Below are 112,438 nucleotides of genomic sequence, written 5' to 3'. Positions count from 1 at the left end.
CCTTGGCCGGATCGCCGGCGTCTATGTCGACTTCATGCGCTCGCTGCCGCTGGTGCTGGTCATCTTCTGGTTCTATTTCCTGGTGCCCTATATCGGGCAGTGGCTGACCGGCGCCTCGCGCCCCATCAGCGTCGGCGCATTCGCATCGTCGCTCATCACCTTCATCATGTTCGAGGCGGCGTACTTCTCCGAAATCATGCGCGCCGGCATCCAGTCGATCTCGCGCGGGCAGCCGGCTGCGGCCAGCGCGCTGGGGCTGACTTACGCCCAGACCATGCGCTATGTCGTGCTGCCGCAGGCCTTCCGCAACATGCTGCCGGTCCTGATCACGCAGACCATCGTGCTGTTCCAGGACACCTCGCTGGTCTACGTGCTGTCCATCACCGACTTCCTCGGTGCCGCCAGCAAGGTGGCGCAGCGGGACGGGCGCCTGGTCGAAATGTATCTGTTCGCAGCCGTCGTCTATTTCACCATTTCCTGTATCGCCTCCTTCGGCGTCCGCCGGCTCCAGGCGCGCATCGCCATCATTCGCTAGGTGGAACGTGAGTTCGAGATTTCGAATGCGATGCCCCTTCACCTCTCCCACAGGGAGAGCTCGGATCGCGCTAGCGATCCGGGTGAGGGGTTTCGCTCCAACGATGGACCTGTACCGCCTCACCCGGCGCTTTGCGCCGACCTCTCTCCTTGGGAGAGGTGAACCGAGATTGCCGAACCGCTTGAGAAACACATGATCGAAATCAGCCACGTCAACAAATGGTACACGCCGAGTTTCCAGGTGCTGACGGATTGCACCACCAGCGTCACCAAGGGCGAGGTCGTCGTGGTCTGCGGTCCCTCGGGCTCGGGCAAGTCCACGCTGATCAAATGCGTCAATGCGCTGGAGCCGTTCCAGAGCGGCGACATCTTGGTCGACGGCACCAAGGTCAACGATCCCAAGACCAATCTGCCGAAGCTGCGTTCGCGCGTCGGCATGGTTTTCCAGCACTTCGAGCTGTTTCCGCATCTCAAGATCATCGACAATCTCTGCCTCGCGCAGGAGAAGGTGCTGGGGCGGCCGCGTGACAAGGCGCAGACCAAAGGCATGCAGCTTCTGGAGCGCGTCGGGCTGATAGAGCAGGCGCAGAAATTCCCGGCGCAGCTCTCCGGGGGGCAGCAGCAGCGTGTCGCCATCGCTCGCGCGCTGGCGATGGATCCGATCGTCATGCTGTTCGACGAGCCGACCTCGGCGCTGGACCCCGAAATGGTCAGCGAGGTGCTCGACGTCATGGTCGATCTCGCCCGCGAAGGCATGACCATGATGGTCGTCACCCACGAGATGGGTTTTGCCCGCAAGGTCGCCAACCGCGTCATCTTCATGGACCGCGGCGAGATCGTCGAGGACGCAGCGAAGGACGATTTCTTCGGCAAGCCCCGCAGCGACCGCGCACAGAAATTTCTGTCGAAGATCCTGTCGCATTAATCACCGCCGTCATTCCGCGGCGCGACTTCGCGGGCTCGGAATCCATTGTGCGGCAGTACGCGAGGTGAGATGGATTCCGGGCTCATTCGCTTTGCGAACACCCCGGAATGACGCATCGAGGGTTTATCGTCGGCGCCAAATCTCCTATACCGGTGGGCAAATCCCCTTTCCGCCAGGAGACCTGCCTTGGACTCGATTGCCTACGTCAACGGCTCATTCATCCCGCTCTCGGACGCGAAGATCTCGATCCTCGACCGCGGCTTTCTGTTCGCCGACGGCATCTACGAGGTCTCGGCCGTTCTCGATGGCAAGCTGGTCGACAATGCCTCGCATCTGGCGCGGCTGGAGCGTTCGGTCGGCGAGATCAAGCTGAAGCTACCGGAGACGCTCGAGCGCATCACCGAGTTCCAGAAGGAACTGATCGCGCGCAACAAGCTCGAGAACGGCCTCGTCTATCTCCAGGTCACGCGCGGTGCCGACAAGGGCCGCGACTTCGCGTTTCCCAAGGGTGACGTCAAGTCGAGCCTGGTGATGTTCACCTCGGAGAAGGATATCATCAACGCCGCGTCGGCGAAGGCCGGCATCAGCGTGATCACCGTGCCCGACATCCGGTGGGAACGGCGCGATATCAAGAGCGTGGCGCTGCTGGCGCAGGTGCTGGCGAAGCAGGCCGCGGCCGAAGCCGGCGCCGGCGAAGCCTGGATGCTGGAAGACGGCTATATCACCGAAGGCGGCTCGTCCTCGGCATTCATCCTGACGCAGGACGACGTCATCGTGACCCGCAAGAACTCCAATGCGATCCTGCCGGGCTGCACCCGCAAGGCCGTGGTGGCGCTCGCCGAAGAGCGCCAGCTCCGCGTCGAGGAGCGTTCTTTCACGGTGGCCGAGGCGCTGGCCGCAAAGGAGGCTTTTGCGACGTCGGCCTCACTGTTCGTGCAGCCGGTGGTGGCGATCGATGGGAAAAAGATCGGCGACGGCAAGCCCGGCCCGTTGGCAACGCGGCTGCGTGAGATCTACGTGGAGTTCGCCAAGGCGACGGCGGTTTAAGCCACACCCATTGCTGTCATCGCCCGGCTTGACCGGGCGATCCAATACTCCGAGGCGGTCGTGCTTCAATCGATTGGCCGCGCCGTACTGGATGCTGCGGTCACGCCGGGGCATGACAGTTGAGCGGCTGGAGGCGACGTTGCGTCCATGACGCCACTCCTCACCCCACCGACGCCTTGACCTTCACCGGGTGAACCGCGCGGAACGAGATCGCGATCCTGTTCCAGGCGTTGATGGTCGCGATCAGCATGGTCAGATTGACCGTTTCCTCCTCCGAGAACTGTGCGCGGACCTGCTCGTAGACGTCGTCCGGCGCGTGCGTCTGCGAGATCAAGGTCACTGCTTCGGTCCAGGCCAGCGCGGCGCGCTCACGGTCGGAATAGAGCGGAGATTCGCGCCAGGCGTCGAGCAGATAGATGCGCTGCTCGGTCTCGCCGCGCTTGCGCGCGTCCTCGGTATGCATGTTGATGCAATAGGCGCAGCCGTTGATCTGCGAGGCCCGGATCTTGACGAGCTCGATCAGTGATTTCTCCAGGCCTGTCGACTGGATCTGCGTCTCCAGCGCCATCAGTGCTTTGATCGTGTCGGGCGCGGCCTGGTAGTAGTTCATGCGGGGCTTCATGGGCGTTCTCCTTGCTTGGATTGAGGTCAGTGGGCTCCGCCGGCGGAAGTCTGGCCGGGCTTCTTCAGGAAGAGGGCTGCGACCAGGGCCACGATCAGCGCCGCGCCAAGCAGATAGAAGGTGTCGCTGAAGGCGAGGATATAGGCCTGCTTCTGCACGATACGGCCGATCGCGACATAGGCACGATGCGACGCATCCGCATGGTCGAGGATGCCATGATTGATGAAATACTGGGTGAGCTGCTCCAGCCGCGTGCGCGTCGCCTGCTCGAACACCGAGACCGACTGCATCAGCACGTTGGAGTGATACTGCTCGCGCTTGGTCAGCACGGTCTGGAGCAGCGCGATGCCGACGGCGCCGCCGAGATTGCGCATCATGTTGAACAGGCCTGACGCCGAGCCCGCGTTTTCCGGCTCGATGCCTGATGTTGCCACCGCGGACAGCGGCGCCATCACCAGCGCCTGGCCAATCGCACGGACGACGTTGGGCCAGAACAACTGATCGGCGGCATAGTTACTGGTCATGGTGATGTTCATGAAGTTGGAGGCCGCGAACAATACGAAACCGACGCCGATCACCAGCCGTGCGTCGAACCTCTGCATCAGGCGAGGGACGAGCGGGATCAGAACGAGCTGCGGCAACCCGGTCCAGGCCAGCACGAAACCGATCTGCTCGGCATTGTAACCTTGGATGCGAGCCAGATATTGCGGCAGGATGAACACCGAGCCGTAGAGTGCGATACCAAGCAGGAAGTTCGCGAGCATGCCGAAGCCGAAATTGCGCCGCACCAGCAGGCGCAGGTTCAAGAGCGGCTTCTTCACTGTGAGCTCGATGACGAGGAAGGCGGTGAGCGCAACGCCAGCGATTAACGACAGTTTCACGATGAACGGCGAGCCGAACCAGTCGTCCTTGTTGCCTTCCTCCAGCACGGTCTGCAGCGCGGACAGCCCGATCGCCATGGTGATGATGCCGGCCCAATCGCCTTCCCGCAACAGCGACAGCTTCATGGGCGTTGCGTCGAGCGCGTACCAGAGCATGCCGACCATGATCGTGCCCGGCACGAGGTTGACATAGAAGATGTACTGCCAGCCGAAATTCTCGGTGAGGTAGCCGCCGATGGTCGGGCCGATCGCGGGTGCGAACGTCGCCGAGAGCGCGAACAGCGCAAGGCCCACGGGCTGTTTTCCGCGCGGCAATAGCGTGATGATCAGCGTGAAGGCCATCGGAATCAGCACGCCGCCGGTGAAGCCTTGCACCGCGCGCAGGACGATCATCTGCGACAGATCCTGCGCCAGCGCGCAGGCCGCCGACAGAGCCAGGAACAGGATCGCGTTGGTGAGCAGATAGATGCGGATCGAGAACACCTGCGCGAGCCAACCCGAGAGCGGGATCACCACGATCTCGGCGATCAGATAGGAGGTCGAGATCCAGCCGCCGTCGTCGATGCCGGCGCCGATCGCACCCTGGATATCGGCCAACGAAGCGTTGACGATCTGGATGTTCAGCACCGCCATGAAGGCGCCCAGCGTCGCGCCGATCACCGCGATCCATGTTCTTGCGGAAACCGCCGGGGTGGCGGGCGCAGCCGGGGCGGGGAGGGCGGCTGCGGCGTTGAGGGTGGATTGGAGCGTGCTCATGGAAGTCTCGTCAGCTTCAGCCGCCATTCGGACGGGTTGTGTTGTCGGCGAGATGCCTGGCCGTCTCGCGTTCGGCCAGCACCGCCTGCTTGGTGTCGACGGTCGGCACTGCGGACATGCCGGGGCGCAGCAGGCCGGTCAGGCTGTGGTCGTCGAGCACAATCTTGACCGGCACGCGTTGCACGATCTTGGTGAAATTGCCCGTGGCGTTGTCCGGCGGCAGCAGGGCGAATTCGAGCCCGCTTGCCGGCGACAGGCTGTCGACATGGCCGCGCAGGGTCTTGCTGCGGAAGCTGTCGACGCGTAGCTCGACGGGCTGGCCGGGGCGCATATGCGTGAGCTGCGTCTCCTTGAAGTTCGCGACGACATAGACGGCATCCAGCGGCACCACGGCCATCAATTGTGTGCCGGCCTGCACGTACTGGCCGACGCGTAAGCTCCGTGCGCCAACCGTGCCGTCGACCGGCGCGGTGATCTCGGTATAGGACAGGTTCAGCGCCGCCTGCTGCGCCACCGCGCGGGCTCGCTCGACTTGGGCCGCCGTCTGGGCCCGCTGGGTGGTGAGCACGTCGACCTTGCGCTGCGCCGCCAAGAGACCGGATTTGGCGTGCTGCAATTGCGCGGTGCTGGCGCGCAGCGCCGCATCGGTCTGCTGCGCGCGCTGGATGGTGCCGGAGCCCGACTTCATCAGGTCGTCGTAGCGGGCGCGTTCCTCCTGGGCGAATTTCAGATTGGCCTCAGCAGCAGTGACGTCGGCGGTGCTCTGCGCGATGATCGGCTGTTGCAATTCGAGTTGGGCATCGATGTTGCGCACCGAGGCTTCGCCGGCCTCGACATCGGCGCGGGCCTGGTCGAGGGCCGTCTTGAAGTCACGATCGTCGATCTTGGCCAGCAGCTGGCCTGCTTTGACTTTCTGGTTGTCGCCGACTAGCACCTTCGCGATGTACCCGGAGACCTTAGGCGCGATGATCGTGGAATCGGCCTTCACATAGGCGTCGTCGGTGGATTCGAGATAGCGGCCGGTCTTCAGGTAATCGTAGCCATAATCGCCAGCGACGACGATGCCGAGGGCCAGCGCCAGGCCGACCGCGCCCCGCTGGAGCGCCTGGCGAGACGGGCGAAGCCAGATTTTCTCATTTGTTTCAGCAACATACGAAGCATTTGACATGACATCCTCGAGATTCCCGGGCGCCTTCTGAGGGGCGCCGCTGGCCCTAAGATGCGTTGTCCTCACGGCTGCGATAATCGTGGTATTATTGGAAGAATTATCCGGTCTAGGTGGATAATCGGGGGCTTCGAGACATGGACCGCTTCAGCAGCCTCACGGCGTTCGTCCGGGTGGTCGATAGTGGCGGCTTTTCCGCCGCTGCCCGTCGGCTCAACATGTCGACGACGATGGTGAGCAATCATGTCCAGGCGCTCGAAGAGCGGCTGGGGGTGCGGCTGCTCAATCGGACCACGCGGAAAGTCAGCCTCACCGAAATCGGCAAGGCCTATTACGACCGTGCCACGCAGATCCTCGCCGATCTCGAACAGGCCGACGACATCGCGAGCGAATTGCAGTCGGTACCCCGCGGCACGCTGCGCATCCACGTCGCCACGCACATGGTGCCATTCGTCGCGCCGGTGGTTGCACAGCTCCTGTCGACTTATCCGGAGCTCAAGATCGACCTGCGCATGGGCGAGGCCGACGTCGACCTCATCGAGGAAGGTTATGACGTCGCCTTGCGCATGACCCAGCCGCGGGATTCCAGCCTGATCGTGCGGAGTCTCGCCACGTGGCGCCATGTGCTGTGCTGTTCGCACGACTATCTCGACAAGCACGGCCGCGTGCAGAAGCTCGATGAGCTCTCGGCGCATAATTGCGGCCGGCACCTGAATTATCCCTTCGGTGACGAGTGGCGCTTCCTCGATCGCAAGGGTGCGCCGGCATCGGTCCGCATCTCAGGCAGCTTCGTCACCAACAGCGGAGAAGCGTTGCGGAAGGTGGCGCTGGAGGGCGCGGCTATCTGCCTAATGGCTGGGTTTCTCGTTCAAGACGATCTCGAATCGGGTCGGCTGGTCCGCCTGCTGCCGGAATATCGGACCGTCGAGCTGTCTATGAACGCGGTCTATCCGCATCGCCACCATCTGACGGCGAAGGTCAGGACCTTCATCGACATGCTCGTGCATCACAGCGCCGAACAGCAGAAGCTGATCAACCCTTATTCGTGAGGACGAATGCGGTCAGGCTGCCTTGGCCGCGGCCGGCCGAGCCAGCAAGGATTCGACCTCAGTCTTCACCTTCGCGATCGCAGCCTCCTTCACCGGGCCATAACCGCGAATGTCCATGGGAGCCCTAGCGATGGCCGTGAGATTCGGCAGACGTGCCGCGTCAAGCTCGCCGAGCATCCGCTCGATCAGGCCTTCGTACCAGGCGATCAGCTCCCGCTCGGCACGCCGTTCGGCCGTGTAGCCGAATGGATCGAACGGTGTTCCGCGCAGCCCCTTCAACCGCGCCAGCATGAGGAGCGGTGCCTGGATCCACGACCCGAAGGCGCGCTTGCGCGGACGCCCACGTGCATCGCGGCTTGACAGCAGGAAAGGCGCGGCAAGGTGATACTGGATGCGGAAGCCATCCTCGAACTCGCCTTTTAGCTCGTCGAGGAAGCCGCTCTGCATATGCAGCCGCGCCACCTCGTACTCGTCCTTGTAGGCCATCAGCTTGAACAGGGCGCGGGCAACCGCGCCGGTCAGGGCTTCGCTGTTCAGGACGGCCTCTGCGCGGCGGACCCTCGTGACGAGCGCCCGGTAGCGCGCCGCATAGGCTTCGTCCTGATAGGCGGTGAGGAAATCGGCGCGGCGTTCAATGAGTTGGTCGAGTGTCTCGGCCGTGGGCGCGCGGTCCGTCTTCGGCAGAAAATCCGGATCGGCAGCGGCGATGCGGCCCCAGGCGAACGCCTGCTTGTTGCGCTCGATGGCGACGCCGTTGAGCTCGATCGCGCGCAGCAGCGCTTGCAGCGAGACCGGCACCAATCCGTGCTGCCAGGCAAAGCCCAGCATGATGATGTTGGCATAGACGGCATCGCCGAGCAGCCCTTCGGCCAGCGCATTCGCGTTGATCGTATCGAGATTGCCATCGCCGATCACGCGGCCGATGGCGCGCATGCGGGCAGGGGAGGCGAGGTCGGCATCGCGGAAGCGGACGACGTCACCGGTCGGCATCTCCGCGGTATTGACCGCGGCGCGCGTGCCGCGGCGATAGGTGCCGGAGGCCTTCGGCGAGGAGCTCACGACGAGGTCGCAGCCGATCAGCGCATCGGCCGCGCCCTGGTCGATACGGACCTGATGCAGCGCCCCGGGGGAAGGAGCAAGCCGGATGTAGCTCAGCACGGGGCCGAATTTCTGCGCAAAGCCGGTAAAATCCAGCACCGAGACGCCGCTTCGTTCGAGATGCGCGGCCATGCCGATCAGCGCGCCGACCGTGATCACGCCGGTGCCGCCGACGCCGGTCACCAGCAGGTCGTAGGGCCGGTCGAGCGTCGCGAAGGCGGGCAGAGGCAGCGTCGCGGCCTGGCCGATCGCGTCGATCCGGCTCGCGGTTTTCTGACGACGCGTGGCGCCTTCGACGGTAACAAAACTCGGGCAGAAGCCGTTGAGGCAGGAAAAATCCTTGTTGCAGGCCGAGAGATTGATCTGGCGCTTGCGGCCGAACGGCGTTTCCTTCGGCTCGACGCTGAGACAGTTGGACTCGACCGAGCAATCGCCGCAGCCTTCGCAGACGAGATCATTGATGTAGACATAGCGCTTCGGGTCGTTCATCTGGCCGCGCTTGCGCCGCCGGCGCTTCTCGGTGGCGCAAGTCTGCTGGTAGATCAGCACGGAGACGCCTAGCACCTCGCGCAGCTCGCGCTGCACCGCGTCCATCTCCTCGCGTGGATGGATGGTGACGCCAGTTGGCAGGTCGGGCGGAGAAAATTGCGCGGGATTGTCCGACAGCAGCGCGATACGCTCAACACCTTCGGCGCGGACGCTGTGGGCGATGGCATGCACGCTGACCGGCCCGTCGACCGGCTGGCCGCCGGTCATCGCCACGGCATCGTTGAACAGGATCTTGTAGGTGATGTTGGCCTTGGCGGCGATCGCCTGCCGGATCGCCATCGACCCGGAATGATAATAGGTGCCTTCGCCGAGATTCTGGAACACGTGCTTGTGGCCGGTGAATTTCGACGAAGCCGCCCAGTTCACGCCCTCCCCGCCCATCTGGATCAGCGAGGAGGTCTCGCGGCCCATCCAGCTCGCCATGAAGTGGCAGCCGATGCCGGCGAGGGCCTTGGAGCCCTCCGGCACCTTGGTCGACGTGTTGTGCGGACATCCCGAGCAGAAATAGGGTGTGCGCGTCGCGCCTGGGACGTTGATCGTGCGCGCGGCCTCCGGCATCAAGGCAGCTGCCCGCGCGGCGAGATTGAGGCCTGGAAACATCGGGTCGAGCCGGCGCGCCAGCACGGCAGCCAGCGCGCGCGGTGACAATTCGCCGATCCACGAGATCAGCCGCGCCCCCCGCTCGTCATGCTTGCCGACCATGCGCTCGGGCTTCGCGCCCGGATAATCGTAGAAATATTCCTTGAACTGGCTCTCGATGATGCCGCGCTTTTCCTCGACCACGAGGATCTCGCGCTTGCCCTTCACGAACTCCATGGCATCATGCAGCGCCAGGGGCCAGACCATGCCGACTTTGTAGATGTCGATGCCGATGCTGCGGCAGGCCGTTTCATCGAGGTCCATCAGCCGCAGCGCTTCCATCAGGTCGAGATGCGCCTTGCCCGTGGTGACGATGCCGTAGGTGGCACCCGGAATGTCGTAGATGTGCCTGTCGATCGGATTGGCCTTCGCAAAGGCGTAGACGGCGTGCTTCTTCGCTTCCAGTCGTTCCTCGATCTGCGGACCCGGCAGGTCTGGCCAGCGATAGTGCAGGCCTCCCGGTGGTGGCGCGAAGTCGGGCGTGCGGAAGTCGCGGGGCGGGCTTAGCGCCACGGAGGCGCCAGACTCCACGATCTCCGAAATCGCCTTGAAGCCGACCCACATGCCGGAGAAGCGGCTCAATGCGTACCCATACTCGCCGAACTCGAGATATTCGCCGACGCTTGCCGGGTGCAACGTCGGCATGAACCAGCTCATGAAGGCGACGTCGGACTGGTGCGGCATCGAGGATGAGACGCAGCCATGATCGTCGCCGGCGACCACCAGCACGCCGCCATGCGGCGAGGAGCCATAGGCATTACCGTGCTTGAGCGCATCGCCCGAGCGATCGACGCCGGGGCCCTTGCCGTACCAGAGCCCGAACACGCCATCGACCTCGCGGTCCCCTTGCGTCTCGACCTGCTGCGATCCGAGCACGGCTGTTGCCGCAAGGTCTTCGTTGACTGCGGGGAGGAATTCGATGCGGTCGCGCTTTAATCGCTCCTGGATGCGCCAGAGCTCGAGATCGATGCCGCCAAGCGGCGAGCCGCGATAGCCGGAGATGAAGCCGGCGGTGTTGAGGCCGCGGGCGCGATCGCGCCTGACCTGGTCGAGTGCGATACGGACGATCGCCTGTGTGCCCGTGAGGAAGACACGGCCTTGCTCGCGGTCATAGCGGTCGGAGAGTTCGTAAGTGTCGAGGGACGGAATGGCGTCCATGCGGACCTCCCGCGGCATTCCCTGCCGGATCAGCAGAGGTTAGGCTCGGGGGGCTGGTAGGTCTTACCTATCTTTCCCAATAGGCGCGGTTATTCTGGTAGATGTAACCTGATTTGGCCTATAATTCGGTTAAGTTATCCGGTTTGTGAGGATTCCATGATCGAAGAGCAGGATACGCGGATTCTTGCGCACCTCCAGAAGGACGGCCGCGCCACCAACCAGCAGCTTGCCGATGAGGTCGGCATGTCCACCTCGGCCTGCTGGCGCCGGGTGCGCGCGCTTGAGGAAAGCCGCGTCATCCGTAGCTATGCAGCGCTGATCGATCGCGAGCGGGCGGGCTTTGCGATGTCCGCCATCCTCCACGTCTCGCTGGAGCGGCATGACGCCAAGTTCGTCGATGAATTTGTCGCTCGGGTCACCACGCGCCGCGAGGTGCTGGAGTGCTTTGCGACCACGGGCGATGCCGATTATCACTTGCGCGTCGTCGTGCAGGACATGGCCGCCTACAACAGATTCTTGGACGAATTCATGTTCCGCATCCCCGGCATCCGCTACGTCCGCAGCAATGTGGTGCTGAAGGAGATCAAGACGAGCGTGGCACTGCCGTTTTGACGCAGGTGTGCACGGATTATCCGTGGTCGTCCCGGCCCTGCTGCGCCATTGCGCAGGGAGCCGGGACCCATGATCACGAATGCCAATTGTTTGCGAAGCTATAACAACGAGTCCCGATCATAACATATCTGCTGCGGCGGTATGGCTCCCGGCTTTCGCCGGGCCGACACTGTGGGTGCAGCGTGCGCTATACCTTCTCCCTGACAAACCTGTTCCGCAACGTTCCGATGCCGCTGATCTCGATCTCCACGACATCGCCGTGCTTGATATCCGGCGAGGCGCCGTCCGTGCCCATCCAGATCACGTCGCCGGGCCACAGCGTGAAATACTTCGTCAGCTCGACCAGGAACGGCACCACGCCGAAGATCATGTCGTTGGTTTGGAAGCGATTGGTCTCCTTGCCGTTGACCCGGACGATCGTCTGCATCCTGGCGAGGTCCGCCTCGGTCTCGATCCACGGGCCCATCGGCTTGAACGTGTCGGCGTTCTTGGAGCGCCACAGGCTGCGATCAGCCTTCTGCCAGCTGCGCTCGCTGACGTCGTTGCCGATGGTGTAGCCGAACACGCAATCCATCGCGTTCGCTTCGGTGAGATGCTTCACTTTTTTGCCGATGACGACGACGAGCTCGCCTTCATAGTGGATCTTGTCCGTTGCAAAGGAAGGGATCACGACATCCTGGTCATGCGCGATCAGCGCGTTTTGCGCGCGATAGCCGATCTCGGGACGGTCTGGCACTGCCGGCACCTCGCCGCGCTTGTCGGCGGCCTCCTTCAGGTGCTTCAGGTAGTTCAGGCCGACGCAATAGAAGGTGCGGGGAATCAGCGGCAGCTCGATGGTAACTTGTGACAGCGGATGCGTGCGCGAGCTGCGCCGCCATTCACTGAAGGGATCGCCGTCCACGGCGATCACCTGGTCGTCTTCAACGATCCCCCAGGACGTCCTGTCCCTGGCAGTGAATTCAGCCAGCGCATGTTATGCCCTCGTTGTCATTCCGCGGCATCGCGGGCTGAGTCTTCCAGGCACCGGGTGCCGGCCGCTTGAGCCCGAGATTTTCCCGCAACGTCTTGCCGCGGTATTCTTTCTGGAACAGGCCGCGCCGCTGCAATTCCGGCACGACGTGTTGCACGAAATCCGCGTAAGAGCCGGGTACGTAAGTCGCGGCGATGACAAAACCGTCGCAGCCGCGCTCGGCGAACATCTCTTCCAGCTTGTCCGCGATCTCCTTCGGACCACCGACCATCGCATCCTGAACCTGGCCGCGGCCGGAGTAGGTGACGAAGTCACGCGCGCTCGGATTGCTCTTGCCCGAATTCTTCAGCACGCCGTCGCGAATGCCTAAGATGCCCTGCATGCTCTTCAGCTCTGCCGTCGTCAGCGGCTCGTCGAGATCCTTGGAGGCGAAATCGTAGTTGAGCGCTTCGGCGAGCAGCGACAACGCGTCGATCTCGAGCGGAAGTTTGTTGATCAGCGCCATCTTGTCCTCGGCCTCCGCCTTGGTCGCGGCGCAGACCGGCGTCGTCAGGTTGCAGAGGAGCATCTGGTCGGGATCGCGGCCAGCCTTGGCGGCTTCGTTACGCACGGAAGCATAGCCTTCCTTGGCGCCCGCGAGGTTGCGCGCGGCGGTGAAGATCACCTCACCCCATCGCCCGGCAAAGCGCTGACCGCGACCGGACGCGCCGGCCTGGATGATCACGGGATGGCCCTGGTCCGAGCGCGGCACTGTGAACGGTCCGCGCGACTTGAAGGCCGGTCCATTGTGATCGAGTCGCTTGACCTTGGTGGGATCGGCAAAGCGGCCGCTCTTCTTGTCCATGATGAGCGCGCCGTCCTCCCAGGTGTCCCAATGGCCGAGCACGACCTCCATGAACTCGTCGGCTCGGTCGTAGCGGGAATCATGCTCGGGGTGCGAGTCGCGCCCCATGTTGAGCGCCTCGCCGTCGTTCAGCGAGGTGACGACGTTCCAGCCGGCGCGCCCGCCGGACATCAGATCGAGCGTTGCAAAGCGTCGCGCGACGTCGAACGGCTCGTAATAAGTGGTCGAGCAGGTCGCGCCAAGGCCGAGCTTCTCGGTGACCATGCCCATCGTGGTCAGCACGATCAGCGGGTCCATCTTCACGCAGCGGATGCCGTATTCGACGGTGTGGGCGTGATCGTTGCCGTAGCGGTCCGGCATCGCAAGGCGATCGTCGAAGAAGGCCATGTGAAATTTGCCGGCTTCGAGGATTCTCGCGATCTCCTGATAATAATCCGCCGACATCGAATCGTTGCGCGAGTCCGGATGCCGCCAGGAGCTCGGCAAGTTCGTGCAGTTCTGCGCCTGGAGGAAGCCGACCAGTACCATCTGCCGCGTCATGCTGCTGTTCTCCTGATGCCGTCAAGCCAGATCGAGGACGGTGTCGAGCCGGTACTCGCGCGCCAGCGCGCGCAGCTTCCCCCAGGTCGTATCCTCGATCTCGATGCCGTCGCGCAGGCGTTGCCGCTCGCGCAGGCCCTCGATCTCGCCGGGATAGAACACGCCCGTGCTGCCTTCGGACGGCGGCGTCGATTTGAGGTAATGCGCAAACTCGGCGACTTCACGCTTGAACTCCTTCAGCGGACGGAAGGCCGCGACGTTGAACACCGCCATGAAGCATCCGTCATTGTGCCGCCCGGTCGGCTCGACGCCGAAGCCGAGACCGGTGAGCAGGCCGCACAGCACCTCGACCATGGCAGCAAGACCGCTGCCCTTGTAGCCCTCGGTGCCGCCGAGCGGCAGCAGCGCGCCGCCCTTGCGATATTGGGACGGATCGGTGGTGTGCCGCCCCTCGGCATCGATGATCCACCCCGCCGGAATCTCCTCGCCGCGGGCAAGCGCGAGCTGGATCTTGCCGGCCGCCACCGCCGAGGTTGCCATGTCCAGATAGAACGGCGCATCGAGGTCGGACGGCACCGCGATCGAGATCGGGTTGGTGCCGAGCCGCGCCTCCTTGCCGCCAAACGGGGCGACGTGCTTCGGCGAGCGGCCGGAGTCCGCGGTTGCGATTCCGATCATACCTTCCCGCATCGCCATCAACGGATAAGCGGCAAGGCGGCCGACATGGCTCTGCCGGAACACGGTGCAGGCGGCGACGTTCGCCGTCTTCGCCTTCTCGATGGTCAGTGCCATGGCCTTGGCGTTGACGTGGTAGCCCAACCCCCAATGGCCATCGATCACGGTCGTGGTCGGCGATTCCTGGACGATGGTCCATTTGGCGCCGGGAACGATGTGTCCGGCCTTGATGCGGTCGATATAAGTGGGAACGGCGATCACGCCGTGCGAGTCATGGCCGGCGAGATTGGCGTTGACGCAGCCGAACGCCACCGCGTCCGCTTCTTCCTCGAACGCTCCGGCGGCGCGGAGCAGCGCTGCGCTGATGCACGTGAGACGCTCGGCCCCGACGATCGGCATGGCGTTTCCTCGGCTTGGTGCCCTTAACAGGGTGTTTGTTGGGTGCATGGTCTCAAAGCGCCGGCGCGATATCAATCTCCCGTAAACCAATACAGGGCTGCATTTTCGTAAAGAGAACGCGCCTTCGGTCGACAGTTCGTGCCATGCGGCGGTATTTTCGACAGTTTGGCGCCGGCCGTTCGCCGCTCATTCACTTTGATTGAGGGTTTGCAGCGCGCAATAACGTCCACTTAGGCGATCGCCACCCATAAAGTCACCCGGGAAAAATAGGCAGAAAATGCCCGGGAGCTGAGAACGTGCCGACGACCCTCGCACGCACCTTTGCGGCGTTGAGCGCCATCAACGAAGCGATTCTCTACGCGAAATCGCCGGACGAGCTGTACCAGAAGGTCTGCGACGCCGGGTTTTCGAGCGGAGATTTTTTGGCGGTCGCGGTGTTTCTGGTGGGACCGGACGGCCGGCGGCTGCATTTTGCGGCCGGCTGCGGCGATGACGTTGCGCGCCTGCGCTCGATCGTGATCACGACGGAAGCAGGCACGCCCGAAGGATCCGGCGTCGGCGGCGAGGCGTTTCGCGATCAGAAGCTGTGCATCAGCAACGACTATCTGAACGACCCGCGTTCGCTGGCGTGGCGCGAGGGTGCGGCGAAGGCCCAAATCGGGGCGGCTGCAGCAGTCCCGCTCCTCTGTAACGGCAAGGGCGTCGGCGTGCTCTACGTGACCCGCCGCAACGCCGGATCGCTGAACGAGCAGATGGTGTCGCTGTTCGAGCGCATGCCAGCCAATATCTCCTATGCGCTCGAGAATTTCGAGCGAGAAGGAGCGCGCCGGGACAGCGAGGCGGCGATGCGGCGGCTCAATCGCATGTTTGGGGCGCTTAGCGCGACCAACGAGGCAATCCTCAAAGCCAATACCGAATTGGACTTGTATCAGCGGGTCTGCGACGCAGCAGTGCACGGCGGCAAATCACTGGCGACTTTCGTGCTGTTGCGCGAGGAGAACTCGCATTGGCTGACGCCGGTGGCCGCGACCGGACAAAATCTCGATCTGATCAGACAGGCACGCTACTCGATCGATCCCGACAATCCTCACGGTCGGGGCATCTCCGGCCAGGTCTTCCGGACACAGAAGGCGATGGTCGAAGACGACCTCGTCGGTCGTACCAAGGGAACGACTTGGGAGCGGGCCAGCATCAATGCTGGCGCGGTCGCCTGCGTCGCCGCACCACTGATCAAGCGCGGAACCAGCGTCGGCGTGATGTTCTTCTTCGTCAGCAAGTCTTGGGCGAAGGACCATGGCATCGTCGCGCTGTTGCTGCGGATGACCGAGAACGTGTGCTTTGCGCTCCAGAATTTCGATCGCGACGAGGAGAAGGCGCAGATCGCGCGCGAGGAGGAGCGGCTCGCGCGCATGTACGCCGCGCTGAGCGCCACCAATGAGGCGATTATCCGGGCCACGTCGCGTGCCGAGCTGTTCGATCTCGTATGCGAGGCCTCAGTGCAGGGTGGTAAGTTCGGCTCGGCAACGATCGCGCTTGCCGAGCCCGCCTCCGGCTTGCTTCGGGTCGTCGCCTCCGCAGGGCCGTACTCCGATGAAGTACGCAGACTCAAATTCGCCACGACCGACAAGGTGCCGGAGGGAAGAGGCCTGACCGGCACGTGCTTCCGCACCGGGCAGCCGTGCATCTCCAATGACCTGCTCGCCGACGAGCGCCTCAAACCCTGGCACGAGAGTGCCCGCCGCACCGGCGTCAAGTCCTCCGCCGTGTTGCCGTTGCTGAACGGCGACCGCACGGAGGGCGTGTTCCTGTTCAACTCGCTCGAGATCGGCACGTTTACGCCGGAATTGGTCGAACTGCTGGAACGGCTCGCACGCAACGTGTCATTTGCGATCGCAAATCTCGACCGCGCCGAGGAGAAGGCGAAGGCCGACAAGCAGCGAGACCGGCTGAGCGGCATGTTCGCGGCGTTGAGTGCCACCAACGAAGCCATCATGCGCGCCGAGACCCGTGAGGAGCTGTTCGAAGTCGCATGTCAGGCGGCCGTGCTGGGCGGCATGTTCGCCTCTGCGACGATTGGAATCATCGACCAGAAACGTGAGTTGGTCCGGGTCGTCGCCGTGAAGGGACGGCTCCAGCAGCGAATGGTCGGGCGCACCTGCGCGATTGCCCCGGATCATCCCGAGGGCCAGGGCATCATTGGAACCTCGCTGCGGACGCGCCGGCCCAGTGTCGTCAACGACTATATGCACGATCCGCGCTCAGCACACTGGCACTCCAAGGCGGTCGAGGACGGAACCCGGGCCGCTGCCAGTTTCCCGCTTCTACGTTCCGGTCAGGAGCCGATCGGCATCCTGCTGTTCCTTGCTCCGGAGGAGGATACATTCACGCCCGATCTGGTCGAACTGCTGGCCCGTCTCGCAGAGAACGTCTCGTTCGCGCTCGACAATTTCGACCGCGCCGAGGAAAAGGCCCGCACCGAGGCGCAGAAGGAGCGCCTGACCCGCATGTTCGCGGCGCTGAGCGCGACCAACGAGGCGATCATGCGGGCGAAATCGCGCGCCGAATTGTTCGACCTCGTGTGTCTCGCCGCATCGAACGGCGCCAAGTTCACCTCGACGACCATTGCGCTCGCCGGCGCCGACAGCGACCAGCTCAAGATCGTGTCAAGCGCAGGACCGTCGTCCGACACCACGCGCAATGTCCGCCTCTCGGTCGACCCCGAGCGCCCCGAAGGTCGGGGGATGGCCGGCACGGCGTTCCGGACCCGGCAGCCCTGCATCAGCAACGACTATCTCAACGACCAGCGCGTGAGCGCCTTCCACGCCATTGTTCGTGGCGACGGCGCACGGTCGGGCGCGGCGATCCCGCTCATCGTTCATGATCTGGCCGTCGGCGTCATGATCTACATGTCGACCGACAAGGACACGTTCACCGCCGAGTTCGTCGAGCTGTTGCAGCGCCTTGCCGACAACGTTGCCTTCGCGATGGAGAATTTCGATCGCGCCGACGAGAAAAAGAAGGCCGACGAGCGGATCGAATACCTCGCCTCGCATGACAGCCTGACGGACCTGCCGAACCGCGAGACATTCAACGGATTGTTGCGCGAAGCGATCGGCGCGGCGCAGCGCTACGATCACCGCTTTGCGGTGCTGTTCATCGATCTCGACCGCTTCAAGGTCATCAACGATTCGCTCGGCCACGAGGCCGGCGACCTGCTCTTGCTCGAAGTGGCGAGTCGGTTGCGGAGCGCGCTGCGGACTAGCGACGTGGTGGCACGGCTCGGCGGCGACGAGTTCGTGGTGATCCTCGACCGGTGCGGCGAGATCGACGAGGTCCAGCGCATCGCCAGCGGGCTGCTTGCCGTGCTTGCCGAGCCCATGGAGCTGGCCGGGCACGAGTGCCACACCACGGCCTCGATCGGCATTGCGATGTATCCGACCAACGGCTCCGACGCGCAGACGCTGACCAAGAATGCCGACATGGCGATGTATCTCGCCAAGGAAGACGGCAAGAACGGCTATCGCTTCTTCTCGAAGGAAGTGAAGACGCAATCGATCGAACGTCTGTCGCTGGAGAGCGCGCTGCGCCGGGCGCTGGAGCGCCAGCAATTTTCGCTGAATTACCAGCCCAAGGTGGATATGGAGACCGGCCAGATCACCGGAGTGGAAGCGCTGCTGCGCTGGACGCATCCCGATCTCGGCAACGTCTCGCCGGCGCAATTCATTCCGCTTGCCGAGGAGACCGGGCTGATCGTGCCGATCGGCCGCTGGGTGCTGAATGAAGCCTGTGCCCAAGCGATGGCTTGGCAGCGCCGCGGCCTGCTGCCCCTGTCGATGGCGGTCAACCTGTCGCCGCGGCAGTTTGCCGACGAGCATCTGTTGCAGGACGTCGATGAGGCGCTGGCCGCCAGCGGCATGTCGCCGGTGCTGCTCCAGCTTGAGGTCACCGAGAGCATGATGATGCGCAATGTCGGGCGCGCGCTCAAGGTGCTCGACGCCATACAGAGCCGCGGCATTCGCCTCGCCATCGACGATTTCGGCACCGGTTATTCGTCGATGTCGCTGATGAAGCACTTCCCGATCGACACGATCAAGATCGACCGCTCCTTCGTCCGCGACCTGCCGCAGGATTCGGAAGATCAGGCGATCGCGCAGGCGATCATCAGCATGGGCAAGGCGCTCGGCATGACCGTCGTCGCCGAAGGCGTCGAGAACGCCGAGCAGGAGGCATTCTTGCGTACCCATGGCTGCGACGAGATGCAGGGCTATCTGATCTCCAAGCCGCTGCCGGCGCGGCAGATGGCCGAACTGCTGCGGCCGATGGAGCTGACCGTTGCGCCGCCGCTCCAGCCGGAGCCGGACCTTGCCGCAACCGATGCCGCAGCGTTACGGCTGAAACGCGCTGTCATCTGACGGCTGCGGGTGCAGCTCGCGGACGTCGTCATCCTTGCTTTCCGCCTTGCGCGGAAAATCTTCCGGCCACGGCAGTGAGGTCTGATCCTCGAACAGCGCGAGAAGTAGGCGCGCGCCATCGGCAAAGGCCGATCCTTCGCCGAGGCCGAGCGTGCGCGACCACGCACTTGGCATAGGCTGGCGCACGTCGAGCACCGCGATCGCGGGTCCCCACCACCAGGCCGGCGCCGGCGAACGTTCGTCCTCGGGCACAGCGAGCCAGCGGGCGAACTCCTCCACCACGCGCTCGAATTGCAGGCTTGCGGCCTGATGCATTCGTTCCGTGCTCCCTTGGGTCCGCCTGAGCAGGCCGATGCGCGCACTCGGTCGTGGTCTTTACGTTTGAAGAACGGCTCGTGTCGCGCAGCCACGTCTGCCGCTCCCATCGGCGGCCAGGCCTGAAACATGCGGCGGCCGGAAAAGCGGTCGACGCCGGTTGTCATAGTCTCTTCATTCTCTTTAGCCGCTGAAGGGCCCTGCCGGCAAGGTGCAGGACGGTTACCTAACGCGACCTGAAGGGATGCGCCTTCTGGTGCCAGGCCCAGGCGGTGCGGATGATCGTAGACAGGTCGGAGTGACGCGGCATGAAGTTCAGCACCTTCTTCGCGGCAGAGGGATCCGCGACCAGATAAGTGGGATCGCCGGCGCGGCGCGGCTTGACGGTGTGTGGCACCTCGCGTCCGGTCTCCTGCCTGATGGCGTTGAGGATCTCGCGCACGGAAAAGCCGGAGCCGGTGCCGAGATTGAAGCTGCCGCCGGCATGCCCTTCTTCCAGAAGCTTCAGTGCCGCCACATGCGCCGCGGCGAGATCGGTGACATGGATGTAGTCGCGGATCGCGGTGCCGTCGGGCGTGCCGTAGTCGTCGCCGAACACTGCGAAGTCGACATGACCCTGAAGCGCCATCATGGCGCGCGGAATGAGATGGGTTTCGTTGTCGCGCAGTTCTCCGATGCCGCCGGCTGGGTCGGCGCCGCTGGCGTTGAAATAGCGCAGGCAGAACGCGCCGAAGCCATAGGCCGCGCGGTAATCGGCGAGCATGCGCTCGATCATCCATTTCGATGCGCCGTAGGGGTTGATTGGCACGCAGGGAAAGTCTTCCGGCAGTTCCTTGGAATCGGCGTTGCCATAGACGGCGCCGGTCGAGGAGAACACGATGCGATGGCAGTTCGCGTTACGCATCGCCTGCAACAGCGACAGCGTGCCTTGCACGTTGTTGATGTAATATTTCTGCGGGTCGGTCATGGACTCCCCGACGAGGCTCGCCGCCGCGAAATGCATCACTGCCGTGATCTTGTGATCGGCGAAGGCGCGCGCCAGTGCTGTGCCGTCGAGCAGATCGCCCGTCACCAGCGGGCCAGTCACGAAACTGCGATGGCCCGTCGAGAGATTGTCATAAACGACGGGCTGATAGCCGGCGGCGGTCAGTGCGCGGCAGGCATGCGAGCCAATATAGCCCGCGCCCCCGGTGACGAGGACGGTCGGTCGGTCGGTCATGTCGTGTTCAGCTCTTCCCTTAACGGACGGGTCGGTTACGGCTGAAGAGAAGATAGAGCGCGCGGGGGTTGGTGGTCAAATAGCGCCAGAACAGGCGGCGTGGCTCGAGCCAGGTGCGCCAGGCCCACTCGAGCCCGATCTTCTGCATCCATTGCGGCGCGCGGGAACGGCTGCCCGACAAAAAGTTGAAGAGGCCGCCGGATGTCTTGATAACGCCAACATTGGTGAGATGCGGCGTGAATTCCTCCACGAATGCCTGCTCGTTGGGCACGCCGAGCGCAACCCAGAGATAATCCGGCGCAAGCGCGTTGATTTCCTGGACCTTCGCGCGCAACGCTTCGCCGCGCAGATAGCCATGGCTGCGGCCGACGATCTTGAGGTTCGGATACATCTTCTGAACGTTCTCGACCGCTGCGATGTTCTCGGCCTCGCTGGCGCCGAGCATGTAGAAGGTGCGGCCGAGCGCTTCCGCCTTGCGCGCGACGACATGGAACAGGTCCGTGGTTGCGACGCGCTCCGGCAGCGGAAACCAAGATTGTAGCTTCGAAGCCGCGACCAGCGGCTGGCCATCGGCGTTGATCAGGTCGGCGATGCGGAACAGGCGCTCGGTCTGCGGCTCGGTCGAGCAGCGCGCCAGCACCTCGCCATTGGCCGAAGTCAGGAACAGCGGACGGCCGATGCGATTGTCAGGATCGGTCGCCTCGATCATGAAATCGGCGGTCGCTTCCAGGTCGATCGCGGCCATGCGAAGGCCGCCGACGGTGATCCGCGGCACGTCGGCAGTTGCCGTCCGTCCCTCGAAATTGACGCGACGCTCAAGCATATTGCCGGCCTCGCTGGCGCGTTTGGGCTGCGGGAGTGAGCTCGTCGAGCACGACGCCGACGAGCTTGCGCTCGGCGCGGCCGAGTGTGGTCAAGATCTCTTCCAGGCTGTCGTTGATGTCGAGGCTGGTCGGCAGCACCGCCACCAGCGCGTCGGTGTCGTCCAGCAGCTTGCGGCCGCCGGCCGAGAGCGGCACCGCGGGGCCGTCGAGGATCACGAGATCATAGCCACCCGCGGCTCGCGCCTGTGTAATCGCCTTGCGGATGGCGTCGGCCGCCTTGCCGGCGTCGCCCTCTGCGGCCGGCAGCACCGAGATGCCGTTGACCGTCTTGATCTCGCGGGCGTCCTTGCTGCCAATCGAGAGCCAGCCGAGCCTGCTCGGCTCGTTCTTGCCGCGACGATCGACCTTGTTCGAGAGCGAACGCGCCTGATGATCGGCATCGATCATCAGCACGCGGGTGCCGTCGCGCGCGGCGGCCAGTGCGAAATTCAATGCGGCCACGCTACGCCCGGTGGTCTCGCCGGTCCCGACGAGCGCGATGACCGGCATCGCCATGCCGCCGGCGCGCCGGGCCACGGCAGCGCGCATGCCGCGCCAGGCATTGAGCAGCGTGGTGAGGGGAAAGCCGGGGCGCAGGGTCGGCCAGCCCAGCCGGGTGAGATCGACGCTGCCGCCGGTGGCGAGAATGGCGCCGAGCGTATGAATGACGTCGGCCTCCTGGAGGCGTGCGATCAGCGGCTTCTCGATCAGGGGCTTCTCGACGATCGAAGGCTGTAACGGAGGTGCGGCAAGTTCCGGCGGAGCTTGCTCTACTTCCGGAGCACCTGAGACCTGCGGGGGCGGCCAGGCCTCCGAGACCTCTGGTGCCCGCGCGCGCTGCGGAGCTCGCGTCGCATCCGGCGCCGGCGTGCGCTGTGGACGGGCAGGTGTTGGCGCCGGCGCGCTCGCACCAGCGAACATGAGCTCGGCCGCAGCGAACCAGCTCGACGCCGCGACCGCACCGAAGATGAAGCCGATCATGGCAAACAGGCTCATCGCCGGCGGGAACGAGCGCCGCTGCGGCACCGTCGCTTCGCCGATGACGCGGGCTGCTGAGGTGTTCAGGCTCTCCTGCTCCTCGGTCTCGCGGGAACGCTTGAGGAAGGATTGATAGACGTCGCGGCTGGCGTCGGCCTCGCGCTCGAGCTCGCGCAGGCGGACTGCGGCCTGGCTGAGCTGGACACTCTGCCGCTTCTGCGCTTCCAGCGCCCGGTTGAGCGAGGCTTCGAAGTCGCGGGCACGCGTCAGGTCGTTCTTGGCGGACTGGGCGAAGCGATCGATTTCCTCGTTGATGGTGCGCTTGAGATCCTCGACCTGCTTCTCGGTCTGGCGCAGCGCCGGGTGGCGCGGGCCGAGCTCGCCGGCTTGTTCCGCATACTTCTTGCGGGCGTCCGCATATTGCGCGCGCAGGTTCGCAATCGTCGGCGATTGCAGCGCCTCGGGGATTGCGCCCGCATCCGCCGCCGTGCGCCGGCTCGCCTCGATCTGGTCGAGCCGCGCCTGCGCATCCATCGTCGCCGCGCGGGCCGCGGCCAGCCGCTGGTTGCTGGCGGAGAGCTGCTGGTCGCTGATCAGCGTGTCCTGGGTGCCGACGAAATTGTTCTGGGCCTTGTAGGTGGCAAGCGCGGTCTCGGCGTTGCGCAGCCGCTCGCGCAGCTCCTTCAGGCGGCCGGAGAGATCATTGGTGGCGCGCCGTGCGGCCGAGGCCTGCGAGTTGCGGGATTCCGCAAGATAGGCATTGGTCAGCGTGTTGGCGAGCATTGCCGCTTTCGCGGGGTCCGTCGACCAGACCTCGATGTCGACGATGAAGCTCTTCTCGGTCTTGCGGACCGTGATGTGCCGGTTCAGCGCGTCGAGCGCCGCGAGCTGCACTTCCTTCTTTTCCGCAGCGGAGGGCGCGCGGGGCTGAAGGCCGATCAGGCCGAGCAGCGATGACATCAGGCTCGTGCCCTCGCCGCCGCCGAATTCCGGATCCTTGTCGAGGCCGGCTTGCTGGATGACCTGGAGCAGCACGCTATTGGAGGTGATCAGGCGCGCCTGGCTCTCCACCACCATGGACATGCCGGAGACGTCCTGGGCGCGCGGCGTCAGCTCGCGATCGACGAGCTGAAGCTCGCGCGGGTCGACATAGAGCTGTGCGGTGGCGGTGTAGCGCGGCGTCAGGCTCTTGCCGATGGTGACCGCAAGCGTCGCGCCGAGCAGGGCGGCCGCGGCAATCGCGACCTTTCGCCGCCAGAGCAGATTGGCGAGCTCCAGCACGCTGAAGCCGGCCTGAGGCTTTCCTCGCGGGGCCTCCGGTCTGGCCCGCTCAATCGGCTGGTTATAGTCAAGCATGATCCCCAGCTTTCATTCCAACTGCCGCGGGCTGAGGGGTTACTCTTCGTTTCACGCCACGCACCCGGGATATAGGTGCCCAATCAACGCAACAGGAAAAATTAACCATACTCATTGAGGGACTATTCACCGAAATGGCAAACAAAGCGTTTAAGCGCATGTCGTTCTTCGGTGCGTCGCGGCGACGCTGAGGTCGCTCAGAGATTAACGGTTCGTTACCGCGCGCAGCGTGGCCGCGAAGCTTCGCTTGTTGTGCGATCCGCTGCGCGCGCATGGCGTCAGCTCTTTCGCAGGATGACGTGATAATCGCCGCGGCGGACGTCGGTGCCGCGCGGCAGCACGGCGTTCAGCACCGTGGCCCCAGCGTCGGCCAGGGCCGCAAACAAAGGCTTGCGCCGGCGCATCTCGGGATAGCGCGGGCTCTCGACTTCACGACGATAGATCATCTCGAGACCGTTGGCGGCCGCAAATGCTTCGAGCCTCGGCAATGTCACCAGCGGATGGAAGAACGTCGGGAACGGCGGCTCGCCCGGCAGGCCGGCATCCTTGATGCCGCGGATATTCCGGTAGAACCAGACGTGGAACCAATGCGGCGAGTATTTGGTGACCACGCCGGACAGCGAGCGCGGGTTGGGGGCGCCGATCAGGATCATTCCGCCGCGCTTGAGCGCATCGCGGAAATTCAGCAGTGCGGCTTCGACGTCGGGAAGATGTTCGATCACGTTGTAACAGATGACGAGATCGAAAGTCTCTTGCCCAAAACGGTAGGTCTGGACGTCACCGAGGATCGCCACGTCCGCGTAGGTATTGTTGCGGACCTGATCCTCGTCGATGTCGACGACGGTGATGTGACTGCGGCTTGGCAAGTCCGGCGGCAGAACGCTGCACGAGCCACCGCCGGCTTCATAGATGGCGAGCCGGCCCTGCGGCAGTTCGCGGCGCAGCACGTCATGAATCGCGAGCAGGCTGTCGCGGGCTTCGCCAGGGATCAGATCGTGCAGCGCCTGGGTGGGGGGAGTGGCCGCGGAGACGTTGATCGCCGTGGCTGTCGCGAACTCGATCGTCGCTGGCTTGTTCATGATTTTCTGACCGCACTTGTTCTATTCAAATTTACAGGAAAAAACTCGCTTGGCCGAAGAGCAAATCTGATGCCGCGCCATCTCACTGATCGCAGTGCTTACGGTCGGGTTAATGCGCATAGGCGTTAACCACGGCATTGTTCGTGTTGAGGTGTTGTCGGCGCATTGGACCGCGAGTTGCACTAACACGGGTGCGAGGTTTCGCTGCGGAAGCGTGCGAAGGCGGTTAACTGCATGGTGTTTGTGCCAAGATGGCTGGAGATCGCCAGCGTGCGCGAGGATTTTCCGCTCGCCGGCCGTTCATTTTGGGACGCATCTGTCCCGCCGCGATGTGCCGTCGCGGGACGCGGCCGATCCGCGCGATCGAAGCAGGGCTTTTTCAACATATCTCGGACATCTAGGACGTCATGACACTGATCCCGACAGACTTGTCCGCCACGCGCTTCTCGGACCTCGTGTGCGATCCCAACCGCGAGATCGCGGCGAGCTCCAGCGTCATCGACCTGTCGGTCGGCATCGTCGTCTGCATTCCCTGCTTCCGCCGCCCGCAGCATCTGCGGCTGACGTTGGACTCGCTGGCCAGCCAGCGCACACCTCGCTCCTTTGCGGTCGTCATGGTCGAGAACGATGCCGCGCTGCGCGAGAGCGCGCCGGTCGCCGCGGAATATCTCGCCGACGGGAGGCTCCAGGGCATCTGCCTCGTCGAGAAGCGGCAGGGCAATTGCCAGGCGATCAACGCCGCGTTCGAGACGGCGCAGGCCATATTTCCCGCCGCGACCCGCTTCCTGATGATCGACGACGACGAGATCGCCTCGCCCGATTGGCTCGAGTTGATGGTGCGCACCGCGGAGGCGACCGGCGCCGACGTGGTCGGCGGGCCGGTGTTGCCGGTCTTCGACGACGACAGCCAGCCCTGGCTGTCACGTCATCCCGCTTTCTGTCCCGCCTATGATTACAGCGGCGCGGTGCCGCTGATCTATGGCTGCGGCAATTGTCTGATCACGCGTGCGGTATTCGAGCGGTTCGAGCGTCCGGCCTTCGACCTGCGCTTCAATTTCCTCGGCGGCGGCGACTGCGATTTCTTCGTGCGGTGCCGCGATGCCGGCATGACATTCCACTGGACGGCGGAGGCGGTCATCACCGAGACCGTGCCGCAAAGCCGCACCAGCCTCGGCTGGATCGCGAAGCGAGGCTTGCGCATCGGTGCGATCAATTATCGCGTGCAGTCCAAGGCTGCGCAGAGCGCAGCGGCGCGGATGCTGGTGTTTGCGCAGATGGTTGGCCGGTTGCCGCTGTCGCTAGTGCGTGCGGCCGGTCTGCTGACATCGTCGAAGACAGTCGTCGCGATGCATCCCGTGATGGTCGCGCTCGGCTCCGTGCTTGCGGCATTCGGCATCGAGCCGAAGCCCTATGAAGCCTCGAAGATCGTGTCCTGACGCCCTGGTAGCGGAGCTAGATGCCAAAACGGGCGAGGACGACCCGGAGCGCGGAGCGCGGCAGCGATTTGAGCGAGCGCCGGCCGACCATGGCGAGATAGGCGACGGCGTCGCGATATCTGCCGAAGCGAACCGCCTGCATCGCCGAATAGGTGACGAGATGAATCTCGGCGGCCCGGCGCAGCGCGCCGGCCGTGCCTTCGGGCAGTCTCGCCAGGATCAGCCCGTCGTCGAAGACTCGCGCGACCGCCGGGAAGAAATCCTGCGGCGTCCGCACCGCGGCATTCATCGTGTTCGCCGTGTGCAGGCGATAGTCGAGCAGGAGCTTTGGCGCGAATTCGAACTCGCCGATCGCGGCAAGTCGGCACCAGCAATGCCAATCCTCGCAATATCTGAGGGAGACGTCGAAGCCGCCCACAGCGCGAAAAGCCTCCGCACGGGTGAGCACGATGCCGCCATTGACGATGAAGTTGCCGGCTGCGAGCCGCGTCAGCACGTCGCCGGACGGCTTGCGGCGTCCCTTCAGCAGATCGCGCCGGCCGATCTGCCGTCCCTCGCTGTCGATCGTGTTGTAGTCGCCATAGACGAGAACCGCGCGCGGAGCGCCGCGCGCTGCCGCCAGCAGGGCCGCCACGCCATCGGGCCGCAGGCGGTCGTCGGCATCGAGGAAGAGCAGCCAATCGCCGACCGCCTGCCGCGCGCCAAGATTGCGCGCCGCTGACACGCCCGCGGAGGCGTTTTGTATCATGCGGAGCCGTGGATCACGCATGGCGCGGACGATCGCAATCGTGTCGTCGGTCGAGCCGTCGTCTACGACGATGATTTCGGCGACATCGCGTTGCGCCAGCGCGCTGGCGATGGTTTCGCCGATATAGGCCGAAGCGTTCTTGGCGGGAATGACGACGGATACCGACGCGCCCGGATTCACCGGCAACGGCAGGCGCGCCGCCGGCATCACGCGTGAGGCAGCCGTTAATTCGAGAACCTCGTCGGCGGTGATCAAGCTGCGACTCGTCTTTAATGATCCGTTAACCAGGGCGCGTCTGCCGAGCCGGCAATGCCAGCAATCGAAATCTCGGCTGCTGCGGATGATACCCGCATTATGGGCAAGTCGCTGCCGCGAGCGCCTGCGCGGCGCCGGATTCGTGGAATAACGTTAAGCCGGTGACATTGAGCCTGCGGCAAATCTAGAGTGCGGCAGCGCTGCCGCACAGAATATGCCTGTCGTCTTCGACATGCTGGTTGACGGATGGTTAACGGCGGTGAGCTAGAACCTGAAGCTTCCCGGCCTCACCTGCCTTGAGCTATGGATCGCAGCTTGGATCGCAGCGCCGCTGACATGACTGACGTCGAGGCCCGATCGTTGGGCCACGTCCTGCGCGGCGGGCTCGCAGGGCTGAACGCGGTGCGGGCAGCGCGCTGTCTCGTCGCCGTCGCGGCCTTGCTGTTGATCCTGGTGACGCTCGATCCGTTTCCGGACCTGCGGAGTGAGAATTTCGCTACTGTCGTCAGCGGGCGAATGGCGCTGACCTACATCGCCTTCGGCCTCTTGGCCGTGGTCGCCGTGCTGTTCGCCGCCGTGACCGATGCGCCAGCGCTGAAGTCCCTGGTGACCCCGTTGCATCTCTGTCTCGTCGGTTGGCTCTTGATCAACATCGCCTTCTCCGAGAGCCGCGGCGTTTCGTTTCAGCGCTTCGTGCTCGCGGCGAGCGTGACGTCGCTCGCCGTGCTCCTGCCGCTGTTGCCGCCGACGCAGCGCAGCTTCAACCTGTGCCTCGGCGGTGCCGCGCTCGCGCTGCTCGTGCTCTGCTATCTCGGCGTCTTCCTCGCGCCGCAATATTCGATTCACACCGCGTTCGACATCACCGAGCCGCAGCTTGCCGGTGACTGGCGCGGCAGTTTCGGCCACAAGAACGTCGCCTCGCCGGTGATGACCATCCTGGTCTATGTCGGCATCTACCTTTGCAGTGCCGGCGCGTTCGTGATGGGGCCGGCGATCGCGGTGCTTGCCGGCATCTTCCTGATCTTCACCGGCGGCAAGACGTCCTCGGTGCTGTGCCTTGCGATCTACGCGCTGGCGTCGCTGGTCTACGTCACGCGCAGCCTCTGGCTGAAGCGGATCATCTGTTTCGTGCCGCTGATCGCGATGAACCTGCTGACGGTGGGCAGCGTCTTGAGTCCGTCGCTCGGCGCCATGACGCGGCTGCTTCCGCTCGACCCCACTTTCACCGGGCGCTCCGCCATCTGGGAATTCGCGCTCGCAGCCGTCGCCGAGAAGCCGATCATCGGCCACGGCTATGCAGCCTTCTGGGATGATTTGACCGAGCGGCAGACCACGCAAGGCGCGGAATGGGCGACGAGCGCGGCGCACAGCCACAACAGCTATCTCGACCTCGCCGTCACCATCGGCCTGTCGGGGCTGCTGCTGGTGATCCTCGTCTTCGTGCTCGCACCGCTCGGCAATTTTCAGTCGGCCCAGGCGCATAACCGCAGTCGCGCGCTGGCAAAGCTGTTCCTGACGGTATGGCTGTTCGGCCTTTATTACGGAGCCACCGAGACCTTCCTGCTCGACCGACAGAGTCCGATCTGGTTCATCTTCGCTGTCGCAGTGGCCGGCCTGCACTTCCTGGCCCGGTTCCAGTGCGCAGGGCAGGTGGAACCTGAGCACTGACACCTGTCGCAGCGGGGCGGCTTTAAGTGGCATCGCTTAACGATAAGAGGCGACGTTACTTGTCCTCCGCGGCAAAACATAATCTATCCGGAAACTTCAGTAATCCTATGTCCCGCGGATGACGTTCCTCAGCGTCGAGCAATCAGAAGGCCGGGTGTCGAGCACGTCGGGAATCGCGGTCGATTTCATACGCGACTGGCGGCGGGCCGCATTGCGCCTGAATGCAAGCCATCGCACCGCGTTCCAGCACGGTTACTGGCTCGGCGCCTGGTACGAGGCGTTCCACGACCTCACACCGCTGATCGCCGTGATCTCCGATGCCGCGACCGGCAAGGACATCGCTCTTGTGCCGATGATCAGCCATACCAGGCGCGGCATCCGCGTGGTCGAATTTGCCGATCTCGGCGTCTCCGATAACAATGCGCCGATCCTGTCGCTTGACGCGGATGCGCCAGATGCCATCAGCAAGGCGTTGATCGATGCACTACGCGCCTTGCCCGATGGCTTCGATCTGCTGCGCCTGAGGAAGATGCCGGCCCAAATCGGCGGCAAGCCGAACCCGCTGGTCTCGCTCGGCCGGATCGGATCCTCCTCGCTCAACGGCAATCTGGTGCTGATGGGCGACGACTATGAGGCTTACCAGGCCTCGATCAAGCGCATGCAGATGCCGCGCTGCTGGCGCGTCTTCAGCCGTCATGCCGGCGCGCGGTTCGAGATCGCTGCGGATATCGCTCGCGCGCATGAACTGCTGGATGTCATGGATGTTCAGCAGCAGGCGCGCATGCGAAAGCTCGGCTCGCCATTTATCCTCAACGACGAGACCCATGCGCGATTTTACCGCGAGGTCGCCCGCCAGGGCGTCGTGGAAGGCTATGCCGTCGTCTCGGCGCTGGTCTGCGACGAGGGCGTCGTCGCCACCTCGCTCGGCGTCAGGCAGGATGCGACTTACTACCTGCTGCGCATCAGCCACGCCGGTGATTCATGGTCGAGCTGCTCGCCCGGGCTGCTCGTCGCCGAGCGCACCATGGCCGCACTGCATGCAGGGGGCGTGCGCTGCTTCGATCTCAGCATCGGCAATCAGGACTATAAGCGCCGCTTCGGCGCTCAGAGGGTCCCGCTGACCGATGTCAGCGTCGCACTGTCCTGGCGGGGCCTGCCCTATGCATGGCGCGACCACGCCGCGCAGGGGCTGCGCCGTCACCCGAGGCTCGCCGCGCTTGCGGCGCGGGCGATGGGCAAGGGGACGCGCTGAAGCGGCATTCCCGAACGAGAAATGCCGCCCGCGATCGCGTCAGCCGTGCAGCTCAGCCATGTAGTTTCCTGGCGGTCTCCGCGATCTGGCGGCCCTGATAGCGTGCGCCGGCGAGCTCGTTGGCGCTGGGCTGGCGGCTGCCATCGCCGCCGGTGATGGTGGTGGCGCCGTAGGGCGCGCCACCCGTGACCTCGTCCAGCTTCATCTGTCCGGCGAAGCCGTAGTTCATGCCGACGACGATCATGCCGAAATGCAGCAGGTTGGTGATGATCGAGAACAGGGTCGTTTCCTGGCCGCCATGCTGGGTCGCGCTCGACGTGAACGCGCCGCCGACCTTGCCGTGGAGCGCGCCCTTGGCCCACAGCCCGCCGGCCTGGTCGAGGAAGTTGGCCATCTGCGAGGCCATCCGGCCGAACCGGGTGCCGGTACCGACGATGATCGCGTCGTAATTGGCGAGATCTTCGATCTTGGCGAGGGGGGCGGCCTGATCGAGCTTGTAGTGCGAGGCTTTCGCGACCTCCGCCGGCACCAGCTCCGGCACGCGCTTGATGTCGACGGTGGCGCCGGCCTCGCGCGCGCCTTCGGCAACGGCATTCGCCATCGCCTCGATGTGACCATAGGCGGAATAATAGAGGACGAGAACTTTGGTCATGGGTGGTCTCCGTTGGATGACGAGGTGAGTTGCTTGTTCGCCGTCGTTGCCGGGCTTGACCCGGCAGCCCATCGCTTTTCAAAAAGCTCTTTACGAAGGCGATGGATGCCCGGCTCAAGGCCGGGCATGACGAGTTGCTGTGTGGTGGGGGCGCCTACGCCGCATCGACGAGCACGAGCTCCGTATCTTCCAGAGCGGTGATCTTCAGCCTGTCCTCGTCGCGGATTGCGGCGCCATCGCGGGCTTCGACGCGAACGCCATTGACCTCGACCGCGCCCGCAGCCGGCACCAGGTAGAGGTGCCGTGACTTCTGCGGCGTGTATTCTGCGCTCTCGCCGGCCTCAGCGTGGTGGCGAGCACCCGCGCATCGGCGCGGATCGGCAGCGCGTCGGTGTCGTCCTCGAAGCCGCTCGCGATGGTGACGAGCTTGCCGGAACGGTCCGCCTTGGGGAATGGTTTCGAGCCCCAGGTCGGCTGACCGCCGCGTGCGGTCGGCTCGATCCAGATCTGGAAGATCCGCGTTCTGGTCGGCTCGAGATTGTACTCGGAGTGGCGGATGCCGCTGCCGGCGCTCATCACCTGCACGTCGCCGGCCTCGGTGCGTCCCTCGTTGCCGAGGCTGTCCTGATGGGTGATCGCGCCCTCGCGCACATAGGTGATGATTTCCATGTTGGCGTGGGGGTGAGCGGGAAAGCCGGTGTTCGGCGCGATCTCGTCGTCGTTCCACACCCGCAGGGCGCCGTGAGCCATGTTGTTCGGGTCGTAGTGGCTGGCGAAGGAGAAATGATGCTTGGCCTTGAGCCAGCCGTGATCGGCGCCGCCGAGCTTTGCGAAAGGTCTGAGTTCGATCATTTGCGTAATTCCTTGACTTGAACGGACGGCGCCTGAATCAGGCGCCGAATCCGCCGTCGACATTGAGCACCGTTCCGGTGACGAAGGAGGCTTCGGGGCTTGCGAGGAAGACGACGCCGGCTGCAACTTCCTCGGGGCGGCCGAAGCGCTGGAGCGCGTGCTGCTTGCGCTGGGTCTCGGCGAACTCGCCGCCGTCCTTCGGATTCATGTCGGTGTCGATCGAGCCCGGCTGCACCACGTTCACGGTGATGCCGCGTGGGCCGAGATCGCGCGCCGCACCCTTGGTGTAGCCGACCACGGCCGCCTTGGTGGCGACGTAGTCGGCGAGTCCGGGGAACGAGGCGCGGTCGGCCAGCATCGAGCCGACGGTAATGATGCGGCCGCCCTCATTCATCAATTGCGAGGCGGCGCGGATAGCCGCGATCACGCCATGCACGTTGATCAGATCCTGGCGGGCGAACGCTTCGGTGTCGGCATTGGCATCGTCGATCGCTCCGCCCGCGGCGACGCCGGCATTGTTGACGAGGATGTCGAGATGGCCGAACTCCTTGGCCACGTCTTTGACCAGCTGCGTCACGTCACTGGCCGAAGCCTGATCGGCCTTGAAGGCGCGTGCCTTGACGCCCTTGGCTTTCAAATCGGCAACGACGGCCTCCGCCTTTTCGGGCGAGGCGACGTAGCTGATGGCGACGTCCGCGCCTTCATCTGCGAGCGCGCGGGCCGACGCCGCGCCGATGCCGCGCGAGCCGCCGGTGACGAGAGCAACCTTGCCTGAGAGCTTCTTGGTCATTGGATGTCTCCATTGCTGGAATTGCGATTGACGCTTGGATAAGCCTCCGCCTGTGGTATAGAAATAGAAACTGTTGAAACTCATTGTTTCATTAAATAAACTAACGACGGACTTCACATGGCAAAACTCCCCGACTTCGAGGCGCTCGCGGTTTTCGCAAAAGTCGTGGAATTGCGGTCGTTTGCGGGGGCCGCAAGCGAGCTCGCGATGTCGAAGGCGACGGTCTCCAAGGCGGTCACCCGGCTGGAGGAGCGGCTCGGCGCCCGGCTGTTCAACCGTACCTCCCGCCGGCTCGCGTTGACCGATGCCGGCCACAAGCTCGCCGAACGCGCGACGCGCCTGCTGGCCGATGGCGAAGCCGCGGAGAACGAAGCGCTGGCGCAATCGGTGGCGCCGCGCGGCCTGGTCCGGCTCGCTGTGCCCATGACATTCGGCATCAAGGCCGTGGCGCCGCTGCTGCCGGAATTCTTTCAGGCCTATCCGGAAGTCTCGGTCGACCTGCATTTGAGCGATGCGACCGTCGACCTGATCGGGGAAGGCTTTGACATGGCGGTACGGATCGCGCGGCTGCCGGATTCCTCGCTGATCGCACGGCAGCTCTTCACCATGCCGCGCTATACCGTGGCGGCGCCGTCTTACCTCAAGCAATATGGCCGTCCGACGCATCCGATGCATCTGGCCGAGCACAAATGCTTCAGCTACGCCTATCTCTCGACGCCGAATGCCTGGCACTACACCAATTCGGCCGGTGAGCAGGCCAGCGTGCGCCCGGGCGGCCAGCTCCGCGTCAACAATGGTGAAGCGGTGATGCCGGCGCTGATCGCGGGCCTCGGTATCGCCGAGTTGCCCGAGTTCATCGTCGGCGAGGCGATCTCCTCAGGTCAGGTCGAAGTGATCCTCAAGGACTGGAAGCAGGCCGAAGGCGCCGTGCACCTGGTGACGCCGCCCGGTGGCCCGCGTCCCGCACGTGTCGAGGCCCTTGGCGATTTCCTGGCCGCGAAGCTGCCGGGCACCTGTAAGCGGCGGACACGCGGGAAGGCAAAGACGTCGTAGACCCACGCAGACTGACAGATCTAACGACCTCGTCATTGCGAGCGCAGCGAAGCAATCCAGAGTAAACCCGCGGAGAAACTCTGGATAGCTTCGTTGCAAGAGCTCTTCGCAATGACGGGTTAAAACGAAGGCAACTTCACGCCGTCGATCGCGACAATCCGCAAGCTCGGCTTCAGTGTCCCTTCCAGCTGGGACTTCAATTCGTGAACACGCGGGTCGCTCGAGCGTCTCGCGCAAACCGCATATTGATGGACAGATTGCGCCAGTGCGCGTCGCGCTTCCGGCGTTCGCGTCATTTCGGGCGTTGAAAGTCGCAACACGATCGCGGCGAGATTCACCAGCATCTCGTCCAAGGCGACGTCGATGGTCGCGAGTTTTCCCATGGCACACTCCTTGGAGTGAAAACGGAGGCCTCAGGCATGCGTTCCGGACCCAGTCGAACATGGCTAATGCTTCGTAAACATCTTGTTCTTGCCGATCGCGACGTTAGGCTGGCGAGCGAACAAAGAAAATGAGGGGAGGGACCTGCCATGGACCGACGCGACGTCCTGCGCGCCGCTGCTGCACTGCCGTTGTTGCGCGCTGGGTTACCTGACAATGCCTTTGCTCAAACCTATCCAGCCCGCAACATCACCATGATCGTGCCGTTTCCCGCTGGCGGACAGGCCGATCTGGCGGCGCGTCCGGTGGCCCAGGCGCTGGAGCGGATTCTCGGCAAGCCCGTGATCGTCGACAACCGCGCCGGCGGTGGCGGCGGATCGGTGGGCAATGCCGCGGCCGCGCGCGCCGAGCCCGACGGCTACACGCTGCTGATGACACTGTCCTCGCTCGCGGTGCTCCCCGAAGCCGACCGCCTGTTCGAGCGTCCTGTTGCGTACGAAGTCTCGCAGTTCATGCCGATCGCGCGCGTGCTCGCCGATCCCACGCTGCTCGCGGTGCCAGCCTCGGCACCGTGGAAGACGGCGCAGGATTTCGTCGAGGACGCGAAGAGGCGACCGGGCCAGATCACCTATGGCTCGTCCGGGCCCTACGGCACGCTGCACGTGGCGATGGAGATGTTCGCAAGCAGCGCCGGCATCAAGCTGCTGCATGTGCCGTTCCGCGGCGCAGGTCCCGCACTGACCGCCATCCTCAGTGGTACCGTGCAGGCGATCGCCGCGGCACCCGGCACGCTGAAGCCGCAGGTCGACGGCGGCAAGCTGCGCGTGCTCGGCAATTGCGGCGCGCAGCGCATCGCGAGCTTCCCCGACGTGCCGACCTTTCAGGAACTCGGCTACAGGGATGTCGAGATGTACATCTGGGCCGGCCTGTTCGCGCAGAGCGCGCTGCCGGCCGCGATCGCGACCCGTCTGCGCGAGGCGATGGCGCAGGTGATGACGAGTCCGGACGTGCTCAAATCGTTCGAGGCCTCGGGCAGCCTCGTGGCCTATCAGGATGCCCCGGCCTTCGCGCAATTCGTCGCGGCCGACAGCGCGCGGCTGATCGCGGCGGTGAAGAAGATCGGCAAGGTCGAGTAGGTTCCAGACGCGCTTTCACATTTTGTTGTTGGTCCAGAACCTTCCCCCGCCTCATTGATTGAGGAGGTTTTGACGGATTCGGGAAGGATCGGGACATGCGAACAGAGCGGATTGCGCTGGGTGTGGCGCTCGCGATCAGCGGCATCGTCGCGCAGAGCGCGGCATCTGCGCAAGAATACCGCGGCACGATGGAACAGCAGATGGCCTGCACGCCTGATGTGTGGCGTCTGTGCAGCGATCAGATTCCCGACGTGAACCGCATCGTGGCCTGCTTGCAGCAGAACACGCCGCAACTCTCCAGCGGGTGCCGTGCGGTGTTCCAGTCGAACAATCAGGCCCAGCCGCAGCAGCCGGTCCCGCGCAACCGCGCCGCGCCGCCGCCGCCGCGCTATAATGCGGCTCCGCCCGGGGCTCAGCCCCGACCCTACGATGACGATTAAAGTGCTTTCGCGCGACGTGGATACCCGGTCGCGCGGAGAGGTTCGGTTCTGATTCGATCAGAACCGATAAGGCTCTAGTCGCGCCTGATTTCGCAGACGTCGACCCATTCGGCCGCGACCAACTCGGCCATCCGGTCAGGGGTGATGCGCACGGCACTGTGGGTCGAGCCCGCGGCTGGCACCACGACGTCGAACGCTTTCAGCGAGACGTCGCAATAGATCGGCAGCGGTGCCTTCAGGCCGAACGGGCACACGCCGCCGACCTCGTGGCCGGTGATCTCGGCGACCTCCTCCGGTCCCAGCATTTTCGGCTTGCCCCCGAACTGCGCCTTCACCTTCTTGTTGTCCATGCGCGATGTGCCGGCAGCGACGATCAGGATCACGCGCTCGCCGACGCGCAACGAGAGCGTCTTGGCGATGCGCCCCGGCTCGACGCCATAGGCTTCGGCCGCCAGCGTCACCGTGGCGGAGCTGATCGGGGATTCGATGACGGTAATGTCGGGGGCTTTCTCGGCGAAGAAATCGCGAACGGATTGCAGGCTCATTCCAAACAGCTCATTCCAGCAGTTCACTCGAACTCATGGCAGCTAGCGATCCCTAAGCGATGCTTGGCAGCTCGGAGAGCGCGCGGACACGATGATCCGGCGCGAAGCCGAGCTCGTCCATCTGGGTGCGGATCGCCTTGAACATCGTCAGCGGTGCCATGAGTTCGGTCTCGACGCAAGCCAGCGCCATGGCTTCGGGTGCCACCCGCTCGATCCAGGCAACCTTCAATCCGAATGATTTCGCGCCGGCGGCGTCCCAGGGATTGGAGGAGACGAACAGAACCTCGTTCGGCTTGGTGCCCAGCACCTCGCCGATGAGGCCATAGGCCTCCGGGCTCGGCTTGAAGATATTCTTGGCGTCGACGCTGATGGTGGCATCGAGCAGGCGATCGAGGCCGGTATTCCGCACCAACGCGTTCAGCATGTGCGGGCTGCCATTGGAGAGGACCGCGAGCTTGCGCGGCTTCAGCGCGGTGAGCGCATCGATCGCATCCGGATAGAGCTCAAGATGCAGATATTTCTCGATCACGCGCTCGAACGCCTCGCTGTCATAAGCGAGCCCGAGCACGCGCAACGTATAGGCCAGGGAGTCGCGCGTGACCGCCGAAAAATCCTGGTAGCGCCGCATCAGCGAGCGCAACCAGGTATATTCGAGCTGCTTGATGCGCCAGATCTGCGTGATGATCCCGCCATAGCCTGGAAATGCATCCTCGGTGATCTCAGCGACCGACTGGATATCGTAGAGCGTTCCGTAGGCGTCGAAGACGACGGCTTTGAGGGGCAATTGACCGTCCTCCGGGCTCGATGCAGCCGCAGGACTATAGCGGGCACCGTGATATCGATCCAAGCAGGAAATTCGGATCGGGCGCTGTTGCGCGGCCAAGAGTGTGCGAGGAATTCGATCGGGTTGCGAGGCGAACGCTGCAATATTTCAACGAAGCGAAGCGCATCTGGCGTGAATGCGTTCCGAAGTCGATCAGGCTGATACCACCGAAGGGGAGTTCCTGCGTGCAGTTGAGAAGCTGCGCGCCGAAGCCACTAGAGAACCGGGAGTTACACCGTGATTTGGCGCGGACGATGTGACCGGAGGCAGCTTCCGTTGGCGCAGTATCCGTTGCGCCCACGAAAATCAGCCAGACTCCACCGATCCATGAGCGCGTCTAGATTCCCAGCAGCTTGCGCGCGTTGGCCTTGAGCACCTTGGGCCGGATCTCGTCGCGGATGTCGATCTTGGCAAAATCCGACAGCCAGCGATCCGGCGTGATCACCGGCCAGTCCGAGCCGAACAGCATCTTGTCCTGGAGAATCGAGTTGATGTAGCGCACCAGGATCGGCGGGAAATATTTCGGCGACCAGCCCGAAAGGTCGATGTAGACGTTCGGCTTGTGGGTTGCGACCGACAGTGCCTCCTCCTGCCAGGGGAAGGAGGGGTGGGCGAGAATGATCTTGAGGTCGGGGAAATCGGCCGCGACATCGTCCATGTACATCGGGTTGGAGTATTTCAGCCGCATGCCCATGCCGCCGGGCATGCCGGAGCCGACGCCGGTCTGGCCGGTGTGGAACAGCGCGATGGCGCCGCCATTGTTGATCTCTTCATAGAGTGGATAGGCCATGCGGTCATTGGCGTAGAAGCCCTGCATGGTCGGGTGGAATTTGAAGCCGCGTACGCCGTATTCCTCGATCAGCTTGCGCGCCTCGCGGACGCCCAGCTTGCCCTTGTGCGGGTCGATGGAGACGAAGGGGATGAGGACGTCGAGGTGGTCGGAGGCGACCTCCAGCATCTCGTAATTGTTGTAACGGCGGAAGCCCGTCTCGCGCTCGGCGTCGACTGGGAAGATCACGGCGGCGATGTTCTTGGCGCGGTAGTACGCCGCGGTCTCCGGCACTGTCGGCGGATGCTTGTTTGGCGACTTGAAATACTCCGCCATCTGCGCCTGGAAATCGTCATAGCCGTCGTCAGCATGGCAGCCGCAGGGCTCCTCGGCATGGGTGTGGATGTCGATGGCGACGACATCGTCGATGTTGGGCAGCTTCAGCTTCGGCATGGTTTTCCTCCCGGCGGGTTGCCGAATTGATTATATGATATAACGAATTTTGCAAGGCAAAGCCGCAGGTTATCGATTGGCAGATCGAGCCGATCCGGCCGTTTCTACTGTGCATGGGGTTGTTTTCACGAATTTGCTGGTTCGGAACGGGGCCGTTAACATTGACATCACCGCCCGCCATGCCTTAAGAACCGCCCCGTCCCGGGCGGTCGGTCTGCCAGCGGGAAAAATCTCATTTTGCCACATTCGCGCGTGCCGAAACGGTAGTGCCGAACACGGCCTTTCGAACGTTCAGGATTCTGCCATGAAGGTCCGTAACTCGCTGAAATCGCTGCGCGGTCGCCATCGCGCCAACCGCCTGGTCCGCCGCAAGGGCCGGGTCTATGTGATCAACAAGGTGCAGCGCCGCTTCAAGGCGCGCCAGGGCTGATCTCGCCCTGCCGGACGCCGCGCGCGTCCCGCAAGACCCGGTCTCACACGAGTTTGACGCCGCCTTTGCTTTGCAAGGGCGGCTTTACGCGTTTAGACTTTCACCATGGCAGTGAGATTCCCTTTCGCGCTTACGCTGTGTCTGGCCCTTGTCCTGGGAACCGCCGGCTTCGCCCCGGCGCGAGCACAGCAGATTGAGCCGCCGCCCCCGCCCGGCAAGCAGAAGAAGCTGCCGGAAGCGCCGGCCAAGCTGCCCAAGGTCGACCGCACCAAGAATCTCGATTTCCTGTTCGGCGCGCTGAAGGCGGCGCCCGATGAGGCCAGCGCCAAGCATGTCGAGGCGCGGATCTGGGCGATCTGGCTCCAGACCCCGAGCGACACCGCGGCACTGTTGATGTCGCGCGCCAAGACCGCGGTCGACGCGCAGAAGATCGAGGTCGCGATCAAGCTGCTGGATTCGGTCATCAAGCTCAGGCCCGACTACATCGAGGCGTGGAACCGGCGCGCCACGCTCTATTACATGCAGAACGATTACGGCCGCTCGCTCGCCGACATCCAGCAAGTGCTGATCCGCGAACCGCGCCATTTCGGTGCGCTCGCCGGGCTCGGCATGATTATGCAGGAGGTTGGTGACGAGAAGCGCGCGCTGGACGCCTACCGCAAGGCACTCGCCGTCAATCCGCACCTCGAGAAGATTCCCGACCAGGTCAAGGCCCTGACCGAGAAGGTCGAAGGCCGCGACATCTAGCTTCTAGCGATCGCGGCCGGCGCGGATTAACCACGATCGCAGGCGTCGCATCGTGAGGGCTATTGCCGGGGCCGCCGCGGGCCTACCTGCAGGGCAGGAGCAAAGCCATGAAGCGTTTGATCTTTGCGGGTAGCTTGCTGCTCGCGTCGGGCACGGCGAGCCTCGCCGACGGATTGTTCTGGGTGGTCGGCAACCGCGCCACCGGCAAATGCAACATCGTGACCAGCAATCCCGTGATCATCGGCGATATCTGGTTCGGTGACGGCCCCTACAAATCCAAGGCCGACGCCAAGGTTGCGCGTTCAACGATCCGCGCCTGTCCCGCGCTCACGCCGGACGAGGAAAAGGACGAGGACGGGTCGAACTAGCCTGCACTCAATGCAGGACGCTGCCGCCGCGCTCGGAGAGGCCGCGATCGGCGGCTGCAGCGTAAGCCTTTGCAAGCTCCGCTTCGAGATGCTCGTTGATCAGGAGCAGCGCCCGCACGGCACCGCGCAGGTCGCCGTTACAGCTCGCGACGATCTCATCGATCGCAGTGTCATTCGATCTGAAGCTCATCGAAAATCCTCCGGTTCAACCAGGAAACATCCTGCCGGTCTTTCCCGCATCCCCGAGGTTGCGAGGAGGATCGGCGCCCACCCGCGCCTAGATGGCCGAACCGACCATGGCGATTATATGGATTCCGCGATGACGACTGCATGAAGCTGGGCCGAGGCGTCCGTGTCGCCAAGGAATATTGTTGATTCCATTGAGTTTTTACGCTCCCCAATTGTGCACATATCCACAGCCCACCATTTCCGGTGGAAGCCTTGATGCCGGCTGAGCGAAACTGCCGTGTGCCAAGACTCGTAACTGCCCTGTGCCCAGGATCGCCCGGATTCTCTCGATGATCGTGATGTCAATCGTGACGGCGCTGGTTCTGCTGGCGCTCGTCACGCAGGCTGGAATCGTCGTCGTGCAGCGCGCCTTTCCGGCGCAGGGCCGGATGATCGAGGTCGACGGCGCTGTGCTTCACGTCCTCGATCTCGGCCCGCGCGACGCTGGCCTGCCGATCGTGATGCTGCACGGCGCGAGCTCCAATCTCGAAGCGATGCGACGGCCGCTCGGCGATCTCCTCGCCAGGGATCATCGCGTCATTCTGATCGATCGCCCCGGCCACGGCTGGAGCACGCGCCTGCGGCGGCAGGATTCGACGCCGCAGATCCAGGCGCGGATGATCGATGAAGCGCTTCATAGGCTCGGGATCGATCGCGCGGTGTTCGTGGTGCATTCCTGGAGCGGCGCCCTCGGCGCGCGGATCGCGCTCGATCACCCCCACCGCGTTGCCGGCCTCGTGATGCTCGCGCCCGTCACTCATCCCTGGCGCGGCGGCGTCGGCCGCTACAACGAGATCATCGCAACGCCCGTGGTCGGTCCGCTGCTCGCCTACACGATCACGCTGCCGCTCGGCTACGTCCTCACCGAATCCGGTGCGCGCAACGTCTTCCTGCCCCAAGTCATGCCGGACGGCTTCGTCAAGGATTCCGCGACGCCGCTGCTGCTGCGTCCGCGCGAGTTCATCGCCAATGCCTTTGACCTGGTGACGCTGAAGGAAGCAGTGGCCGGGCAAGTCGCGCGTTACGGCGAGATATCGGCGCCGGTCACGATCATCGCCGGCGAGCCCGACAAGACCGTCTCGACCGGCATCCACGCGCGCCCGCTCGCTGCCACCGTGCCGAATGCGAAGTTGATCGTGCTGCCCGATCTCGGCCACATGGTGCAGAACGCCGTGCCGGATCTCGTGAAGGCGGAGATCGAGGCGATGATCGGCAAGATCGTGCCGGCGCAGGCGGCCGCCGATTAGCGGCCGCCTTTTCCGCGTTTACTGCTTGATCTTCCCGTCCTTGTCGAATTGGGAAATGAAGGCCCAGAGATTGTTGATCTCGGTCTCGTTCTTGATGCCGGCGAAGGCCATCTTGGTGCCGGGGATCTTGGCCTTGGGATCCTTGATGTATTCCTTGAACGTCGCCTCGTCCCAGGTGATGCCGGAATTCTTGTTCGCATCCGTGTAGTTATAATCGGGAGCGGTGCCCGACTTGCGGCCGTTGAGGCCGTTGAGCTCGGGGCCGACCTTGTTCTTGGCGCCTTCGCCGATCGCGTGGCAGGCCAGGCATTTGTTGAACGACGTCTTGCCGGCCGCGACATCCTGCGCCATCGCGGCGGGTGCGGTGGCAATCACGGTGAGGGTCGTCAGTGCGCCAAAGGTCAGTTTTGTCATCGGGTGCTCTTCGTCTCTTCCCTGGTGGGTCTAGTCAGTCTCTTGCCTGAGCGGCAATGGTCGGACGTGCCGGTTTTGGCAGGCCTGCCCGGCTTGGACAAGCCGCCAGACCATGACAGGTTTCACGATTTCCTACTTGTCCCAGAGCGAAGTCGCGGAAAGATCGTTGTCCGACTTTCGGATGGCCTACCCAAACATCCGCGGACGTGGTTGATTTGCCGCAACAAATTGATCAGGCGGCCTGGGCCGGAAAGGAAATGCCATGAAGGATTTGATATGGCTATCATGATGCCTGCGAGCGACCAGGCCGTGCTCGCGCGCCGCGCGGACATCGTTGCCGCGCTGCGCGCAATCGTGCCTGGCGAGGGTGTGATCGACAGCGCCGCCGAGATGCGAGCCTATGAATCCGACGGATTGACGGCCTATCGGCAGCCGCCGATGGTCGTGGTGCTGCCCGACACCACCGAGCAGGTCTCGCTGGTCCTGAAGTATTGTGCAGGGCAGGGCATCAAGGTCGTGCCGCGGGGGTCCGGTACCTCGCTATCCGGCGGCGCCCTGCCGCTCGAGGATGGCGTGCTGCTCGGGCTCGGCAAGTTCAAGCGCATCCGCGAGATCGATTTCGAGAACCGCGTCGTCGTGACCGAGCCCGGCGTCACCAATCTCGCCATCAGTCAGGCGGTCGCGCATGCCGGATTCTATTACGCGCCCGACCCGTCCTCGCAGATCGCCTGCTCGATCGGCGGCAACGTCGCGGAAAATTCCGGCGGCGTGCATTGCCTGAAATACGGCATGACCACCAACAACGTGCTCGGTTGCGAGATCGTGCTGATGAGCGGCGAGATCCTGCGCATCGGCGGCAAGTCGGCGGAGAACCCCGGCTACGACTTGATGGGAGTCATCACCGGTTCCGAGGGCCTGCTCGGGGTCATCACCGAGATCACCGTGCGCATCCTGCAAAAGCCGGAGACCGCGCGCGCGCTGATGGTCGGCTTCGCAGAAGTCGAAGCCGCCGGCGAATGCGTGGCACGCATCATCGGCGCCGGCATCATCCCTGGGGGCATGGAGATGATGGACAAGCCCGCGATCCACGCGGCCGAAGCCTTCGTCCACGCCGGCTATCCGCTCGACGTCGAGGCGCTGCTCATCATCGAACTCGACGGTCCCAAGATCGAGGTCGACGAGCTGATCACGCGCGTCGAGGCGATCGCGAATGGCTGCGGCTCCACCACCTGCCAGATCTCCAATTCCGAGGCCGAGCGCAATCTGTTCTGGGCGGGCCGGAAAGCCGCGTTCCCCGCGGTCGGGCGCATCTCGCCCGATTATCTCTGCATGGACGGCACCATCCCGCGCGGTGCGCTGCCGAAGGCGCTGGCGCGCATCCGCGAACTCTCGGAAAAATACCAGCTCGGCTGCGCCAATGTGTTCCATGCCGGCGATGGCAATCTGCATCCGCTGATCCTCTACGACGCCAATAAGCCTGGCGAGATCGAGCGTGCGGAGGCGTTCGGTGCGGACATCCTGCGCGCCTGCGTCGAATTCGGCGGCGTGCTCACCGGCGAGCACGGCGTCGGCATCGAGAAGCGCGATCTGATGCCCGACATGTTCAGCGAGATCGACCTCAACCAGCAGCAGCGCCTCAAATGCGCCTTCGACGCCCAGGGCCTGCTCAATCCCGGAAAGATGTTTCCGACCCTGCATCGCTGCGCCGAGCTCGGTCGCATGCATGTCCACGCAGGCAAGCTGGCGTTTCCGGATATCCCGCGGTTCTAGGCTCGCAATGTCGGATATTCCTCATCCTGGGCTGTCTATGTCGACGCTATCGGGAGAAGTCCTCGCCGCAATTCACACCCGAAGATCGGTCACGTTTCAGCTCGATCGCGCGAGTGGCGGCGATTGGCAGGGGACGCATGACGGGGCGTGACGCGGCGCCGAACGGCGCAGCGAGGCTACACCATTCGGCTTTCCTGATGCTGCCGCGGGTCTACATCAGCGCATATTGCGTGCGTTCGCGCCTGGTCAGCAGAGGTAGGGCTTGACCGGCGATATGGGTCTTAAAATGTGCGCTGTCCTGATGCGCCTTGAATGCGGCCTCGTCGCGGAATAGCTCGTAGAACAGGAACTGGGCCGGATTGTCCTTGGCGCGGCTGATCAGGAATAGTTTTACGCCGGGTTCGCTTTGAGCCTGTGGCAGGAAGCTGCGCAGGATCTCGGCAACCCGATCGGCTTCTTCAGCCTTCGCTTCCCATTGCGCCACAACCAGCAAACCGCCGCCGCCGACGGCCTGATGGATGGCCTGTTGGTTCATTGCCTGTTCGTCCATGATGGAGCTCCGTTTTGACGAAGACCATGCGACCAGTAGCCAAGTCTCGGGTGAAGATGGTTCGATCATGATCGAAGTGCGGATGTCGCAGGAGCTGAGGCCCGAGGTACACTCCACATCCTCATGGGAGACCGCGAAGCTGTCGTCTCGCCTATGAAGGCCCGGCGGTTGCAGCGCGGATCTCGTCCTTCGAGACGCTTGCTGCGCAAGCTGCTCAGGACGAGGGAAGGTGCCACGCTCCGGGGTGGCCGCCCACGTTCGCAACCCTCGTCGTCGCCTTGGGATCGCTCACACAAAGAGCCGCCGGGTTGAGACCGCGGCGGCTCCTGTCATTGGCCTATTGGCAATTGCGAGATGGCCGTCAGTAGCTACGTTTCGTGTTCGCGCCCGTGGTTTGGCCAGGAGCGTAGCCAGAAGCGCCGGGATGACCTTTCTTAGAACCCATGGCCTGCTTCTTATGTCCCGGAGCGTAGCCGGATGCTCCCGGATGGCCTGCCTTGGAGCCCTTGGTTTGCATCTCGTGGCCCGGCGTCTTGCTTGATACGCCTTGGGCAAAGACAGCCGGCGCAGTGCCGATGAGGGCGATGGCAGAAAGTGCAATTATCATCCTCTTCATCTTCATTCCTCCTCTCAACGAATAACTTTGATCAACGAGTTGGAAACTGCGCAGTTCCATGAACGCCTGTTCATCAATCTATTATCGCAGGTCAGCAAACGCCCGATGTGCGCCTCGCGCCGATTCGCCGAAAGCAGTGCCGATGATCGCGACGGTTGATGCAGAACGCGGAGTCGAGCTGTGGGCGCCGAGAGATTGCGTCGCTACGGTTCTTGCTTGCTCGACGTACCGACGATGATCTCGTCCGGGTGGGGCGAGCCACCCAAACAAGATTACGACAGCATCAAGAGCGACCTACCCAATGATCGTGCGCAGGCGCGTTTCGGCCGCCGGCACGACGGCCGATCCGGCTCCCATTCGGCCGAGAACTCAGGTGGATTTGAGCACGCCGTTCATTCCGTTCGGATAGAACCCGCCTTTGCTGACACCCTGCTTCTCGGTCAGATAGACGATATGCAGCACCTCCTGCGGCGTGCGGCGGAAGGCAATGGCATCGGGCGTTGACGGAACGACATTGGCTTTGCCGTTCATCCGGATGCCCTGGTCCTTGTCCTGACCACCGTCGACCTGGTCCCGGGCGTCGGAGATGGCGTTGGCCGCATTCCAGGCCTTTTCACCCATCAAATAGAGCTGCGAGCGCGCCATGCCCATGTGGTACGCCTCGACGGCCAGAATGCCCGCCGCAGCCTCGACGAACTCCTTGCTCTTGAGCAACGGCGCTGCCCCGGCATATGCCGTCACGCCGACATCCTCAAACAGCATGCCGCCCAGCAAGACACTCATGTCATCGGCAAACGGATCGAAGTCGGCGGGCAGACCAGCGGCCTGGGCGGCTGCCTTGAAGCCCGCATCGAAATCGATGGCCGGGCGCGATACCGCCATCCTGCCCAGCGTCTTGCGATAGAAGCGCACGTGGGCAAGCTCGTTTTCAGCCAGCTCCTCGACAAACTCGCGGATTTCCTTCCTGTCGAACTTGGCTTCGTGTCCGCCAGCGACCCTCGCGGCGTCGGGTCCAGCGTCAGAATCGTCGATCCCCTTGCCGGTCGTGGCACGCAGATAAAACTCAGCCTCCATGTATTCCAGGTTCAGCGCGAACTGAAAGATGTCCTCATCCTTCACTTCGGCGGCATGTATTCCCACCCCAGTGGTTTCCTGGTGCTTCTGTTGTGCTTTGTGCTGCGCATGGGCTGTGGGGATCAACAGCCCACTCAGGCCAAGGACCGACAAACCGGCAACGGATTGCCGTCGGGAGATACGAACTCGCTCCACGTTCATGGCAAGCCTCCTCTTCGTGGTGATTGTGACGCGCCTGACAAGAGCCGTAGATCGCCCCGCCCATTTCGCTCGCTTCGCGCCGGCGCGCCGAATGCATGTCAAATGCGAGTGCTTGCGTCCGTTCCTATTGGAGTCCTCACTCAGAGAGCAGGCAACCCTAATCGTCCGCAATCGCCCCTGACGACAGTCGTATGGCGTGCGCTGACGTCTGCCCAGCAGGGGGAGCGCGTGGCCGCCGCTCTTTCGCGTTGCACCAGAGATTGCCGGGCTGGGCGATGCTCAAGGCTTGCCAGATTTGATTTCCGGCGCGAATTTCGTTACGGCCTCTTCCCGTGGATACGCTGAAGGTCAGAGACGCCAAAGACGTCGAAGAAGTGGTGCGCGCGGCGATCGCCAACGAGCAGCCGCTCGAGATCATCGGTCATGGCTCCAAGCGCGGCATCGGCCACGCGATGGCGACCAATGCCGTGCTCGACGTCTCGGCGCTCAATGCCGTCACCTCCTACGAGCCCAACGAGCTGATCGTCACGCTCCAGGCCGGTGCGCCGCTGGCCGACGTGCTGTCGCTGATCGATGCCAAGAACCAGCAATTCGCCTTCGAGCCGATGGACACGGCGCCGTTGCTCGGCACGCCGGCGCTCGGAACCATCGGCGGCATGATCGCCGCCGGGCTCGCTGGTCCGCGGCGGATCAGGGCGGGCGGGGCGCGCGATCACCTGCTCGGGGCGCACGCCGTCTCCGGTTTCGGCGACAGCTTCAAGACCGGCGGCAAGGTGGTGAAGAACGTCACAGGCTACGACCTCTGCAAGCTTCTCGCCGGATCCTGGGGCACGCTGTCGGTGATGACGGAGGTCACGCTCAAAGTGATGCCCAAGCCCGAGGCCGAGCGGACGTTGGTGCTGCACGGGCTCGACGACCCCGGGGCCAACAAGGCCATGACGGCGGCACTCGGCTCGCCCTTCGACGTTTCCGGTGCCGCGCATCTGCCGAAATCGGCCTTTCGGGCCAAGTCGGAAGGACTTGGCGACATCGGGGGCCAGGACGAGGCGCTGACCGTGCTGCGGCTCGAGGGCATCACGGCCTCTGCCGCGCACCGCGCAGGCTCCTTGCGCGAATTGCTGGCGCCGTTCGGAACTGCGACGCTGATCGAGGACGTGGCGTCCGCGGCGCTGTGGGCCACGATCCGCGACGTCCTGCCGTTCGCGGCAAGCGGTGCGCTTGGCGCCTGGCCGGTCTGGCGGATCGTCTGTCCGCCGGCATCAGGGGCAGCGCTCGGCACCCAATTGGCCCGTGAGACCGGCGGCGACGTGATCTACGATTGGGGCGGCGGGCTGATCTGGGCGGCGTTGCCGCCGAAGCCGGACGCGCATGCCCCGGCCGTGCGCCAGCGCACCAACGCGTTCGGAGGACATGCCACGCTGATCCGGGCGACCGAGGGCGTCAGGCGTGATGTCGATGTCTTCCATCCGCAAGCGCCTGGCATTGCCGCGCTGAGCGAGCGGGTGCGCGCCAGCTTCGATCCGAAGACCATTCTCAACCGGGGGCGGTTGACGCGGAGCGCTGCGACATGAAGACCGAATTCTCACTGGCGCAGCTCGCCGACCCCGACATCGCGGAGGCCGACAAGATCCTTCGCGCCTGCGTCCATTGCGGCTTCTGCACAGCAACCTGCCCGACCTATGTGCTGCTCGGCGACGAGCTCGATAGCCCGCGCGGCCGCATCTATCTGATCAAGGAGATGCTGGAAAAGGACCAGGCGCCGACCGCCGAGGTGGTCAAGCATGTCGACCGCTGCCTGTCGTGCCTCGCCTGCATGACGACCTGCCCCTCAGGGGTGAACTACATGCATCTCGTCGACCAGGCCCGGGTCCGGATCGAGCAGCGCTATCAGCGGCCGCTGACTGAGCGGTTGTTGCGCCAGGTGCTGGCCTTCGTCCTGCCGGACCCGCGGCGCTTTCGCGCGAGCATGGTGCTGGCGCGGCTGGCCCGCCCGCTTGCCGTCTTCCTGCCGACGCCTCGGCCCTCGGCCACGCCCGGGTTGATCCAGCGCATCAAGGCGATGCTGGCGCTGGCGCCGAACCGGCTGCCATCGCCGGGGCCCCGCGCCGGCAGCGTGTTCGCCGCGCTCGGCAAGAAGCGCGGCCGGGTCGCTCTGCTGCAAGGCTGCGCCCAGCAGGTGCTGGCGCCGCGCATCAACCAGGCTGCCATCAGCCTTCTCACCCGCCACGGCATCGAGGTTGTCCTGGTCCGGGACGAGCAGTGCTGTGGCGCGCTGACCCATCATCTCGGCGACGACCATGACGCCTTGACGCGAGCCCGCGCCAATGTGGCGGCGTGGCGGAAGGAAGCGGCCGGCGAGGGGCTCGACGCCATCCTGGTGACGGCCTCCGGCTGCGGCACCGTGATCAAGGATTACGGCTATCTGCTGCGCGAGGACGCTGCGTTCGCCGCCGACGCGGCCAAGGTCTCCGCGATCGCCAAGGACATCACCGAATACGTCGCCGGCCTCGAACTCGCGACCACAGCGCCGCACGATGAAATCGTCGTCGCCTATCACTCTGCGTGTTCGTTGCAGCATGGGCAGAAAATCACGGGCCTTCCGAAAGAATTGCTTTCCAAGAATGGATTCGTGGTGAAAGATGTGCCGGAGAGCCATTTGTGTTGCGGTTCGGCGGGGACCTACAACATTCTCCAGCCCGAGCTTGCGGGCCGGTTGCGCGATCGCAAGGTCGCCAACATCGCGAGCGTCAAGCCGGACATGATTGCCGCGGGCAATATCGGTTGCATGGTGCAGATTGCCAGTGGCACGTCAGTTCCGGTCGTACACACGATTGAGCTTCTCGATTGGGCTACGGGCGGGTCGCGGCCGGCATTGAACGCGCAAGTTTGAGCTTTCAAAGGCTGAGCTTTCGTCCGGAAGTGACGGCTGAAGACGCCCGATCGACCATTGTTCGGCGGCAACAGGAGGACCACGATGGCGAAAGCGAAGAAGAAAAAAAGCAAGAAGGCCAAAAAGGCCAAGAAGGTCGTAGCGGCGAAGAAGAAGACCGCCAAGAAGGCAGCCAAGTCCGCGACGAAGTCTGCCAAGAAGGCTACGAAGAAATCTGCCAAGAAGGCAGCCCCGAAGAAGGCCGCCAAGAAGGCGGCGACTAGGTCGGCCAAGAAGGCCGCACCCAAGAAGGCCGCGAAGAAAGCGGCACCGAAGAAGGCGAAGGCAGCTCCTGCGCCGAAGCCATCAACGCCGGCAGCTCCGGCTGCCGAGCCTGTCGCTGAGACAAGCTGGGCGATGCCTTCGTCTTCTGCGGAAGCTGCGCCGGCCGAGGGGCAAGGCTAGGTCCAGCGACCACCATCGACGACAAGGAAGGCCGCGGCGGTGACGCTGCGGCCTTTTTGCATCGCCGCAAGCACCTTTAGAGGCCGCCCTTTCCTGCGCCTGTCTGATTCGTATCCGGGGCGCCACGCTGCCTGGCTTTCCCGTACTTGCACGGTCCCTCTCGTGCACCTTGCAACGCAAAGAATGTGTTCGAGAAGACACACAGGCTGACAACGTTTCGTGGAATCGTCAAAACGCCTAAAAAGTCGGCAAATGCCCGCGCTTTTTGCTTCACGGCTCGCACCCCTCAATCCAAATTGCCGCAGTTACGAGATTGCAATCAAGTCGAGCGCCCCGGGGGTTACCGGGATCCGACTGGGGCTCAAGAACTGGCGATGGGGATCGAAATGAAAAAAGTGGCTTTGTTGGCAACGGCGCTGGCAATGGTGACGGGTTCGGCTTTCGCGGCAGACATGCCGGTCAAGGCATTGAAAGCCCCGCCGCCGCCTGCCTTCGATCCCTGGGACATCGCTTTTGGTGGCGCGATCATGAGCGACTACATCTTCCGCGGTATCAGCCAGTCGAACCACAAACCGTCGGTCGCCGCCTATTTCGAGCCGCGCTACAACGTTACCAAGGACCTCCAGCTCTACATCGGCGTCGCCGGTGAGAGCATTTCCTTCCCGAACCGCGCCGCGGCCGAGATCGACGTCTACGGCGGCATCCGCCCGACCTTCGGTGCATTCGCTTTCGACATCGGTGTTTGGGGTTATCTCTATCCGGGTGGCACCTGCTTTTACGGCGCGCCGACTGACACCGCCGGCAACCCGCTTAGCGCGCAGTGCGCCGCCAACGCTCTGCTCAACGGCAACGTCATGAAGAAGGACGTGAGCTTCTTCGAAGTCTACGGCAAGGTGAATTACACCATCAACGACAACTGGACCGTTGGCCTGAACGAGTACTATACGCCGAGCTTCCTGAACTCCGGTGCGTGGGGCGACTACGTGTCGATCACCGCCAAGTACACGGCGCCGAGCACCTTTTTCGGCTCCAGTGGCGTCGGCATGTACGTCTCGGGTGAGTTCGGCCGCCAATTCCTGGGCACCTCCGACTCGTTCTATGGCACCGGCTTCGCTGCGCCGGGATTCGCTGGTCCGTTCCCGAACGGCATCAAGTACGCCGACTACAACACCTGGAATATCGGCATCGGATTCACGTACAAGGTATTCACGCTCGACCTGCGTTACTCCGACACCGACCTTTCGAAGGCGAACTGCAACGCCTTCACCAGCGACTACACGGCAGGCTTCAACGGCAGCTTCAGCAACATCAATCCGACTGGCGTCGGCTCCAATTGGTGCGGCGCCGCCGGCATCGCCAAGCTGTCCTTCGACCTGACAGCGATGACCAACCTGAAGTAAGTTTCTTCCCGAAACGACTTGATGAGGGCGGCGGAGCAATCCGCCGCCTTTTTGCTTTGGGGTCGGGTCTCTTCGCAAACGCCATGCCCGGGCTTGTTCCGGGCATCCACGTTCTTTGGCACTGTCGCGCAATGAGCGCGTGGATGGCCGGGACAAGCCCGGCCATGGCGACGCAGAAACGCGGCGCGTTGTCGCGAGGAAGACTTGGCATCCGTTCTAAGGAGAACGCAGTGCGGATTGCCCTGCGCCTCAACGCGCCGCGCTCGGCTCCGCTGCAGCCCGTTCGCCGCCGAGGACGTGAATCGCACCGTCCTTCACCAGCGCCACCTTGCGGGTGTGGAAAGCGTCGAGCGTCGAGCGGTGGCCGATCGAGACGATGGTGGTCTGCGGCAGCTTCTCAGCGAGCAGCCGGTAGAGCCGGGCCTCGGAGGGTTCGTCCAGCGAGGCGGTGGCCTCGTCCAGGAACAGATAGTCCGGCACATGCAACAGCGCGCGGGCGAGCCCGAGGCGCTGCTGCTCGCCCAGCGAGAGCATCCGATTCCAGTGACCGTTCTCGTCGAGCCGCTTTGCCAGCCGCGGCATGCCGACCGCGTTCAGCGCCTCTGCGATCTTCTCGGGTGCGATCGCGCCACGCCCTGCGGGGTAAATTACGGCGTCGCCGAGCGGGCCGATCGGAAAATACGGCCGCTGCGGCAGCATCATTAGCTTGGCCTTTTCGGGAATCGCGATGGTTCCGGTGCCGAACGGCCAGATTCCGGCGATGGCCCGGAACAGCGTGGATTTCCCGGAGCCCGACGGCCCGGTCACCAGCACCCGCTCCGCCGGCTGGATCGCGAAGGTATCGGCCGCAACAAGCGGCTCGCCGTTCGGCAGCTTTACCAGCAACTGATCGAGACCGATTGCCTTGCCGCTCGATGGTGCAACGCCGATGGTCGGCTCGCGCGTCGCCGTATGGGCCGCCGACCTGACCGACATCTCGAAACCGTCGAGACGGGCAATCACCGAGCGCCATTCCGCGAGCGAGCGATAGGCTGTGACGAAAAACGAGAGCGCATCTTGCACGCTGCTGAACGCCGAGCCAGTTTGCATCATGTCGCCGAGCTGAATTCTCTTGGCGAAGTAAGCCGGAGCAACGACCACATAGGGAAAGATCACTGCAGCCTGGCTGTAGCTTGCCGTGAAGGCGGTCAGGCGCTTGGTCCGGCTCATGATCGCGTACCAGTTGCCGATGACGAAACCAAAGCGCTGCAGCAGATTCCCTCGCTCCGCACTCTCACCTTTCAAAAGCGCGATCTGCTCGGAATTTTCGCGTACGCGGATCAGGTTGAAGCGGAAGTCGGCCTCAAAGCGCTGCTGCTCGAAATTGAGGTTGATCAGCGGAGCACCGATCCAGTGCGTCAGCGCCGTACCCAGGATCGCGTAGACCAGCGCACACCAGACCAGAAAACCCGGGACGATGATGTCTGTGCCGTAAATGTGCAGCGGCGCCTTGTCCGACAGACCCCAGAGGATGACGACGAACGAGGCCAGCGTCACGATCGACGACAGCAGGCCCAGCCCGAGGGTCAACGTCTGCTCGACGAAATTCTTGACGTCCTCGGTGATGCGCTGATCCGGGTTGTCGGCGGGGTCGCCCTTGAGCTGGATGCGGTAATGCGTCGAGCCGCTCAGCCATTCGCCGAGATAATGCTGCGTCAGCCACCGTCGCCAGCGAATCTGGAGCCACTGGTTCAGGTAGAGCTTGTAGACCGCCAGCGCGACGAAGGTGAAAGCAAGGCCGAGAAAGATCCAAATCTCTCTGACGAACCGGTCCAGTTCATATCCCTGGACCGCACTGAAGAATCGGTTCTGCCACTGACTGACGAGAACATTGATCGCCACCAGCGCCAGCTCCATGGCAATGACGGCGGCGAGCAGGCCGTGGCCGGCCCATTTGTCCTCCGATCGGAAATAGGGGCCGGCGATTCGCCAGACGATCGCGAGCGTGGCGCGGATGTTGTTCACAGAGCTGGGTCTCCTAGAGGGGATGTGCATAACGGCCCGGAGCCAAATGGCTGAGGCAATGACGGAAATGGGCGCGCTTAGACTAAAGTCGCAAGTTCTGCAATTTGCGTTGGCTTGTCGCAGCTTGCAACCCTAGCATGGGGCTCGACGGCGCGGGGCGGGGTGACCAGGGTTTCGCGAGCTTGTGAGCGGACGGGAACCGCCGCATTCGTGAGGAATTCGCGTCAAGCTCAGGGGTTATCGCTTCCAACGTCAAGCAGGATCGGCTCTCCACGCGAGTCGCCTGCCGCAACATGCGTGGGGGAGGAAGACCATGTGGAATCAAATCTATGATCCGCTGCACAGCCCGGTGCTGTCGACGATCGCGGCAGCTGTGCCCGTCGTCACGCTGCTGGTCCTGATCGCGAGCGGGCGCGTCCAGGCCCACATCGCCGCAATCATCGCCGTGATCGTGACCAACCTGATCACGATTTTCGTCTTCACCATGCCCGCGAACATGTCGATCCGCGCCTCGGTGCTGGGCATCGTCACCGGGTTCTTCCCCATCGGCTGGATCGTCCTCAACGTCATCTTCCTCTACCAGGTGACCGTGACCACCGGGCGCTTCGAGCTCTTGAAGCGCGCGGTCGGCGGCGTCACCGAAGATCGGCGGCTGCAATTGTTGCTGATCGCGTTCTCGTTCGGCGCATTCTTCGAGGGCGCCTCGGGCTTCGGCACGCCGGTCGCGATCACGGGTGCGGTGCTGATCGGCCTCGGCTTCTCGCCGCTGGCGGCTTCCGGCCTGTCGCTGATCGCCAACACCGCACCGGTCGCCTATGGCGCGCTGGGCACGCCGATCCAGGGCCTTGCCTCCGTCACCGGGCTCGATCCCTACATCCTCGGCGCCATGGTCGGCCGGCAATTGCCGTTCTTCTCCCTGATCGTGCCGTTCTGGGTGGTGTGGGCGTTCGCGGGCTGGAAGGGCATGAAGGACGTCTGGCCGGCGATCCTCGTCACGGGGGTGTCGTTCGCGATCCCGCAATTCGTCATCTCCAACTACATCAATCCCTGGATCGTCGACATCGGTGCGTCGCTGATCTCGATGGGCGCGCTGATCCTGTTCCTGAAGGTGTGGCAGCCGAAGCAGCTCTGGCTGTCGCCGGCGCTCCGCGGCCGCGACGAATCGGCCTCCACGATGGCGGCGGCAAAGCCGCTCGACAAGACGCCACTCACGCAGGGCGAGCTGTTTAACGCGTTGCTGCCGTGGATCATCGTCTGCATCGTGATGCTGGTCTGGGGCAGCGGCGCCTTCAAGGGCTGGGCGAACTCGATCTTCACCTGGAACTATCCCGTGCCCGAGCTGCACCAGATGATCAACAAGATGCCGCCGGTCGCCCCAGGGCCGACCAAGGAAAGCGCGGTGTTCGCCTTCACCTACCTGTCCTTCACCGGCACCGGCATGCTGATCGCGGCGATCATCTCCGGCTTCCTGATGGGCGTCGGTCCCGGCCGGCTCCTGACCGAATACGGCCGCACCATTCGGCTGTGCGCGATCTCGCTGATCACGATCTCAGCGATGCTCGCGATCGGAACGCTGACCCGGCTATCCGGTGTCGACGCGACGCTCGGTCTCGCCTTCGCGGCAACCGGCGTGCTCTATCCCTTCTTCGGCACGCTGCTCGGCTGGCTGGGCGTCGCACTGACGGGATCGGACACCGCCTCCAACGTGCTGTTCGGAAACCTGCAGAAGATCACCTCCGAGCAGCTCGGCCTGTCGCCGGTCCTGATGGCCGCGGCGAACTCCTCCGGCGGCGTGATGGGCAAGATGATCGACGCGCAGTCGATCGTAGTCGCCTCCACTGCGACCAACTGGTACGGCCACGAGGGCACCATCCTGCGCTTCGTGTTCTGGCACTCGATCGTGCTCGCCTGCCTCGTCGGCGTGCTCGTGACGTTGCAGGCCTATGTCTGGCCGTTCACGGCGCTGGTGCTGAAGTAGCGGTCGGCGCCAGGCTGCGATGCAAATCCCCGCGAGGTTCGCCTCGCGGGGATTTTTGCATCTACATCCGCCTGCGCGAACCTTCTCAAGGGCGCCGCCGTCTTATAGAAGGTGCGCCAAGTCAGGTTGGTCGAGAGGTCTCATGGTTTCGCTCAGGCGATTGACGTTTGCGGCAGTGGCAATGTTCGCGATGTCCACGCTTGCGCGTGCCGAGGAGGGGTTCCCGTTCGGCACCGAGATGACGCTGGAGGCGCTGCCGCAGCCCGGCTCGAAGCGGATACCGAACATCGAGATCGGCGACAATGGTGAGGTCGTGCTGGAGCTCTGGTGCAAGAGCGGCAAGGGCCAGTTCTCGGTCGCCGGCAACACCGTGATCTTCGTCCCCGGCCAGATCCAGGACCGGTCCTGTCCGCCTGCGAAGGCGCAGGCCGACGACGAGCTCGTGGCCGCGCTCGGCAGCGTCGAGACTTGGAAGCGCCAGGGCGAGGTGCTCACGCTGGTCGGTCCCAAGCCGCTGCGCTTTCGCGTCAACGGGAATTGAGCGTTGGGCGCGAAACGCGAACCCGGAATCTGGAGATTGTGGCGCGAGATTCAGGGGCGCGATTGCGCACCATGGGTCGACGCTGGCGCGTCGCCCCGGAATGACTTCGTCACTTCCACACCGACTTGTCGGCGTCCCAGCGCTGACCTTTCAGCTCCCTGGCAAGCGCCTCGATCGAGCCGTTGTCGTCGGGCAGCTCGCCTTCTTCGTCGGGGCTCGCGTCGTCGGACAGATTGAGCCTGGCGCCGCTGCTTTCATCGGCCGTGGTCGTCGCGGGGCTTCCGATCCAGAGCATCAGCTTGTCGGTCGTGCCGGGCTTGTCGGGCGAGACGAGCCCTGCGACCTCGATCGTGTCGGTGAGCTTGAGCGCCGGGTGATCCTGGTTCGGCCGCTTGAACACCAGCTTGAGCTTGCCGGTGGCGGGGTTGAAGCTCTGTGAGACCGGCTTTGCCGCGAGCGTCCTGCTCAGCACGCCCGCAACCGCGGTCGCGAGCTTGTCGCGGTTGATCTTGTCGCCGTCGCGCCAGTCGGCGGCGGGGAAGCGGATGGTGCGGTCCATCTCGGTCATGCCCGCGGTCCACCCGGCGGCGGTGACGCCGGGCATCGCCTTGAACTTTGCTAGCAGTGCGCCCGCGCGCTCCGGATCGACGGACATGTTGATGGTCTGCTCACCGGCGCGCAGGGCGTCGCAGCTGACATTGAGGCTGGCCAGCGTCACCTCGACCTCCTGGCCCTTCAGGCTCTTCAGGAAGTCGGTCGCGGCATCGAGCTTGACCTTGACCGCGATCGCCTCCGGTGAGACGTCGGTGAAATCCTTCGGCTGCGGCGTGATGCCGTCGTCGGAGGTCTGGTTGTCCAGAAATTCCTTCTCGCTGAGATCGGAATTGTCGGACGAGGTGACCTCGGTCACGGCCTGGCCGATCGTGATCTGGCCGCGGAATTCGAACATGTCCCCGGCCTGCTTGCGCAGCAGCTTGACACTGACGGGCGCCTTCGCGCCGAGGCTCTGCGTCGTGCCCGTCAGGTTCTGGCCTGCAACCTGAAGATTGACGACGAAGCGGTCCTTGCGGTCGGAATTCTTCGCGATCGGATAGCAGACGTCGAGTACGGCCGCCGTGACCGTCTTGCCCTGACGCGTCTCCTTCAGGATCGCGTCGGCATTACCGTCCATCAGCCCGTCGATCGACGTGAAATAGCGCGTCTCGGCGCCGCCGGCCGTCGTGGCCTTCGGTGATAGCTTCATCTGGGCGGAAGCGACCTCGGGCGCAAAGGCGAGCAAGGCTGCCAAAAGGGCGGTCAAACAAACCAGGAGCGCGCGCATCGATGAAATCCTCGAGCCATCAGAATCGGCGCCACCGTAGTGGGTTTTGGCCGCCGGTTGAATCGGAAAGCGGAGGGGCAGGGTCGGCAAAAAAGAAGGCCGCCCGGAGGCGGCCTTCGGAACACGCTAACGGACGATCGGGCGTTAGAAGCCGCCCATGCCGCCGCCGGCTGGCATGGCGGGCGGCGCTTCCTTCTTCGGCGTCTCGGCGACCATGGCCTCGGTGGTCACGAGCAGGCCGGCCACGGAGGAGGCGTCCTGGAGCGCGGTGCGGACCACCTTGGCGGGATCGATGATGCCCTTCTCAACCATGTCGACATAGGCCTCGGTCTGGGCGTCGAAGCCGAAGGTCTCGGACTTGTTCTCCAGGATCCTGCCGACGACGGTCGAGCCTTCCACGCCCGCGTTCTCGGAGATCTGGCGGATCGGGGCTTCGAGCGCCTTCAGCACAATGTTGATGCCGGCCTGGACGTCCGCATTGGCGTTGGAGAGGCGGCCGACCGCCTTCTTGGCGCGCAGCAGCGCAACGCCACCGCCGGGCACGATGCCTTCCTGCACCGCGGCGCGGGTCGCGTTGAGCGCGTCCTCGACGCGGTCCTTCTTCTCCTTGACCTCGATCTCGGTCGCGCCGCCGACGCGGATCACCGCGACGCCGCCGGCGAGCTTGGCGAGGCGCTCCTGGAGCTTCTCACGGTCGTAGTCCGAGGTGGTCTCCTCGATCTGCGCCTTGATCTGGCCGACGCGGGCCTCGATGTCGGGCTTCTTGCCGGCGCCGTTGACGATCGTGGTGTTCTCTTTGTCGATCACCACCTTCTTAGCGCGACCGAGCATCTTCACCGTGACGTTCTCGAGCTTGATGCCGAGCTCCTCGGAGATCAGCTGGCCGCCGGTGAGGATCGCGATGTCCTCGAGCATGGCCTTGCGGCGGTCACCGAAGCCCGGCGCCTTGACGGCTGCGACCTTGAGGCCGCCGCGCAGGCGGTTCACGACCAGGGTGGCCAATGCCTCGCCCTCGACGTCCTCGGCGACGATGACGAGCGGCTTGCCGGACTGCACCACGGCTTCGAGCACCGGCAGCATGGCCTGCAGGCCCGAGAGCTTCTTCTCGTGCAGGAGGATGTAGGCGTCCTCGAGCTCGGCGGTCATCTTCTCGGCATTGGTGACGAAGTAGGGGCTGAGATAGCCGCGGTCGAACTTCATGCCCTCGACGATGTCGACTTCGGTGTCGAGCGACTTGTTCTCCTCGACGGTGATGACGCCCTCGTTGCCGACCTTCTGCATCGCCTGGGCGATCATCTTGCCGATGGCGGCGTCGCCGTTGGCCGAGATGGTGCCGACCTGGGCAACCTCGGAGGAGGCGGCGACCGGCTTGGCGCGCTTCTCGATGTCCTTGACTACCGCGGCAACCGCGATGTCGATGCCGCGCTTGAGGTCCATCGGGTTCATGCCGGCGGCAACTGCCTTGGCGCCTTCGCGCACGATGGCCTGGGCCAGCACCGTTGCGGTGGTGGTGCCGTCACCGGCGAGGTCGTTGGTCTTGGAGGCGACCTCACGCACCATCTGGGCGCCCATGTTCTCGAACTTGTCCTCGAGCTCGATCTCTTTGGCGACGGTGACGCCATCCTTGGTGATGCGGGGTGCGCCAAAACTCTTCTCGATGACGACGTTGCGGCCCTTCGGGCCGAGCGTCACCTTGACGGCGTTAGCGAGAATGTCGACGCCGCGCAGCATGCGATCGCGCGCGTCTCCGGAAAATTTGACGTCTTTGGCAGCCATATCTGCAATCCCTCGTGTTTGGTGTTGTGTTGCCGCGCTTCCCTTCGTCTTTGCCAGGCTCGATCCGGCAATCCATCTTCGTGCGAAGAATGAGGATGCCCGGGTCAGGCCCGGGCATGACAGTAGGGATATTCAGCGGCCGTTCAGGCGGATGGTCTTAGGCCAGCACGCCCATGATGTCCGACTCCTTCATGATCAGGAGCTCTTCGTTGTCGATCTTGACCTCGGTGCCGGACCACTTGCCGAACAGCACACGGTCGCCGACCCTGAGGTCGATCGGGATCAGCTTGCCGGTCTCGTCGCGGCCGCCGGGTCCGACGGCGACGATTTCGCCCTGGGAGGGCTTTTCCTTGGCAGTGTCGGGAATGATGATGCCGCCCTTGGTCTTTTCCTCGGCGTCGATACGTTTGACCACGACACGGTCATGCAGCGGACGAAATTTGGATTTAGCCATGACGTTTCCCTTTGGAGGCTCGCTTCGGAAGTAGTGGAAGTAGGTTGGGGCGGCGCTTCCGCCCACCCTCTTGCCGAGGATCGACGGCGCGCTTAGCAATCGGGCTCTCCGAGTGCTAATAGTGCGCCCGGAAATATGGCTTGGCCGCGATCCTGTCAAGCAAAGGTGGTTAAGCGATTGGTGAGGCGGATATAGGATGGTGGCATTGGAAACTCGTTCGGGGCGCCGGCGTATCAAACGACGGCATTGCTCCGGCAGCGGTTTTGCGCTTGGCTGCTGCAGGGGTGCGGCCATGGTCTTGTTCGGGGGAATGCCATGATCAGTTCAGCTTGCGCGCGCACGGTTGCCAATCTGGCCGCCGCGTCCTGTCTGGCGCTATTGCTGGGCGCCTGCGGCGGCGGCATGAGCCTGCCGTCCTTCTCGTCGTCTTCGCCGCCGCCCGAGGCTGAGCCCGGCACCGGTCCGGAAATGCCTGCGACGATCCGCGCCGACGAGATCGTCGGCCGCTGGGGCCTCGCCTCGTTCCAGAATCCGGCCGACCGGGCGCGCACCGAGGCGGCCGCCCGGGCCCAGTGCAAGAATCCTTATGTGATCACCGCCGGCTCTTCCGGCGGCGTGATCATGCATCTGGCCGACCAAGCGACTCCGCAGGAGCTGCGGCTGAAGGGCTCCCCGAGCGGCAAGAATTACATCGGGCCGGCCGGCCCGACGCCGGGCGACCAGGACCGCGAGATCATCTCCTTCGACGGCCGCGTGCTGATCACCCGTTTCATCGACAAGGACGCTGCCACCCGCTACGGCAACATGGTCTACGTCCGCTGCGCGCCGAGGGCGTGATTGACTTTTCCCCTCTCCCCTTGTGGGCGAGGGTGGCTCGCCGCGACGGCGGCGAGACGGGTGAGGGGTCTCTCTCCCCGAAATCCAACTTCATTTGAGTTCGCGGATACAGACCCCTTATCCGGCGCTTCGCGCCACCTTCTCCCACAAGGGGAGAAGGGAAGAAGGGCGCGCGATCGACGTCTCCAAAAACAAGAACGCCGGCCCCCAAGGCCGGCGTCTCGTTCTCATATCCTCGCGTCCGCTCAGTCGAACAGCGCGTCGATGTCGTCCTGCGAGGCGTGGCCGACGTCGCCGGCGAGCTTCGGGCCGTTGAGGAGCTTCTCGTCCTCGCTGCGGTTGTCGACATGCGCGGGCACATGGGCCTTGATCGCGTCGACGCCGCCCCAGATCTCCATCATCGCATTGATGTGCTGCTCGATGAACTTCATCGTGGTCATGACCTTGCTGATGCGCTGGCCGGTCAGGTCCTGGAAGTTGCAGGCTTCGAAGATCGAGATGACGCGTTCCTGGATGTCGTCGGCGAGCCGCTTCTGCTGATCGGCCGATTGCACCTTGGACATCGCGCTGGCCGCCTGGTCGATCGACTCGGCGGCTTCGAGGATTTGCTGGGTCGCCTGCTCGGTGCCGCCGACGACCGCGCCAAGCTCGCCATTGACCTTGGCCATTTCGCCGCCGTCGAAGCTCTTGCCGTGCAGCGTCGCGATCTCGCGCTTGGTGCGGTCGATGGCGTCGTGGATGAGGTCGAGCTCGACCTTCAGCTTCTCGCACTGTTCGATCTGGGCCCGGTAGGTCTCGAGCATGGTGCGGGCCTCGGAGAGCTCGTGGGTGGTGGAGGCATCGATCGCCGCCATGGCGGCGCTGCCGGACAGCGGAATAGTGCCCTTCGCCATCTGTGCGCGGATCGCTCGCAACTCGGCCATGATCTCGCTGTGCATCGGGATTGCCTCTTCGGTTTCGTCAAGAATCGGCATCTCGCCACCGACGATGTCTTCGACACGGAAACGTTTGCGGTGAACAGCCATCAGGTACTCCCCCACCTCACTCACGCGTCTTTGTAGGCAGAAGCGATTTAACACGAAGTTCACAGCAGGAACCGATGCGCGGCGTCGCGCGCCGCCGCGCAAGGACGCGATTAACCATGGCCTTGCTGCATTCACCGAAAATAAACGCTGATCGCCAAATTGCCCCGCGCTTGACGATGTGGTGAATCCAAAGGCTGCTTCCGTTTACCAAACAAAACGGCTTTTGCTTTTTATTGACCACGCCGAGGGACGCGGATCAGCCACCAGCTCTCCACGGCATGCGATCTAGACGAAACAGTACAGAGTACGTCGATGTTCAAGAAAATGTCCGTCGCGCTGCTCGGCAGCGCTTGCACCGTCATTGCGGGCGCAAACAGCGCCAGCGCCTTCGACAACAGGGTGCCGAACGATCCGCCCGCGGTGCTCTATGCCCCGCAAGTGCCGCCGGCGCCAGTGCGCGTCGCCTCAAATTCGAACATGGGCGGCGGCTTCATCGAGTTTCTATTCGGTGACGGTCCCGGTCGTGGTCCGGCCTACGCGCCCGAGCGGCCGGTGTATCAGCAGCAGCCGGCCTATTACGACCAGCGCCGTCTGCCGCCGATGGGCGAGCCGCAGATGCAAGGCGCGCTTCTGCAAGGTGCGGTCCAGCAGGACGCGGTCGATCCGCGGCAGCGTCCGTTCGATCCGAAATTCGAGAAGCAACTCGTCGATTATAGCGGCAAGGAAAGTCCCGGCACGATCTTGGTCGATACGCCGAACAAGTTCCTCTATCTGGTCGAGGGCAATGGCAGGGCAATGCGCTACGGTATCGGTGTGGGTCGTCCCGGCTTCACCTGGTCGGGCGTGAAGTCGATCACGGCCAAGCGCGAATGGCCAGACTGGACGCCGCCGGCGGAAATGCTCGCGCGCCGCCCCGATCTGCCCCGGCATATGGAAGGCGGCCCGGAAAATCCGCTCGGCGCCCGCGCGATGTATCTGGGCTCTACGCTCTATCGCATTCACGGCTCCAACGAGCCCTGGACCATCGGCACCAACGTCTCCTCCGGCTGCATCCGCATGCGCAACGAGGACGTCATCGACCTCTATAGCCGCGTCAATGTCGGCACCAAGGTCGTGGTGATGTGAACGTCATGCGCTCGATGTGAGCCGACCTCTGCGTGTCGCGCCAGCTCGCGATGCGCGGCATCGAAGGCGTTGCGTGCCGTCGGCGTACGCCTTCAGCTAGGGTCTATGCTCGCTGGCGGTGACGCGTCGACCCGAAACGATGGGCAAGCGAGCGGCGGCGACGAGTTGACGAATGGGAATGCGGTGCGCGAGCGGAGCGGTTCAACCGTCGCGCCGACCGCTCCGCCTTCCTGACACGCTCGTGCAGTCCCTCCAACTCATACAATTCGGTGATGAGATGCGTTGTCACGTCGGTCAAGGTTGCAATGCGCTGCTGAAGTGGACTCATTTCTAAAAACCCCAACTATAACCAGAGAGGCAGCCACGTCGGTGTGTGTGGCATGAGCAACGTGTTCTTCAAGTTGAACACCCATGTCCAAATTTGGAAATCCGGGAGTCTACGGCCGCGCGTGTCAGAGGGCGATTTCGTGTTTCATGGTGAACTCGGCGCGTCCGGCCACGTTTAGCTCCGTGCAATGCAGCAAGCGTGCGGATTAGTCATATTGTATCGATCGGATTCTCTGTGCGACGTGGCAGCGAGGGCGCTTGAGTTATCCGGTAAAAGAAAACGGCCGCCTAAAGGCGACCGCTGCGCATCTATCGGGCGAATTGCTCACGCGTAATCGCTGCCGCCGTCGTCGCCACCGCCGAAGTCGCTGTCGTCGGCCACATCCATGTTGTCGTCGCGATCGTCGTCATAGCTCTGATCGTTGTTGTTGTCCCGGTCGTTCGACGCCTGGTCGAAGAAGCCCTGGCGGGAGTCGTGATTCGAGCCGATGTCGTTGAGGCCCGCGTCGCGCGCCAGCGAACCGCCTGACTGATCGCTGCCGCCCCAGGGGCTGCGGTCGCCCAAGGCGTTGGTGTCGCCAAAAGCCTGCTGATGCGGTCCGCCCATCATGCCGCGGATGCTGGAGAGCAGCAGCGAGCCGCCGACGACGCCGGCTGCCGCCGCCGCCGCCGTGCCGAGGAACGAGCCGCCGCCACCGCCGATAGGGGGCGCGCCATAGCCCTGACCCGGACCTTGGCCGTAGGCCTGTCCGTAAGGCGGCTGACCATAACCCGGCTGGCCTTGCTGCATCGCCTGGCCGCTGTTCCAGACCGGCCGCGAATCGCGCGGCGGCACGTTCGGCACAGAACTGCGCGACGAGCCACCGCCGAATAGCGTGTCACGCATGGTATCTAGGAAGCCGCCGGACTGCGCCTGCTCGGGCGCCTGCCCCGCTTCCAGCTCCTGGATGCGGCCGTGGGCGCGCTTCAGCGCTTCGTCCTGCAGCAGCACGGTCTGGACCAGCGCGTAGATCGCACCGGGTGCCTTGCGCAAGCCGTCGGAGATCGCGGCGATCGCGTCGGGATCGCGCGGTGCATTTTCGAGTTTGGTAAGCCGGTCGAAAAGCTCGTCGACGAGCTGGCGTTCCTGCGGCGTCATGATCTGTCTCCTTCGCGCAAAACCAAGCGCGAGGCAGATGTAGGGTTCCATTGTGGCCCCAACAGTGCCGGCCGGATTAAATTTCGGTATGCGACAAGCTGCCTCGCACGGCCGTTTCGGCGATTTCACCCCAGCGTGACCCCACTGTCCGCCAGCAGACGTGGGAATGCGTCGCCGGCGAGATAAGCGTGCTCGCGTTCGCGCACATCCGTCATCGGGTCGAGGCCAACAAGGACGTCATCGACGAATCCGGGATGGCACATCACGAGACCACCGTCGGGGAGGCCTTCCAGGAACTGCCGCATCAATGCGCCGAAATCGGCCGCCCGCGTGAAGTCGTAAGCGCCGGCGAAGCCTGGATTGAAGCTGAGGCCGGCGCTGCCGGCGCGGCGGCGGAATTGGGCGCTGAGGATATCGAGCACCATGGCCTTTGGTGACGCCAGCCGCCGCGCCAGCGGCAGGTTGCGGCCGCCCTGGCGTACCCACGCGTTCGGTGCGGTCTCGCTAACGGCATCGACAAAGCCGTCGCGCACCTGCGGATAGAGCTGGACGTGCTGGTGGCCATCGACGAAGTCGGGCGCACGTCCGAATGCTTCCATGAAAGCTGCGAGCTGCGCCTTCACCTCGTTGCGAAAGAATTCGCGGTCGAGCCGTCGCATCAGTGCGGCGCGCAGCAGCTTCGGAAAGGCCAAGAACATGTCGCCGTCGAGTGGACGGAAATGCATGGTGAGCGGCCGGAACGGTGCCGACAGCGTCACGTGGAGGCCGATCGCGCAGTGCGGGCTCGATTTGGCTGCCGCGTCCAGCGCTTCGATCTCGCTGCGCGCGATCGCAGGTCCCACCATCATCACCGACGTGGCGTTGAGGCGGCCGCGTTCGATCAGGTCGCGGATGGCGCGATTGACGCCCGCGCTGATACCGTAATCGTCGGCGCAGAGCCAGATTCGCCGCAGACTCGCGGCCGCGCTCATTCGGCCGCCGTCCGCTTCGAAGCGTCGTCGGCGTTGTCGGTCTCGAAGCGCTTTTCGCTGTGCTCGGCGACGAAGTAGATCGGGCGCGCCTTTAGCTCGGAGAGGATCTTGCCGATATATTCGCCGACGATGCCGATCATGATGAGCTGCACGCCGCCGATGGTCATCAGGCCGACCACGAGCGAGGGATAGCCGGGCACCTGCTTGCCAGTCGTGAACACCTCCCAGAGGATCGAGAGGCCGAACAGGAAGGCGATCCCGGCGAGCACCACGCCGAGCAGGCTGGCGAAGCGCAAGGGAGCGACCGAGAACGAGGTCAGGCCCTCGATCGACAGGCCGAGCAGGCGTGCGGCGTTGAAAGTGGTGGCGCCATGGGCGCGCGGCGCCGGTTCGTAGTCGACGCGGATCTGGCGAAAGCCGATCCAGCTGGCCAGTCCCTTGAAGAAGCGGTTGCGCTCCGGCAGCTGTCTCAGCGCTGCAACCGCCCGCGGCGAGAGCAGGCGGAAATCGCCGGCGTCCTCGGGAATCTTCTGCCGCGCGCCCCAATTGATCAGGGCGTAGAAGCCGTGCACGGCGAGCCGGCGCAGGAAGCTTTCGTTGTCGCGATGCGCCTTGGCGGTATAGACGACGTCGTAGCCGTCATCGATCCAGTGCCGCACCAGCTGCTCGACCAGGGCCGGCGGATGCTGGCCGTCGCCGTCCATGAACATGACGGCGCCGAGCCGGGCATGGTCGAGGCCGGCCATCAGCGCCGCCTCCTTGCCGAAATTGCGCGACAGCGAGACCACCTGGACGCCGATTGCGTCAGCCGGCAGGCTGCGGGCGATCGACAGCGTCGCATCCGCGCTGCCGTCGTCGACATAGACGACCTCGCAGGCCAGGCGATAGCGCTGCCGCAAGGTCTTCGCGAGTTCGCAGATCCGCTGGTGCAGGGCGGCGAGGCCCGCCGCCTCATTGTAGACGGGGACGACAATCGAGAGTCCCTTCGCGGCGGCGCTGGCCGCGGTGGTCGTCATGCCGGAAACGTCAGAGCCCAGCGTCATCGATCAAGGTTCCAAGGCGTTAGGTCTTATCAACAGCATATGTTAGCTGCGGTTTGCTGTCGCTACGCTGAACGAAACAGAGGCTCACCGCCCCAGAAAGGCCTCGAGCTTGGCGAACAGCGGGTTCTCCCGGTCGAACACGTAGTCGAGCGAAACCACCGAGACGGTCTCGGCGCCATGCTCGCGCAGGAAGCTCGCCAGCGCATAGAGTTGGTCCGGGGGGCAGTGCAGCGTCAGCATGCCTGACGAGGTCGGTCCGCCAAACGGGGCCGCGACGCCGAACCGGCTGTGGGCCTCGCCGAGCAGGGCGGCGTCGCATTGCCGAAAGCGGGTGCGGACCTCGCGGTACTTGTTGGCGCGGGCTCGCGCCGCAATGTGATCGAGGATGACGCGCGCAGTCTCGCGTGCCTGCAACGACCAGTCGGCCTCTTTGGAGGCGACCAGATTGGCCTGGCTGCGCAGGATCACGCCGTCGTCGAGCACCCGCAAGCCATTGGCGGCGAGCGTCGCACCGGTCGTAGTGATGTCGACGATCAGCTCGGCGCTGCCCGCCGCGGGCGCGCCTTCGGTGGCGCCGGCGCTTTCGACGATGCGGTAGTCGGTGATGCCGTGGCTCTGGAAGAAGGCGCGCGTCAGATTGACGAACTTGGTCGCGACCCGCATCCGCATGTGATGTTGCTCGCGGAAGCCGGTGGTCACGTCGTCGAGGTCGGCCATGGTGCGGACGTCGATCCAGGCCTGCGGCACCGCGACGACGACGTCGGCATAGCCGAAGCCGAGCCCCTCGATCAGTGACACGCGCTTGTCGGCGTCCGCGATGTTCTCGCGCACCAGGTCTTCCCCGGTGACGCCGAGATGCGCAAAACCGCGGGAGAGTTGCGAGGCGATCTCGCTCGCCGAGAGATAGGCGACCTCGACATTGTCGAGACCCGCGATGGCGCCGCGATAGTCGCGGGCACCGCCGGCCTTCGACAGCTTGAGCCCGGCGCGGGCGAAGAAGGCTTCCGTGTTTTCCTGAAGGCGGCCCTTGGAAGGAACGGCCAGAACGAATGGCGCGCTCATGACTTAAGCCCCCACCTTGCGGCCGATCTTGGTCAGCGCGTCCACCCAGACCGAGAAGCCGACCGCGGGAATTGGCTGCACGGAGCCGAGCTGGGTCATCAGCCCGTCATAGCGGCCACCGGCGACCAGCGGCTCGGCGCCATTACCTCTGTGATGCAATTCGAACTCGAAGCCGGTGTAATAGTCGAGCCCGCGGCCGAACGCGGTCGAGAAACGCGTCAGCTTCACGTCGATGCCGCGCGCCGCCATGAAGCCGACCCGGCTCTCGAACTGGTCGATCGCAGCCGTGAGATCGAGCTTGGCATCGGCGGTCAGTGCACGCAGCTTTGCGACGGCATCGTCGGGATTGCCTGCGATCGACAGGAAGCGTTTGAGCACGGTGATCGCCTCGCGCGGCAACGCGCCACCCTTGAGGGTCGATTGCTCGAGGAAGCGGTCGGCAATCTCGGCTGTGGTACGGCCGCCGACATTGGTGGTGCCGGCGATCGACATCAAATCGGTGACGAAGGCGAGCGCCGCCTTGCGGTCCGAGCCGGCCAGCGCAGCGAGCACGCCCTCATATTCGCTGCGGGTCGCGGTGGCCGCGGCCGCCAGCCGCTCCAGATCCTGCTCCAGGCTGATCTTGCGGTTGAAATCCTTGACCAGGCGGCGGCGCCAGACCGGATAGAGATCGAGCGCGTCGAGCAGGGCATTGAACAGCGCGACGTCACCGGTGCGGATCTCGACGTCGCCGACACCGAAGGCGGCAGTTGCCTCCAGGGCCAGCGCCAGCATCTCGGCATCCGCCGCGGCGCGGTCCTGGCGGCCGAAGGACTCGATGCCGGCCTGGAGAAACTCGCTGGCCTGGCCGCCGCGGTATCGGAACACCGGGCCGAGATAGCTGAACCCGGCCGCTTGGCCGGCACGGCCAGAGGCGAGGTAATCGCGCGCCACCGGAATGGTCAGGTCCGGGCGCAGACAGAGCTCCTCGCCCGAGAGGTCCGTGGTCAGGTACAGGCTCTTGCGGATGTCTTCGCCCGAGAGGTCCAGGAACGGCTCGGCCGGTTGCAGGATGGCGGGCTCGGCCCTGACATAGCCCGCCTGCGCGAACGACAACAGCAGCGTATCCGCCCAGGCGGCGGAGCCGGCAGCATTTGAGGTGGCGGTCGCGGTCATAATAGAGGTCCATCGTCCCGGTGGAACCGGGCAGGCAAGGGAAGGGACGGGAATTGGCGCAGCCCTTAGCATGGCCCGAATGCGGTTTCGACCTCCAAAGGATCAATCGCTTAACGGGTGGGCAATTCCCCGGATTAGGTGGACTTGCCCCAATCGCCCAGCACCGCCTGCACCAGCGCCAGGGCCGCCACCGCGGCGGTGTCGGCCCGCATGATCCGCGGGCCGAGCGCCAGCTGCAGGATTTTCGGCTGCCGCAGCAGCAGCGCCCGTTCCTCCTCGGCAAAGCCCCCTTCTGGGCCGATCAGCACGTCGATACCTTTGCCGGCCTCGCGTGCGTTCTGCAGGCTCTGAACGGGGTTTGCAACCGCGGCCGCCTCATCGCAGAAGATGAGCAGGCGGTCTGCGGCGCGCTGGCTGAGGTACCGCTCCAGCGGCACCGGCTCGGCCACCGAGGCGATGCTGAGGATACCGCATTGCTCGGCGGCCTCGACGACGTTGGCGCGCATTCGCTCGGTGTTGACCCGGGAGGCCTGGGTGAACCGGGTTAGGACCGGCTGGAGCCTGGCGGCGCCCATCTCGATGGCCTTCTGGACCATGTAATCCAGCCGGGCATGCTTGAGCGGGGCGAACACGTAGGCCACGTCAGGCAGCCCGTCCTGAAGCCGGGTCTGCTGAAGGATCACAAGGCCATCCGGCCGTTTGCGGCCTTCGATGGCAGCCTGCCACTCGCCGTCCCGGCCGTTGAACGCCAAAACCTCGGCCCCGGCGGGCAGCCGGAGCACGTTGCCCAGATAATTGCTCTGGTCGCGGTCGAGCTGCACCCTGGCGTCTTGGGCGAGGGGGGCGTCGACGAACAGGCGAGGGGCGCGAAAATCGTGGGAAGGCATGGTTCAAAGGTCCAATTTGCCGCCGTTCTTAACCGAAACCAGTATTTTTGGGGGTAAATATCGACGAATTGGTGCGTCTCCGCGCCGCGCTCTTGCCCTATTCAACGGGTTGTTAAGCCCCGGCGGGAATCGTAAAAACGCGAACACGCTGGTTGCGCTTCGATTGGAAGACGCCGAACCCGTAAGCTCCTGCCGGAGAGACTGCCTTCATGATCCGTCGCCTGATGGTCCCGATCACTGCCGCCGCCATGGTCGCCATGGGTGCTGCGGGCGCTAATGCGCAAAGCGCGTTCCCGGCACCGCTGCCAAACCAGGCCGCCACCAGCTCCGCCTTTCCGCCCGTGAACGGCTCGGCACCCGTTGCCTCCGTCGGCACGGCGCCGCAATCATCCTTTCCCGTCAACGGCGCCGCGCCGATCGGCGGTGCCGGCGCTTTCAGCGCAGCTCCGCCGACGCAAGGCGGTCCCGGCGAGGACTGCATGAAGGCCTTCATTCCGCTCCGCGAGGAAGCCGAGAAGCGCGGCAAGCTGATCAAGGCCGCGAGCGACCGTCATGCGCCGCCGGACGAGGCGTGCAAGCTGATCGGCAACTTCAGCCAGGCTGAGCTGAAAATGATCAAGTACATCGAGTCCCACGCCGCCAAATGCGGAATCCCGCCGCAGATCGGCGAGCAGATGAAGACCGGCCACAAGAACACCGAGGCCATGCAGAAGAAGGTCTGCATGGTCGCGCAGCAGATGCAGCAGCAGCAGGCGCGCCCGGCCGGCCCGTCGCTGAGCGAGGTGCTGGGTTCGGGCTCGGCGCCGGAAGCCAATGCCGGCAAGAAGGGCGGCAGCACCTTCGATACGCTCAACGGCAACGTCCTGACCCGATGAGCGATACATCCGCCCGCGTTGCCGACTCTACAGGCAACTGGGTCGATACGCTCGCGCCGCAATGGGCGCGGCCTTATTTGCGCTTGTCCCGCTTCGACCGTCCGATCGGCTCCTGGCTGCTGTTGATGCCGTGCTGGTGGTCGGCGGCGCTCGCCGCCGGCATGGCGCACGAGATCCGCGGCCTGCCGCTCACCATCGTGCTGTTCTTCATCGGCGCCTTCGTGATGCGCGGAGCCGGCTGCACCTGGAACGACATCACCGACCGCGACCTCGATGACAAGGTCGAGCGCACCCGCTCGCGGCCGCTGCCGTCAGGGCAGGTGACCACGAAGCAGGCGCTGCTCTTCATGGTCGCACAGGCGCTGATCGGTCTCGTGGTGCTGTTGCAGTTCAACCGCTTCGCGGTGCTGACCGGCATCGCCTCGCTCTTGATCGTCGCGATCTACCCCTTCATGAAGCGCATCACCTGGTGGCCGCAGATCGTGCTCGGGCTGGCCTTCTCCTGGGGCGCCCTGATGGGATTTGCCGTCACCTTCGGACGCATCGACGTCACCGCGCTCGTGCTCTATGCCGGCGCGATTTCATGGGTGATCGGCTATGACACGATCTACGCGCATCAGGACGCCGAGGACGACGCGCTGATCGGCATCAAATCCACCGCGCGCCTGTTCGGCGCGCATACGCACCAGGCGCTGATCCTGTTCTATGGCTTTGCGGTGATGCTGATCGGCGTCGCGCTGGCTTCAGGCGATGCGGGCTGGCTGGCCTGGCTCGGCCTTGCGGCCTTCGCCGTGCATCTGGCGTGGCAGATCGTGCGGCTGAGGATCGATGATCCCGAACTGTGCCTGCGCCTGTTCAAGTCGAACCGCGATGCGGGGCTGTTGCTATTTGCAGGATTACTCGCCGACGCGGCAATGCGGGCGGCGTAGTTGCCACTCAATCCCTTGCAATGATCTCGCGTTCGCCCTGATGCACGGTGAGTTCGCGCGCGATGCCGGTGCGCCGGCGCATCAAGAATTTCGGGCGGCGGGCGCGGATCGCGTTGGCGCGACGGCGGCGCGGCGCGGGTTTGCGTGCGCCTTCGTCGAGCTGCGGAAGCGCGAAGATCTCGCTCCAGATCGCCCAGGCTTGCGCGATCTCGTCGGCCTCGGCGCCGACCAGCAGCGGAATGGAGAGCGAGGGATCGCGATGCACGAGGACGAGGGTCTGCACCTCGTCATTGCCGCGCAGCGCGACGCCGGTGAAGTCGCTGACACGGACGTTGATGGCCATCTGCATGCCGCGAACGGCACGGCGCAGCACGACACGCTCGCGATGAAGCTCGATCTGCCTGACATGTCCGTCGGCGCGCGGATCGTGCGCATCGAAGCGGACCGGAAGGGAAAGAGGGTCGAGCCGCAAGGAGCGGCTCGACCCGGCGGGAGCGACCCCGCATGTTGCTGTTTGACGCCTCACGGCTTTAGTTCTCCCCGCCGGGATTATGTTCCCGGTCGATGCGAGGACCTTAGCGCGCGCCTTTCCGAAACCGCTTAAAAAGGCTGGTTAACCCACCGTCACTGCTGCTCATGATTGACAAGACCTTGGCGCGCATGATTGACGAGACGTTGCGCGAGAGCTGCGAATCTGAGCTTTTGGCGGGCTGAAAATGCTTGAAGTCCGCGCTATCAGGGCACATCTGTGGGTTCCGGTCCCGAACCCGCCCCAACAGGATTTCGTTCGTGAACTCTTCACCATCCGCAAGCTCGACGCTTTCGACCCAAATGTCGTCGCAGGCCCATCGCGACCTGTTCGATCAGTCCGCGCTCTCCGATCTCGCGCAGCGGCTGGTCGAGGCCGCCAAGCGCGCCGGCGCTGATGCAGCCGATGCCGTCGCAGTACGCGGCGTCTCGCAGGGCGTCGAGGTGCGCGACGGCCGCGTCGAGGAATCCGAGCGGTCCGAGGGCGACGATGTCGGCCTGCGCGTGCTGGTCGGCCAGCGCCAGGCGGTGGTCTCGACCAACGACGTCAGCGGCGATGCCGTGACCAAGCTCGCCGAACGCGCGGTGGCGATGGCGCGTGTTGCGCCCGACGACAAATATGTCGGCCTAGCCGATCCCGCGCTGCTCGCGCGCGACTTCCCCGATCTCGACCTGCTCGATCCCGACCTGCCTACGACCTCAGAGCTCGAGCGCCGCGCGCTTGCGGCCGAAGCTGCGGCGCTCGGCGTGAAGGGGGTGACCAAATCCGGCGGCGCCTCGGCTTCCGCCGGCATCGGCGGCATGGTGCTCGTCACCTCTACCGGCTTCCACGGCTCTTACCTACGCTCCAGCCAGGGCATTTCCGCCACCGCCATATCGGGCGAAGGCACCAGCATGGAGCGCGACTACGACTTCACCTCGGCGCCACACGGCGCCGATTTGTTGTCGCCGGAAACCGTCGGCCGGTCCGCCGGCGAGCGCACGGTGGCGCGCTACAATCCGCGCAAGGTCGAGACCTGCAAGGTGCCCGTCGTGTTCGATCCGCGCGTTGCGGGCTCCCTGGTCGGCCATCTCGTCGGCGCCATCAACGGCGCCTCGATCGCGCGCAAGACCAGTTTCTTGAAGGACAAGCTCGGCCAGCAGCTGTTCGCGAAGAACATTCGCATCGTCGACGATCCCTTGCGCAAGCGCGGCCTGCGCTCGCAGACGTTTGACGCCGAAGGCGTCGCGGTGAGGAAGATCGCGCTGGTCGACGAGGGCGTGCTGACGACCTGGCTGCTCGACTGCGCCACCGCGCGCGAGCTCGGCCTCACCACCACCGGCCACGCCCATCGCGGCGTCTCCTCCTCGCCGTCGCCCGGGCCGTACAACCTGCATCTCGAGGCCGGCACGCCGACGCCGGCCGAGCTGATCGCGGACATCAAGCAGGGCTTCTACGTCACCGACCTGATCGGCTCCGGCGTCAACGGCGTCACCGGCGATTACAGCCGCGGCGCCTCCGGCTTCTGGATCGAGAACGGCGAGATCACCTATCCCGTCAGCGAGGTGACGATCGCCGGACATCTATTCGAGATCTTCAAGTCAATGCAGCCGGCGAACAATCTCGAATTCCGCTACGGCATCAATGCGCCGACGGTGCGCATCGAGGGTTTGACGCTTGGCGGACGCTGACGCGCAATCCCCAGACGCGACCATCCTGACACGCGATGCGGCGCTGCTGAAGGACGCGGTGCGGGACGCGGGCGCGCTGGCGCAGTCGATGTTCCGCACCGAGCTGAAGAAGTGGATCAAGGGGGCATCCTCGCCGGTGTCGGAAGCCGACATCGCGGTCAACAATCTGCTCGAAACGCGCTTGCGCGCTGCGACGCCTGACTATGGCTGGCTGTCCGAGGAAAGTGCCGACGATGCGGCACGGCTGTCGCGGCGACTGACCTGGATCGTCGATCCCATCGACGGCACGCGCAATTATCTGGGCGGTCATGACGATTGGTGCGTGAGCGTCGCGCTGGTCGAGGATACCTCACCGGTGCTTGCCGCGGTGTTCGCACCGGCGCGCGATGAATTCTTCTTCGCGGTCCGCGGCCAGGGCACGACGCTGAACGGGGCGCCGGTGCGGGCGACGTCCGGGTCCGAGTTCGACTTCGCGCGCGTCGCCGGCCCGAAGCCGCTGGTCGAGCGGCTCAATGCCACGGGCGGTGAGATCAAGCTGCATCCGCGAATCGGCTCGCTCGCGCTGCGTCTGTGCCGGGTCGCCGATGGCGCGCTGGATGCGGCCTTTGCGGGCGGCAACAGCCATGATTGGGACCTTGCGGCGGCCGATTTGATCGTGCAGGAAGCGGGTGGTAAGATGAGTGACCTCTCCGGAGAACCCATCCTCTATAACCGCCGGGAAGTGGCGCACGGGGTGCTGGTGGCAGCGGGACGCGATCGTCATGCGGGCATTGTCGCGCATTTTCGAAACCGCCCCTTGCCCTAAGCGCTTCGTCGTGCTTGTCGAACACTGCTTTGCCGGGCAGCCCGTTAGGAAGAGAACCCATGCCAGATAGTGCCCCGCAACAACTGCTTCATCTCGTCATCGGTGGCGAGCTCGTCGATCTCGAGCACAACACCTTCAAGAACCTCGACGACGTCGACATCGTCGGCCTCTATCCGAACTACGCCACCGCGCACGCGGCCTGGCGAGCCAAGGCGCAGAGCACGGTCGACAACGCGCAGATGCGCTATTTCATCGTCCATCTCCACCGCCTGCTCGACCCCAATCAAGAACCGGCGCGTTGAAAAAACTGCTTCGCAATACGCTGCGAAGCAGCTTTATTCAGCGTGCCGTCGGGGTCCTGGCGGCTGAATATCTGCGTCTGGTCTGGCGGACCAACAAGTTCAGGTTCGATCCGCCTGACGTCTATGACCGCGTCGAGCCGCAGATCCCGGCGATCTTCGCCTTCTGGCACGGCCAGCATTTCCTCACCCCCTTCATCAAGAACAAGGATTGGTACCGCGCCAAGGTGCTGATCTCCCGTCATCGCGACGGCGAGTTCAATGCGATCGCCGCCGAGCGGCTCGGGATCGGCACCATCCGTGGTTCCGGCGATCACGGCGGCGCCTTCCACCGCAAGGGCGGGGTCGGCGCCTTCAAGGAAATGGTGCGGACGCTCCAGGACGGTTGTAATGTCGCGCTGACCGCCGATGTCCCCAAACGCTCGCGCGTGGCCGGGCTCGGCATCATCATGCTGGCACGGGAATCGGGGCGGCCGATCATGCCTTTCGCAATGGCGACCAGCCGCTTCATCCGGCTCAAGAACTGGGACCGCACCACCATCAATTTGCCATTCGGGCGAGGCGCATTGGTCGGCATCAAGGAAATCCACGTTCCACCGGATGCCGACGCCGCAACCATGGAAGCGCTTCGGCTGGAGCTGGAGGAGACGTTGAACGAGGCGACCCGCCGCGCCTATGCGCAACTCGGGCGCCCGGGACCGGAAGATGCCTGACCCGCTGCCGATGACGCTGCGAATGTATCAGCGCCTGGCCTCCGGCCTGGTGCCGCTCGCGCCCGCGCTGATCAAGCGGCGGTTGAAACAGGGCAAGGAGGATCCCGCGCGCGTCAGCGAGCGGCGGGGCTTGTCGCGGGACGTGCGGCCACATGGCCCGCTGGTGTGGATCCACGGCGCCAGCGTCGGCGAGGTTCTGGCTGCGGCAGCGCTGATCGAGCGGCTGCGCGATCTCAATCTGCGCATCCTGCTCACCTCCGGCACCGTCACCTCGGCGGCCGTGGTGGCGAAGCGCTTCCCGCCCGACGTCATCCATCAATACGTGCCGTATGATTCCCCGCGCTACGTCGCGCGCTTCCTCGATCATTGGAAGCCGTCGCTGGCGCTGTTCATCGAATCCGACCTGTGGCCCAACCTGATCCTCGCCGGCGCGGCGCGCCGCGTGCCGATGGTGCTGATCAACGGGCGGATGTCGCCGCGCTCGTTCCCGCGCTGGCGGCGCATGCACGGCACCATCTCGGCGCTGCTTTCCCGGTTCGACATTTGTCTGGCACAATCGAAGACGGATGCCGAGCGCTTTGCCGCGCTCGGCGGCCGCGACGTCCTCACCACCGGCAATCTCAAGCTCGACGTCCCGGCGCCGCCGGCCGATCCCGCCAGGCTTGAGCGGCTGATGGCGATGATGCGCGGGCGGCCGATCATCGTCGCGGCCTCGACCCATCCGGGCGAAGACGAGATGCTGATCGCGGCGCATCGAAGCCTCGCCGGCTTCTTCCCGCAGCTTCTGACCGTGATCGTGCCGCGCCATCCGGACCGCGGCTCCTCGATCGCGGGTCTGATCACCGCCTCGGGCCTCAAGCCGGCATTGCGCTCGCGCGAGGAGCTGCCGGCGGCGACGACCGACCTCTATGTCGCCGACACCATGGGCGAGCTCGGCCTGTTCTATCGCCTTTCGCCGATCGTCTTCATGGGCGGATCGCTGATCCATCATGGCGGCCAGAACCCGATCGAGGCGATCAAGCTCGGTGCCGCCATCATCCATGGTCCGCACGTCTTCAATTTCGCCGATGTCTACGAGACGCTCGACGGGCGCGGCGGGGCGCGCCAGGTCGACACGCAGGAAGCGCTGGTCAAGCAGCTCGGCCAATTGCTGGCCGATCCCACCGCGCGCGACAAGATGCAGCGCGCCGGCGCGGGCGTGGTCGAGCAGCTCGGCGGCGCGCTCGATCGCACCATGGCGGCACTCGAGCCCTACCTGTTGCAACTGCGGATCGAGATGGGAGCCGCCAATGCGTGAGCCGGCCTTCTGGTACCGGCCACGCTCCCCGCAGTCGCATGTCCTCAGTCCTCTGGGTGCGCTCTACGGCGCGATCACTGCGCGTCGCATGGCGCGCCAGGGCTTTGACGCCGGCATTCCCGTGATCTGCGTCGGCAACTACCATGTCGGCGGTGCCGGCAAGACGCCGACCGTGCTGGCGTTGACCAAGCTACTGCGCGAGCTCAGTGAGATCCCGGTGGTGCTCAGCCGCGGCTATGGCGGACGCCTGAAAGGTCCGATTATGGTCGACCGGGCGCGTCACACCGCTTCCGACGTCGGCGACGAGCCGCTGATGCTGGCGCGCGAGGTCCCCGTCGCGGTCGCGCGTGATCGCCTCGAGGGCGTCGCGCTGGCGAAGTCGCAAGGCGCCACCGTGATCCTGATGGACGACGGCTTCCAGAACCCGCGTCTGCACAAGGACGCCTCGCTGATCGTGATCGACAGCGAGCGCGGCCTCGGCAACGGCAAGGTGTTTCCCGCCGGTCCCCTGCGCGCGCCACTGCAGGCGCAGCTCGCGCGCACCGATGCGCTGGTCCTGATCGGCGACGGGCGTGCCGCGAACGATGTCGCGGCCGAGCTTGCCAAGCGCGACAAGCCGGAGCTGCGCGCACGGCTGAAGCCGAATGCGGCCTCGCTCGCGCAGCTCCTTGGCAAGCGGGTTTTCGCCTTCGCCGGCATCGGCGATCCCGAGCGCTTCTTCCGCGGCTTGCGCGCCAGCGGCATCGACGTCGCACGCACGCGCCGGTTTGCCGATCACCACATGTTCTCGGATGACGAGCTCGCCGCACTCGCGGTGCAGGCCCGGCGCGAGCAGCTCACGCTGGTGACCACGGAAAAGGATCTCGCGCGTCTGCGCGGCCGTGAGGGCGTGCCCGAGGGCATCGTGGCGTTCGCCGTGCAACTTGAGTTCGACGATCCGGCAAAGCTGCAGGAAGTGATCAGCGACCACCTGTACAGGGCGCGCGAGCGGCGGTTCAGCACACGTTGATCTCACACGTTAGGCCAGCGTCTCTGCCGTAGCGCCAAAAGCGAAGTGTCGCGGCTGACGAATTCTCTTCCGCACGTTTGGGACCTGATATAGCCTTTCATGAGAGCCGTCACCGGGACGTGCCGAACTCCCGGCAATCATCGGCGGCGTTTATGCCCACGGCGGGCCCTACCTTCATCATTTCAGATACGACGGCCGCAACGACCAGTTCGCGGCAAGGCAAGTTATTGCCAAGAGCACAGAGAGCAGATTCCAAGAGCACAGAGGAGAACATGCCATGCATTTTTGCCTCACCGGACAATACACATCACGCTCCCTCGAGGCCATTCTGGAAAATCCCACGACCGATCGCCAGGAGGCGGCTCGAAAACTCATCGAAGCGGCCGGCGGAAGGCTGATCTCGATGTACAGCGTTGCGGCCGACGGCCCCGGCGTTTTGGTGATTTTCGACGTGCCTGACCCGAGTGCCGCTCCGGCCATTTCCGGCCTGACCGTCGCGGCGGGCACCCTGCAGAACGTGAAACTGACTCGGCTGTTCACGCAGGACGAGATCAAGCAGGTCCGCCAGAACGCGGCAAGGCTGCGTTCTTCGTATGCCCCGCCTGGAAGCTGACATCCGGATCTGAAGCGAAGCCGCCGCGGCACCAAGCGGCGGCAACGTTCACGTCACAGCAACAATCAAGTTTGCAAGCCGAGGGCATCGTGCTGGGTTCGGCGCCATACGCCGACCGAACCTGCTTGCCAGCGGCCTTGGTAACGGCCTGCGACCGCCGTTCAGCATTCAGTCATGCTCACCACACCCCGACGGCCATTAACCCGACAATGGTCAGGCATGAGGCACAGGCTACCATGACAGTATAGCATTCGGGTGTATTCATTGCTTCCTCCCAATCTGTTGCCAAGTGCTTGGTCACTGCACGCGGGAGAGATCGCCGGTCCTCGGCCGCTTCAATTCGGCACGCCGCAACCGATTTTGCGCTGCGCGTCCGTCCTCTCATCCTCACCCTGAGCTGCAGGATGATTGTGCGCTTCGAGAGCTTCAGAGCGTTCGGCTGAGATCAGAAGCTGCTTCCGCATTTCAGCGAGGCGGGCGCGGCAATATTCACGATAGAGCAGGTCCAATATGGTGGGCATGATTCACCCCCATCGTTTGAATTTGATTTACAGATATTCCACCGCGCATTTTTCGAGGTGATCGTAGCCCGCCGGATGACTCTTCGATATGAGCCCGTTCACAGACTGCGCCAGTTCCAAAGCTCGATCGCCGTTTGGCTGACTTGATTGTCTGCGCGATAAAAGGAGCAGGGCTAATTACCTAACACGCAATATAGCAGCCCATTGTTTCACCAAGACTTCGTCAAACAACTTAAGAGCGCCGATTTGCGACAAAGAATCCAACTACAGCGTGAAATGACGAGCCACGGAGTGCAAGTAATCTTTGATGCAACGCGGATCGTACGGCGAAAATCATTTCGGCTGCGGGAATCGCGGTTCAGGTGCGCGCGCACATCGTCTCCATCCCAAGTCGCGCGAGAAGCTGCGCCCCTGTTGCAGGTGGCTGCGCTCTTGTCTCCCACGACCTCAACTCGGAAAGCATGCCCGGGCGGTCAGCGTCACCGGAGAGAGGTTGAGAATCTGCGGGAACGTGAATGCATAACTCGCGCTGACCTCGTTGCCGCATGCTGACGCAGAAAAGGTGAATGTCTCCGCAGGGAGCGTGAGGCCGAACGCCTGCTGCGCAGCGTAACTGGTGATGGCACTGCTGCTTGGGCAGAGCGTGCTGTTGACGGTTGCGCAACGCGCTGCCATTTCGCTCCCATGCTGGATTCCCAGCTGAGTCCAGAACAGCAGCCCGCATTCGATGATCCCAAATATGAACAGGAAGAACGCCGGAGCGGTCAGCGCAAATTCCAGCGCGGATGCGCCTCGATTGTCTTGCCATAGTGCCGCGAGTTTCACTGCAGCCTCGCAGTGGATTGCGCGCTGTAAGTGTATGTGGCCGCCACAATCTGGTAATCGATGATGGTATAGTACGTCGCCCGCGCCGAGACCGTCGTATACGTTCCAGCCTGCGCGCCGCCGGTGCAAACCGTCCCGCAGGTGACAGTGCTGACACCTGCACTCGTTGGGCATCCGCAAAATTGGACCGGCGGAGGTGAGGCGGTGATGTCCGTGGCGCTGGTGGCACTTCTTACGGCGTTCGAAATGCCGCTCGCGTTAAAGCCGCGCGCAATTGCGTATTGCGCTCCCGCTTGTGCGGCATTTTCGACCTGCATCTTGCGATACAGTGCAAGCCCGATGTCCGTTACGGAAACGACCATCAGGGACAGCACCGGGATCAAGATGCCGAATTCGGCGGCCGCAACGCCGCGTTTGTCGCTGACAGCAGCGCGCACGTGCCCTGTTAGAGAATCAAGCAACCGACGACGGCGCCTGGATGAGACGCTCTGAATTTGCATTGACCCAAACCTCATTCGATGAGCTGTGCGGTTTGCGAACCTATGGTCGCGGTGCCGAGCGCGGTGCAATTGACCTGGAGGTTCGACGTGCCGCTGAACGTCAGCGTGTCCGCGATGATCTTGGTGCAGGATGTGCTCGTGCCGTTGCCGCCGCTGAAGCTGAGATTGGCCTTTGGCAGATAGATGGCGCCGCCGAAATTCTGTGTGCTGCCACCGGTGAGATTGAAAGCAGTCCCGGCCGGCATATTGCGGTCGCCGTACATGACGATGCCTTTCGTGGGGCCGCTGGTTGGTGCCGTCAGGTTGATGGTCGCGTTGCTGCCGATCGAAGCGGTGCCCCAGTCGCTTCCCGAGCCTGTAAACACCAGGGTCACGCCGCTGCCCGCGATTGTGGCGTTTCCAGCGACGCTCAAGTTGGCCCCGTCCAGATAATAGATGCCTGGACTCAGATTCAGGACTGCGCCGGCATTGACCGTAATGCTGCCCATGTAGCAGCCGGGGTCGAGCGAGTTCGTTTTTCCGTTGGCGTTGACCGTAATCTTGGCGTTGGTGCAACTCGGCCTCGCGGGGGGAGAAACGTTGGCGTAGGGGTCGGCGACGGGCGATATGTGCGTCTTGATACCGTTGCTCGCCGTGATGCTGCTCGCGCCGGAGACGTCGCCAACCACTCCGACCTGATTTGCAGCGACGGAGGCGCTGCCGGCAACGTTGAGCGAGGGACTTGCACTCGAGTTGCTGTAAAGGTTGCACTTGATCAGGTTGAGCTGGTTGCCGCCGCTGACGTTGACGGCGGGACTTGCGCTCGAGTTGAGCGCAAGTACGCAGCCTGTCCCGGAATTTGGCAGGGCGACAGAGCGTGCGGTTATGAGCACAGGATCCGAGCCGAACAAGGCTGATAGCAGCCGCTGCTGCGGCTGACTCACGATGACTTCGATGGCCTGCGAATTCGAAGCATGATTGCCTGTCTTCGGTGGCTGGTTCACCGTGACCGTGACGTTGTTCGACCCGTTCGCGTAACCGTAGTTTGCCGTCACCGCCTTGGCTTCGGACAAGGGGTCGGTGCCCGCACTCGCCGCTGTCGCAGCGCTGACCGCGCCCGAGTCAGCCGCGCTCTGCATATTCTTGTGTTTGTAGTACCACCAGCCGACTTCCGTGCCGAGGCCCGCGGTGCCGACCAGGACCGGCATCAGCAGCGCCGAAATGAGCACATAGCTGCCCGACTGATCTCGGGCGAATCGTTGAAGCAGGCTAATCGTGCGTCCGCGCCGACGAGCATGATCCGCTGGGCACGATGATGCATCGAACGAACGGCTGCAAAGTCTCCGAGGGTCCATGCGCTTCTGCCCGCCTGCCACTTTTTCCCGCCACAATGTGGTGCAGACCGACTTAAATGAGGCCCAACGGGAGCGAGACAATTTTAGACATCAGCTGACATTCAGCCGACATTCATGGCCGTGCGCTATCGATATAGCTCCGATCAGGAGAATTCGATGAAATTGCGATCCGCGATCTTTGTCGCCAGCCTCGCATGTCTGCCGGTTTTGCCCGCGCTTACTCAGACCTCCTCGCCGCCGCCTGCCGCCGCTCCGGCGAATCCGACAAGTGCGGTGCCGGTTCCCGCGACCAAGCGCGTCACGTGCCTCGCCACGGCGCAAAATCTGAAGGGACAGGACAAACGCGACCAGATGCAGCTCTGCATGGCGCAGGCGCGGGTCGACTGCCTCAAGCAGGCGGTTGATCAGAAGATCGTCGGCGAGGCCCGCAAGACTTTCATCAAGACGTGTGTGGGCGCGGATGGCCGGGAGCAGCAATAGACGCGCGGGCGGGGCCTTAGGCCTGCGGCTTCGGCACGCCGGGGAAATGCCGCTGGAGCACGGCGGCAGGCGTGGCGTAGGCTTCTTGCAGATCCACACTCCAGTACTTCAGTTCGTCGAGCGGGATGCGCGCGTCGGTGATGGCACAACGCACATAGGTGCCCGGCGAGATCACGCGGAAATCGCCGTCAAGATATTGCACCTGCGCTTCGCCATGGCCCGAGGGGCCGAACTTGTTCAGCACGGTCGAAAGTCTCCGTGGAAGGCCTCTCCGTGGAAAACCTTGGAGGGCATAATGTGTCGGGCTGGATGTAGCATAGATAGGGTGGCTTGTCCGCCCGGTAAACCCACCGGTTTGTGATGTTTTGGCGCCGTTTCCGCGTGATAGTGCTTGGACGAAGGATCTTGACGCAGGGTCCGATGCGCCTTCGACTGACCGCCCTGTTCCTGACGCTCCTGACGTCGGCCGCGCACGCCGCGCCGGTGCCGCAGCAGGTCGACATCCCGCTGTCGTCGGGCGTCCTGCATGCGCAGCTCTACAAGCCCGAGGGCGAGGGGCCTTTTCCGGCCGTGATCGCGCTGCACGGCTGCGGCGGGCTCAGTGGCCATTCCGATTCCGTCCTGCCGCGCTATCGCGACTGGGCGGAGCGGCTGCTGAGGGCCGGCAATGCGGTGCTGCTGCCTGACAGCTACGGCTCGCGCGAGCTCGGGCCGCAATGTCGCGTCAAGGAGATGCACGTTAAGGCGCGCCGTGAACGCGTCACCGACATCGCGGCGTCACGCGCCTGGCTGATGAAGCAGAACTGGGTGGCGCGCGACCGCGTCAGCCTGATCGGCTGGGCCAACGGCGCCAGCGCGCTGCTCTGGGCGGTGCGGCCGCAGAGTGCCGCCCGCGATCTGGACCCGGATTTCCGTGCCGCGGTCGCCTTCTATCCCGATTGCCGGATCTCCGCCGGCCTCGGCTGGAGCACGCGGGTGCCGACCCTGGTGCTGATCGGCGCCAATGACGACGTCTCGTCGCCGCCGGCCTGCCGCCAGATGGTGGATGGCGCGCGCGGCCGCAGCGCGCTTGCGCGCATCGTGGTCTATCCCGGCGCTTATCACGATTTCGACCGCGCCAACACGCCACTGCACGCAGCCGCCGGCGGCACCGACGTAGCCGCGCCCGAGCATGGTCATCTCGGCACCGATATGCAGGCCCGCGCGGAATCGCAGAAGGACGTCGCGGAATGGCTGGCGCGGTGATCGCGGCGCCGTAGCCCGAACGAGCGAAGCGACATTCGGGGAGGTCGGTCCCGCAGATCGCGGCGCTCATGCGGACCACAAATCTGGAAGCGGGGCCGCCCGAGGAACAACATCAGGCGGACAGCGTCGCATCGACCACCGCCCTGTACGGACCATGATGGCCGACCGGCATCTACGGATCGCGCGCGGCGCCGTTTTTCAGCACATGGCCATGCCATCATTCGACCACGATGTCGACTAAACGCGTGTCATATGCGTAGCCGTATCGTCCTGTTCGCCTCCGCCCTGATCGTCTTCACCGTCGCGATCTTCCTGTTTGAAGCCCACGCCGGCGCGCCACAGCTCGTGCCGGAACATTGCGGCTTCTGGACCACGATCGACGCGGGGTTGTCGTGTAGGTAGAGCCGTAATACCTCCACATGCTCCGTCATTGCGAGCGCAGCGAAGCAATCCAGAGTCTCTCCACGGAGGGATTCTGGATTGCTTCGTCGCTTCGCTCCTCGCAATGACGAGCTTGTGGCTACGCTGGTTCCTACACACTCTCTGTCATCGCCCGGCTTGGGCGCCCCAGTACGCCGAGACGTCTGTGATTCACCGACAAGCCGCGGCGTACTGGCTTCCCCGCATCCGCGGGGAATGACACCGAGACCCGCGCCTAAAATAGGCTACCCTGATCCACCGGTTTGGCCACGCGCTTCGGCGCGGGCTTTGTCTCCTGTGCGGCCGGCTTCTGTTGCGCCGGGGCGCGCTTCGCCGCAGGCGCCGGGCGGTCCGCATCCGCAGTCGCGGCCACGCGGCCATCGGCAAATTCGATCTCGAGCCGCGCATTCGGTCCGACGCTGTCGGCCGCATGCAGGGGGTGGCCGGTTTCATCGCGCACCAATGCAAAGCCGCGCGCGAGCACGCTGCGGTAGGATAGCGCGGAGAGCAGCTTGCCGCTGTTCGCGACACGCGCATCGAGCCGTTGCAGCAGGGTGACGAGCGCGCGTTGCGCGCGCTCGGACAGCCGATGCGTGCGCTCGCGCTGGCGGAGAATCGCGTTGCGCTGGGCCTGCGCGTTGGAGAGCTTTGAGGCGCGCAGGCGAAGCTCGAGCCCGGCAAAGTGGTCGCGCCGCCGCCGCAGCAGCGAGCGCGCGGAGAGGCCGAGCCGCTCGCCGCAAACAGTGAGGCGGTGATCGGCCTGCGCGATCTGGCCGTGCAGCACCCGCAGCGTCAGCTTGGCGCTGGCGGCCGTAAACCTGCGGAAATGCGCGTGCGTGTTGGCCTTGAGGCCACGGGGCAGGGACGCGCCCGCCGAGTCCAGCCGCTGCCGCGGGATCGCGAGCAGGTCGCCGGCCGCCGGCAGCGCGCGCGCGGCCGCGCGCAGCTCGTTGCGGCGGTTTTCATGGCCGCGCTGCCAGCAGGCGCGGGTGCGGCGGGCGAGATCGGCGACCTCGACGAACAAGTCGCTGCGCACCGGCACCGCCATCTCGGCCGCCGCCGTCGGCGTCGGCGCGCGCTTGTCGGCGACGAAATCGATCAGCGTGATGTCGGTCTCGTGCCCGACCGCCGAGATCAGCGGGATCATGCTGTCGGCCGCCGCGCGCACCACGATCTCCTCGTTGAACGACCAGAGATCCTCCAGCGAGCCGCCGCCGCGCGCGACGATCAGGACATCGGGTCGCGGAATCCTGCCGCCTTCGGGCAGCGCGTTGAAGCCGCGGATCGCGGCCGCGACCTGCTCGGCCGAGCCTTCGCCCTGCACCTTGACCGGCCACACCAGCACGCGGCGCGGAAAGCGATCCTCCAGCCGATGCAGGATGTCGCGGATGACCGCGCCGGTCGGCGACGTCACGACGCCGATCACATCCGGCAGCCAGGGCAGCAGCTGCTTGCGGGCCTCGTCGAACAAGCCTTCGGCGGCGAGCTTCTTCTTGCGCTCCTCCATCAGCGCCATCAGCGCGCCGATGCCGGCCGGCTCCAGCGCCTCGATGACGATCTGGTATTTGGAAGAGCCCGGATAGGTGGTGAGCTTGCCGGTGGCGATGACCTCGAGCCCCTCCTGGGGCTTGAACCGCATGCGGCTGTGCACGCCCTTCCAGATCACCGCCTCGATCTTGGCGCTCTCGTCCTTGAGCGCGAAATAGCAATGGCCGGAGGAGTGCGCCCCGCGAAAGCCGGAGATCTCGCCGCGGACCCGGACATGGCCAAAAGCGTCCTCGACCGTCCGCTTCAGGGACAGCGAGAGCTCGGAGACGGTGAATTCGGGCGCGTTGAGCAGTTGTTCCGCAGGCGGCATCTAGCAAACGATTCGGCATTTTGGGGTCAGACCCGACGTTAAGGATTTTCGCGCCCCGGCGCCAATCCGGATATTGATCGGGAGAGTACTCTGTGATATAGAGTTATCTATTGTTTGATCAGTTTCGGGAGATGAGCCATGGCGATCCGGCTGCTGCGCGGCGTTTTGACCGGCCTGAAATGGGCCTTGTGTGCCGTCGGCGGCGTGGCGCTGATCCTGGGCGCCATGATGGCAACGCCGCTGGAGCGGCCGCCCGAGATGCGATCGGTCTCGGATTCAGCCAAAGGCATCGACTGGTCCACGTTGCCACCGCTCGAACGCTTTCAGGCCCGCGATGGCACCTGGATCGGTTATCGCCACTATGCGCCGAAAGGCCCGGAGACGGGCCGCGGCGCGATTTTCATCCATGGCTCCTCCGGCTCCAGCGGCACCGTCAATCACGCGCTGACCCATGCGATCGCCGCGCGCGGGGTGGAGACCTGGGCGCTGGACATCCGCGGCCATGGCGGCTCCGGCACGCGCGGCGACATCGGCTATGTCGGCCAGCTCGAAGACGACCTCGTCGACTTCGTCGCTCATGTCCGCAGGAACGCACCTGATCTGCCGCTGATCCTGATCGGCCATTCCGCCGGCGCCGGCTTCTCGCTGCGCGTTGCCGCGACACCGATCATGCAGGACATGTTCGTCCGCACCGTGCTGCTCGCGCCCTATCTCGGCTATGACGCGCCGACCAACAGGCCGAAGGCCGGCGGCTGGGCCAACATGGACCTCCCACGCTTCCTCGGCCTGACCGCGCTGCGCAGGCTCGGGATCGACTGCTGTTCGCAGCTTCCGGTGCTGGCCTTGGCCGTGCCGGCGAGTTCGGCGAAATACCTCACCTCGACCTATTCCGACCGCCTGATGCGCAATTTCGCGACGCGCGGCTACCGCATCGATCTACCGGCAACGACACGCCCGATCACGATCTTCGGCGGCGCCGAGGACGAAATGATGATCTCGGACAAATATGCGGAAGCCGTGCAGGCGGTGAAGCCATCGGTTGACGTCAAGATCATCGACGGCATCAACCACATGGGCATCGTCACCAATCCAAAGGCCGTCTCCGCGATCGCCGAAGATGTGGCGACGCGCGGGGCAGGGCAGTCATGATCGACAGCAAGGAGGCGTCCGCGGCGCTGGCCGATATCGACGACATCGTCCGGCGCGTGAAGCAATCGCAGCTCTATGACCTGGCGAGCATCGCTGCCGTGTGGTGGGGCGTGTTGGTCTTTGCAGGGAATGTCGTGACCTGGCTCTGGCCGGTCTACGCAGTCTATGCCTGGGTTGCCGTAGACGTCATGGGCGTCGGCGGTCTGGTTGCGCTTCGCTTGTTCAATCCACCACATCACCCGCATGGTGCGGCCTTCGGCATCAGGCTGCTCCTGGTGTTCGTGTTGTTCTTCGCCTTCGGTTATCTCTGTACCAATGTGATCGGCCATTTCGGGCCACGCCAGTTGGGTGCGTTCTGGCCGCTCTACTTCATGCTGTTCTACGCGCTGGCGGGTCTCTGGTTCGGTTACGCCTTCGTTGCGATTGGTCTCGGCATTTCGGCGCTGACGTTGATCGGCTTCTTCTACATCGGTGAGGCGTTTCCGCTCTGGATGGCGTTCGTCAATGGCGGCGGTCTAATCATCGGCGGCCTCTGGATGCGGCGGAGCTAGAATTGGCCGAGCTCGACGACATCATCCACCAGCCGCTGCGGCTGAAGATCATGGCGGCGCTGAACGCGCTGCCGCAGTCGACCGGCCTGGAATTCGCGCGGCTGAAGAAGCTCACCGGCGCCACCGACGGCAATCTCGGCGCACATATCGAGACCTTGGCCAAGGCGGGGTACGTTTCCGTCGACAAGGCCTTCGTCGGCAAGAAGCCGCAGACCACGGTCACCGCAACCGCCGTCGGCCGCGGCGCCTTCGCGCGGCATGTCGCGACGTTGCAGGAGATCATCGCGGGGAAGCAGGTCTGATCGTCCGAAGCTGGCGCGAACTCTTACCCTCCCTGGAGGGGGCCCTCCAGGGGAGGGTAAGAGCGGCTCGACGCGGCGGCCTGGAATGGCGGGAGTACGGGGGCCAGCCCCCTTGAGACCGACCGCGATTCGTGCGACCGACGCCGCAAGCCCACCCCATTTTCTGAGCCATCGATGCACATTCTCCTGCTCGGTTCCGGCGGCCGCGAACATGCCCTGGCATGGAAGATCGCAGCCTCCCCTCTGGTGACCAAATTCTGGTGCGCGCCCGGCAATGCCGGCATTGCGCGGGAGGCGGAGTGCGTGGCGCTCGATGTCGCCGACCACGCCGCGGTGATCGAGTTCTGCAAAAAGAACGCGGTCGAGCTCGTGGTGGTCGGCCCGGAGACGCCGCTGGCGGCCGGCATCGTCGACGACCTCACCGCCGCCGGCATCAAGGCGTTCGGGCCTAGCAAGGCGGCCGCCCAGCTCGAGAGCTCCAAGGGGTTCACCAAGGCGCTCTGCACCGAATTCGGCATCCCGACCGGTGCCTATGAGCGATTCACCAATGCCGAGGACGCGCGCGCTTACGTGCAGAGCCAGGGCGCGCCAATCGTGGTCAAGGCCGATGGGCTGGCCGCCGGCAAGGGCGTCGTGGTCGCCAAGACCGTGCGCGAAGCCGAGGACGCTATCGCCATGATGTTCGAGGGGGCGTTCGGCGAGGCCGGCGCTGAAGTCGTGATCGAGGAATTTCTGGCCGGCCGCGAGATCAGCTTCTTCGCGCTGTGCGACGGCGAGACCGCGATCCCGCTGGCTTCCGCCCAGGACCACAAGCGCGTGTTCGACCATGATGTCGGCCCCAACACCGGCGGCATGGGCGCCTATTCGCCGACGCCGCTGGTCACGCCTGCGATTCACGACGCGATCATGGCAAAGATCATCCTGCCGACGGTATCAGGCATGAAGCAGCGCGGCACGCCGTTTCGCGGCGTGCTCTATGCCGGGATCATGCTGACGACGCAGGGTCCCAAACTGTTCGAGTTCAATGTCCGCTTCGGCGATCCCGAGTGCCAGGTGCTGATGCTGCGCATGATGAGCGACATCGTGCCCGCCTTCCTGGCAGCCTGTGACGGGCAGCTGAAGAATTTCGATCTGCGCTGGCATCCGGAATCCGCGATCACCGTTGTGATAGCGGCGAAGGGCTATCCGGGCGACTACCAGAAGGGCACGCGCATCCGGGGGCTCGATGACGCCGCCAAGGTCGACACCGTCGAGATCTTCCACGCCGGCACCGTGGCGAAAGATGACGCGATCCTCGCCAATGGCGGCCGCGTGCTCAATGTCTGCGCGCTCGGCAAGACCGTGACCGAGGCGCAAGGCCGTGCCTATCAGGCCGTCGACCGTATCGACTGGCCGGAAGGCTTCTGCCGCCGCGACATCGGCTGGCAGGCGGTGGAAGCGGAGAAGGCCAAGAATAGCAAGACATAGCTCGTCTTCCGGACGGCAGCTCGAAGCTTTGGTGCCACCGCGCCGCCACATCGACAATCCAGATATGTGTAATCAGCGGTTGGGGTTAGCTGCCCCGCCGATAATACCGCTACTGTGCATGGGGTTGTTTTCGACAATTTACGTTGTCGGCCGCCCCCCGGGACTGACCAATAAGGATGCAAGAAGATGTCCGACCTCGCCGATCTCTATCCGGGCTTTGCTGCCGAATGGATCGATACCTCCTTCGGCCGCATCTTCGCCCGCGTCGGCGGCAGCGGGCCGCCGCTTCTGCTCCTCCATGGCTTCTCCGAGACCCATGTGATGTGGCACCGCGTCGCGCCGCAGTTGGCCGACAGGTTCACGCTGATCATTGCCGACCTGCCGGGCTATGGCTGGTCCGACATGCCCGCCAGCGATGCGCTGCATATCCCCTACAGCAAGCGCGCCATGGCTAAAGCTATGGTCGAGGTGATGGAGCGCCTCGGCCATGTCCATTTCGCGCTCGCCGGCCACGACCGCGGCGGCCGCGTCGCCTACCGCCTCGCGCTCGACCATCCCGGCCGGCTGTCGCGCCTGGCCGTGCTCGATATTCTGCCGACCTACAATTACTGGGAGCGAATGAACCGCGCCTACGCGCTGAAGATCTACCACTGGACCTTCCTGGCGCAGCCCTATCCGCTGCCCGAGACCCTGATCGCGAGCAATGGCGAGTTCTTCCTGCGCTTCAAGATGGCGAGCCAGACCAAGTCGAAGACGTTGGAGGCGATCGACGAGCGCGCGCTCGAGCACTACCTCGCCCCGTTCCGCGATCCCGCCCGGGTGCATGCGATGTGCGAAGACTATCGCGCCGGCGCCTATTTCGACTACGACCTCGACAAGGCTGATTTCGAGGCCGGCAAGAAGATCACCATTCCCATGCTGGCGCTGTGGGGCAATGCCGGCATTGCCCAGGCCGCCGCCACCCCGCTCGACACCTGGACGCAATGGGCCACGAATGTCGCGGGCATGCCGGTGGATTCCGGCCACTTCCTCACCGAGGAGAACCCGGACGCCACCGCGAGGGCGTTGCGCAAGTTCTTCCTCGCGGATTAGCGCCGCTCGCGAAAGAACTCCCGCAGCAGCCGCGCCGCCTCGCTCTCGCCGACGCCGGAATAGACGTCCGGCGCATGATGGCAGGTCGGGGAAGCAAAGAACCGCACGCCGGACTCGACCGCGCCGCCCTTCGGGTCGGTGGCGCCGTAATAGAGCCGTCTCACTCTTGCAAAGGAGATCGCGCCCGCACACATGGTGCAGGGCTCCAGCGTCACGTAAAGGTCGCAGTCGACGAGGCGCTCGCTGCCGATCTTCTTCGCCGCCTCGCGCAGCGCAATGATCTCGGCATGAGCCGTCGGGTCATAATCGGTCAGCGTCCGATTGGCGGCGGTGGCGATGACCTCGTAATTGCGGACCACGACGCATCCGATCGGAACTTCGCCCGATTTTCCGGCATTTTCGGCCGTCTTGAGCGCCAAATCCATGAAAGAAGGGGCTTTCATGCCTCGTATCATCGCCAGAAACCTGCTACTAGCTCCGCCTTCAGCAAGAGTGGATACCGATTTTGCCTGAGCATGCGGCTCGGAACGAGCGCGCACAATGCTTTCTGGCTACCTCTGAGTGAGATTATTCATGCCTCGCGACAGCGACAAAGACAATGATTCCCGCGGCCGGCGTGATCGTGGCCCGTCCACGGGCCGTACCGGCAAGCCCCGGGGACCGGACAAGAAATTCGCCAAGCGCAGCTTCGAGAGCAAGGGCGACCGCGACAGCCGTCCGCCTCGCGAGGGGCGTGAGGGCCGCCCGCTTCGCCGCCGCGAGGAGGGCGATGCGCCGCGCCGCGATTTCAGCGACCGTCCGCGCTTCAAGCGCGACGACCGCGGCGGAGAGGGCCGCGGCGAGCGCAGCTTCAAGCCGCGTGGCGACCGTCCGTTTTCCGATCGCCCTTCGCGCGATGGCGAGAAGCGGTCGTCTGGGCCGCGCGGTGATCGCCCGTCCTATGGGCGTGACGACCGTCCGCCGCGCGGCCGTGATCGCGACGATTCCCGCCCGGCCGGCCGCACCGGCGAGAAGAAATTTGGCGACAAGCGTCCTTACGCTCCGCGCGGCGACCGTCCGGAACGCAAGTTCGAGGGCGAGCGGAAGTTTTCGCGAGGCGGACCCGAGCGCGACCGCGGAGATCGCGCCGATTCAAAGCCGTGGCAGAAGCGCGACGATCGTCCGCGCGGCGATCGCCCGCGCAAGGATTTTGGCAAAAACTTCAGCGGCCGTGATCGCGGCGAAGAGAAGCCCTGGCAGAAGCGTGACGACCGCCGCGAAGGCGGCCGCGGGGATGATCGCCCGCGGTTCTCGCGATCGCGTGACGATCGTGCATCGGGCGGCGATCGTCCATTTCGTGAGCGGCCCAAATTCGACCGGCCACGCGAGGATCGCGCAAAGTTCGACCGGCCCCGCCGTGACAGCGATGGCGAACGTGGCGGGCGCGGTGGTGACCGCCCGAAATTCGCTCGTCCACGCGAGCGCTCCGAGGGCCGCTCCGACTGGCACGAGCACCCGCGCAGTGAAGGTCATTCTCGTGATCGTCCGCGCCGCGCGAACGAGGACGACAGCAGGATCTTCGAGAAGCGCCCCGCCTTTGGCGGCCGCGGTGCCTATCGCGAGCGCGATCGCGACTTCGAGGGGCGGCCGCGCCGTGAAGACGCGCCGAAGCCGAAGAAGGCCGGCGAGCGCATCGCAAAAGTGCTGGCGCGCGCGGGCCTCGCTTCGCGCCGCGACGCCGAGGAGATGGTCACGCAGGGCCGCGTCACCGTCAACGGCCGGGTGATCAACTCGCCCGCGCTCGACGTGACGCAGAACGACGTGGTCGCGGTCGACGGCAAGCCGTTGCCGCCGCGCGAGCGGACGCGGCTGTTCCTCTATCACAAGCCGCGCGGATTGATGACGACGCATGACGACCCCGAGGGGCGTCCGACCGTGTTCGACAATTTGCCCGAAGGTCTGCCGCGCCTGATCAGCGTCGGCCGGCTCGACTTCAATACCGAGGGCCTGTTGCTGCTGACCAATGACGGTGGCCTCGCGCGTACGCTTGAGCTGCCCGACACCGGCTGGCTGCGCCGCTACCGTGTCCGCGCCCATGGCGACGTCACCCAGGCCCAGCTCGACGAGCTCAAGCACGGTATCGAAATCGAGGGCGTCAAATACGGTCCGATCGAAGCGACGTTGGAGCGGGACCAAGGCGCCAATGTCTGGCTGGTGTTCGCGATCCGCGAGGGCAAGAACCGCGAGGTGCGCAACGTCTGCGCCCATCTCGGGCTCGAGGTGAACCGGCTGATTCGCGTCTCCTACGGCCCATTCCAGCTCGGCGAGATTCCCGAGGGCCAAGTCGAGGAGATCAAGTCGCGCGTGCTGCGCGACCAGCTCGGCGACAACGTGATCGAGAAGTCGGGCGCCGAGTTCGACGTGCCCGCAAAATCCGCTACGCGCGACGACGACGCACCGAAGAAGCCGATGAAGCGCGCCGTGATCAACGACCGCAAGGGCCGCCGCGTGCTGGTGCAGCGTACTGGCAGCGAGGAGGCGCGCGAGCGCAACGAGTTGGAAGCAAGCGGCTATGGCCCGCCGCGCCGCCCCAAGCGCGGCTATCACGGCAAGCGCGATTTGAAGCCGCAGGAGGACTAGTTGCGCGTCGTCGGCGGTCGTTTGAAGGGGCGCAATCTCGCCTCACCGTCCTCGCGTGACATCCGCCCCACGGCGGACCGCCTGCGCGAGTCCGTGTTCAACATCCTCGTGCACGCCTATGACGATCCGATTGAGGACGCGCGCGTGCTCGATCTCTTCGCCGGCACCGGCGCGCTCGGCATCGAGGCGTCGTCGCGCGGCGCGAAGTTCACGCTGTTCGTCGATACTGGCGCCGAGGCCCGCGCGGTGCTCCGCAATAACGTCGAAGCGCTTGGCCTAGGTGGCGTCACAAAAGTCTATCGCCGCGATGCGACCGATCTAGGTCCCGCGCATCCCGTCGAGCCCTTCTCGCTGGTGTTCCTCGATCCACCCTATGGCAAGGGTTTTGCCGAGAAGGCGCTGGCGAGCTTGCGCGATGGCGGCTGGCTCACGCCGGGCGCGCTGCTCGTGGTGGAGGAGGCGAAGGCCGCGCATTTCGTGACGCCTGAGGGTTACGAAGAATTGGAGCGGCGGGTTTATGACGACACGGAGTTCGTGTTTCTGAAGAGGCCGTAGTCCCGCTGCCGTAGGGTGGGCAAAGCGAAGCGTGCCCACGGCTTCTAGCGCGATCAAGAAAAGAGGATGGGCACGGCGCTTTGCGTCTTTGCCCACCCTACGAGAGCTCGGATCACCGCCGGCCGAACAGCTTCTCCACATCGCTCAGCTTCAGCTCGACGTAAGTCGGACGGCCGTGATTGCACTGACCGGAGTTCGGGGTGTCCTCCATCTCGCGGAGCAGGGCGTTCATCTCCTCCGGCCGCAGCCGGCGGCCGGCGCGGACCGAGCCGTGGCAGGCCATGGTGGCGGCGACATGCATCAGGCGACGCTCCAGCGGCAATGCTTCGTCCCATTCGGCCATGTGCTCGGCGAGATCGCGGAGCAGCCCGCCTGCATCGGTCTTGCCCAGCAGCGACGGCGTCTCGCGCACCGCGACCGCGCCGGGGCCGAAAGATTCGATGGCGAGACCGAACGACGCCAGCTCCTCGTTCCGATCGAGCAGGCGCTCCACCGTGGCCTCATCCATTTCGACGATCTCGGGGATCAACAGGATCTGCCGCTGCACGCCATTCGCCGAAAGCGAAGCCTTCAGCCGCTCATAGACGATGCGCTCGTGCGCGGCATGCTGGTCGACGATGATGAGGCCATCGCGGGTTTGCGAGACGATGTAGGTCTCGTGGATCTGGGTGCGCGCGGCGCCAAGCGGGCGGTCGACGAAGTCGCTGACGGGCTGCGTCTCGATCCGCACGTCCGCACTGGGTGCACCGACATCGAATGCGGCTTGCGCGCGCTCGGCGAAGGCCGGAGCCGCTGAACCTTCGAAGGACGCGATCGGCGCGGCTGGAGCGGATGGCGAGGCTCGCCAATCCCAGCTTGCCGGGCGCGGCGTGAAAGCGAGCCGGAACGAAGAGAGCGCGCTCTCGCCGCCATTGGCGGCGGTGCGCCGGCCCTCCCGCGCAAGCCCTTCCTTCAACCCATGCACGATCAGTGCGCGCACCAGCCCGGCGTTACGGAAGCGCACCTCGGTCTTGGCCGGATGCACGTTGGCGTCGACCTCTCGCGGATCGAGCGTGACGAACAGCGCCACCACGGGATGGCGGTCGCGGGGCAGGTAGTCGGAATAGGCCGCGCGCACCGCGCCGAGGATCAGCTTGTCGCGAACCGGACGGCCGTTGACGAAGAGATATTGCCCGAGCGCGTTGGCTTTCGTCAGTGCGGGCGCCGCGGCATAGCCGGCAACGACAACGTCCTCGCGCTCGGCATGAACCTCGATGGCGTGGCTGCGAAACTCCGCGCCCAGAATATCGCCGAGCCGCGTCAATCGTCCCGCCGCGCCGGGCAGCGCCGCTGCCCAGGTCACCGGCGCGCGCTCCTCGCCCGCGAGCGTGAAGGCGATATCGGGCCGGGCCATCGCCAGCCGCCGCACCACCTCGCGAATCGCCTCGCCCTCGGTGCGGTCGGTCTTCAGGAATTTCAGCCGTGCCGGCGTCGCATAAAAGAGATCGTCGACCTCGACCCGCGTGCCATGCGCGAGCGCCGCCGGCATGATCTCGGACTTCTCGCCGCCCTCGACCGTGAGCGCCCAGGCGTGCGGCTCGCTGGCGTGCCGGGTGGTGATGGAAAGACGCGCGACGGACCCGATCGAGGGCAGCGCCTCGCCGCGGAACCCCAGCGTGCGGATCTGCAGCAGATCTTCGTCGTCGAGCTTGGAGGTGGCGTGGCGCTCGACTGCGAGTGCGAGATCCTTTGCGGTCATGCCGCCGCCGTCATCGGTGATGCCGATCCGCCGCCGCCCACCGCCGTCAGTGAAAACGTCGATGCGGCTGGCGCCGGCATCGATCGCGTTCTCGACGAGCTCCTTGACCACGCTCGCCGGGCGCTCGACCACCTCGCCGGCGGCGATGCGGTTAACGATCTGTTCGGGAAGTTGGCGGACGGGCATGGGTTCACTCGGCGAATGTCCCAGTCTAGCGCCGCCTCGCAACAAATGCATGGGGAAGGTCGCGCTTCCCACATACCAGATGTGGGAAATCCAGCGCTTCTGGCAGGCCCGATGAATGCGGCGTGCGTGCACGAGCCGCCGTATATGAGGAGCACAATTCCGCGAAACCGCCGCGAAATCCCTAAACGATCAACACACCACGCGGCTTGCATCACGACCGCGCCGTTCGAACTCTCTTCGCGATGAACCGGTTCGGTGCAGGCGAGCGGCGCAGGAAGCAGCCGAACCGTCGTCGCGAAAAATCCAGGAGAAATGGATGAAATTGGTGAAGACCTCTGTGATCGCATGCGCTCTCTCGGCCCTGATTGCGACGCCCGTTCTTGCGCAAGGTACGTCATCTGGCGCCAGGCCGGGCGGCACCGTGCAAAGCAAACCCATGCAGGGCGGCGCGTCAGGAAACGAGGATGAGGACCTCGGCGCACAGCAGGGAGCCGCGGGCGAGAAGGTCGGCATGAAGTCGACCAAAGGCACCAAGGGCGCCGCCGGAACCACGGGCAGCGCGACGCACAAGGGCACGGCCGACGATTCCGTTTCGGGCGGTGCCGCGACCGGCAAGCGCTACTGACGCTAGCGCATGATCAGCAAAAGTGTGCAGCGGGTTTCCGCAAAGATCATGCTCAAACAATGACCTAAAGCGCGATGACGATTCATCCTGATCTCATCGCGATTTGGTCTGCGAAACGGCAAACCTCCGGTCGCTTGGCGGCCGGAGGTTTTTCGACAATCAGTCAATCGTCGAATCCGCGCCCGCGCTTCGCCTTAACGTCGCTGCGGCGCTTCTTGCCCTCGAGCCGGCGCTGCTTGGACGCGAAGGTCGGCCGTGTCGCCCGCCGCGGGATCGGGCGGACCATCGCCTCGCGCAGCATCTCGGTGAGCCGGTCGATGGCATCCTGCCGGTTGCGCTCTTGGGTGCGGAAGCGCTGGGCGTGGATCACGATCACGCCGTCCTTGGTCATGCGCTGTCCGGCGATGCGGGCAAGCCGGATGGCGGCATCCTCCGGCAGGGTCAGTTTGCGCGTGTCGAAGCGCAGTTGCGCCGAGGTCGCGACCTTGTTGACGTTCTGCCCGCCGGGCCCGGAGGCGCGGACAAAGCCGATCTCGATGTCGTCCTCGTCGATGACGAGATCGCGGGATATCCGCAGCATGATGGCACCATTCGTGATGTCCGGACATATCGCGGACGTCCAGGTTCGGCAATGGTGCATCTGGAACGCAAATGGCCGGGACGAGCCCGGCCATTTCAGGAGACTTTTTACCGGACCGTCAGTTTGACTTCGTCGCAGGTACGGCCGCCGGTTGTGCGGCGGCCTGCGGCGCGCGGCCGACGACGACGGTCAGAAGGCCCTGGCCCCACAAGCGCTTGGCGGCCGCCTTGGCGTCGTCCAGCGTCACGGCATCGACGATGGCGTTGCGCTTCTCGATATAGTCGATCGGCAACTTGTCCTGCTGATACTGCAACAGCGCCTGCGCCAGCTTGGAGGACGTGTCGAGTGCCAGCATCTGCGAGCCCTTGAGGTAGGACTTGGCTTCGTCGAGCTCCTTCTGTGTCGGGCCCTCCTCGGCGATGCGCCGGACTTCCTTCTCGAGGGCGTCGATGGTGTCGCCGGCGCGGTCGGCGCGCGTGCCGGTATTACCGATGAAGAGCGCCGAATGCTCCATCCAGAGCAGCGATTCGTACACGGAATAGGCCAGCCCGCGCTTCTCGCGGACCTCGCGATAGAGCCGGGAGGACAATCCACCACCGCCGAGGATGTGGTTGACGACATAGGCTGCCATGAAGTTGGGATCGCTGCGCTTCAGCCCGGGGCCGCCGAAGGTGATCACGGTCTGCGGCACGTCGAGGGTCACGAAGGCGCGCTGCGGCGGCTTTGCGGCCTCGACGTCCGCGACCGGCGTGAGGTTGGCCTTGACGGGGAGGGCGCCAAAGGTGTGGTCGAGCAGCTTGCCGAGCGTGGCCGGATCGATGTCGCCGACGACCGCGATCTTCAACCCATCCTTGGCGAGCACGCGGCCGACATAATCCTTCATGTCGGCGACCGTGATGGTCGGCACGCTGTCGAGGTTGCCGTTGCTCTGCCGGCCGTAGGGATGGCCGCCGAAGGCGACCTCCAGGAACTTGCGGCTCGCCAGCGACGTCGGATTGGTGGTCTCGCGGCGCAGCCCCGAGACGACCTGCGAGCGGATGCGCTCGACGTCGGCCGCATCGAAATGCGGCGAGGTCAGTGCCATCCTGAGCAGGTCGAAAGCCTCATCCTTGTTGTCGCGCAGCATGCGCAGGCTGCCACGGAGGGTATCGCGGGTGGCGTTGAACGAGAGCTCGATGGCGCGGCGGTCGAGCCGTTCATGGAACGTCTTGGAGTCGAGATCGCCGGAGCCTTCGTCCAGGAGGTCGCCAACCATGTTGGCGACGCCCGACTTGTCTGGGGGGTCCTGGGCCGAGCCGCCGGCGAAGGAATATTCCATGGCGATCAGCGGCACGGTTGCGTCCTGCACGAACCAGGCTTCGATGCCGCCCGGAGAGATCAGGTGCTGGATCTTTGCGGCTGCATACGACGGCGACACCGCAGCCAGTGCGAGGGCCGCGCCGGTAACGAAGGACAGCGCGAAATGTCTTGTTCGCAGGAAGCGCCTTGCGCGAAGGAGGGAATAGGTCACGAACGCTTCTCCTCGCGCTTGGCGGTGGCGGTGTCCTTGATCAGATAGCCCGTCACCGAGCGCTTCTTCTCGAGCCATTTCTGCGCAACGGCGCGAACCTGCTCGGCCGTGACCGCGCGGATGCGGTCGGGCCAGCTCCTGATATCCTCGATCGACAGACCCGTGGTCAGCGCGCCGCCATACCAGCGCGCCAGCACCGCCTGGTTGTCCTGGGCGTAGATCGCTTCCGCGATAAGCTGGGTCTTGACCCGCTCCAGGTCCTCGGCGCGGATCGGGTTCTGCGCGACATTGGCGATGACGCCATCGACCGCCTGCTCGACCTCGACGAAGCTGACACCGGGCTTCGGCGCGGCCGAGATCGCGAACTGGGTCGGGTCGAGCGAGATGCTCGAATAGCTGGCGTTGGCGGAGACCGCGAGCGGCTTGTCGACGACGAGGGCGCGGTAGAGATAGGAATTGCTGCCGCTGCCCATCAGCTGCGCGAGCACGTCGAGGGCCGCGCTCTCGCCGGCCGCAGCGGTCGTCGCCGAGGGCACCAGGTAATAGCGCCGCATGTTCGGCTGCTCGACGCGCGGGTCGGCCAGCGTGACGGTGCGCGGGGCGGCCGGCTCCGGCTCCTGCGGACGAACGCGCCGCGCCGGGATGGCGGGCTGGGCCGGGATGGAGCCGAAATTGCGCTCGACCAGCGGGCGGACATCGGCGGCGTCGACGTCGCCGGCGATCACCAGGATGGCGTTGTTCGGCGCGTAGAAGCGGCGGTAGAAGGCGAGCGCATCCTCGCGATCGAGCTTCTCGATCTCCTGATGCCAGCCGATCACCGGCCGGCCGTAGGGATGATTGAGATAGAGCGCGGCCATGATCTGCTCGTTCAGCCGCGCGTCCGGATTGTTGGCGACGCGCATGTTGTACTCTTCGAGCACGACGTCGCGCTCGGGCAGCACGTTCTCGTCCTTGAGGATGAGGCCGGTCATGCGGTCGGCCTCGAACTCCATCATGGTCGGCAGCTGCTCGCGCGGAACGCGCTGGTAGTAGTTGGTGTAGTCGACCGAGGTCGAGGCGTTCTCGTTGCCGCCGACGCGGAGCACGGTCTGGGAGAATTCGCCGACGGGATGCTTCGAGGTACCCTTGAACATCAGGTGCTCGAGGAAGTGTGCGAGGCCGGATTTGCCCGGCGTCTCGTCGGCCGAACCGACCTTGTACCAGATCATCTCCGTGACCACAGGCGTGCGGTGATCCGGGATCACCACGACCTGCATGCCGTTGCTGAGCGTGAAGCTGGCAGGCGGGGCCGATGTTACCGTGGTCTGGGCGAGGGACGCGCCGGCCGTCAGGACACTCGTCGAAAGCAGCGCGGCAAGGAGGCAGGCAGCCGATCGGTAAGAGGACATCATGATCCTTATGACAGGCCGAGGTCCGGATCTCCGGCTCGGAGGCACGGCATGGTACACCGTGCGGCTGAGGCTTCGCGTCACGAAGCAGAGAACTCAACGCGTAGGCAAGCTACTGATCGGCAATTCGGGAACCGCGTCCGGCGTGCACGAGTCGCCGGCGCAGGGTTCGGTTCTGGCAGGACGTCGCGGCGCGACGGGAACGCTATTGTTCCTTGTCCTTGCCCGACATGATGTCGAAATAGGTCCGCCGCGACTTGTCCGGTCCGGAGCCATAGGCGTAGTTCGGCGACGGCGTCTGATAACCCGGCGGAGGCTCGACGAGCGATTGGCGCGGCGGCTCGCTGGTGAATGCCTTCTCTTCCGAGCTGTTGCCCTTGAACATGCCCCAGAGACCGCCGGAATAGCCGAGCTCGGCCGGCATCAGCGACGGGTTGCCGTTCGTGCCCGGCTGAATCGGATCGTTGCTGGTGCGGGGGGCCGCGGCGACCTGGCCGGCCTTCATCTCGGCGGGCGACAGCGGCTGAGCGGCTTGCCAGCTCTCCTGCGCCTTGTTGGCCTTCTTCCGCGCGGCAATGGCTTCCTTGCGGCGTTTCTCGTCAGGGTCCTTCGGCCAGTTCGGCGCATTCTTGGCCTGGGTTGCGGCGGGCGGCGGCAGGTCGAGCTTGGGCGGCACGACCAGCGGCGAACGCTCGCGGTACTCGATGCCGGGCTTCTCCATGCTCTTGGCGCCGATGCCGGACATCAGATTGTCGATGAGCTTCTCTTCGAAAGTCATGTCGTCGTCCTCGTCGTCGTCACCGGCGCGGGCGGCGCCGGACGACATGACGAGACCGATGCCGAGCGCGACTGCGGACAATTTCAATGCCCGCCAGAACCCTCGTTGGGGGTCTCGAACCATCGAACCGCTGGTCTTCGAGCTGCGCATCACCATACCTGTTCCATATTGTGGCAGATTGCCGCTCGCACGCGGCTTGACCCTCGCAAAAGCGGGTTCCACCCGCCGGTCGTATCGGCCGGGATCAGGGCGCTTTTGCGGCGGGTACCCCCAAGAAGGAATCATACAATAGCGCCGCCACCCCAGCAACGATGGCCACGTCGGCGAGGTTAAACACGTACCAATCATAGATATTTCCGCCAATCTCGATGTGAAACAGGGCGAAATCCACCACCGCGCCATAGGCCAGGCGGTCAATGCCATTGCCGATGGCGCCGCCGATGATCAGGCCGAGCGCGATCGTGGCAAGGAGGGTGTGGGAGCGGGCCATCCAGATCGCCAGCGCGACCACCGCGATACCTTTCACGGCCATCAGCGCGAGCTGCGCCGCCTGGCTGTCGTTCTGGAGCCAGCCGAAGCTGATGCCGATGTTCCAGGCCAGCACCAAATCGAAGAACGGCGTTACCCGGACCGCGCCGCGATGGGCGAGATCGAACACGTTCAACAGCCAAAGTTTAGAGGCCTGGTCGGCCACCAGCGTGACCATGGCCGTGAGGATGCCGGCGCGCAGCGGGGTCATGGCTGGCCGGTCAGACCGCCACCCCCAGCGCCTTCCATTCGCGCAGCGCCTTGGCGTCGCGCGGGGTGACGTCGGGGTATTCAGCGTCTTCGCCCACTGCCGTTGAGATCTTCCAGGAGCGGGCGCACTTGGTGCCGACCGCCTTCTCGACGACGACTGCGACGCCCGGCACGGCATCGAGACGGAACGCGGAAGCCGGCGCCTCGCCCTCGCGCACCTCGTAGTTCGAGGTGATGCAGACTTCGGCGAGATCGACGTCGAACAACGTCGCCAGCATGGCCCGGTCGGCGACATAGATCACCGGCGAGGCCTCGAGCGAGGAGCCGATGTTCTTGGCGGCGCGTTCGAGCTCGAGTGCGCCGGTGACGACGCGGCGCACGTTGCGGATCGTCTCCCAGTTGGCGGCGAGCTTGTCGTCGCGGAGATTCTCGAGGCCATCAGGAAACAGCGTCAGATGCACCGAGGGCTCAGCGTTCGGCCGGTACATGCGCCAGGCTTCCTCCGCGGTGAAGCTCAGGATCGGCGCCAGCCATTTCAGGATCGAGGCGCACAACAGGTCGATGGTCGTCAGCGCCGCTTTGCGCGTCAGCGAGGACGGCGGGTCGCAATAGAGCGTGTCCTTGCGGATGTCGAAATAGAACGCTGACAGCTCGCTGTTGAGGAAGGCGGACAGGATAGCGACCACCGTCTTGTAGTCGAACTCCCGATAGGCCTTGCCGATCGCGGCGGCGCGCACCGCGAGCTCGTGCAGCATCAAGCGCTCCAGTTCCGGCATCTCGGCGGGCTCGATTGCGTCGGCCGGCTTGTAGTGATGCAGCGTACCCAGCATCCAGCGCACGGTGTTACGGAGCTTGCGATAGGTCTCGACGGTGTTCTTCAGGATCTCGGGGCCGATGCGCTGGTCGTCGGTGTAGTCGCAGGACGCAACCCAGAGTCTCAGGATGTCGGCGCCGGATTCCTTGATGACGGCCTGCGGCTCAATGGTGTTGCCGAGCGACTTCGACATCTTGCGGCCGTCCTCGGCCTGGGTGAAGCCGTGGGTCAGCACGATGTCATAGGGCGCGCGACCGCGCGTGCCGCAGCTCTCCAGCAGCGATGAGTGGAACCAGCCACGATGCTGGTCCGAGCCTTCGAGATACATCACCGTGTCGGTGCCGCCGTCGACCTTGCGCCTGATGCCGGCAAGGCCAGGGAAATGTACGGGGTCTTCGAGCACAAAGGCGTGCGTCGAGCCTGAATCGAACCAGACGTCGAGAATGTCGTCGACCTTCTGCCAGTCTTCGTTGGCGCGGGGCCCGAGGAAGCGCTCGCGCGCTCCCTTCGCATACCAGGCGTCCGCGCCTTCGTTCTCGAATGCTTGCCCAATGCGCGCATTGACGGCCTCGTCCTGGAGGATCTCGGCCGAGCCGTCGCCCTTCTCGCGCACGAACACGGCGATCGGCACGCCCCAGGCGCGTTGGCGCGAGACCACCCAATCCGGGCGGGCCTCGATCATGCCGTTGATGCGATTCTCGCCGGACGGCGGCACCCATTGCGTCACCGAGATCGCGTGCAGCGCGCGGGCGCGCAGCGTGTCGCCGGACTTGGTGTTGCCGTCAGCGGCAACATCCTTGTCCATCGCGATGAACCATTGCGGCGTGTTGCGGAAGATCACCGGCTTCTTGGAGCGCCAGGAGTGCGGGTATTGATGCTTCAGCCGACCGCGCGCGAGCAGCATGCCTCTTTCGACGAGCGCCTTGATCACGGCCTCGTTGGCGTCGCCCTTCTCGCCCTTGTCGTTGATGACGCGCTTGCCGGCAAAGCCCGGCGCATGATCGGTGTAGGCGCCGTTCTCATCGACGGTATAGGGGATCGCGGTGTTGATGCCGCGCGCATCGAGATCGCGCGCCTGCGCCGTCCATGCGTCGAAGTCCTCGCGGCCATGGCCGGGTGCCGTGTGCACGAACCCGGTGCCGGTGTCATCCGTGACGTGGTCGCCGGGCAAGAGCGGCACGATGAAGTCGTAGCCGCCGGCGAGGCCCTTCAGCGGATGGGTACACTCGATCGCATCCATGGTGTCGCCGGGGACGTCGCGGACCTTCTCATAGGCCGTCACGCGCGCCTGCTTAAAGACTTCTGCAGCGAGCGCATCGGCGAGGATGAGGAGATCGCCGGGCTTGGCCCAATTGTCGGCGGGCGCGTCCGTCACCTTGTAGAGGCCATAGCCGATCTTCGGCGAGAACGAGATGGCGCGGTTACCCGGCAGCGTCCATGGCGTCGTGGTCCAGATCACGATGCTTGCGGAGGCGAGCGCACCGTGCGCGGGCGAGGTCACCGGAAACTTCACCCACACCGTGTCCGATGTGTAGTCCTCGTACTCCACTTCGGCTTCGGCCAGCGCGGTCTTCTCGACCACGCTCCACATCACCGGCTTGGAGCCGCGATAGAGCGTGCCGTTGGCGGCAAACTTCATCAGCTCGCGCGCGATCTGGGCTTCGGCGGGATAGCTCATCGTGGCGTAGGGATGGTCCCAGTCGCCGATCACCCCCAAGCGCTTGAATTCCTCGCGCTGCACGCCGAGCCAATGCGTGGCATAGGCGCGACATTCCTTGCGGAAGTCGATCATTGCGGCACTATCGCGGAAGTCGGGCTTCTGCTTGCCCTTCTTGCGATAGTGCTCTTCCTCGACCTTCCACTCGATCGGCAGGCCGTGGCAGTCCCAGCCCGGCACGTAGTTGGAATCGAAGCCGAGCATCTGCTGGCTCTTGGTGACGAGATCCTTCAGGATCTTGTTCAGCGCCGTGCCGATATGGATGTTGCCGTTGGCGTAGGGCGGGCCGTCATGCAGCACGAATTTTGCGCGGCCCTTCGCACTCTCGCGCAGCTTCTCGTAGAGGCCGATCTCATACCAGCGCTTGAGGATCTCCGGCTCCCGCTGCGGCAGGCCGGCGCGCATCGGGAATTCGGTCTGCGGCAGGAACAGGGTTTTCGAATAGTCTTTGATTTCAGACTTTTGCGACTTTTGCGGCTTTTCGGACATGAGGCTGACTGGCTCGGAAGGGCGCGGGAAACGGATGGCGATAGGGAATCGCGGGGTGAGACGACACATCCCGGTCTTGCGCCGAGCCGAAGGCTCAGGCGGAAGCCGGGCCGCTAATCCCTATGATGCGCCGCGCAAACATGGGCTCTCCATAGCAGCCGGACGGGGGAAGCGCAAAGGTTGGGGTGGCCCGGTTTCAGGCTCAATCGATCACGCCAAGCTTCGGAAACGCATCCGGGGCGGCGGCCAACATGGCGCGGGCGCGGGCGGAATCGTCGTCCATCTGGCGGATCAGGGCCTCCAGGCTGTCGAATTTCAGCTCTTCGCGGATGAAGCCGACGAAAGCGCAGTCGAGCACCTGCCCGTAAAGATCGCCCTTGAAGTCGAACAGGAAGATTTCGAGCAGCGGCGCGCCATTGTCGAAGGTCGGGCGGCAGCCGAAACTCGCCACGCCGTCGAGGCGCTCGGCGCCGCGGCCGACCCGCACGGCATAGATGCCGTGCTTGAGTCCGCAATTGGCGTCCAGGCGGATGTTGGCGGTGGGATAGCCAAGGTCGCGGCCGCGCTTCTCGCCGTGGATCACCTCGCCGGTGATGAACCAGGGAGCACCCAGCATGGTGGTGGCTTCATCGAGTTGCCCCTCGGCGAGCGCGATCCGGATCGCGCTGGAGGAGACCGGCCGCTCGTCGATATCGATATGGGGTTGCACGTCGACCTCGATGCCGAGCCGGGGCGCCTCGTTGACCAGCAGGCTCGGCGAGCCGACGCGACCCTTGCCGAAATGGAAGTCGTAGCCGACGGCAATTCCGCTGACGCCGAGCCGGCCGATCAGGTCATGGTGTATGAAATCTTGCGCGCTGGTTCCGGCGCGCGCCTTGTCGAAGGTCATGACCACGGCACCGGCAAGGCCGGTGCCGGCCAAAAGCCGCAGCTTGGCCCGCTCGTCCGTCAGGCGGAATTGTGGGGTGTTGGGGCTGAAAAACCGCCGCGGATGCGGCTCGAAGGTCAATGCCAGCGCAGGGCGGCCATGCGCCCGGCCCATTTCCAGGGCGGCCGTGATCACGGCTCGATGGCCGAGATGAACGCCGTCGAAATTGCCCATGGCGACCACTGCACCCCGCGGAATCGCGGAATCCGGCGTTGTGTCGCGGATGACGGTAAAAGGCGAGGCCATCAGGGGAATTCTCGAACCGGGGCAGGACCGGGCCGGACCGTGGCTCGACCGACCTGACCAAGTCAAGCGGGCGGAGCCGGACATCGAACACGATTTCAGTCCGTTGGCGGCGTCCGCAGTTAACGGGCTGTTTAACGCCTTGATGCTACTCCTTGAGGCGTGGAACTGCCGGGCTTCGCTTGGCAGGTCCGGTCGTAATATTCCTGCGTTTGCGTTGGGGGAGTCGAGATGGCGGTTGATTTGTCGATGCCGGTTCTGGTGGTGGATGACTACAGCACCATGATCCGTATCATCAGGAATCTGCTGAAGCAGCTTGGCTTCGAGAATATCGATGATGCCAGCGACGGTTCGGCAGCGCTGAACAAGATGCGCGGTAAGAAGTACGGGCTCGTGATCTCCGACTGGAACATGGAGCCGATGACGGGTTACGACCTCCTGCGCGAAGTGCGCGCGGATCCGAACCTTGCCACCACGCCCTTCATCATGATCACGGCCGAGTCCAAGACCGAGAACGTGATCGCAGCCAAGAAGGCCGGCGTGAACAACTACATCGTCAAGCCGTTCAACGCGGCGACGCTGAAGACCAAGATCGAGGCGGTCTTCCCGGACATGGCAAGCGCGTAAGGCACTTTGGCGTCCCCGGACAAGGCGCGGCACATCAGTGACGCGACGCTGAGCCGGGACCCAGTCTATCCACGACTTCACTTGCGGCGTCTGGGCCGTCGCTCTGCGCGCTTCGCCATAGCGCGTCGAACACGCGCGTAAACGCGCTTATGGCGTCCCGGGCACGATATTTCTACCACTTCAATTCGCGCATCAGCGCCTTCGGCGGATGGCCGAACAATTCCATCACGGACGCCGGGTCGAGCTGGTCGAGGCCCTCGAACTCTTCGGCATGAATGCCGCGGGTGACGAACAGGCAGTCGATGCCGAACTCGCGCGCGCCGGTGAGATCGGTGCGGACGGAATCACCGATCGCCAGCACCTTCCGCCGGTCGATCGGGTGGCCCTGGCGTTCACAGGCGAGCGCCATCGCGCGCTCATAGATCGGCCGGTGCGGCTTGCCGTAGAAGATCACCTCGCCTCCGAGCTCACGATAGAGCTCGGCGATGGCGCCGGCGCAGTAGATCAGCCGGTCGCCGCGTTCGACCACGATGTCAGGGTTGGCACACACCAGCGTCAGCTTGCGCTCGCGCGCCTTCAGCATCATTGCGCGATAGTCTTCCGCCGTCTCGGTCTCGTCGTCATAGAGACCGGTGCAGACGATGTAATCGGCTTGCTCCAGCGGCGCGGTCGTCGCATCGAGGCCCCGATAAATCGAGTTGTCGCGCTCGGGGCCGAGCCAGAACATCTTGCGGCCGGGATGCTCGGCGACATAGAGCCGCGTCAGGTCGCCTGACGAGACGATCGCGTCATAGGTCTCGTCCGCGACGCCGAGCTTGCGCAATTGCCGTTGCACGGAGTCGGCCGGGCGCGGTGCGTTGGTAATCAGGATCACCGTACCGCCGCGGCTGCGATAGGTATGCAGCGCCTCGCAGGCTTCGGGGAAGGATTCGAGACCGTTATGGACCACGCCCCAGATGTCGCTGAGTACGACGTCGACGCCACCCACGAGCTCGCGCAGGCTTTCGACAAAATGCAGCGTCGTCATGATGCGTGCGGCCGATCAGATGCGGCGCGCGAGCGCCGCGTTGCCGATGATACGCTGTGGCGGAGGCGCGGAAGATGTCCCGCCTGAGCTGGGTGTACCGGAGCCATTGGATCCCTGGATGTCCTGCGCCGGGGTCGGCGAGGCCCCGCCGGTAGCAGATGACCCTTCCGGCCGCAATGGCCGGGGCGGTGCGAACAAAAAGCCCTGGCCGAACCGCACGTCATAATCGAGCAGGTCGACCACCGCGCGCTCGCCCTCGATCCGTTCGGCGATCAGGTCGATGCCGAAGCGGCCGAGCAGGTCGGAGAGGTCGGACGGGTGGATGTCCGAGGCCGAGGCCTGCTTCGGATCGAGCAGCAGCGTGGCCGGCACCTTGATGAAGCGCACGCCGCGGTCGGCGAGCTCGCGCGGCTCGATGCGCAAATCCGTGACATGGTCGATCGAGAAGCGGAAGCCGCGCTGGGCGAGCGCGGCGAGATTCTCGGTCTCGGCCGGACCGAGGTTACGGAAGGTCGACTGCTTGAACTCCAGCACCAGCGAGGGCGCAAGCGCCCGGTTGGCTTCAAGGAAGTCGAGACATTGCGCGAAGGTGGTGGAATTGCCGAGCGTGGAGGCCGCGACGTTGCAGAACACGCCGACATCCTTGTTGCGCACCATCAGGCGCCGCAGCACCTGCACACAGCGCAGCATCACCATGTTGTCGATGCGCCCGATCAGCCCGGAGGCCTCGGCGATGCTGATGAACTCCTCAGCGGCGATCAGCTGATCGCGCTCATCGCGCAGGCGCGTCACGGCCTCGTAGAACCGCACCTTGCGCTGCGGCAGCGTCACCATCGGCTGGAGGAAGATATCGATGCGGTTTTCCTCGATCGCGTTGCGCAGCGTCGCCAACAATTGGGTCTGGTTGCGGCCGTTGGCGAGCTGGGCCGGGACCGTCTGTGCAGGCCGCGGCTGCGCTGCCGGGGGTGGAGGCGCAACGGCCAGCGGTGACGGGTCAGCCGGCCGCTCTTCGATCGTCGCGCTCAGGTCGAGCGGCGCGGGCTCCTGTTTCTCGACCGGGCTTGCGGCTGATACCGGAGCGCCGCCAGCCAGCAGGTCTTCATGGGCCGAGACGGTGGTGGCGAGCTGCCTGACCAGTCCGCCGAGTTCGTTGATCTCGCCGACCACCGACTGGATGCGCTCGGCGTTGGTCGAATTGGACGAGGCGATGCGTCCCTCGATTGCAGCTAACCGGCGGCCGAACTCGGCCACCTGGCGCGCGAGGTCGGCGGTGCCGCGCGAAAGGTCGGCGATCTGGCCGCCGACGTCGCTGCGGTCGCGCAGCCGCATCGATACCGCGTTGTAGAGGATCAGGAAGGTCAGCGCCACGATCGCGGATTCGGTTCCGCTGATGCCGGCGACCGAATAGAGCACAAGCCCGAGCGAGGCCGCGACCAGAACCATGCAGATGGCGATGAAGATCGTCGAAATGCGAATCATGCCGCGCGTTACGCCTCTAGAGCTGACTGTCTCACCGGGAAAACACGGGCCGCCGTCCGACGCGTCACGTCTCATGCTCCCCCGAGCCATGTGAGCTTAACATCATTGTTGATTCGAGGGGATAGCGGCGTCCGGCGCGCGGGCCGAGGTTGGCGCGCAAGCTTTGCAACCGGCGCTCACGATCAGGGGCGGACCGAATTGCAGCGTCAGGACGGCGCGGCCGCGCCGACCGTGTCGGCCGAGACGGCTTCGCGGCTGCCGAGCGGCTTCGGCCGCCCGGTGGTCGTATCGCGCAGGGTCTGCCGTTCGATCTCCGAGTTCAGCTCGGCTCCGAACATGATGACGATCGCCGACATCCACATCCACATCATGAGGCCGATCGCTGCCCCGAGCGAGCCGTAGGTCGCGTTGTAATTGGCGAATTCTGACAGATACCAGGACAGCAGCGCCGAGCCGGCGATCCAGAGGATGGAGGCCGTCACAGCGCCGAGGCTCAGCCATTGCCAGCGCGGCGCATCGCGGCTGGGCGCGAAGCGATAGAGGATGGCGAGCGCCACGAGCAGGATGAGGAACAGGAGCGGCCATCGTGCCAGCGCCACGATCAGCTTGCTTCCGGGCGCCATGCCGAGATGATTGAGCGCGAGCGGGAAGGCGACGACGGCGCCCACCATCAGCAGCAGCGCTACGATGCCGCCGACAGTGAAGGCCAGCGACACCATATTGAGCTTGATGAAAGTACGCTTCTCGCGCTCCTCATAGGCGACGTTGAGAGCGTCGAAGATCGCCTTGACGCCGGCATTGGCGCTCCAGATCGCAAGCAGAAGCCCGAGCAGGAAGGTGGCCCCGAGCGTCGTGTTGCCATGCGACACCACGCGCGCGACCTGGTCCTCGACGATCTGGAACGAGCCCTCGGGCAGCATGGTGGCAAGCGTCTGGAGATTGGCGCTGATGGTCGAGGGATCGGCGAACAGGCCATAAGAGGAGACAAGTGCCGTGACAGCGGGAAAGATCGCGAGCAGGCCGAAAAAGACGACGCCGCCTGCGGTCGCCAGCAGGCGATCCTCATCGATGCGCTGATAGGTCCGCCAGAAGATGTCCTTCCAGCCCGCCCAGGGGATCGTGAACGGGCTCTTGGCATGACGGCCGCGGCGGGGCTCCACGGCCGCGCTCGCCGGATGCGTTTCCGGTGAATTCGCCTCGGCCTTGCGATGGTCTTGCGGAGGCCCCGACTTGGCCAGGCCGGAGTCCTGGAAGTAGCGCTCCGCGGTGAGCACGAACACTGCCGTAGCCGCCACCAGCAGCCAACTGTCCATTTGCTCGGAGCGCCGCATCAGCATTCACGCTTCCAATCCGTGCCTGTGACGCCGCCGGCGTGCAGCCGTCAACCCGACCAGGCCGACGGCCGCGAGCATCAGGCCAAGTTGCACGGGACGGTTGGCGCGGTTCGGCCAGGCTTTGCTGTCGCGACCGCGTTCACCGGGCGCAAGCGGCACGAGGGGGATCGTCGTTGCGACCTCCTTCACTGCCTGCTTGACCGTTCCGCGAGGAATCCGCGGGGTGGCGATCGCAACCCGCATCCGGCTGGCGAGCGGCACGATCGGCTTGTCCCGACGCTTCACTTGAGCCAGAGCCACCCCGGCGCAGGTTGCGGCGAGCACCAGCAGCAAGGCTCCGACGGCGCCAAAGCCCCAGAATTGCCCGTAGGTGATCGCAACCCAACGGTACAGCGCGACCAGACCGACAAAGAAGGCCGCAATGACGAATAGCCCGGCCACCGCGAACAGGCCGGCTGCGACCGCATAGGACGTCGCCCGTCCGGTGGCTTGGTTGGTGCGGTCGCGCAAATACGATTGTGCGGCGCGTTTGAGGTGGTTGAGCTTGAGCGCCATGCCGGCGCGCAGCAATTCACCCGATGGCGCGAGCATGCGGACATCCTCCGAGAGCAAGACAATTCGTCGGGGGTGAACGTGGCGGAATTTGACTTGTTCCGAGGGAGCGTGCCCGTCGTAGCGGATCAGCCGAGATCGGCGGCTGCGATCCAGAACACCTCGCCCTCGGAGTCTTCGGTGTCCAGCCAGAGCAGCGGCAGTTCCGGAAAGGCCTCGTCGACTAGTCCGCGGCCGCGGCCGATCTCGCAGACCAGCCCGCCATCCGGCATCAGGTGATCGGGCGCCTCGCGCAGGATACGGCGCACCACGTCGAGACCGTCGGCGCCGCCGTCGAAGGCGAGCTTCGGCTCGGCCCGGCACTCCGGCGGCAGCGCGGCCATGCCTTCCGCATCGACGTAGGGCGGATTGGTGATGATCAGGTCGTAGCGTGCATCGCCGAGCGGGGCGAACAGGTCGCCGCGATACAGGCTGATCCGGTTCTCGAGCCCGTATTCGCCCACATTTCGCGCAGCGACCTCGATCGCGCCCTTGGAGATGTCAACGGCGTCGACGGTGGCGTTCGGAAAATGATGCGCGGCGAGGATGGCGAGGCAGCCCGATCCGGTGCAGAGATCGAGCACGCGCTCGACCGCCGTGGGATCGTCAATCAGGGATCCGGCAGTGCCGTGGCCGCCAAAATGCGAGTCCAGCAGTTCGCCGATGAAGGAGCGTGGAACGATGACGCGCTCGTCGACATAGAAGGGTAGCCCGCGCATGTAGATCTTGTTGACGAGATAGGCGGCCGGTTTGCGCGTGGTGACGCGCTGATGGATGAGATCGAGAACGGTCTTGCCCTCGGCGAGGGTGACACGCGCGTTGGCGAAAAGCTCGAACTGTTCGGGATTGAGATGCAGCGCCTCGCTGACCAGGAAGGCCGCCTCGGCAACCGGATCGGTGGTGCCGTGGGCAAAGGCGAGCTCGGCTTCGACAAAGCGGCTCACCGCATAGCGGACCAAATCGAGCAGCGTGACAAGCTCACCAGGAGCGACCTTAGCAAGACCGACCGTAGCAAGACCGACCTTAGCAAGTCTTGGCGCGCCGCGGCCACGCGCGGTCTTTTTGGATGCTCTTGCCATCAGGACCGGGTCCAGCGTGCGGCGGCTTCGTCGTCGCGGGCCTCGGCCTCGACCCAGCCGGTGCCGGCTTCGCTCTCTTCCTTCTTCCAGAACGGCGCGCTGGTCTTGAGATAGTCCATCAGGAACTCGGCCGCCTGGAACGCGGCCTGGCGGTGCTGCGAAGCGGTCAGCACCAGCACGATGTTCTGGCCGGGCATGAAGCGGCCGACGCGGTGAATCACCGTGACGCCGTTCAGCGGCCAGCGCGAGGTCGCCTCGTCGACGTGACGCTTGATCTCTTCTTCGGCCATGCCCGGATAATGTTCGAGCGTAAGCGCAGCGACCTTCGCACTATCCTCGTCGGCGCGGCAGATGCCCGAGAAGCTCACGACCGCGCCGATGTCGGTGCGGCTCTTGGTCAGGATTTCGATCTCGCGCGCGAGGTCGAAATCGTCCTCCTGGATGCGGATGGTGACGGGGCAGCTCATGCTCGCCCCGCTCCGACGGTGCCACACCTCTCCCCGATAGGGAGAGGCGTGGTGGCACCGTATGCTGGTGTGTTCGAGAACATTGGCCTAGCCGCCGGTCATCGGCGGGAAGAACGCGATCTCGCGGGCGCCCGCGATCGCGGTGTCCGGCTTGGCGTGGGCGTGATCGATCGCGGCGCGGATCACCTTCGGCTTCTCGAAGGCGTAGGCATAGGCCTCGCTCTGGGCGGACAGCCAGGCGATCAGCTCCTCGACGGTGCGCACCGTTGCGGGCGGTTCGATGGTCTCCTCGGCCTTGCCGACGCGCTCGCGCACCCAGGCGAAATATTTCACCTTCATCCCTCGTCCTCCTTGATGAGGTGATGGATGCCAGCGCGGAAATAGTCGTAGCCGGTGTAGATGGTGAGGATCGCCGAAGCCCACAGCAGCGCCAGCCCGATCATCGAGACCACCGGCACCACCTCATCACCGGCCGGGCCCGCGAGCAGGAAGCCGATGGCGACGAGCTGGACCGTGGTCTTCCATTTGGCGAGCTTCGTTACGGGCACGCTGACGCGCAGCGCGGCGAGATATTCGCGCAGGCCCGAGACCAGGATCTCGCGGCACAGGATTACGATGGCGGCCCACAGCGACCAGCCATGGATGATGCCATCGGCGGCCAGCATCAGCAGGCACGAGGCAACCAGCAGCTTGTCGGCGATCGGGTCGAGCATCCGGCCGAACGCTGATTGCTGATTCCAGATTCGCGCATAATAGCCGTCAAGGTAATCGGTCACCCCGGCGCCGATGAAGATGGCCACCGCCACCCAGCGCAGCCATAGCGGCCCGTCCATGATCGACTGCGCGTAAATGCATCCGACCACGACCGGGATCGCGGCGATCCGGCCGTAGGTCAGGATGTTGGGAAGGGACATCGAGCGCCTGGTTGCCCCTCGTGTCGTCGCGATGTTCATCCGTCCTACCAATACCGCTGGTGCCTGAACGTCAACCGTCCCGCTCTCCAAATGAGGCGCGGACGCAACGATCATATGACCGCGGTCCCCCTTTAGTTCATCCCGGCTGGGGATGGAAATACTCGAAAATCCTGCGGGCGCTTTCGGCGCTCACCCCCGGAACCTTGCCGAGATCGGCGATCGAGGCCCGCTCGATCTCCTTCAGGGTTCCGAAATGGTGCAGCAAGGCACGTTTACGTGACGGACCGATGCCCGGAATCTCCTGCAAACCGGCCTCGCGGATGTCCTTCTTGCGCAGCTTGCGGTGCGAGCCGATGACGAAGCGGTGAGCCTCGTCGCGCAGGCGCTGGATGAAATAGAGCACGGGATCGCGCGGCTCCAGCTTGATCGCCTCGCGCTCCGGCATGAACAGGGTCTCGCGACCGGCATCCCGGTCCGGCCCCTTGGCGACCGACATCAGCGACACCTGGGTCAGGCCGAGACCTGCAAAGATCTCGCGGACGGCGTTGAGCTGGCCGCGGCCGCCGTCGATGATGACGAGGTCGGGCCATTGCGGGAAATCGTCCTCCTTCGCCTTGGCCACGCCTTCCTCGGGCGGATTGATCAGTCGCTTGAAGCGTCGCTCCAGCACCTCGCGCATCATGGCGTAGTCGTCGCCAGGCGTCAGTCCTTCCGACTTGATGTTGAACTTGCGGTACTGGTTCTTCACGAAGCCGTCCGGGCCGGCAACGATCATGGCGCCGACCGCATTGGTGCCCTGGATGTGGCTGTTGTCGTAGACCTCGATGCGCTTGGGCACGTGCGGCAGGCTCAGCGTCGCGGCCATGGCCTCGAGCAGGCGGCTCTGCGTCGCGGTGTCCGCGAGCTTGCGGCCGAGCGCCTCGCGCGCATTGGTCAGCGCATGAGTGACGAGCTCCTTCTTCTCACCGCGCTTGGGCGCGGTGACCTCGACCTTGTGGCCGGCTTTGGTCGACAGCGCATTGGCGAGCAGCTCGCTCTCCTCGATCTCGTGCGAGAGCAGGATGTTCTTCGGCGGCGGCTTGTCGTCGTAGAACTGGGCGAGGAAGGAGCCGAGCACCTCCTCGGGGGTAAATGTCTTTTCCGCGCGCGGGAAATAGGCGCGGTTGCCCCAGTTCTGTCCGGTGCGGAAGAAGAACACCTCGACGCAGGAGAAGCCGCCCTCCTGGTGGATGGCGAACACGTCGGCTTCCTCGACCGTGCGCGGATTGATGCCCTGTTGCGACTGGATCGCCGACAGCGCGGCGAGGCGATCGCGATAGAGCGCAGCGCGCTCGAATTCGAGCTCGCCGGAGGCCTTCTCCATCTCGCCGGCGAGTTCCTGCTTCACCGCATGGCTCTTGCCGGAGAGGAAGTCGGTCGCTTCGCGCACCAGGGTCGTATAGCCGGGGAAGTCGATCTCGCGGGTGCAGGGCCCGGCACAGCGGCGGATCTGGTAGAGCAGGCAGGGCCGGGTGCGGCTCTCGAAGAAGGAATCGGTGCAGGAGCGAATCAGGAATGCGCGCTGAAGG

Annotated in this window: 105 protein-coding genes and 1 pseudogene (2 of these 106 only partly in view); 46 read left to right on the top strand and 60 right to left on the bottom strand. The window is 64.5% G+C overall.

Features of this window, described 5'->3' with window-relative positions:
• The 3 genes from IVB01_RS34475 to IVB01_RS34465 all read left to right on the top strand — a co-directional run.
• Window positions 1-535, top strand: the 3' portion of a protein-coding gene (locus IVB01_RS34475; RefSeq protein ID WP_028140044.1) for an ABC transporter permease subunit. The gene continues 158 nt to the left of window position 1, outside the view; only the last 535 of its 693 coding nucleotides appear in the window; the start codon falls outside the window, past its left edge; it ends in the stop codon at window positions 533-535.
• Window positions 536-727: 192 nt separating this feature from the next.
• On the top strand, window positions 728-1,459 hold the full coding sequence (locus IVB01_RS34470; RefSeq protein ID WP_247277653.1) for an amino acid ABC transporter ATP-binding protein: 732 nt from the start codon (window positions 728-730) through the stop codon (window positions 1,457-1,459).
• Window positions 1,460-1,645: 186 nt separating this feature from the next.
• Window positions 1,646-2,506: a D-amino-acid transaminase gene (locus IVB01_RS34465; RefSeq protein ID WP_247417094.1), complete on the top strand. Its 861-nt coding sequence runs from the start codon at window positions 1,646-1,648 to the stop codon at window positions 2,504-2,506.
• Window positions 2,507-2,666: 160 nt separating this feature from the next.
• Here the strand turns inward: IVB01_RS34465 and IVB01_RS34460 are convergent, their stop codons facing one another.
• From IVB01_RS34460 to IVB01_RS34450, 3 genes are read right to left on the bottom strand one after another with little or no spacing between them, the layout of a single operon-like run.
• A complete protein-coding gene (locus IVB01_RS34460) occupies window positions 2,667-3,128 on the bottom strand; it encodes a carboxymuconolactone decarboxylase family protein (protein ID WP_247277651.1) in 462 nt (153 codons plus the stop codon).
• 26 nt (window positions 3,129-3,154) lie between these two features.
• On the bottom strand, window positions 3,155-4,765 hold the full coding sequence (locus IVB01_RS34455) for an MDR family MFS transporter (RefSeq protein WP_247277650.1): 1,611 nt from the start codon (window positions 4,763-4,765) through the stop codon (window positions 3,155-3,157).
• A gap of 16 nt (window positions 4,766-4,781) precedes the next feature.
• Window positions 4,782-5,933 carry an HlyD family secretion protein gene (locus IVB01_RS34450; protein ID WP_247277649.1) on the bottom strand — a complete coding sequence of 384 codons (1,152 nt, stop codon included), beginning with the start codon at window positions 5,931-5,933 and terminating at the stop codon, window positions 4,782-4,784.
• 134 nt (window positions 5,934-6,067) lie between these two features.
• Here IVB01_RS34450 and IVB01_RS34445 point away from each other — a divergent pair, with 134 nt between their 5' ends.
• Complete coding sequence (locus tag IVB01_RS34445; RefSeq protein ID WP_247417091.1) at window positions 6,068-6,979, top strand: LysR family transcriptional regulator; 912 nt, start codon at window positions 6,068-6,070, stop codon at window positions 6,977-6,979.
• Window positions 6,980-6,991: 12 nt separating this feature from the next.
• Here IVB01_RS34445 and IVB01_RS34440 read toward each other — a convergent pair whose 3' ends face one another.
• Window positions 6,992-10,423, bottom strand: a complete 3,432-nt coding sequence (locus IVB01_RS34440; RefSeq protein ID WP_247277647.1) for an indolepyruvate ferredoxin oxidoreductase family protein — start codon at window positions 10,421-10,423, stop codon at window positions 6,992-6,994.
• A gap of 156 nt (window positions 10,424-10,579) precedes the next feature.
• Here IVB01_RS34440 and IVB01_RS34435 point away from each other — a divergent pair, with 156 nt between their 5' ends.
• Window positions 10,580-11,035, top strand: coding sequence for an Lrp/AsnC family transcriptional regulator (locus tag IVB01_RS34435; RefSeq protein ID WP_247277646.1), 456 nt, complete (start codon window positions 10,580-10,582; stop codon window positions 11,033-11,035).
• A gap of 187 nt (window positions 11,036-11,222) precedes the next feature.
• On the opposite strand, the gene IVB01_RS34430 is transcribed toward IVB01_RS34435, so the two are convergent.
• The 3 genes from IVB01_RS34430 to IVB01_RS34420 are packed head-to-tail and all read right to left on the bottom strand — an operon-like array spanning window position 11,223 to window position 14,463.
• Window positions 11,223-12,002 (bottom strand): fumarylacetoacetate hydrolase family protein, encoded by a 780-nt coding sequence (locus tag IVB01_RS34430; protein WP_247277759.1) that lies wholly within the window; start codon window positions 12,000-12,002, stop codon window positions 11,223-11,225.
• Window positions 11,995-13,389, bottom strand: a complete 1,395-nt coding sequence (locus IVB01_RS34425) for an LLM class flavin-dependent oxidoreductase (RefSeq protein WP_247277645.1) — start codon at window positions 13,387-13,389, stop codon at window positions 11,995-11,997. Before IVB01_RS34425 ends, IVB01_RS34430 begins: the two co-directional genes overlap by 8 nt.
• Before the next feature lie 21 nt (window positions 13,390-13,410).
• Window positions 13,411-14,463: an Ldh family oxidoreductase gene (locus IVB01_RS34420; protein WP_247495214.1), complete on the bottom strand. Its 1,053-nt coding sequence runs from the start codon at window positions 14,461-14,463 to the stop codon at window positions 13,411-13,413.
• Between the two features lie 296 nt (window positions 14,464-14,759).
• Between IVB01_RS34420 and IVB01_RS34415 the strand changes: the two genes are divergently transcribed.
• A complete protein-coding gene (locus IVB01_RS34415) occupies window positions 14,760-18,875 on the top strand; it encodes a GAF domain-containing protein (protein WP_247448721.1) in 4,116 nt (1,371 codons plus the stop codon).
• On the opposite strand, the gene IVB01_RS34410 is transcribed toward IVB01_RS34415, so the two are convergent.
• The 5 genes from IVB01_RS34410 to IVB01_RS34390 form a co-directional block, all read right to left on the bottom strand.
• Window positions 18,849-19,190 carry a hypothetical protein gene (locus IVB01_RS34410; RefSeq protein ID WP_247277642.1) on the bottom strand — a complete coding sequence of 114 codons (342 nt, stop codon included), beginning with the start codon at window positions 19,188-19,190 and terminating at the stop codon, window positions 18,849-18,851. The genes IVB01_RS34415 and IVB01_RS34410 overlap by 27 nt on opposite strands.
• Window positions 19,191-19,416: 226 nt before the next feature.
• A complete protein-coding gene (gene galE / locus IVB01_RS34405) occupies window positions 19,417-20,409 on the bottom strand; it encodes a UDP-glucose 4-epimerase GalE (protein WP_247277641.1) in 993 nt (330 codons plus the stop codon).
• 19 nt (window positions 20,410-20,428) lie between these two features.
• Entirely contained in the window at window positions 20,429-21,232 is an 804-nt protein-coding gene (locus IVB01_RS34400) for a WecB/TagA/CpsF family glycosyltransferase (protein WP_247277640.1), read from the bottom strand.
• Entirely contained in the window at window positions 21,225-23,606 is a 2,382-nt protein-coding gene (locus IVB01_RS34395; RefSeq protein ID WP_247495213.1) for a Wzz/FepE/Etk N-terminal domain-containing protein, read from the bottom strand. The genes IVB01_RS34400 and IVB01_RS34395 overlap by 8 nt, the downstream gene beginning before the upstream one ends.
• A 278-nt stretch (window positions 23,607-23,884) precedes the next feature.
• Window positions 23,885-24,685: a methyltransferase gene (locus IVB01_RS34390; protein WP_247277638.1), complete on the bottom strand. Its 801-nt coding sequence runs from the start codon at window positions 24,683-24,685 to the stop codon at window positions 23,885-23,887.
• 407 nt (window positions 24,686-25,092) lie between these two features.
• Between IVB01_RS34390 and IVB01_RS34385 the strand changes: the two genes are divergently transcribed.
• Entirely contained in the window at window positions 25,093-26,121 is a 1,029-nt protein-coding gene (locus tag IVB01_RS34385; RefSeq protein ID WP_247277637.1) for a glycosyltransferase family 2 protein, read from the top strand.
• Window positions 26,122-26,137: 16 nt separating this feature from the next.
• Here the strand turns inward: IVB01_RS34385 and IVB01_RS34380 are convergent, their stop codons facing one another.
• The gene (locus IVB01_RS34380) at window positions 26,138-27,124 is read right to left on the bottom strand and encodes a glycosyltransferase (protein WP_247277636.1); all 987 of its coding nucleotides are present in this window, start codon (window positions 27,122-27,124) and stop codon (window positions 26,138-26,140) included.
• A gap of 315 nt (window positions 27,125-27,439) precedes the next feature.
• On the opposite strand from IVB01_RS34380, the gene IVB01_RS34375 reads away from it, so the two are divergent.
• A complete protein-coding gene (locus IVB01_RS34375; protein ID WP_247277635.1) occupies window positions 27,440-28,792 on the top strand; it encodes an O-antigen ligase in 1,353 nt (450 codons plus the stop codon).
• A 118-nt stretch (window positions 28,793-28,910) separates the two neighbouring features.
• Complete coding sequence (locus IVB01_RS34370; protein ID WP_247277634.1) at window positions 28,911-30,044, top strand: GNAT family N-acetyltransferase; 1,134 nt, start codon at window positions 28,911-28,913, stop codon at window positions 30,042-30,044.
• 52 nt (window positions 30,045-30,096) lie between these two features.
• Here IVB01_RS34370 and wrbA read toward each other — a convergent pair whose 3' ends face one another.
• From wrbA to IVB01_RS34355, 3 genes and pseudogenes are all read right to left on the bottom strand, one after another.
• Window positions 30,097-30,696 carry an NAD(P)H:quinone oxidoreductase gene (wrbA, locus tag IVB01_RS34365; RefSeq protein WP_247277633.1) on the bottom strand — a complete coding sequence of 200 codons (600 nt, stop codon included), beginning with the start codon at window positions 30,694-30,696 and terminating at the stop codon, window positions 30,097-30,099.
• A gap of 154 nt (window positions 30,697-30,850) precedes the next feature.
• Window positions 30,851-31,548: pseudogene (locus tag IVB01_RS34360) on the bottom strand (pirin family protein).
• Window positions 31,549-31,585: 37 nt separating this feature from the next.
• Window positions 31,586-32,338: an SDR family oxidoreductase gene (locus IVB01_RS34355; protein WP_247277632.1), complete on the bottom strand. Its 753-nt coding sequence runs from the start codon at window positions 32,336-32,338 to the stop codon at window positions 31,586-31,588.
• Window positions 32,339-32,455: 117 nt separating this feature from the next.
• Here IVB01_RS34355 and IVB01_RS34350 point away from each other — a divergent pair, with 117 nt between their 5' ends.
• Window positions 32,456-33,391: a LysR family transcriptional regulator gene (locus IVB01_RS34350; protein ID WP_247277631.1), complete on the top strand. Its 936-nt coding sequence runs from the start codon at window positions 32,456-32,458 to the stop codon at window positions 33,389-33,391.
• A 119-nt stretch (window positions 33,392-33,510) separates the two neighbouring features.
• Here the strand turns inward: IVB01_RS34350 and IVB01_RS34345 are convergent, their stop codons facing one another.
• On the bottom strand, window positions 33,511-33,774 hold the full coding sequence (locus tag IVB01_RS34345; RefSeq protein WP_247277630.1) for a hypothetical protein: 264 nt from the start codon (window positions 33,772-33,774) through the stop codon (window positions 33,511-33,513).
• 147 nt (window positions 33,775-33,921) lie between these two features.
• Between IVB01_RS34345 and IVB01_RS34340 the strand changes: the two genes are divergently transcribed.
• Together IVB01_RS34340 and IVB01_RS34335 are read left to right on the top strand one after the other, a co-directional pair.
• Window positions 33,922-34,908 carry a tripartite tricarboxylate transporter substrate binding protein gene (locus IVB01_RS34340; RefSeq protein ID WP_247277629.1) on the top strand — a complete coding sequence of 329 codons (987 nt, stop codon included), beginning with the start codon at window positions 33,922-33,924 and terminating at the stop codon, window positions 34,906-34,908.
• Window positions 34,909-35,003: 95 nt separating this feature from the next.
• On the top strand, window positions 35,004-35,348 hold the full coding sequence (locus tag IVB01_RS34335; protein ID WP_247277628.1) for a hypothetical protein: 345 nt from the start codon (window positions 35,004-35,006) through the stop codon (window positions 35,346-35,348).
• Between the two features lie 74 nt (window positions 35,349-35,422).
• On the opposite strand, the gene IVB01_RS34330 is transcribed toward IVB01_RS34335, so the two are convergent.
• The 3 genes from IVB01_RS34330 to IVB01_RS34320 form a co-directional block, all read right to left on the bottom strand.
• Window positions 35,423-35,893: a YbaK/EbsC family protein gene (locus IVB01_RS34330; protein ID WP_247277627.1), complete on the bottom strand. Its 471-nt coding sequence runs from the start codon at window positions 35,891-35,893 to the stop codon at window positions 35,423-35,425.
• A 52-nt stretch (window positions 35,894-35,945) separates the two neighbouring features.
• Complete coding sequence (locus tag IVB01_RS34325; protein WP_247277626.1) at window positions 35,946-36,677, bottom strand: haloacid dehalogenase type II; 732 nt, start codon at window positions 36,675-36,677, stop codon at window positions 35,946-35,948.
• A 376-nt stretch (window positions 36,678-37,053) separates the two neighbouring features.
• Window positions 37,054-37,938 carry an amidohydrolase family protein gene (locus IVB01_RS34320; protein WP_247277625.1) on the bottom strand — a complete coding sequence of 295 codons (885 nt, stop codon included), beginning with the start codon at window positions 37,936-37,938 and terminating at the stop codon, window positions 37,054-37,056.
• Between the two features lie 304 nt (window positions 37,939-38,242).
• On the opposite strand from IVB01_RS34320, the gene ykgO reads away from it, so the two are divergent.
• From ykgO to IVB01_RS34305, 3 genes are all read left to right on the top strand, one after another.
• Entirely contained in the window at window positions 38,243-38,368 is a 126-nt protein-coding gene (gene ykgO / locus IVB01_RS34315; RefSeq protein ID WP_006611362.1) for a type B 50S ribosomal protein L36, read from the top strand.
• A 105-nt stretch (window positions 38,369-38,473) separates the two neighbouring features.
• Window positions 38,474-39,115 carry a tetratricopeptide repeat protein gene (locus IVB01_RS34310; RefSeq protein ID WP_247277624.1) on the top strand — a complete coding sequence of 214 codons (642 nt, stop codon included), beginning with the start codon at window positions 38,474-38,476 and terminating at the stop codon, window positions 39,113-39,115.
• 107 nt (window positions 39,116-39,222) lie between these two features.
• Window positions 39,223-39,483, top strand: a complete 261-nt coding sequence (locus IVB01_RS34305; protein WP_247277623.1) for a hypothetical protein — start codon at window positions 39,223-39,225, stop codon at window positions 39,481-39,483.
• A 7-nt stretch (window positions 39,484-39,490) separates the two neighbouring features.
• Here the strand turns inward: IVB01_RS34305 and IVB01_RS34300 are convergent, their stop codons facing one another.
• On the bottom strand, window positions 39,491-39,673 hold the full coding sequence (locus IVB01_RS34300; protein WP_247277622.1) for a hypothetical protein: 183 nt from the start codon (window positions 39,671-39,673) through the stop codon (window positions 39,491-39,493).
• A 328-nt stretch (window positions 39,674-40,001) separates the two neighbouring features.
• On the opposite strand from IVB01_RS34300, the gene IVB01_RS34295 reads away from it, so the two are divergent.
• Window positions 40,002-40,958 (top strand): alpha/beta hydrolase, encoded by a 957-nt coding sequence (locus IVB01_RS34295; protein ID WP_247277621.1) that lies wholly within the window; start codon window positions 40,002-40,004, stop codon window positions 40,956-40,958.
• Window positions 40,959-40,976: 18 nt separating this feature from the next.
• Here IVB01_RS34295 and cycA read toward each other — a convergent pair whose 3' ends face one another.
• Complete coding sequence (gene cycA / locus IVB01_RS34290) at window positions 40,977-41,372, bottom strand: cytochrome c-550 CycA (RefSeq protein ID WP_247277620.1); 396 nt, start codon at window positions 41,370-41,372, stop codon at window positions 40,977-40,979.
• Between the two features lie 276 nt (window positions 41,373-41,648).
• Between cycA and IVB01_RS34285 the strand changes: the two genes are divergently transcribed.
• The gene (locus IVB01_RS34285) at window positions 41,649-43,142 is read left to right on the top strand and encodes an FAD-linked oxidase C-terminal domain-containing protein (protein WP_247277619.1); all 1,494 of its coding nucleotides are present in this window, start codon (window positions 41,649-41,651) and stop codon (window positions 43,140-43,142) included.
• 211 nt (window positions 43,143-43,353) lie between these two features.
• Here the strand turns inward: IVB01_RS34285 and IVB01_RS34280 are convergent, their stop codons facing one another.
• The 3 genes from IVB01_RS34280 to IVB01_RS34270 form a co-directional block, all read right to left on the bottom strand.
• The gene (locus IVB01_RS34280; protein ID WP_247277618.1) at window positions 43,354-43,692 is read right to left on the bottom strand and encodes an antibiotic biosynthesis monooxygenase family protein; all 339 of its coding nucleotides are present in this window, start codon (window positions 43,690-43,692) and stop codon (window positions 43,354-43,356) included.
• 361 nt (window positions 43,693-44,053) lie between these two features.
• Complete coding sequence (locus IVB01_RS34275; RefSeq protein WP_247277617.1) at window positions 44,054-44,368, bottom strand: hypothetical protein; 315 nt, start codon at window positions 44,366-44,368, stop codon at window positions 44,054-44,056.
• 309 nt (window positions 44,369-44,677) lie between these two features.
• Window positions 44,678-45,583, bottom strand: coding sequence for a ferritin-like domain-containing protein (locus IVB01_RS34270; protein ID WP_256464547.1), 906 nt, complete (start codon window positions 45,581-45,583; stop codon window positions 44,678-44,680).
• Window positions 45,584-45,915: 332 nt separating this feature from the next.
• Here IVB01_RS34270 and IVB01_RS34265 point away from each other — a divergent pair, with 332 nt between their 5' ends.
• The 4 genes from IVB01_RS34265 to IVB01_RS34250 all read left to right on the top strand — a co-directional run bounded on the left by IVB01_RS34265 (window position 45,916) and on the right by IVB01_RS34250 (window position 50,317).
• A complete protein-coding gene (locus tag IVB01_RS34265) occupies window positions 45,916-47,154 on the top strand; it encodes an FAD-binding protein (RefSeq protein ID WP_247277616.1) in 1,239 nt (412 codons plus the stop codon).
• Window positions 47,151-48,473 carry a glycolate oxidase subunit GlcF gene (gene glcF, locus IVB01_RS34260; RefSeq protein ID WP_247277615.1) on the top strand — a complete coding sequence of 441 codons (1,323 nt, stop codon included), beginning with the start codon at window positions 47,151-47,153 and terminating at the stop codon, window positions 48,471-48,473. Before IVB01_RS34265 ends, glcF begins: the two co-directional genes overlap by 4 nt.
• Window positions 48,474-48,557: 84 nt before the next feature.
• On the top strand, window positions 48,558-48,917 hold the full coding sequence (locus tag IVB01_RS34255; protein WP_247277614.1) for a histone: 360 nt from the start codon (window positions 48,558-48,560) through the stop codon (window positions 48,915-48,917).
• Window positions 48,918-49,303: 386 nt separating this feature from the next.
• Window positions 49,304-50,317 (top strand): TorF family putative porin, encoded by a 1,014-nt coding sequence (locus IVB01_RS34250; RefSeq protein ID WP_247277757.1) that lies wholly within the window; start codon window positions 49,304-49,306, stop codon window positions 50,315-50,317.
• A gap of 249 nt (window positions 50,318-50,566) precedes the next feature.
• Here the strand turns inward: IVB01_RS34250 and IVB01_RS34245 are convergent, their stop codons facing one another.
• Window positions 50,567-52,321, bottom strand: coding sequence for an ABC transporter ATP-binding protein/permease (locus tag IVB01_RS34245; RefSeq protein ID WP_247277613.1), 1,755 nt, complete (start codon window positions 52,319-52,321; stop codon window positions 50,567-50,569).
• Window positions 52,322-52,634: 313 nt separating this feature from the next.
• Between IVB01_RS34245 and IVB01_RS34240 the strand changes: the two genes are divergently transcribed.
• Together IVB01_RS34240 and IVB01_RS34235 are read left to right on the top strand one after the other, a co-directional pair.
• Window positions 52,635-54,299, top strand: a complete 1,665-nt coding sequence (locus tag IVB01_RS34240; protein WP_247277612.1) for an L-lactate permease — start codon at window positions 52,635-52,637, stop codon at window positions 54,297-54,299.
• A gap of 142 nt (window positions 54,300-54,441) precedes the next feature.
• On the top strand, window positions 54,442-54,840 hold the full coding sequence (locus tag IVB01_RS34235; RefSeq protein WP_247277611.1) for an META domain-containing protein: 399 nt from the start codon (window positions 54,442-54,444) through the stop codon (window positions 54,838-54,840).
• Between the two features lie 109 nt (window positions 54,841-54,949).
• On the opposite strand, the gene IVB01_RS34230 is transcribed toward IVB01_RS34235, so the two are convergent.
• The 3 genes from IVB01_RS34230 to IVB01_RS34220 all read right to left on the bottom strand — a co-directional run bounded on the left by IVB01_RS34230 (window position 54,950) and on the right by IVB01_RS34220 (window position 58,391).
• Complete coding sequence (locus IVB01_RS34230; RefSeq protein WP_247495212.1) at window positions 54,950-56,161, bottom strand: hypothetical protein; 1,212 nt, start codon at window positions 56,159-56,161, stop codon at window positions 54,950-54,952.
• Between the two features lie 144 nt (window positions 56,162-56,305).
• Entirely contained in the window at window positions 56,306-57,937 is a 1,632-nt protein-coding gene (gene groL, locus IVB01_RS34225; RefSeq protein ID WP_247277609.1) for a chaperonin GroEL, read from the bottom strand.
• A 157-nt stretch (window positions 57,938-58,094) separates the two neighbouring features.
• Window positions 58,095-58,391 carry a co-chaperone GroES gene (locus IVB01_RS34220; protein WP_247277608.1) on the bottom strand — a complete coding sequence of 99 codons (297 nt, stop codon included), beginning with the start codon at window positions 58,389-58,391 and terminating at the stop codon, window positions 58,095-58,097.
• A 315-nt stretch (window positions 58,392-58,706) separates the two neighbouring features.
• Between IVB01_RS34220 and IVB01_RS34215 the strand changes: the two genes are divergently transcribed.
• A complete protein-coding gene (locus tag IVB01_RS34215; RefSeq protein ID WP_247277607.1) occupies window positions 58,707-59,228 on the top strand; it encodes a hypothetical protein in 522 nt (173 codons plus the stop codon).
• A gap of 245 nt (window positions 59,229-59,473) precedes the next feature.
• Here IVB01_RS34215 and IVB01_RS34210 read toward each other — a convergent pair whose 3' ends face one another.
• Window positions 59,474-60,253, bottom strand: coding sequence for a protein phosphatase CheZ (locus tag IVB01_RS34210; protein ID WP_247277606.1), 780 nt, complete (start codon window positions 60,251-60,253; stop codon window positions 59,474-59,476).
• Window positions 60,254-60,565: 312 nt separating this feature from the next.
• On the opposite strand from IVB01_RS34210, the gene IVB01_RS34205 reads away from it, so the two are divergent.
• The gene (locus IVB01_RS34205; RefSeq protein WP_247277605.1) at window positions 60,566-61,378 is read left to right on the top strand and encodes a L,D-transpeptidase; all 813 of its coding nucleotides are present in this window, start codon (window positions 60,566-60,568) and stop codon (window positions 61,376-61,378) included.
• Between the two features lie 652 nt (window positions 61,379-62,030).
• On the opposite strand, the gene IVB01_RS34200 is transcribed toward IVB01_RS34205, so the two are convergent.
• From IVB01_RS34200 to IVB01_RS34175, 6 genes are all read right to left on the bottom strand, one after another.
• Window positions 62,031-62,843 carry a DUF2076 domain-containing protein gene (locus IVB01_RS34200; protein WP_247465148.1) on the bottom strand — a complete coding sequence of 271 codons (813 nt, stop codon included), beginning with the start codon at window positions 62,841-62,843 and terminating at the stop codon, window positions 62,031-62,033.
• A gap of 125 nt (window positions 62,844-62,968) precedes the next feature.
• Window positions 62,969-63,814: a ChbG/HpnK family deacetylase gene (locus tag IVB01_RS34195; protein WP_247277603.1), complete on the bottom strand. Its 846-nt coding sequence runs from the start codon at window positions 63,812-63,814 to the stop codon at window positions 62,969-62,971.
• On the bottom strand, window positions 63,811-64,857 hold the full coding sequence (locus tag IVB01_RS34190) for a glycosyltransferase family 2 protein (protein WP_247277602.1): 1,047 nt from the start codon (window positions 64,855-64,857) through the stop codon (window positions 63,811-63,813). The genes IVB01_RS34195 and IVB01_RS34190 overlap by 4 nt, the downstream gene beginning before the upstream one ends.
• 84 nt (window positions 64,858-64,941) lie before the next feature.
• Window positions 64,942-65,919 (bottom strand): ATP phosphoribosyltransferase, encoded by a 978-nt coding sequence (hisG, locus tag IVB01_RS34185; RefSeq protein ID WP_247277601.1) that lies wholly within the window; start codon window positions 65,917-65,919, stop codon window positions 64,942-64,944.
• Window positions 65,920-65,922: 3 nt separating this feature from the next.
• Window positions 65,923-67,074, bottom strand: a complete 1,152-nt coding sequence (locus IVB01_RS34180; protein WP_247277600.1) for an ATP phosphoribosyltransferase regulatory subunit — start codon at window positions 67,072-67,074, stop codon at window positions 65,923-65,925.
• Window positions 67,075-67,208: 134 nt separating this feature from the next.
• A complete protein-coding gene (locus IVB01_RS34175) occupies window positions 67,209-67,961 on the bottom strand; it encodes a 16S rRNA (uracil(1498)-N(3))-methyltransferase (RefSeq protein WP_247277599.1) in 753 nt (250 codons plus the stop codon).
• A gap of 209 nt (window positions 67,962-68,170) precedes the next feature.
• Here IVB01_RS34175 and IVB01_RS34170 point away from each other — a divergent pair, with 209 nt between their 5' ends.
• Window positions 68,171-68,836 (top strand): hypothetical protein, encoded by a 666-nt coding sequence (locus IVB01_RS34170; RefSeq protein WP_247277598.1) that lies wholly within the window; start codon window positions 68,171-68,173, stop codon window positions 68,834-68,836.
• Window positions 68,833-69,765, top strand: a complete 933-nt coding sequence (ubiA, locus tag IVB01_RS34165) for a 4-hydroxybenzoate octaprenyltransferase (RefSeq protein WP_247277597.1) — start codon at window positions 68,833-68,835, stop codon at window positions 69,763-69,765. Before IVB01_RS34170 ends, ubiA begins: the two co-directional genes overlap by 4 nt.
• Before the next feature lie 7 nt (window positions 69,766-69,772).
• On the opposite strand, the gene IVB01_RS34160 is transcribed toward ubiA, so the two are convergent.
• Window positions 69,773-70,291 carry a DUF6101 family protein gene (locus tag IVB01_RS34160; RefSeq protein ID WP_247277596.1) on the bottom strand — a complete coding sequence of 173 codons (519 nt, stop codon included), beginning with the start codon at window positions 70,289-70,291 and terminating at the stop codon, window positions 69,773-69,775.
• A 305-nt stretch (window positions 70,292-70,596) separates the two neighbouring features.
• Between IVB01_RS34160 and IVB01_RS34155 the strand changes: the two genes are divergently transcribed.
• The 7 genes from IVB01_RS34155 (at window position 70,597) to IVB01_RS34125 (ending at window position 76,700) form a co-directional block, all read left to right on the top strand.
• Window positions 70,597-71,964, top strand: a complete 1,368-nt coding sequence (locus IVB01_RS34155) for a TldD/PmbA family protein (RefSeq protein ID WP_247277756.1) — start codon at window positions 70,597-70,599, stop codon at window positions 71,962-71,964.
• On the top strand, window positions 71,951-72,769 hold the full coding sequence (locus IVB01_RS34150; protein WP_247277595.1) for a 3'(2'),5'-bisphosphate nucleotidase CysQ: 819 nt from the start codon (window positions 71,951-71,953) through the stop codon (window positions 72,767-72,769). The genes IVB01_RS34155 and IVB01_RS34150 overlap by 14 nt, the downstream gene beginning before the upstream one ends.
• Window positions 72,770-72,828: 59 nt before the next feature.
• Window positions 72,829-73,071, top strand: a complete 243-nt coding sequence (locus IVB01_RS34145; protein WP_027575891.1) for a DUF4170 domain-containing protein — start codon at window positions 72,829-72,831, stop codon at window positions 73,069-73,071.
• On the top strand, window positions 73,068-73,781 hold the full coding sequence (locus IVB01_RS34140; RefSeq protein WP_247277594.1) for a lysophospholipid acyltransferase family protein: 714 nt from the start codon (window positions 73,068-73,070) through the stop codon (window positions 73,779-73,781). Before IVB01_RS34145 ends, IVB01_RS34140 begins: the two co-directional genes overlap by 4 nt.
• Entirely contained in the window at window positions 73,774-75,078 is a 1,305-nt protein-coding gene (locus IVB01_RS34135) for a 3-deoxy-D-manno-octulosonic acid transferase (protein ID WP_247495211.1), read from the top strand. The genes IVB01_RS34140 and IVB01_RS34135 overlap by 8 nt, the downstream gene beginning before the upstream one ends.
• Window positions 75,071-76,087 (top strand): tetraacyldisaccharide 4'-kinase, encoded by a 1,017-nt coding sequence (lpxK, locus tag IVB01_RS34130; RefSeq protein ID WP_247277592.1) that lies wholly within the window; start codon window positions 75,071-75,073, stop codon window positions 76,085-76,087. The genes IVB01_RS34135 and lpxK overlap by 8 nt, the downstream gene beginning before the upstream one ends.
• A gap of 277 nt (window positions 76,088-76,364) precedes the next feature.
• Window positions 76,365-76,700 (top strand): GYD domain-containing protein, encoded by a 336-nt coding sequence (locus IVB01_RS34125; protein ID WP_247277591.1) that lies wholly within the window; start codon window positions 76,365-76,367, stop codon window positions 76,698-76,700.
• Between the two features lie 968 nt (window positions 76,701-77,668).
• Here IVB01_RS34125 and IVB01_RS34120 read toward each other — a convergent pair.
• From IVB01_RS34120 to IVB01_RS34110, 3 genes are read right to left on the bottom strand one after another with little or no spacing between them, the layout of a single operon-like run.
• The gene (locus IVB01_RS34120) at window positions 77,669-78,046 is read right to left on the bottom strand and encodes a TadE/TadG family type IV pilus assembly protein (RefSeq protein WP_247277590.1); all 378 of its coding nucleotides are present in this window, start codon (window positions 78,044-78,046) and stop codon (window positions 77,669-77,671) included.
• Window positions 78,043-78,546 carry a TadE/TadG family type IV pilus assembly protein gene (locus IVB01_RS34115; protein ID WP_247277589.1) on the bottom strand — a complete coding sequence of 168 codons (504 nt, stop codon included), beginning with the start codon at window positions 78,544-78,546 and terminating at the stop codon, window positions 78,043-78,045. Before IVB01_RS34115 ends, IVB01_RS34120 begins: the two co-directional genes overlap by 4 nt.
• 11 nt (window positions 78,547-78,557) lie before the next feature.
• Entirely contained in the window at window positions 78,558-79,880 is a 1,323-nt protein-coding gene (locus IVB01_RS34110) for a pilus assembly protein TadG-related protein (RefSeq protein WP_256464546.1), read from the bottom strand.
• 156 nt (window positions 79,881-80,036) lie between these two features.
• Between IVB01_RS34110 and IVB01_RS34105 the strand changes: the two genes are divergently transcribed.
• Window positions 80,037-80,360 (top strand): hypothetical protein, encoded by a 324-nt coding sequence (locus IVB01_RS34105; RefSeq protein WP_247495219.1) that lies wholly within the window; start codon window positions 80,037-80,039, stop codon window positions 80,358-80,360.
• A 16-nt stretch (window positions 80,361-80,376) separates the two neighbouring features.
• Here the strand turns inward: IVB01_RS34105 and IVB01_RS34100 are convergent, their stop codons facing one another.
• Entirely contained in the window at window positions 80,377-80,604 is a 228-nt protein-coding gene (locus IVB01_RS34100) for a DUF2093 domain-containing protein (protein WP_247277587.1), read from the bottom strand.
• 176 nt (window positions 80,605-80,780) lie between these two features.
• On the opposite strand from IVB01_RS34100, the gene IVB01_RS34095 reads away from it, so the two are divergent.
• Window positions 80,781-81,605 carry a dienelactone hydrolase family protein gene (locus IVB01_RS34095; RefSeq protein WP_247277586.1) on the top strand — a complete coding sequence of 275 codons (825 nt, stop codon included), beginning with the start codon at window positions 80,781-80,783 and terminating at the stop codon, window positions 81,603-81,605.
• Window positions 81,606-81,857: 252 nt separating this feature from the next.
• Window positions 81,858-82,007, top strand: a complete 150-nt coding sequence (locus IVB01_RS34090) for a hypothetical protein (RefSeq protein WP_247277585.1) — start codon at window positions 81,858-81,860, stop codon at window positions 82,005-82,007.
• Window positions 82,008-82,260: 253 nt separating this feature from the next.
• Here the strand turns inward: IVB01_RS34090 and xseA are convergent, their stop codons facing one another.
• On the bottom strand, window positions 82,261-83,883 hold the full coding sequence (xseA, locus tag IVB01_RS34085; RefSeq protein ID WP_247495210.1) for an exodeoxyribonuclease VII large subunit: 1,623 nt from the start codon (window positions 83,881-83,883) through the stop codon (window positions 82,261-82,263).
• A gap of 138 nt (window positions 83,884-84,021) precedes the next feature.
• Here xseA and IVB01_RS34080 point away from each other — a divergent pair, with 138 nt between their 5' ends.
• The 5 genes from IVB01_RS34080 to IVB01_RS34060 all read left to right on the top strand — a co-directional run bounded on the left by IVB01_RS34080 (window position 84,022) and on the right by IVB01_RS34060 (window position 88,444).
• Complete coding sequence (locus tag IVB01_RS34080) at window positions 84,022-85,032, top strand: alpha/beta hydrolase (protein ID WP_247495209.1); 1,011 nt, start codon at window positions 84,022-84,024, stop codon at window positions 85,030-85,032.
• A complete protein-coding gene (locus IVB01_RS34075) occupies window positions 85,029-85,583 on the top strand; it encodes a hypothetical protein (RefSeq protein ID WP_247277582.1) in 555 nt (184 codons plus the stop codon). The genes IVB01_RS34080 and IVB01_RS34075 overlap by 4 nt, the downstream gene beginning before the upstream one ends.
• Window positions 85,584-85,585: 2 nt before the next feature.
• Window positions 85,586-85,885, top strand: coding sequence for a transcriptional regulator (locus tag IVB01_RS34070; RefSeq protein WP_247277581.1), 300 nt, complete (start codon window positions 85,586-85,588; stop codon window positions 85,883-85,885).
• A gap of 174 nt (window positions 85,886-86,059) precedes the next feature.
• Window positions 86,060-87,352, top strand: a complete 1,293-nt coding sequence (gene purD, locus IVB01_RS34065) for a phosphoribosylamine--glycine ligase (RefSeq protein WP_247277580.1) — start codon at window positions 86,060-86,062, stop codon at window positions 87,350-87,352.
• Window positions 87,353-87,538: 186 nt separating this feature from the next.
• Window positions 87,539-88,444, top strand: coding sequence for an alpha/beta hydrolase (locus tag IVB01_RS34060; protein WP_247277579.1), 906 nt, complete (start codon window positions 87,539-87,541; stop codon window positions 88,442-88,444).
• Here IVB01_RS34060 and IVB01_RS34055 read toward each other — a convergent pair.
• Window positions 88,441-88,899, bottom strand: coding sequence for a nucleoside deaminase (locus IVB01_RS34055; RefSeq protein WP_247277578.1), 459 nt, complete (start codon window positions 88,897-88,899; stop codon window positions 88,441-88,443). The genes IVB01_RS34060 and IVB01_RS34055 overlap by 4 nt on opposite strands.
• A gap of 118 nt (window positions 88,900-89,017) precedes the next feature.
• Here IVB01_RS34055 and IVB01_RS34050 point away from each other — a divergent pair, with 118 nt between their 5' ends.
• Both IVB01_RS34050 and rsmD read left to right on the top strand, forming a co-directional pair.
• Window positions 89,018-91,063 (top strand): pseudouridine synthase, encoded by a 2,046-nt coding sequence (locus IVB01_RS34050; protein ID WP_247277577.1) that lies wholly within the window; start codon window positions 89,018-89,020, stop codon window positions 91,061-91,063.
• Complete coding sequence (gene rsmD / locus IVB01_RS34045) at window positions 91,064-91,618, top strand: 16S rRNA (guanine(966)-N(2))-methyltransferase RsmD (RefSeq protein ID WP_247277576.1); 555 nt, start codon at window positions 91,064-91,066, stop codon at window positions 91,616-91,618.
• 112 nt (window positions 91,619-91,730) lie between these two features.
• On the opposite strand, the gene mutL is transcribed toward rsmD, so the two are convergent.
• Window positions 91,731-93,542, bottom strand: a complete 1,812-nt coding sequence (gene mutL, locus IVB01_RS34040) for a DNA mismatch repair endonuclease MutL (protein ID WP_247277575.1) — start codon at window positions 93,540-93,542, stop codon at window positions 91,731-91,733.
• A gap of 316 nt (window positions 93,543-93,858) precedes the next feature.
• Here mutL and IVB01_RS34035 point away from each other — a divergent pair, with 316 nt between their 5' ends.
• Complete coding sequence (locus IVB01_RS34035; protein ID WP_247277574.1) at window positions 93,859-94,167, top strand: hypothetical protein; 309 nt, start codon at window positions 93,859-93,861, stop codon at window positions 94,165-94,167.
• 163 nt (window positions 94,168-94,330) lie between these two features.
• Here IVB01_RS34035 and arfB read toward each other — a convergent pair whose 3' ends face one another.
• The 7 genes from arfB to IVB01_RS34000 form a co-directional block, all read right to left on the bottom strand.
• A complete protein-coding gene (gene arfB, locus IVB01_RS34030; RefSeq protein WP_247277573.1) occupies window positions 94,331-94,747 on the bottom strand; it encodes an alternative ribosome rescue aminoacyl-tRNA hydrolase ArfB in 417 nt (138 codons plus the stop codon).
• A gap of 118 nt (window positions 94,748-94,865) precedes the next feature.
• On the bottom strand, window positions 94,866-96,335 hold the full coding sequence (locus tag IVB01_RS34025; protein WP_247277572.1) for a pitrilysin family protein: 1,470 nt from the start codon (window positions 96,333-96,335) through the stop codon (window positions 94,866-94,868).
• A complete protein-coding gene (locus tag IVB01_RS34020; protein ID WP_247495218.1) occupies window positions 96,254-97,645 on the bottom strand; it encodes a pitrilysin family protein in 1,392 nt (463 codons plus the stop codon). The genes IVB01_RS34025 and IVB01_RS34020 overlap by 82 nt, the downstream gene beginning before the upstream one ends.
• A 205-nt stretch (window positions 97,646-97,850) precedes the next feature.
• Entirely contained in the window at window positions 97,851-98,573 is a 723-nt protein-coding gene (locus tag IVB01_RS34015; RefSeq protein WP_247277753.1) for a hypothetical protein, read from the bottom strand.
• A gap of 94 nt (window positions 98,574-98,667) precedes the next feature.
• The gene (gene lspA, locus IVB01_RS34010; RefSeq protein ID WP_247277571.1) at window positions 98,668-99,162 is read right to left on the bottom strand and encodes a signal peptidase II; all 495 of its coding nucleotides are present in this window, start codon (window positions 99,160-99,162) and stop codon (window positions 98,668-98,670) included.
• A gap of 10 nt (window positions 99,163-99,172) precedes the next feature.
• Window positions 99,173-102,181: an isoleucine--tRNA ligase gene (gene ileS, locus IVB01_RS34005; RefSeq protein ID WP_247495208.1), complete on the bottom strand. Its 3,009-nt coding sequence runs from the start codon at window positions 102,179-102,181 to the stop codon at window positions 99,173-99,175.
• Between the two features lie 202 nt (window positions 102,182-102,383).
• Complete coding sequence (locus tag IVB01_RS34000) at window positions 102,384-103,355, bottom strand: bifunctional riboflavin kinase/FAD synthetase (RefSeq protein WP_247277569.1); 972 nt, start codon at window positions 103,353-103,355, stop codon at window positions 102,384-102,386.
• Window positions 103,356-103,583: 228 nt separating this feature from the next.
• Between IVB01_RS34000 and IVB01_RS33995 the strand changes: the two genes are divergently transcribed.
• Window positions 103,584-103,979, top strand: a complete 396-nt coding sequence (locus IVB01_RS33995; protein WP_008567674.1) for a response regulator — start codon at window positions 103,584-103,586, stop codon at window positions 103,977-103,979.
• Between the two features lie 172 nt (window positions 103,980-104,151).
• On the opposite strand, the gene IVB01_RS33990 is transcribed toward IVB01_RS33995, so the two are convergent.
• From IVB01_RS33990 to uvrC, 9 genes are all read right to left on the bottom strand, one after another.
• Window positions 104,152-105,006 (bottom strand): TIGR01459 family HAD-type hydrolase, encoded by an 855-nt coding sequence (locus tag IVB01_RS33990; RefSeq protein WP_247277568.1) that lies wholly within the window; start codon window positions 105,004-105,006, stop codon window positions 104,152-104,154.
• A gap of 15 nt (window positions 105,007-105,021) precedes the next feature.
• Complete coding sequence (locus IVB01_RS33985; protein ID WP_247277567.1) at window positions 105,022-106,485, bottom strand: EAL domain-containing protein; 1,464 nt, start codon at window positions 106,483-106,485, stop codon at window positions 105,022-105,024.
• Window positions 106,486-106,691: 206 nt separating this feature from the next.
• Entirely contained in the window at window positions 106,692-107,822 is a 1,131-nt protein-coding gene (locus tag IVB01_RS33980) for a YihY/virulence factor BrkB family protein (protein ID WP_247415061.1), read from the bottom strand.
• The gene (locus tag IVB01_RS33975; protein WP_247277565.1) at window positions 107,823-108,410 is read right to left on the bottom strand and encodes a phage holin family protein; all 588 of its coding nucleotides are present in this window, start codon (window positions 108,408-108,410) and stop codon (window positions 107,823-107,825) included.
• Between the two features lie 89 nt (window positions 108,411-108,499).
• On the bottom strand, window positions 108,500-109,489 hold the full coding sequence (prmB, locus tag IVB01_RS33970) for a 50S ribosomal protein L3 N(5)-glutamine methyltransferase (RefSeq protein WP_247277564.1): 990 nt from the start codon (window positions 109,487-109,489) through the stop codon (window positions 108,500-108,502).
• Window positions 109,489-109,956, bottom strand: coding sequence for a molybdenum cofactor biosynthesis protein MoaE (locus IVB01_RS33965; protein WP_247277563.1), 468 nt, complete (start codon window positions 109,954-109,956; stop codon window positions 109,489-109,491). Before IVB01_RS33965 ends, prmB begins: the two co-directional genes overlap by 1 nt.
• A gap of 87 nt (window positions 109,957-110,043) precedes the next feature.
• Window positions 110,044-110,295 (bottom strand): molybdopterin converting factor subunit 1, encoded by a 252-nt coding sequence (moaD, locus tag IVB01_RS33960; RefSeq protein ID WP_247277562.1) that lies wholly within the window; start codon window positions 110,293-110,295, stop codon window positions 110,044-110,046.
• Window positions 110,292-110,909 (bottom strand): CDP-diacylglycerol--glycerol-3-phosphate 3-phosphatidyltransferase, encoded by a 618-nt coding sequence (gene pgsA / locus IVB01_RS33955; RefSeq protein WP_247277561.1) that lies wholly within the window; start codon window positions 110,907-110,909, stop codon window positions 110,292-110,294. Before pgsA ends, moaD begins: the two co-directional genes overlap by 4 nt.
• A 97-nt stretch (window positions 110,910-111,006) precedes the next feature.
• Window positions 111,007-112,438 carry the 3' portion of an excinuclease ABC subunit UvrC gene (uvrC, locus tag IVB01_RS33950; RefSeq protein WP_247277560.1) on the bottom strand. Its footprint extends 638 nt past the window's final position, so the window shows 1,432 of its 2,070 coding nt (coding positions 639-2,070); its start codon lies off the right edge, out of view; its stop codon occupies window positions 111,007-111,009.

It is taken from the genome of Bradyrhizobium sp. 164 (assembly GCF_023073715.1).
Classification (GTDB): domain Bacteria; phylum Pseudomonadota; class Alphaproteobacteria; order Rhizobiales; family Xanthobacteraceae; genus Bradyrhizobium.
The sequence above is the reverse complement of the archived record's forward strand: the minus strand, read 5'-3'. Positions and strand labels throughout refer to the sequence as shown.

What these genes read in the sequence shown, in the direction of transcription:
- IVB01_RS34270 (WP_256464547.1), bottom strand. Translation starts at nt 45,583, where the DNA reads ATGAACGTGGAGCGAGTTCGTATCTCCCGACGGCAATCCGTTGCCGGT.
- IVB01_RS34050 (WP_247277577.1), top strand. Translation starts at nt 89,018, where the DNA reads ATGCCTCGCGACAGCGACAAAGACAATGATTCCCGCGGCCGGCGTGAT.
- IVB01_RS34015 (WP_247277753.1), bottom strand. Translation starts at nt 98,573, where the DNA reads ATGCGCAGCTCGAAGACCAGCGGTTCGATGGTTCGAGACCCCCAACGA.
- wrbA (WP_247277633.1), bottom strand. Translation starts at nt 30,696, where the DNA reads ATGACCAAAGTTCTCGTCCTCTATTATTCCGCCTATGGTCACATCGAG.
- moaD (WP_247277562.1), bottom strand. Translation starts at nt 110,295, where the DNA reads ATGAAGGTGAAATATTTCGCCTGGGTGCGCGAGCGCGTCGGCAAGGCC.
- IVB01_RS34420 (WP_247495214.1), bottom strand. Translation starts at nt 14,463, where the DNA reads ATGCCGATCGTCGGGGCCGAGCGTCTCACGTGCATCAGCGCAGCGCTG.
- IVB01_RS34095 (WP_247277586.1), top strand. Translation starts at nt 80,781, where the DNA reads ATGCGCCTTCGACTGACCGCCCTGTTCCTGACGCTCCTGACGTCGGCC.
- IVB01_RS34220 (WP_247277608.1), bottom strand. Translation starts at nt 58,391, where the DNA reads ATGGCTAAATCCAAATTTCGTCCGCTGCATGACCGTGTCGTGGTCAAA.
- IVB01_RS34000 (WP_247277569.1), bottom strand. Translation starts at nt 103,355, where the DNA reads ATGGCCTCGCCTTTTACCGTCATCCGCGACACAACGCCGGATTCCGCG.
- IVB01_RS34425 (WP_247277645.1), bottom strand. Translation starts at nt 13,389, where the DNA reads ATGACGCGGCAGATGGTACTGGTCGGCTTCCTCCAGGCGCAGAACTGC.
- IVB01_RS34170 (WP_247277598.1), top strand. Translation starts at nt 68,171, where the DNA reads ATGATCCGTCGCCTGATGGTCCCGATCACTGCCGCCGCCATGGTCGCC.
- IVB01_RS34125 (WP_247277591.1), top strand. Translation starts at nt 76,365, where the DNA reads ATGCATTTTTGCCTCACCGGACAATACACATCACGCTCCCTCGAGGCC.
- hisG (WP_247277601.1), bottom strand. Translation starts at nt 65,919, where the DNA reads ATGAGCGCGCCATTCGTTCTGGCCGTTCCTTCCAAGGGCCGCCTTCAG.
- IVB01_RS34215 (WP_247277607.1), top strand. Translation starts at nt 58,707, where the DNA reads ATGATCAGTTCAGCTTGCGCGCGCACGGTTGCCAATCTGGCCGCCGCG.
- IVB01_RS34035 (WP_247277574.1), top strand. Translation starts at nt 93,859, where the DNA reads ATGAAATTGGTGAAGACCTCTGTGATCGCATGCGCTCTCTCGGCCCTG.
- IVB01_RS33995 (WP_008567674.1), top strand. Translation starts at nt 103,584, where the DNA reads ATGGCGGTTGATTTGTCGATGCCGGTTCTGGTGGTGGATGACTACAGC.
- IVB01_RS34080 (WP_247495209.1), top strand. Translation starts at nt 84,022, where the DNA reads ATGGCGATCCGGCTGCTGCGCGGCGTTTTGACCGGCCTGAAATGGGCC.
- IVB01_RS34400 (WP_247277640.1), bottom strand. Translation starts at nt 21,232, where the DNA reads ATGCTTGAGCGTCGCGTCAATTTCGAGGGACGGACGGCAACTGCCGAC.
- mutL (WP_247277575.1), bottom strand. Translation starts at nt 93,542, where the DNA reads ATGCCCGTCCGCCAACTTCCCGAACAGATCGTTAACCGCATCGCCGCC.
- prmB (WP_247277564.1), bottom strand. Translation starts at nt 109,489, where the DNA reads ATGGCAAGAGCATCCAAAAAGACCGCGCGTGGCCGCGGCGCGCCAAGA.
- IVB01_RS34135 (WP_247495211.1), top strand. Translation starts at nt 73,774, where the DNA reads ATGCCTGACCCGCTGCCGATGACGCTGCGAATGTATCAGCGCCTGGCC.
- lpxK (WP_247277592.1), top strand. Translation starts at nt 75,071, where the DNA reads ATGCGTGAGCCGGCCTTCTGGTACCGGCCACGCTCCCCGCAGTCGCAT.
- IVB01_RS34145 (WP_027575891.1), top strand. Translation starts at nt 72,829, where the DNA reads ATGCCAGATAGTGCCCCGCAACAACTGCTTCATCTCGTCATCGGTGGC.
- IVB01_RS34395 (WP_247495213.1), bottom strand. Translation starts at nt 23,606, where the DNA reads ATGCTTGACTATAACCAGCCGATTGAGCGGGCCAGACCGGAGGCCCCG.
- IVB01_RS34090 (WP_247277585.1), top strand. Translation starts at nt 81,858, where the DNA reads ATGCGTAGCCGTATCGTCCTGTTCGCCTCCGCCCTGATCGTCTTCACC.
- IVB01_RS34410 (WP_247277642.1), bottom strand. Translation starts at nt 19,190, where the DNA reads ATGCATCAGGCCGCAAGCCTGCAATTCGAGCGCGTGGTGGAGGAGTTC.
- IVB01_RS34230 (WP_247495212.1), bottom strand. Translation starts at nt 56,161, where the DNA reads ATGCGCGCGCTCCTGGTTTGTTTGACCGCCCTTTTGGCAGCCTTGCTC.
- IVB01_RS34105 (WP_247495219.1), top strand. Translation starts at nt 80,037, where the DNA reads ATGAAATTGCGATCCGCGATCTTTGTCGCCAGCCTCGCATGTCTGCCG.
- galE (WP_247277641.1), bottom strand. Translation starts at nt 20,409, where the DNA reads ATGACCGACCGACCGACCGTCCTCGTCACCGGGGGCGCGGGCTATATT.
- IVB01_RS34470 (WP_247277653.1), top strand. Translation starts at nt 728, where the DNA reads ATGATCGAAATCAGCCACGTCAACAAATGGTACACGCCGAGTTTCCAG.
- xseA (WP_247495210.1), bottom strand. Translation starts at nt 83,883, where the DNA reads ATGCCGCCTGCGGAACAACTGCTCAACGCGCCCGAATTCACCGTCTCC.
- IVB01_RS34445 (WP_247417091.1), top strand. Translation starts at nt 6,068, where the DNA reads ATGGACCGCTTCAGCAGCCTCACGGCGTTCGTCCGGGTGGTCGATAGT.
- IVB01_RS34370 (WP_247277634.1), top strand. Translation starts at nt 28,911, where the DNA reads ATGACGTTCCTCAGCGTCGAGCAATCAGAAGGCCGGGTGTCGAGCACG.
- ubiA (WP_247277597.1), top strand. Translation starts at nt 68,833, where the DNA reads ATGAGCGATACATCCGCCCGCGTTGCCGACTCTACAGGCAACTGGGTC.
- IVB01_RS34240 (WP_247277612.1), top strand. Translation starts at nt 52,635, where the DNA reads ATGTGGAATCAAATCTATGATCCGCTGCACAGCCCGGTGCTGTCGACG.
- IVB01_RS34200 (WP_247465148.1), bottom strand. Translation starts at nt 62,843, where the DNA reads ATGACGCCGCAGGAACGCCAGCTCGTCGACGAGCTTTTCGACCGGCTT.
- glcF (WP_247277615.1), top strand. Translation starts at nt 47,151, where the DNA reads ATGAAGACCGAATTCTCACTGGCGCAGCTCGCCGACCCCGACATCGCG.
- IVB01_RS33980 (WP_247415061.1), bottom strand. Translation starts at nt 107,822, where the DNA reads ATGCTGATGCGGCGCTCCGAGCAAATGGACAGTTGGCTGCTGGTGGCG.
- IVB01_RS34025 (WP_247277572.1), bottom strand. Translation starts at nt 96,335, where the DNA reads ATGGCTCGAGAAGAAGCGCTCGGTGACGGGCTATCTGATCAAGGACAC.
- IVB01_RS34330 (WP_247277627.1), bottom strand. Translation starts at nt 35,893, where the DNA reads ATGAGCCTGCAATCCGTTCGCGATTTCTTCGCCGAGAAAGCCCCCGAC.
- IVB01_RS34155 (WP_247277756.1), top strand. Translation starts at nt 70,597, where the DNA reads ATGTCGTCGCAGGCCCATCGCGACCTGTTCGATCAGTCCGCGCTCTCC.
- IVB01_RS34285 (WP_247277619.1), top strand. Translation starts at nt 41,649, where the DNA reads ATGGCTATCATGATGCCTGCGAGCGACCAGGCCGTGCTCGCGCGCCGC.
- IVB01_RS34255 (WP_247277614.1), top strand. Translation starts at nt 48,558, where the DNA reads ATGGCGAAAGCGAAGAAGAAAAAAAGCAAGAAGGCCAAAAAGGCCAAG.
- cycA (WP_247277620.1), bottom strand. Translation starts at nt 41,372, where the DNA reads ATGACAAAACTGACCTTTGGCGCACTGACGACCCTCACCGTGATTGCC.
- IVB01_RS34020 (WP_247495218.1), bottom strand. Translation starts at nt 97,645, where the DNA reads ATGTCCTCTTACCGATCGGCTGCCTGCCTCCTTGCCGCGCTGCTTTCG.
- IVB01_RS34355 (WP_247277632.1), bottom strand. Translation starts at nt 32,338, where the DNA reads ATGACCAAGAAGCTCTCAGGCAAGGTTGCTCTCGTCACCGGCGGCTCG.
- IVB01_RS34075 (WP_247277582.1), top strand. Translation starts at nt 85,029, where the DNA reads ATGATCGACAGCAAGGAGGCGTCCGCGGCGCTGGCCGATATCGACGAC.
- IVB01_RS34350 (WP_247277631.1), top strand. Translation starts at nt 32,456, where the DNA reads ATGGCAAAACTCCCCGACTTCGAGGCGCTCGCGGTTTTCGCAAAAGTC.
- IVB01_RS33975 (WP_247277565.1), bottom strand. Translation starts at nt 108,410, where the DNA reads ATGCTCGCGCCATCGGGTGAATTGCTGCGCGCCGGCATGGCGCTCAAG.
- IVB01_RS34280 (WP_247277618.1), bottom strand. Translation starts at nt 43,692, where the DNA reads ATGGACGAACAGGCAATGAACCAACAGGCCATCCATCAGGCCGTCGGC.
- groL (WP_247277609.1), bottom strand. Translation starts at nt 57,937, where the DNA reads ATGGCTGCCAAAGACGTCAAATTTTCCGGAGACGCGCGCGATCGCATG.
- IVB01_RS34435 (WP_247277646.1), top strand. Translation starts at nt 10,580, where the DNA reads ATGATCGAAGAGCAGGATACGCGGATTCTTGCGCACCTCCAGAAGGAC.
- IVB01_RS34460 (WP_247277651.1), bottom strand. Translation starts at nt 3,128, where the DNA reads ATGAAGCCCCGCATGAACTACTACCAGGCCGCGCCCGACACGATCAAA.
- IVB01_RS34300 (WP_247277622.1), bottom strand. Translation starts at nt 39,673, where the DNA reads ATGAGCTTCAGATCGAATGACACTGCGATCGATGAGATCGTCGCGAGC.
- IVB01_RS34275 (WP_247277617.1), bottom strand. Translation starts at nt 44,368, where the DNA reads ATGGAACTGCGCAGTTTCCAACTCGTTGATCAAAGTTATTCGTTGAGA.
- IVB01_RS33965 (WP_247277563.1), bottom strand. Translation starts at nt 109,956, where the DNA reads ATGAGCTGCCCCGTCACCATCCGCATCCAGGAGGACGATTTCGACCTC.
- IVB01_RS34115 (WP_247277589.1), bottom strand. Translation starts at nt 78,546, where the DNA reads ATGCAAATTCAGAGCGTCTCATCCAGGCGCCGTCGTCGGTTGCTTGAT.
- IVB01_RS34345 (WP_247277630.1), bottom strand. Translation starts at nt 33,774, where the DNA reads ATGGGAAAACTCGCGACCATCGACGTCGCCTTGGACGAGATGCTGGTG.
- IVB01_RS34295 (WP_247277621.1), top strand. Translation starts at nt 40,002, where the DNA reads ATGATCGTGATGTCAATCGTGACGGCGCTGGTTCTGCTGGCGCTCGTC.
- IVB01_RS34055 (WP_247277578.1), bottom strand. Translation starts at nt 88,899, where the DNA reads ATGATACGAGGCATGAAAGCCCCTTCTTTCATGGATTTGGCGCTCAAG.
- ykgO (WP_006611362.1), top strand. Translation starts at nt 38,243, where the DNA reads ATGAAGGTCCGTAACTCGCTGAAATCGCTGCGCGGTCGCCATCGCGCC.
- ileS (WP_247495208.1), bottom strand. Translation starts at nt 102,181, where the DNA reads ATGTCCGAAAAGCCGCAAAAGTCGCAAAAGTCTGAAATCAAAGACTAT.
- IVB01_RS34235 (WP_247277611.1), top strand. Translation starts at nt 54,442, where the DNA reads ATGGTTTCGCTCAGGCGATTGACGTTTGCGGCAGTGGCAATGTTCGCG.
- IVB01_RS34320 (WP_247277625.1), bottom strand. Translation starts at nt 37,938, where the DNA reads ATGCCGAAGCTGAAGCTGCCCAACATCGACGATGTCGTCGCCATCGAC.
- IVB01_RS34335 (WP_247277628.1), top strand. Translation starts at nt 35,004, where the DNA reads ATGCGAACAGAGCGGATTGCGCTGGGTGTGGCGCTCGCGATCAGCGGC.
- IVB01_RS33985 (WP_247277567.1), bottom strand. Translation starts at nt 106,485, where the DNA reads ATGATTCGCATTTCGACGATCTTCATCGCCATCTGCATGGTTCTGGTC.
- IVB01_RS34195 (WP_247277603.1), bottom strand. Translation starts at nt 63,814, where the DNA reads ATGAGCGCGGCCGCGAGTCTGCGGCGAATCTGGCTCTGCGCCGACGAT.
- IVB01_RS34305 (WP_247277623.1), top strand. Translation starts at nt 39,223, where the DNA reads ATGAAGCGTTTGATCTTTGCGGGTAGCTTGCTGCTCGCGTCGGGCACG.
- IVB01_RS34180 (WP_247277600.1), bottom strand. Translation starts at nt 67,074, where the DNA reads ATGACCGCGACCGCCACCTCAAATGCTGCCGGCTCCGCCGCCTGGGCG.
- IVB01_RS34060 (WP_247277579.1), top strand. Translation starts at nt 87,539, where the DNA reads ATGTCCGACCTCGCCGATCTCTATCCGGGCTTTGCTGCCGAATGGATC.
- purD (WP_247277580.1), top strand. Translation starts at nt 86,060, where the DNA reads ATGCACATTCTCCTGCTCGGTTCCGGCGGCCGCGAACATGCCCTGGCA.
- IVB01_RS34455 (WP_247277650.1), bottom strand. Translation starts at nt 4,765, where the DNA reads ATGAGCACGCTCCAATCCACCCTCAACGCCGCAGCCGCCCTCCCCGCC.
- IVB01_RS34250 (WP_247277757.1), top strand. Translation starts at nt 49,304, where the DNA reads ATGAAAAAAGTGGCTTTGTTGGCAACGGCGCTGGCAATGGTGACGGGT.
- IVB01_RS34450 (WP_247277649.1), bottom strand. Translation starts at nt 5,933, where the DNA reads ATGTCAAATGCTTCGTATGTTGCTGAAACAAATGAGAAAATCTGGCTT.
- IVB01_RS34390 (WP_247277638.1), bottom strand. Translation starts at nt 24,685, where the DNA reads ATGAACAAGCCAGCGACGATCGAGTTCGCGACAGCCACGGCGATCAAC.
- IVB01_RS34110 (WP_256464546.1), bottom strand. Translation starts at nt 79,880, where the DNA reads ATGGACCCTCGGAGACTTTGCAGCCGTTCGTTCGATGCATCATCGTGC.
- IVB01_RS34190 (WP_247277602.1), bottom strand. Translation starts at nt 64,857, where the DNA reads ATGACGCTGGGCTCTGACGTTTCCGGCATGACGACCACCGCGGCCAGC.
- IVB01_RS33990 (WP_247277568.1), bottom strand. Translation starts at nt 105,006, where the DNA reads ATGACGACGCTGCATTTTGTCGAAAGCCTGCGCGAGCTCGTGGGTGGC.
- IVB01_RS34205 (WP_247277605.1), top strand. Translation starts at nt 60,566, where the DNA reads ATGTTCAAGAAAATGTCCGTCGCGCTGCTCGGCAGCGCTTGCACCGTC.
- IVB01_RS34340 (WP_247277629.1), top strand. Translation starts at nt 33,922, where the DNA reads ATGGACCGACGCGACGTCCTGCGCGCCGCTGCTGCACTGCCGTTGTTG.
- IVB01_RS34175 (WP_247277599.1), bottom strand. Translation starts at nt 67,961, where the DNA reads ATGCCTTCCCACGATTTTCGCGCCCCTCGCCTGTTCGTCGACGCCCCC.
- IVB01_RS34210 (WP_247277606.1), bottom strand. Translation starts at nt 60,253, where the DNA reads ATGGCTGTTCACCGCAAACGTTTCCGTGTCGAAGACATCGTCGGTGGC.
- pgsA (WP_247277561.1), bottom strand. Translation starts at nt 110,909, where the DNA reads ATGAACATCGCGACGACACGAGGGGCAACCAGGCGCTCGATGTCCCTT.
- IVB01_RS34440 (WP_247277647.1), bottom strand. Translation starts at nt 10,423, where the DNA reads ATGGACGCCATTCCGTCCCTCGACACTTACGAACTCTCCGACCGCTAT.
- lspA (WP_247277571.1), bottom strand. Translation starts at nt 99,162, where the DNA reads ATGACCCCGCTGCGCGCCGGCATCCTCACGGCCATGGTCACGCTGGTG.
- IVB01_RS34310 (WP_247277624.1), top strand. Translation starts at nt 38,474, where the DNA reads ATGGCAGTGAGATTCCCTTTCGCGCTTACGCTGTGTCTGGCCCTTGTC.
- IVB01_RS34385 (WP_247277637.1), top strand. Translation starts at nt 25,093, where the DNA reads ATGACACTGATCCCGACAGACTTGTCCGCCACGCGCTTCTCGGACCTC.
- arfB (WP_247277573.1), bottom strand. Translation starts at nt 94,747, where the DNA reads ATGCTGCGGATATCCCGCGATCTCGTCATCGACGAGGACGACATCGAG.